Annotated in this window: 92 protein-coding genes, 2 tRNA genes and 3 pseudogenes (1 of these 97 running past the window's edge); 56 read left to right on the top strand and 41 right to left on the bottom strand. The window is 45.8% G+C overall.

From position 1 onward, the window contains the following. From H9625_RS00485 to H9625_RS18005, 4 genes and pseudogenes are all read right to left on the bottom strand, one after another. Positions 1 to 63: the start of a FecR family protein gene (locus H9625_RS00485; protein WP_158100040.1), read on the bottom strand. The gene continues 873 nt to the left of window position 1, outside the view; 63 of the gene's 936 nt are visible here — the first part of the coding sequence; it begins with the start codon at positions 61 to 63; its stop codon lies beyond the left edge, outside the window. After that, a complete protein-coding gene (locus H9625_RS00480) occupies positions 32 to 193 on the bottom strand; it encodes a hypothetical protein (RefSeq protein WP_191762712.1) in 162 nt (53 codons plus the stop codon). Before H9625_RS00480 ends, H9625_RS00485 begins: the two co-directional genes overlap by 32 nt. Before the next feature lie 60 nt (positions 194 to 253). Next, a complete protein-coding gene (locus tag H9625_RS00475) occupies positions 254 to 835 on the bottom strand; it encodes an RNA polymerase sigma-70 factor (RefSeq protein WP_087395956.1) in 582 nt (193 codons plus the stop codon). Between the two features lie 573 nt (positions 836 to 1408). Beyond that, positions 1409 to 1733, bottom strand: a pseudogene (locus tag H9625_RS18005) (GntR family transcriptional regulator); the annotation flags it as partial. A gap of 201 nt (positions 1734 to 1934) precedes the next feature. On the opposite strand from H9625_RS18005, the pseudogene H9625_RS18095 reads away from it, so the two are divergent. Further along, a pseudogene (locus H9625_RS18095) lies at positions 1935 to 3376 on the top strand (IS4 family transposase). 171 nt (positions 3377 to 3547) lie between these two features. On the opposite strand, the gene H9625_RS00460 reads toward H9625_RS18095, so the two are convergent. From H9625_RS00460 to H9625_RS00410, 11 genes are all read right to left on the bottom strand, one after another. After that, entirely contained in the window at positions 3548 to 3841 is a 294-nt protein-coding gene (locus H9625_RS00460) for an LPD28 domain-containing protein (RefSeq protein ID WP_191762711.1), read from the bottom strand. Between the two features lie 14 nt (positions 3842 to 3855). Beyond that, positions 3856 to 4062 carry a hypothetical protein gene (locus H9625_RS00455; protein WP_191762710.1) on the bottom strand — a complete coding sequence of 69 codons (207 nt, stop codon included), beginning with the start codon at positions 4060 to 4062 and terminating at the stop codon, positions 3856 to 3858. A 6-nt stretch (positions 4063 to 4068) separates the two neighbouring features. Further along, positions 4069 to 4713, bottom strand: coding sequence for a recombinase family protein (locus H9625_RS00450; protein ID WP_191762741.1), 645 nt, complete (start codon positions 4711 to 4713; stop codon positions 4069 to 4071). A gap of 192 nt (positions 4714 to 4905) precedes the next feature. Beyond that, positions 4906 to 5883, bottom strand: a complete 978-nt coding sequence (locus tag H9625_RS00445; RefSeq protein WP_191762709.1) for a hypothetical protein — start codon at positions 5881 to 5883, stop codon at positions 4906 to 4908. Positions 5884 to 5886: 3 nt separating this feature from the next. Beyond that, positions 5887 to 7449: a hypothetical protein gene (locus H9625_RS00440; RefSeq protein ID WP_191762708.1), complete on the bottom strand. Its 1563-nt coding sequence runs from the start codon at positions 7447 to 7449 to the stop codon at positions 5887 to 5889. A 106-nt stretch (positions 7450 to 7555) separates the two neighbouring features. Continuing rightward, positions 7556 to 7834 carry a hypothetical protein gene (locus H9625_RS00435; protein WP_191762707.1) on the bottom strand — a complete coding sequence of 93 codons (279 nt, stop codon included), beginning with the start codon at positions 7832 to 7834 and terminating at the stop codon, positions 7556 to 7558. A gap of 22 nt (positions 7835 to 7856) precedes the next feature. Further along, complete coding sequence (locus tag H9625_RS00430) at positions 7857 to 8789, bottom strand: hypothetical protein (RefSeq protein ID WP_191762706.1); 933 nt, start codon at positions 8787 to 8789, stop codon at positions 7857 to 7859. Positions 8790 to 8791: 2 nt separating this feature from the next. After that, positions 8792 to 9538, bottom strand: a complete 747-nt coding sequence (locus tag H9625_RS00425; RefSeq protein WP_191762705.1) for a Sak single strand annealing protein — start codon at positions 9536 to 9538, stop codon at positions 8792 to 8794. 14 nt (positions 9539 to 9552) lie between these two features. Next, on the bottom strand, positions 9553 to 10026 hold the full coding sequence (locus tag H9625_RS00420) for a hypothetical protein (RefSeq protein ID WP_191762704.1): 474 nt from the start codon (positions 10024 to 10026) through the stop codon (positions 9553 to 9555). A gap of 108 nt (positions 10027 to 10134) precedes the next feature. Further along, positions 10135 to 11148 carry a DUF3871 family protein gene (locus H9625_RS00415; protein WP_191762703.1) on the bottom strand — a complete coding sequence of 338 codons (1014 nt, stop codon included), beginning with the start codon at positions 11146 to 11148 and terminating at the stop codon, positions 10135 to 10137. Between the two features lie 177 nt (positions 11149 to 11325). After that, positions 11326 to 11487: a hypothetical protein gene (locus tag H9625_RS00410; RefSeq protein WP_191762702.1), complete on the bottom strand. Its 162-nt coding sequence runs from the start codon at positions 11485 to 11487 to the stop codon at positions 11326 to 11328. Between the two features lie 275 nt (positions 11488 to 11762). On the opposite strand from H9625_RS00410, the gene H9625_RS00405 reads away from it, so the two are divergent. Beyond that, a complete protein-coding gene (locus tag H9625_RS00405) occupies positions 11763 to 12059 on the top strand; it encodes a type II toxin-antitoxin system HigB family toxin (protein ID WP_191762701.1) in 297 nt (98 codons plus the stop codon). A gap of 4 nt (positions 12060 to 12063) precedes the next feature. Further along, positions 12064 to 12429: a helix-turn-helix domain-containing protein gene (locus H9625_RS00400; protein WP_191762700.1), complete on the top strand. Its 366-nt coding sequence runs from the start codon at positions 12064 to 12066 to the stop codon at positions 12427 to 12429. Positions 12430 to 12853: 424 nt separating this feature from the next. On the opposite strand, the gene H9625_RS00395 is transcribed toward H9625_RS00400, so the two are convergent. From H9625_RS00395 to H9625_RS00385, 3 genes are all read right to left on the bottom strand, one after another. Further along, positions 12854 to 12927: transfer RNA gene (locus H9625_RS00395), tRNA-Ala, on the bottom strand. A gap of 87 nt (positions 12928 to 13014) precedes the next feature. Further along, entirely contained in the window at positions 13015 to 13722 is a 708-nt protein-coding gene (locus H9625_RS00390) for a metal ABC transporter ATP-binding protein (protein ID WP_191762699.1), read from the bottom strand. Then, positions 13719 to 14591, bottom strand: a complete 873-nt coding sequence (locus H9625_RS00385; protein WP_087211173.1) for a metal ABC transporter solute-binding protein, Zn/Mn family — start codon at positions 14589 to 14591, stop codon at positions 13719 to 13721. The genes H9625_RS00390 and H9625_RS00385 overlap by 4 nt, the downstream gene beginning before the upstream one ends. Before the next feature lie 138 nt (positions 14592 to 14729). Here H9625_RS00385 and H9625_RS00380 point away from each other — a divergent pair, with 138 nt between their 5' ends. The 4 genes from H9625_RS00380 (at position 14730) to H9625_RS00365 (ending at position 21043) form a co-directional block, all read left to right on the top strand. Then, positions 14730 to 14984, top strand: coding sequence for a hypothetical protein (locus tag H9625_RS00380; RefSeq protein ID WP_158100014.1), 255 nt, complete (start codon positions 14730 to 14732; stop codon positions 14982 to 14984). Between the two features lie 226 nt (positions 14985 to 15210). Beyond that, entirely contained in the window at positions 15211 to 16572 is a 1362-nt protein-coding gene (gene nhaA / locus H9625_RS00375) for a Na+/H+ antiporter NhaA (RefSeq protein WP_191762698.1), read from the top strand. 418 nt (positions 16573 to 16990) lie between these two features. Continuing rightward, positions 16991 to 20323 carry a DUF2723 domain-containing protein gene (locus H9625_RS00370; RefSeq protein WP_191762697.1) on the top strand — a complete coding sequence of 1111 codons (3333 nt, stop codon included), beginning with the start codon at positions 16991 to 16993 and terminating at the stop codon, positions 20321 to 20323. 108 nt (positions 20324 to 20431) lie between these two features. Further along, positions 20432 to 21043, top strand: a complete 612-nt coding sequence (locus H9625_RS00365; RefSeq protein ID WP_022040384.1) for a polysaccharide deacetylase family protein — start codon at positions 20432 to 20434, stop codon at positions 21041 to 21043. A gap of 293 nt (positions 21044 to 21336) precedes the next feature. Here the strand turns inward: H9625_RS00365 and H9625_RS00360 are convergent, their stop codons facing one another. The 3 genes from H9625_RS00360 to leuS form a co-directional block, all read right to left on the bottom strand. After that, positions 21337 to 21924, bottom strand: coding sequence for a non-canonical purine NTP diphosphatase (locus H9625_RS00360; RefSeq protein WP_191762696.1), 588 nt, complete (start codon positions 21922 to 21924; stop codon positions 21337 to 21339). 103 nt (positions 21925 to 22027) lie between these two features. After that, positions 22028 to 22924 (bottom strand): YitT family protein, encoded by an 897-nt coding sequence (locus H9625_RS00355; protein WP_013618261.1) that lies wholly within the window; start codon positions 22922 to 22924, stop codon positions 22028 to 22030. Between the two features lie 93 nt (positions 22925 to 23017). After that, the gene (gene leuS, locus H9625_RS00350) at positions 23018 to 25852 is read right to left on the bottom strand and encodes a leucine--tRNA ligase (protein ID WP_087406406.1); all 2835 of its coding nucleotides are present in this window, start codon (positions 25850 to 25852) and stop codon (positions 23018 to 23020) included. 622 nt (positions 25853 to 26474) lie between these two features. Between leuS and H9625_RS00345 the strand changes: the two genes are divergently transcribed. The 18 genes from H9625_RS00345 (at position 26475) to H9625_RS00260 (ending at position 53096) form a co-directional block, all read left to right on the top strand. Further along, positions 26475 to 26906, top strand: a complete 432-nt coding sequence (locus H9625_RS00345) for a hypothetical protein (protein WP_191762695.1) — start codon at positions 26475 to 26477, stop codon at positions 26904 to 26906. A gap of 239 nt (positions 26907 to 27145) precedes the next feature. Beyond that, a complete protein-coding gene (locus tag H9625_RS00340; RefSeq protein WP_022040379.1) occupies positions 27146 to 28051 on the top strand; it encodes a class I SAM-dependent methyltransferase in 906 nt (301 codons plus the stop codon). Further along, positions 28048 to 28917, top strand: a complete 870-nt coding sequence (locus tag H9625_RS00335) for a cell division protein FtsX (protein ID WP_191762694.1) — start codon at positions 28048 to 28050, stop codon at positions 28915 to 28917. The genes H9625_RS00340 and H9625_RS00335 overlap by 4 nt, the downstream gene beginning before the upstream one ends. Positions 28918 to 29024: 107 nt before the next feature. After that, entirely contained in the window at positions 29025 to 29249 is a 225-nt protein-coding gene (locus H9625_RS00330) for a DUF3098 domain-containing protein (RefSeq protein ID WP_087211202.1), read from the top strand. Positions 29250 to 29449: 200 nt separating this feature from the next. Continuing rightward, positions 29450 to 30307: an undecaprenyl-diphosphate phosphatase gene (locus H9625_RS00325; RefSeq protein ID WP_022040376.1), complete on the top strand. Its 858-nt coding sequence runs from the start codon at positions 29450 to 29452 to the stop codon at positions 30305 to 30307. After that, positions 30307 to 31005, top strand: coding sequence for a tRNA pseudouridine(55) synthase TruB (gene truB, locus H9625_RS00320; RefSeq protein ID WP_022040375.1), 699 nt, complete (start codon positions 30307 to 30309; stop codon positions 31003 to 31005). Before H9625_RS00325 ends, truB begins: the two co-directional genes overlap by 1 nt. A 147-nt stretch (positions 31006 to 31152) precedes the next feature. Continuing rightward, positions 31153 to 32208: a tRNA preQ1(34) S-adenosylmethionine ribosyltransferase-isomerase QueA gene (gene queA, locus H9625_RS00315; RefSeq protein ID WP_022040374.1), complete on the top strand. Its 1056-nt coding sequence runs from the start codon at positions 31153 to 31155 to the stop codon at positions 32206 to 32208. An 11-nt stretch (positions 32209 to 32219) separates the two neighbouring features. Beyond that, positions 32220 to 32711, top strand: coding sequence for a 2-amino-4-hydroxy-6-hydroxymethyldihydropteridine diphosphokinase (folK, locus tag H9625_RS00310; protein WP_087248399.1), 492 nt, complete (start codon positions 32220 to 32222; stop codon positions 32709 to 32711). A 474-nt stretch (positions 32712 to 33185) separates the two neighbouring features. Next, positions 33186 to 36344, top strand: a complete 3159-nt coding sequence (locus tag H9625_RS00305; RefSeq protein WP_191762693.1) for a SusC/RagA family TonB-linked outer membrane protein — start codon at positions 33186 to 33188, stop codon at positions 36342 to 36344. Positions 36345 to 36366: 22 nt separating this feature from the next. Next, positions 36367 to 38370 carry a RagB/SusD family nutrient uptake outer membrane protein gene (locus H9625_RS00300; RefSeq protein WP_022040371.1) on the top strand — a complete coding sequence of 668 codons (2004 nt, stop codon included), beginning with the start codon at positions 36367 to 36369 and terminating at the stop codon, positions 38368 to 38370. A 37-nt stretch (positions 38371 to 38407) separates the two neighbouring features. Next, positions 38408 to 41275 (top strand): SusC/RagA family TonB-linked outer membrane protein, encoded by a 2868-nt coding sequence (locus tag H9625_RS00295; RefSeq protein WP_191762740.1) that lies wholly within the window; start codon positions 38408 to 38410, stop codon positions 41273 to 41275. A gap of 19 nt (positions 41276 to 41294) precedes the next feature. Next, on the top strand, positions 41295 to 43013 hold the full coding sequence (locus H9625_RS00290) for a RagB/SusD family nutrient uptake outer membrane protein (RefSeq protein ID WP_191762692.1): 1719 nt from the start codon (positions 41295 to 41297) through the stop codon (positions 43011 to 43013). Positions 43014 to 43110: 97 nt separating this feature from the next. Continuing rightward, positions 43111 to 43893 (top strand): hypothetical protein, encoded by a 783-nt coding sequence (locus H9625_RS00285; protein WP_022040368.1) that lies wholly within the window; start codon positions 43111 to 43113, stop codon positions 43891 to 43893. A gap of 117 nt (positions 43894 to 44010) precedes the next feature. Beyond that, positions 44011 to 46068, top strand: a complete 2058-nt coding sequence (locus tag H9625_RS00280) for a rhamnogalacturonan lyase family protein (protein ID WP_087248391.1) — start codon at positions 44011 to 44013, stop codon at positions 46066 to 46068. Between the two features lie 428 nt (positions 46069 to 46496). Next, positions 46497 to 47003: a hypothetical protein gene (locus tag H9625_RS00275; protein ID WP_191762691.1), complete on the top strand. Its 507-nt coding sequence runs from the start codon at positions 46497 to 46499 to the stop codon at positions 47001 to 47003. 213 nt (positions 47004 to 47216) lie between these two features. Further along, positions 47217 to 50465 (top strand): SusC/RagA family TonB-linked outer membrane protein, encoded by a 3249-nt coding sequence (locus H9625_RS00270; RefSeq protein WP_191762690.1) that lies wholly within the window; start codon positions 47217 to 47219, stop codon positions 50463 to 50465. A gap of 19 nt (positions 50466 to 50484) precedes the next feature. Next, entirely contained in the window at positions 50485 to 51903 is a 1419-nt protein-coding gene (locus H9625_RS00265) for a RagB/SusD family nutrient uptake outer membrane protein (RefSeq protein WP_087248381.1), read from the top strand. A 20-nt stretch (positions 51904 to 51923) separates the two neighbouring features. Further along, on the top strand, positions 51924 to 53096 hold the full coding sequence (locus tag H9625_RS00260) for a TlpA disulfide reductase family protein (RefSeq protein ID WP_087248379.1): 1173 nt from the start codon (positions 51924 to 51926) through the stop codon (positions 53094 to 53096). A gap of 177 nt (positions 53097 to 53273) precedes the next feature. Here the strand turns inward: H9625_RS00260 and H9625_RS00255 are convergent, their stop codons facing one another. Beyond that, a complete protein-coding gene (locus tag H9625_RS00255; RefSeq protein ID WP_191762689.1) occupies positions 53274 to 55616 on the bottom strand; it encodes a glycosyl hydrolase 115 family protein in 2343 nt (780 codons plus the stop codon). A 241-nt stretch (positions 55617 to 55857) separates the two neighbouring features. On the opposite strand from H9625_RS00255, the gene H9625_RS00250 reads away from it, so the two are divergent. The 6 genes from H9625_RS00250 (at position 55858) to bla (ending at position 65536) form a co-directional block, all read left to right on the top strand. Continuing rightward, the gene (locus tag H9625_RS00250) at positions 55858 to 56538 is read left to right on the top strand and encodes a hypothetical protein (protein ID WP_191762688.1); all 681 of its coding nucleotides are present in this window, start codon (positions 55858 to 55860) and stop codon (positions 56536 to 56538) included. 352 nt (positions 56539 to 56890) lie between these two features. Next, positions 56891 to 58753 carry a hypothetical protein gene (locus H9625_RS00245; protein WP_191762687.1) on the top strand — a complete coding sequence of 621 codons (1863 nt, stop codon included), beginning with the start codon at positions 56891 to 56893 and terminating at the stop codon, positions 58751 to 58753. 25 nt (positions 58754 to 58778) lie between these two features. Next, the gene (locus tag H9625_RS00240) at positions 58779 to 60998 is read left to right on the top strand and encodes a hypothetical protein (protein ID WP_191762686.1); all 2220 of its coding nucleotides are present in this window, start codon (positions 58779 to 58781) and stop codon (positions 60996 to 60998) included. A 39-nt stretch (positions 60999 to 61037) separates the two neighbouring features. Beyond that, on the top strand, positions 61038 to 61940 hold the full coding sequence (locus tag H9625_RS00235; protein WP_191762685.1) for a hypothetical protein: 903 nt from the start codon (positions 61038 to 61040) through the stop codon (positions 61938 to 61940). Positions 61941 to 61957: 17 nt separating this feature from the next. Further along, entirely contained in the window at positions 61958 to 64249 is a 2292-nt protein-coding gene (locus H9625_RS00230) for a hypothetical protein (protein ID WP_191762684.1), read from the top strand. A gap of 345 nt (positions 64250 to 64594) precedes the next feature. Next, entirely contained in the window at positions 64595 to 65536 is a 942-nt protein-coding gene (gene bla, locus H9625_RS00225; protein ID WP_087207987.1) for a class A beta-lactamase, subclass A2, read from the top strand. A 24-nt stretch (positions 65537 to 65560) separates the two neighbouring features. Here bla and H9625_RS00220 read toward each other — a convergent pair whose 3' ends face one another. The 3 genes from H9625_RS00220 to H9625_RS00210 all read right to left on the bottom strand — a co-directional run bounded on the left by H9625_RS00220 (position 65561) and on the right by H9625_RS00210 (position 67028). After that, positions 65561 to 65746 carry a hypothetical protein gene (locus H9625_RS00220; protein ID WP_140406872.1) on the bottom strand — a complete coding sequence of 62 codons (186 nt, stop codon included), beginning with the start codon at positions 65744 to 65746 and terminating at the stop codon, positions 65561 to 65563. A 94-nt stretch (positions 65747 to 65840) separates the two neighbouring features. Continuing rightward, positions 65841 to 66320, bottom strand: coding sequence for an S-ribosylhomocysteine lyase (locus H9625_RS00215; RefSeq protein WP_087395386.1), 480 nt, complete (start codon positions 66318 to 66320; stop codon positions 65841 to 65843). Between the two features lie 12 nt (positions 66321 to 66332). Next, positions 66333 to 67028: a 5'-methylthioadenosine/adenosylhomocysteine nucleosidase gene (locus tag H9625_RS00210; RefSeq protein WP_191762683.1), complete on the bottom strand. Its 696-nt coding sequence runs from the start codon at positions 67026 to 67028 to the stop codon at positions 66333 to 66335. 89 nt (positions 67029 to 67117) lie between these two features. Between H9625_RS00210 and H9625_RS00205 the strand changes: the two genes are divergently transcribed. Then, positions 67118 to 69610: a YfhO family protein gene (locus H9625_RS00205; protein ID WP_191762682.1), complete on the top strand. Its 2493-nt coding sequence runs from the start codon at positions 67118 to 67120 to the stop codon at positions 69608 to 69610. A gap of 116 nt (positions 69611 to 69726) precedes the next feature. Here H9625_RS00205 and H9625_RS00200 read toward each other — a convergent pair whose 3' ends face one another. Continuing rightward, positions 69727 to 70476, bottom strand: coding sequence for a glycosyltransferase family 2 protein (locus H9625_RS00200; RefSeq protein ID WP_191762681.1), 750 nt, complete (start codon positions 70474 to 70476; stop codon positions 69727 to 69729). Positions 70477 to 70485: 9 nt separating this feature from the next. Continuing rightward, positions 70486 to 71748, bottom strand: a complete 1263-nt coding sequence (locus H9625_RS00195; RefSeq protein WP_191762680.1) for a glycosyltransferase family 4 protein — start codon at positions 71746 to 71748, stop codon at positions 70486 to 70488. 64 nt (positions 71749 to 71812) lie between these two features. Between H9625_RS00195 and H9625_RS00190 the strand changes: the two genes are divergently transcribed. Together H9625_RS00190 and H9625_RS00185 are read left to right on the top strand one after the other, a co-directional pair. Continuing rightward, a complete protein-coding gene (locus tag H9625_RS00190) occupies positions 71813 to 72646 on the top strand; it encodes an O-fucosyltransferase family protein (protein WP_191762679.1) in 834 nt (277 codons plus the stop codon). A gap of 106 nt (positions 72647 to 72752) precedes the next feature. After that, a complete protein-coding gene (locus H9625_RS00185) occupies positions 72753 to 73316 on the top strand; it encodes an NUDIX hydrolase (protein WP_191762678.1) in 564 nt (187 codons plus the stop codon). Positions 73317 to 73354: 38 nt separating this feature from the next. On the opposite strand, the gene H9625_RS00180 is transcribed toward H9625_RS00185, so the two are convergent. Further along, positions 73355 to 74257 (bottom strand): serine O-acetyltransferase, encoded by a 903-nt coding sequence (locus H9625_RS00180; RefSeq protein WP_087207998.1) that lies wholly within the window; start codon positions 74255 to 74257, stop codon positions 73355 to 73357. Between the two features lie 87 nt (positions 74258 to 74344). Further along, positions 74345 to 75478, bottom strand: coding sequence for a tRNA 2-thiouridine(34) synthase MnmA (mnmA, locus tag H9625_RS00175; protein WP_317173054.1), 1134 nt, complete (start codon positions 75476 to 75478; stop codon positions 74345 to 74347). Positions 75479 to 75818: 340 nt separating this feature from the next. Between mnmA and H9625_RS00170 the strand changes: the two genes are divergently transcribed. Both H9625_RS00170 and H9625_RS00165 read left to right on the top strand, forming a co-directional pair. After that, a complete protein-coding gene (locus tag H9625_RS00170; RefSeq protein ID WP_087405691.1) occupies positions 75819 to 76424 on the top strand; it encodes a DUF4254 domain-containing protein in 606 nt (201 codons plus the stop codon). A 10-nt stretch (positions 76425 to 76434) separates the two neighbouring features. Next, positions 76435 to 77457 (top strand): glycosyltransferase family 9 protein, encoded by a 1023-nt coding sequence (locus tag H9625_RS00165; RefSeq protein WP_087405692.1) that lies wholly within the window; start codon positions 76435 to 76437, stop codon positions 77455 to 77457. Here the strand turns inward: H9625_RS00165 and H9625_RS00160 are convergent. Beyond that, positions 77446 to 79284, bottom strand: coding sequence for an ABC transporter ATP-binding protein (locus H9625_RS00160; protein WP_087405693.1), 1839 nt, complete (start codon positions 79282 to 79284; stop codon positions 77446 to 77448). The two genes, H9625_RS00165 and H9625_RS00160, sit on opposite strands and share 12 nt — an antisense overlap. An 87-nt stretch (positions 79285 to 79371) precedes the next feature. Here H9625_RS00160 and H9625_RS00155 point away from each other — a divergent pair, with 87 nt between their 5' ends. After that, on the top strand, positions 79372 to 80283 hold the full coding sequence (locus H9625_RS00155) for a lysophospholipid acyltransferase family protein (protein WP_191762676.1): 912 nt from the start codon (positions 79372 to 79374) through the stop codon (positions 80281 to 80283). Positions 80284 to 80406: 123 nt separating this feature from the next. On the opposite strand, the gene H9625_RS00150 is transcribed toward H9625_RS00155, so the two are convergent. From H9625_RS00150 to H9625_RS00135, 4 genes are read right to left on the bottom strand one after another with little or no spacing between them, the layout of a single operon-like run. Then, the gene (locus H9625_RS00150; protein ID WP_177897602.1) at positions 80407 to 81147 is read right to left on the bottom strand and encodes a glycosyltransferase family 2 protein; all 741 of its coding nucleotides are present in this window, start codon (positions 81145 to 81147) and stop codon (positions 80407 to 80409) included. A 24-nt stretch (positions 81148 to 81171) separates the two neighbouring features. After that, positions 81172 to 81909: a glycosyltransferase family 32 protein gene (locus H9625_RS00145; RefSeq protein WP_087405696.1), complete on the bottom strand. Its 738-nt coding sequence runs from the start codon at positions 81907 to 81909 to the stop codon at positions 81172 to 81174. Positions 81910 to 81916: 7 nt separating this feature from the next. Next, positions 81917 to 82669 (bottom strand): lipopolysaccharide kinase InaA family protein, encoded by a 753-nt coding sequence (locus H9625_RS00140; protein ID WP_177897600.1) that lies wholly within the window; start codon positions 82667 to 82669, stop codon positions 81917 to 81919. Continuing rightward, the gene (locus H9625_RS00135; RefSeq protein ID WP_191762739.1) at positions 82666 to 83808 is read right to left on the bottom strand and encodes a glycosyltransferase family 4 protein; all 1143 of its coding nucleotides are present in this window, start codon (positions 83806 to 83808) and stop codon (positions 82666 to 82668) included. The genes H9625_RS00140 and H9625_RS00135 overlap by 4 nt, the downstream gene beginning before the upstream one ends. Before the next feature lie 440 nt (positions 83809 to 84248). Here H9625_RS00135 and H9625_RS00130 point away from each other — a divergent pair, with 440 nt between their 5' ends. After that, entirely contained in the window at positions 84249 to 85271 is a 1023-nt protein-coding gene (locus H9625_RS00130; protein WP_191762675.1) for a galactofuranosyltransferase, read from the top strand. Here H9625_RS00130 and H9625_RS00125 read toward each other — a convergent pair. After that, entirely contained in the window at positions 85232 to 86158 is a 927-nt protein-coding gene (locus H9625_RS00125; protein ID WP_191762674.1) for a glycosyltransferase, read from the bottom strand. The two genes, H9625_RS00130 and H9625_RS00125, sit on opposite strands and share 40 nt — an antisense overlap. A gap of 161 nt (positions 86159 to 86319) precedes the next feature. On the opposite strand from H9625_RS00125, the gene H9625_RS00120 reads away from it, so the two are divergent. The 4 genes from H9625_RS00120 to H9625_RS00105 all read left to right on the top strand — a co-directional run bounded on the left by H9625_RS00120 (position 86320) and on the right by H9625_RS00105 (position 92058). Then, a complete protein-coding gene (locus H9625_RS00120) occupies positions 86320 to 88014 on the top strand; it encodes an ArnT family glycosyltransferase (RefSeq protein WP_191762673.1) in 1695 nt (564 codons plus the stop codon). Next, positions 88011 to 88388: a GtrA family protein gene (locus H9625_RS00115; RefSeq protein WP_087405700.1), complete on the top strand. Its 378-nt coding sequence runs from the start codon at positions 88011 to 88013 to the stop codon at positions 88386 to 88388. The genes H9625_RS00120 and H9625_RS00115 overlap by 4 nt, the downstream gene beginning before the upstream one ends. Positions 88389 to 88392: 4 nt before the next feature. Further along, positions 88393 to 89337 carry a glycosyltransferase family 2 protein gene (locus H9625_RS00110; protein ID WP_191762672.1) on the top strand — a complete coding sequence of 315 codons (945 nt, stop codon included), beginning with the start codon at positions 88393 to 88395 and terminating at the stop codon, positions 89335 to 89337. A gap of 180 nt (positions 89338 to 89517) precedes the next feature. After that, the gene (locus H9625_RS00105; protein ID WP_191762671.1) at positions 89518 to 92058 is read left to right on the top strand and encodes a glycoside hydrolase family 9 protein; all 2541 of its coding nucleotides are present in this window, start codon (positions 89518 to 89520) and stop codon (positions 92056 to 92058) included. A 129-nt stretch (positions 92059 to 92187) separates the two neighbouring features. Here H9625_RS00105 and typA read toward each other — a convergent pair whose 3' ends face one another. Continuing rightward, a complete protein-coding gene (typA, locus tag H9625_RS00100) occupies positions 92188 to 93993 on the bottom strand; it encodes a translational GTPase TypA (protein ID WP_022038992.1) in 1806 nt (601 codons plus the stop codon). Between the two features lie 218 nt (positions 93994 to 94211). On the opposite strand from typA, the gene H9625_RS00095 reads away from it, so the two are divergent. From H9625_RS00095 to rpsO, 4 genes are all read left to right on the top strand, one after another. Continuing rightward, positions 94212 to 95147: a DNA adenine methylase gene (locus H9625_RS00095; protein ID WP_191762670.1), complete on the top strand. Its 936-nt coding sequence runs from the start codon at positions 94212 to 94214 to the stop codon at positions 95145 to 95147. A gap of 26 nt (positions 95148 to 95173) precedes the next feature. Further along, on the top strand, positions 95174 to 95947 hold the full coding sequence (locus H9625_RS00090) for a type II restriction enzyme (protein ID WP_191762669.1): 774 nt from the start codon (positions 95174 to 95176) through the stop codon (positions 95945 to 95947). Beyond that, complete coding sequence (locus H9625_RS00085) at positions 95947 to 96822, top strand: DNA-methyltransferase (protein WP_191762668.1); 876 nt, start codon at positions 95947 to 95949, stop codon at positions 96820 to 96822. Before H9625_RS00090 ends, H9625_RS00085 begins: the two co-directional genes overlap by 1 nt. A gap of 204 nt (positions 96823 to 97026) precedes the next feature. Further along, positions 97027 to 97296 carry a 30S ribosomal protein S15 gene (gene rpsO, locus H9625_RS00080; protein WP_022038638.1) on the top strand — a complete coding sequence of 90 codons (270 nt, stop codon included), beginning with the start codon at positions 97027 to 97029 and terminating at the stop codon, positions 97294 to 97296. A gap of 623 nt (positions 97297 to 97919) precedes the next feature. Here rpsO and H9625_RS00075 read toward each other — a convergent pair. From H9625_RS00075 to xerD, 4 genes are all read right to left on the bottom strand, one after another. Further along, a complete protein-coding gene (locus H9625_RS00075) occupies positions 97920 to 99458 on the bottom strand; it encodes a YifB family Mg chelatase-like AAA ATPase (RefSeq protein WP_191762667.1) in 1539 nt (512 codons plus the stop codon). A gap of 19 nt (positions 99459 to 99477) precedes the next feature. After that, positions 99478 to 100485: a thioredoxin-like domain-containing protein gene (locus tag H9625_RS00070; RefSeq protein WP_087395356.1), complete on the bottom strand. Its 1008-nt coding sequence runs from the start codon at positions 100483 to 100485 to the stop codon at positions 99478 to 99480. A 110-nt stretch (positions 100486 to 100595) separates the two neighbouring features. Beyond that, on the bottom strand, positions 100596 to 102272 hold the full coding sequence (locus tag H9625_RS00065; RefSeq protein ID WP_022038641.1) for a tetratricopeptide repeat protein: 1677 nt from the start codon (positions 102270 to 102272) through the stop codon (positions 100596 to 100598). 161 nt (positions 102273 to 102433) lie between these two features. After that, complete coding sequence (xerD, locus tag H9625_RS00060) at positions 102434 to 103345, bottom strand: site-specific tyrosine recombinase XerD (protein ID WP_087395352.1); 912 nt, start codon at positions 103343 to 103345, stop codon at positions 102434 to 102436. Positions 103346 to 103411: 66 nt separating this feature from the next. On the opposite strand from xerD, the gene aroQ reads away from it, so the two are divergent. From aroQ to H9625_RS00020, 8 genes are all read left to right on the top strand, one after another. Further along, positions 103412 to 103852: a type II 3-dehydroquinate dehydratase gene (gene aroQ / locus H9625_RS00055; RefSeq protein ID WP_087250416.1), complete on the top strand. Its 441-nt coding sequence runs from the start codon at positions 103412 to 103414 to the stop codon at positions 103850 to 103852. 108 nt (positions 103853 to 103960) lie between these two features. Next, positions 103961 to 105421, top strand: a complete 1461-nt coding sequence (pyk, locus tag H9625_RS00050) for a pyruvate kinase (protein ID WP_022038644.1) — start codon at positions 103961 to 103963, stop codon at positions 105419 to 105421. A 110-nt stretch (positions 105422 to 105531) separates the two neighbouring features. Further along, positions 105532 to 106170, top strand: a complete 639-nt coding sequence (locus tag H9625_RS00045; protein WP_087210905.1) for an O-methyltransferase — start codon at positions 105532 to 105534, stop codon at positions 106168 to 106170. Positions 106171 to 106283: 113 nt separating this feature from the next. Further along, positions 106284 to 106619 carry a 30S ribosome-binding factor RbfA gene (gene rbfA / locus H9625_RS00040; protein ID WP_022038646.1) on the top strand — a complete coding sequence of 112 codons (336 nt, stop codon included), beginning with the start codon at positions 106284 to 106286 and terminating at the stop codon, positions 106617 to 106619. Continuing rightward, positions 106616 to 107842, top strand: coding sequence for an FtsX-like permease family protein (locus H9625_RS00035; protein WP_087405707.1), 1227 nt, complete (start codon positions 106616 to 106618; stop codon positions 107840 to 107842). The genes rbfA and H9625_RS00035 overlap by 4 nt, the downstream gene beginning before the upstream one ends. Before the next feature lie 385 nt (positions 107843 to 108227). Continuing rightward, positions 108228 to 109061 (top strand): hypothetical protein, encoded by an 834-nt coding sequence (locus H9625_RS00030; protein ID WP_191762666.1) that lies wholly within the window; start codon positions 108228 to 108230, stop codon positions 109059 to 109061. A 93-nt stretch (positions 109062 to 109154) separates the two neighbouring features. Next, positions 109155 to 109433 (top strand): hypothetical protein, encoded by a 279-nt coding sequence (locus tag H9625_RS00025; protein ID WP_087405709.1) that lies wholly within the window; start codon positions 109155 to 109157, stop codon positions 109431 to 109433. After that, on the top strand, positions 109426 to 110811 hold the full coding sequence (locus tag H9625_RS00020; protein WP_191762665.1) for a S41 family peptidase: 1386 nt from the start codon (positions 109426 to 109428) through the stop codon (positions 110809 to 110811). Before H9625_RS00025 ends, H9625_RS00020 begins: the two co-directional genes overlap by 8 nt. Positions 110812 to 110961: 150 nt before the next feature. Here H9625_RS00020 and H9625_RS00015 read toward each other — a convergent pair whose 3' ends face one another. Then, entirely contained in the window at positions 110962 to 114201 is a 3240-nt protein-coding gene (locus H9625_RS00015; protein WP_191762664.1) for a S41 family peptidase, read from the bottom strand. A 133-nt stretch (positions 114202 to 114334) separates the two neighbouring features. Here H9625_RS00015 and H9625_RS00010 point away from each other — a divergent pair. Both H9625_RS00010 and H9625_RS00005 read left to right on the top strand, forming a co-directional pair. Then, positions 114335 to 114405: transfer RNA gene (locus tag H9625_RS00010), tRNA-Gln, on the top strand. A 501-nt stretch (positions 114406 to 114906) separates the two neighbouring features. Then, positions 114907 to 115343: pseudogene (locus tag H9625_RS00005) on the top strand (group II intron reverse transcriptase/maturase); the annotation flags it as partial.

The following is a 115343-nucleotide window of genomic DNA, read 5'->3' as shown; positions in this document are numbered from 1 at the left end:
GAAATTCTTTTCCTCTTCAGTGGCTATCCCTTCAAAATAGCGGTATAATATTTTTTTTTCCATCGTCATCTTTTTTGTGGTCTTCATAATTAGAGCAACTCAACTTTGCAAAATCCCAAACAGGTGCCCTATTTTTTTTATTTTTTGTTTGTTTTTTATTTGCAAAAGGTATTATAAGGGGAAGTTTCACCATCGACTGATAGCTTTTGTAAGGGAAAGAGAATAGGATATATATAGTGTTGTAACTCATTCATCAACAATCATATAGTAAGAATATCATCAATGGTAAATAATCTTTCAATTCATAAGATAGTAAATTGATAGCTTTATTGATATGATAGTCAACTTTTTGTAGAGATACGCCTAAAATGCTTGCAATTTCTTTTCGCGACTTATTCTTCAAACGGTTTAGCACGAAGATTTCCCGAGTTTTATCCGGCAACTTGACCAATGCTTGCTTCAAAATCTTCTGAACATCTTCCAAAAAGATAGCATCATAGCTATCGTCTTCTAACGTCTGAATACGCGTAGCAATTTCCCAGTCCTGCAAGTTAGTGCAGAGCTTACTATATTCTTGCTCGATCGACAAATGTTTTAAGTAGTTTAAACACTTATTTTTAACAGTTAATAAGATATAACCTATTACATCCGTTTCTTTGGGTATATTGTGTTTGTTTTCCCAAAAGTAGAGCAAAGCGTCGTGAACAATATCTTCAGATGTAAAAGAATCATTCACATAATAATAGGCATAACGTATAAAACGCGCATAATAAGTTGCATAGAAAGTTCCAAAATTCATTTCTGAACAAACATCAGATAGCGTTATCTTATTCATTCTCTCTATACTATAGAATTAAAGTTAGACAAATCAAGTAAAAAACAATCTAAAACACCAATATATATTTGGCTCAACAAAATATTTATGCTATATTATGAATTTAAAATTGCAAAAAGTATAGATATCTTCAAAAAAAGTCAGTAATTTAATTTTGGACTTTTTTGATGAACATATCTCATTCCCATAGTGAATATGACTAAAAGTTTTTCAATAGTACATTAAATTAAAGGCCATAAGCATCTCGATTAAACATAAGTATTCTCGTTCAAATACAATACAGTTTATATACTCTCATCAAAGATTTCTTAGATAAGTTCTTCGGAAATATCATCTTTCCACTTTTTTGGTATAGATAAAGCTATCTGTACGATAACAGCCTACGCTATATTTAATATAAACTCTATTGATGTAAAATACAATTTTTCTTCTTACCAATCAACGGTATACTCTAACTGAAATAAGAGACAAAAGGGGGTATCCCTTATTTTGAGTACTCCTCGTTCCAACATCATATATTTTGTACTTTTCTTAGGGTCTATATTAAAAAAGGAATAGATTCCCTAGGTAACTTTTTAAAACTGACGTGCAGTTCGAAGTTCTTAATTTCAATACCTAGTATTTTCATCTCCTGTGAAAAACACAACCAATTATTCCCTTACAATATCTTTATTTATGACTTTTGTATCATACACTTTTTTCTGACTAATAACCTCTCGAACATAAGTTTGTAAATGACTTAGTGAAGTGTGTTCCTTTATATATTTAATTGTTCAGACAATAAAATATCATTGGAAGGTAATTTTCCATTCTTATATTCTTCCAATTCGATAAGCTTTCTTGAAAGCTCTTCTGTTTGAATATGAAGTGTTTTTTCGGAGTTGTTGTCTAATTTTATAGTCATATACTCTCTGTTATTTTTTTATGATGCAAAGATAAATCTTTTTAGCAAAAAAACTTTAGAGTTTCTTTTGTTTTAAATATTATTCAAGTTTCGCAAGTACTCAGATAATATAATAAAAAAAGCTAAAGAGTTTGATAATTCGATGATTATCAATATATTAATGTCGCCAAACAAACAATATAGCACCCTTTAGCCATGAACAAAAATAGACATATTATCGGTGAACTCCAAGAGTTTTTTGCAAACAATGACTCCAGCAAGGCAATAAACAGCATATCAACCATTATGAACAGCATAAGGATACAAAGCAAAGTCATCGGGTCAGTTAAGAATCCGAATTGCAAATTCACCTGTCTTCAGGTGTTGCAGCTGCTAGTTCTGTTCCCGTTCTTTTCCATTAAGAATGCTGCCAACTATTCGTCTTCTGCCTTGGGCAGGATGTTTGTCTGCCACAAAGACATGTTCTATCGTTTCATGAACGATGGCAACGTCAATTGGCGACGTATAACCTACTCGTTTTTCAGGCAGTTGTATTCACGTGTGAAACGCGGCACGACATTGAAATCGGACATCAGGTGCGTCATCATCGATGATACAGACCTTCCAAAGACCGGGTTCAAGACCGAGAAGATTGGCAAGGTATTCTCTCATACCCAAATGAAACCTATACTTGGCTTCAAGGCAATGTTCCTTTGCTTTACAGATGGCATATCCCAGTTTCTTCTTGACTTTTCCCTCCATGGGGAGGAGGGAAAACGGGGCGATAAGCCACAGGGGTTATCCAGAAACAAACGGAGGACCGGTATTGCAAGGAACACTCAGGGGATGAACGTATTGTCAGGCGCAGCACTGAGTATTTTGCAAGTAAGATTGAGACGGCCATCAGTATGCTCAAGCGCTCGATCATAGAGGGCGTACGTTTCGATTATCTTCTTGTTGACAACTGGTTTACCTGCTCTGAACTTTTGAAGTTCGTAGTCTCAAGGCATTTTGGATGCCACCTTATCGGAATGATAAAGATGGGCAAGACCAAGTATGAGACAGGTCTTGGAAACAAAACAGCGCCTGAGCTTATCAAGGCTCTCCAGAAATCCGGGAAAGTAAAGTATAGCCGATCAATCGGTTACTACACAACAACTGTATCTGCTAAAATCTCCGGCATTAAGGTCAGCCTGTTCTTCTACAGAAGAGGCAGGAACGGCAACTGGAATGCCCTGCTTACCTCTGATCTTAAACTTGATGCCAAAAAAGCCTTCAGGCTTTATTCAAGAAGATGGGTTATCGAAGTGGCTCACAAGGAGATGAAGCAAAACCTGAAACTCGGAAAGAACCAGTGCAGAGACTTCGCCGGACAGATTGCAGGCATATCATTGTGCGTACTGCAGTACAATATACTCAGTTATGTCAAACGCAATGAGTCATACGAAACTATCGGAGGACTCTTTGCCGAAATTTCAAAGAACTCTGTTGAACTTTCAGTAGCAGAAAAAATCTGGCTGCTGATCGTAGAAGTTATAAACGTCATTGCTGAGGTACTTAACTGCGATGCAATGCTTCTGACTGAACAAATAATATCAAACGATAAACAAATCAAAGCAGTAAAGCTGGCTTTCGACAGACTGACACCAGCTGCCTGAGAAGTTACACTTTACTTGCGAAACTTAAGTTAATATTATAATTCAAAAAGAAACTCTCACAAAAAAGTAAAAATTTAACTTTTCAGACACAGAAACATTACTGGGGAAGGAAGAAAAAACAAGAGAAGCCGCTTGTTTTCAGCTTCTCTCATTTCTCCGTTTTTTCTGTTCTCAGGATTCTACAAATTTATATCCCTCTATTTCCACTTCATCACCCCATTCTTCCAACCCTTTGATAGGGGCTGAGACAAAAGTACCCATAAAGTTTACCATCACACAGCCTTTTTTCAGTGTTGCAGGTTCTATCCAATCATTATCACAGTGCCGTATCTGATACCATATTTTTCCGGCAGGTATGGTCTCAGGAGTAATACGTAAATCAAGATACATCCCTTCTACGGTTACTCCATTTTCCAAAGTAATAACCATCCGCTGCTTCTGTGTCTTATTGTAATCAAAAGTCATAATCTTGTCCCTGTTTAAAATCCGTAACTCCTTTCCTGATAATTCTCTGTACACATCCATACACAATCTTTCAACCGGAAATCATACTCCTCTTCCAGGGTGCTCAGGAATGTTTCAAAATCATCATACTTCTCCGATTCCTTGATTTGTTCTTTGGTGAGCCTGATCTTTATGACCTCACCCGCTGAATAATCCAAGATGATAATGTAGTTTGTTTCCATTTCCTTTTACTTTAAGTTGTTGTTTATAAACTGGTTCTTGATTCTCTGTACCGTTGAAATGCCAATTCCTTGAAGTCTAGCTATGTTTCTGATACTATAGCCTTTCTTGAGGAGGGCTATCGTTTCCTTGTACTCATCCCTCAGCTTCTCTTCGGATTTGGTGCTTCCTTTCCTTCTTCCCAACCTTCCTCCGTTAGCGACATAGTTGGCTCTTCCACTGTTCAGGCGGTATTGGATATTGCTTCTCTCAATATTCGCCATTTCAGCCAGAACTGTAACCATAATGCTTGCTATAGGATTCACTTTCCCATCGGCTTGTAAGGTGTATAATCCCAAGTTCTGGATATATACCGATACCTTGGCTTCATGTAGTATCTCCAAAGAACGAAGTACTTGTAATGTACTTCTTCCGAGTCTACTCAGTTCTGAAAGAAGAAGAAAATTCACAGATTCTTTGGTGCAATATTCCAGACATTCTGTGAGAACCTGCCTTTCTTCGATTCTTTTTGCCCCAGAGATATGTTCCTCGTAGATTTTCACGATTTCTATGTTTTGCGATTTTGCATAGTTTTCCAAGTCCTTGATTTGCCGCCCTGTGTCCTGTCTGTCATTTGTTGAACTGACACGGGCGTAGATAACCGCTTTCTTCATTGTCATTGTTTCCATTTTATTCTTTGATTAATCCGGTAACATGGCATGGCGTATTCAAAGCGGTGTTTCAGATTTATTTGAACACATCAGCGGTTTGAACACAGAATGCCATATTCCTTATCACACAAAATGAATCCTGTGAGATTTCAGATTCTACCGTTTCTTATTTTCCCACAGGATTCTCTTTTTCCCTTATACCTTATCATTTATGCTTCCCGTTTCCCATATATCTTCACTTTCCTCAGATTCCGGATTGTAGTATTCCAGATAAATCCTGATAAAGTCGTTTCTCGTAAGGTTCGGGAAATAGGGCTTGAGGAATTGGTATATATCCTCGAAGCCTAAAGTATCATCGCCTCCCAGAATCTCGAAAACCTCATCCCTTGCCGTTTCATATTCATCAGCTTCCATAAGGCATTTCATATCCAGGCATGAATGGAGATAAATGTCGGTGCAGTTCTCGATGATGTGTTCCACTAACTTTAGGCAGTTCAACAGGTCTTTCTTCACCGTAAACTCGTTGTCAGTATGGGGTTCATAATATCCACAACTCAGATTGATACAACTTATTTCCAGCCCCCTTTCCTTCAGGGCGAGTATATCCGTCATCAAACCTTCTGTAGTTTTATAACTGAAGCTCTCATATCCGCTGGCTTTCAGAAATTCATCACTGCAAAGTTCCATCCACCCGATACTTGTTATAAGATCTTTATAACCTCTCCTGTCAGGTTGGATAACAAACCTGCAATCCATAAAGAAGTCCATGTCTGCTTGGTTGGAGCCTTGGCATCCCGTTTCTTCCTCTACAAAGAACACCACTTTAAGGGTATCGTATTTCTCCAGACACTTTAATGCTATCCAGATCCCATTTTTATCGTCTGCCCCCAAACCTTCTTGCTTCCGGCTTCTCGGACTGTAACCGAAAATGAGTCCCTTTGTCTCTATGAGCGTGAAATCCTTGGAATGTTCCCTTTGTACCTGGTCAAGATGCGCTGCGATACAGGGATAGGTCTCCGCCACACCTTTTATTATATAGAGGTTCCCCTTCCTGTCTGTCCTTATCTTCACATCGGGAATATGTCTCCTGATATATTTCCTGACAAACCTCTTCATAGCCTTCTCGTTTCCGCTCGGGCTATGGACTTTGTATAATTGTCTGAGTAATTCCATAAGTCATGCTACTGTTTTGATTAGTTTATAACCGTAGGGAAGGTTGGTAGCGGGATTTACCCGGTCGAAACATTCATTGTCGAACTCAAAGAAGTCATCGGAATAAAGGAGGCTTCTCAGGGAGCTTACGGAGATTGTTTTTTTCTCGTATTCCTCTTTTTCCCTGTTCCAACGCCAATAATAGGCGATGTCATCTTCTTCCTCGAAATATTCACCGTCATAATCGGAATAATACCAGTTAGCATCCTTATATTCTTTTTCCGCTTTTTCCCTGCATTCCTCACAGCAATAATTATCATCAGTCACCTCAGAATAACAGGTTTCAGACTTTAAGAAATATCCGCCGCACTCCGGACACTCCGACACATCATCCCTATGGTGGTATTCCCCCTCACTGTCAATCCAGACGAAATCACCGAGGTTATCGGAATCACAATCATACTCTTCCCCATGAACGTAAACAAGGACGGTTTCATCACAATCATACCCATGGTAACTGTCATAACAGCCATCTTCCTCCGCATTGTTCAGGCTCCCTTCCGTAATGCCAAGGTCAATGTCCCCATAACAATAATTGTCCGCTATCCTTGCACTCATGCTATAGGATTTGAACGAATCCTGATAACTCAGATCGTCATCCCAGTCCAAATCGCAAGCGATTCTGAATTTCCGGTCGGATAAGGATTCCCCGTTTATGCTGACAAAAGCATTCGCTTCATTACAAGAAGCTCCTACCTTTTTGTAACCGTCTATATATCCTCCCCGGATTAGAGCGTCTGCCAAGGCTCTTTTAAGAATATGGTTGTCACCGGTAGCGTATTGGCGTTCTGCCAACCGGTAAACTTTACCGTCCTGGTCTTTCACTTCATTGAAGATGATGCAGCGTGCGATGATCTTGCCCTTTTCATTCTCCAGGTAAGCCGCGCTCGCATTGACCGACTTCTCATAAAAACCGTGATAGCCTTTGTCAACCATGCAGGAACAGAAATCCCCTTCACAGTACTTCGAAGAATAGATGCGTTCAAATTCCTGATTGACATAGAGCTTGTTTTTGGGGAGCCTGCCCATCGTAAAGGCCTGCCATTTTGCTGCGAACTCCTCACACAGGTAGGTGATGACCTGTTCGGGGAGTGTTTTCCCGAACTCCGTTTCTAAAATCAGATGCCGGTAGAGTTTTCCCGCTTTCATCTTGAAGATTTTCCCGGTTCTATGGTTATGGTATCTTACGCATTTGGAATCTCCATCCTCACATAAACCGTCATTCCCGTCCGTTTCATAAATAATGCTGTAGTAAGTCTTTCCCATCAGATGCAGTTCATAAGGGAGGGATTCATCTTCATTCCCGCTAATCAGAATTTCATTCTGCATACGCTGCTCCAATTCTGCCATGCTGCTGATATGCAGAAAACTATAATCATTGCCTGCCGCCGCTTGATGCAACAGGTTCTTGTCTTTCAGGTAAGCCAGCAGGATCCTGTTCTTCCGGCTTTGTGTATTGTTCCCATGCTTGATGGTTCCAAACAAGTCCTTGAATCCATCGTAGTTCTTGAAATTATAGTATAACATAATAGTCTTGATTTTTAGAAAGTCGTTAAACAAAAAAAGGAGGGATACTCCCTTTTACAGGAATATCCCTCCTCGGAATATCGGTGCGGTATCTGTTTCAACCGCTTTAGATGAATGGCACTTGCATTTCTATAAGCACTTCCATCAGTTTTTGGGCACCGATTTTCGATGCCTCGTTTCTTAGGTCTGTCCTTCTCTCAGGGGAAGCATAGACTTTCAGGATTTCCACGATTGTCCTGAACAGGCTCTGTTGCAGGGTCTTGTGGAAAGTCATCGTTGCCAGGGCGAACCTCTTGGGATTCCACCCGTAATCGTTCAAGGCGTTCTCCAGTTCTTTGGCGGCCTTGAACTCCTTGCTGTTCTCGTTCAAATGTTCTTCGTTCATATTATTTCTTCGTTTTTTATGGTTATACTACTATCTGTAAAGATCCGGCCACCGGGGAAACCTTCATATAGTTTTCATACTCCAGTCCAGGGTGGTCACTTTTGAATGCCGGCAGATTGAAAGAGGAGCGTGTGGTGGGTGACTTACGGATCAACCTCATCGTTTCCGTAGCCCATGTTTTAACTCCTTGCGCTTCCATGTCAGCCAGTATTTTCGCCTTGATATTTGCAAGTTGTTCTTCTATTACGGCCTTCGTTTGAATGAGGTTGCGTATGGTTTCTTCCTGCGACCTGTATTCATCCGGTATATCAAACGGGTTAATGAACCGCTCTCCCCGAAGGTCACAATCCAACAGCTCTTTACATATGTCTGAGGGGATCCGGTTTACAAAGATGATTTCCTTGATATGGTCAAACGAACCGTCTTTCTTCATCTTGTTGCGAAGCCGGATGACAAACAGCTTGTCTATCTTCGCTTTCCTGTTCATCAGCTCGAAGAAGAAGGCGTAAATACTCAGTTGCCACCTTGCTTTCTCCAGCTTTACAGGGGGCATCTGTCCGTAGGTCTTGATGTCCCCCAGACTGAACGTGTCTTCTGAAACACGATATACCTTGTCTATCTTCGAAGCCCAGTTTGCTCCATCGGTTACGGTATATTCCGAACATTCATGGACTAATCCATAGTCCTTGCATAGCTGAATGTAATCAATCACCTCCTGTGTCCCGTCATTGATCCAGTTCTTGTCAAAGTCCTCACAGGAAAGATGTACACCTGCACCATAATCCGCCGCACCTTGGATAAGGTGTTCGGGTATTCCGTCAAATTCGTCAGGGAACAGCTGTCTCTGCAACATTCCCGTAATGCCTGACAATTCTTTTCCATCGAGCAAGTAAGAGTGTTCTTCTTCATTGAAAAGCACACCTGATTCTTTCAGTTCAATTCTTTTCGTTTTCATAATCATGCCGCTTTTTGAAGTTGTAATTTGCGCTCGGTAAAGAGTGCCTTGATTTCACTGTTGCCGTCCACCTCATTCTTGTGCTGCTGATAGAGGTTCATCAATGACTGCTGGTCAGGACAAGCTTTCAAGGCAGCTTTTATACCTGCATACTTGTCAGTCGCCTGCTGTGCCTGATTGATTGTCTTTGCTCTCCGTATTGTTTTCTTGGAGGAATCTATCTGTTGTGTATCTGTCGAATCATTCTCCGGCACGTCTTCCCCTGCATAGATATATAACCCCAAACCGAACATGGCGAGGTTTTTCACCAGACAACGCATGATCGTCTTGTTAATATCAAACATGGTTGCTGCTTCCACCGTCTTTTCTACATGCTGTTTCTTGAACTTGTCATACACGCTGTAAGTATATGCCTCAAGTTTCATCGCCTTGTTTGAACTGTTCATCACGGGGAGCCACATTTCATGGGTGATTCCTTCCACTTCTACTTCTGTATAGACCATGATACCGATACAAGGATCTGCAAAATATGGAAGGTTGGTCTCCGGATTTTTGATAATCCGGTAAGTAGCTGAGGGATAGCATCTTTTGAACTCAGCCCAGGCATTCGCCCAACTTAAGTAAGTCAGGTCATTGTACTTCTCAACCTTGTCACTGAGGTCGAGGGAATAGAGAGCGTCAAAATAGATGGCTCTCCTTTCGTCTGCCGTTACGTTGGCAGGAATCTGCGGTTGTTGAAATTTGCACATAGTTGATAATGTTTTTAACGGTTAAGTTTTGATTTATACTTTGTATGGATGTATTCAAGGCAGATGCTTCTAATGACCTCCGCCTTGTCCTTTTCATCATACACATAATAGTAGGTCTGGGGATTCCCGTAGCGGTCTTCCCGGATAACCGCACCTCTGTATTCTTCTTTCCTGAAAAAATCATCGTAGGGAACTGTCTTTTCACAGTCCGTATGGTCAAGCTGGATATAAACCATGACATGAAGTTTTCCTTTGTAGAGCCATAATCCTTCCACTTCGGAATTCCATCGGTTTCCGGTTCTTCTGTCAGGGTGGATATAAAACTCATAGTTCCTTGTCCCGGAATTTCTGCGTCCCACTTCTTTGACGATTCGGAGTATGGTTTCTTCTGATATTCCTGCCAATTCCACCTGTATAAGATTCCTTATAATCTCAATCTTTCTTACAGGCGATGTCCTCTTGAAAAGTTCGATATTCACGGTTGGCATTTTCTAAAAAATTATTGGGATGAAACAAAAAGGAGAGGCACACAAAATCTTGATTCAGTTGATAATGTGTACCTCTCTTATATACCTATATATTATATATGTATAGGCTTAACTTAAGAACCATCCGTAGCCTTCGGTATCGTTGCCACGGAGTGCGTTTTGGATTCCTACAGCGAAATCCGTACAGTTCTGGTTCCTTTCCAACCAACAGTTGATGTAGGCTGATTTTACGGCTTCGGTTGCAAGCTGGAGTAGGTTCCAGCAAGTAAACTCTTCCCCTTCTTTCTTTCCGAAATCGGGATTGGAAACATAACCTTTTACCATCGCATTCACAGCCTGGTCACCGATTTGCAGGGAGGGTAATCTTCTTTGTTCGGATGCGGGCAGGAACTGGTATAATCTCAGCCGCCCTACTATCTTGCAGAACTGTTCTTCGGTAAATGAAGTTTCTTTCAGATTGCCTAAAAGTTCCAAGGTTTCTTCCTTATGCGGATTGAAAGCCCCGAACAATTCTATGGACTTTTGCATAATGTCAGCCTCTGTCATACACTCGATTGTTCCTGTGAAACCGTCTGTGGTCAACATCAAATTGCTGCATACCCTTACCTGCCAGCCCACGAAAATCTTGAATTTCATGGGGCTTCGCTTGCTGTAGAGCTTGTCCTCATTATAAGCACGGACACCGCCGATACATAAATGGGTGGGTTGCCCGTTAATGGTTCTTACAAGATGGCTTACATGACATACCCACGCAAGCCTTTGATAGAATACCGTCTTTTCTTCCTCCGTCAGTTCACTGGTCTTTTTATATTGTGCCGATGGGATACGCCCGATAATGGGATGTGAAACCCTGCATTCAACAGGTGTAAGCTCTCCGAATACTTCCTCTGCCGCTTTGGCTACTGCACCGATGAAATTCTGGTGTGAAATCGTCAGGCTGTTGTCGCTGAAGGTCGGAATGATGTTTTTCTCCGTCAGTTCTCTTAGCGTGATTCCGGATGTGTTCGCTTCAATGAAATTGGGATGGTTCTTTATACCTTCCCCGTTTTCTTCCGGTACGGTTACTGCGTCTTCTATGAATCCGCTACGGTTCAAAGCCGTTTCAGTTGTTGTTCTTCTCATACTGTAATGTTTTACTGGTTAATAATCTGATTCTCAAAAAAAACAAAAAAGCCAAGAGGTTTATTTCTTTGACTTTACAAATAAACTTCTCAGCTTCTTTATGCCCTTGAGTACTGATGTCCCTACTTCAAGGAGCGTTATAATCACGTCTTGTGTCTTGTCATAATTCATAAGACATTATTCTGTTTCTGCTGCTTCTCCTGCACCGGTCTCCACACTTGCGGCTTTCGTTTTCACTTTACCGCCACATTTTCCGACAAGCTCAATTACGACTGCACTTGCCATTACAATTTCAGCCACATAGGCCGCAATCTTCAATCCTTCTGTTAATTTTCCCATTTCTCTTTTGATTTTTGTTGTTAATACTATTGTTATTCTTCTCTCGTTTTCTCTTCTTTTCCTTATTTGTTATTATTATTCTCATTAATAAGGCTTTGAGGCGATGAGAGAAGGATGAAGGGAAAGAGAATAACAAATGAGTATACGTTTTTGACGGATGGGAACCGGATGCCTGTCAATATTATTTCCCCTGTGAATTATTCAGAATAGTAGAATATAATTTTGGAATTTAGAATTTTATACTGTATCTTTGTCCAATGAGAATAAAGTAGCCAATGAGAATCTTTACAGAACAAGCATTAAAGGAATATGCAGAAACTCATCCGGATGCCAAAGTTGCCCTACAAGAATGGGCAACCATCGTCAAAAAAAGCAGATGGACTTGTTTCGCAGATATTAAGAAAACCTTTAATAGTGTTGATAATGTAGGCAACCAACACTATGTGTTTAATATTAAGGGGAATAACTACAGGCTGGTTGTGGTTATCAAGTTCACGATAAAGTTTGTATATATACGTTTTATCGGAACCCATGCAGAATATGACAGAATACCGGATTGCTCTAAAATATAAGGATATGACGAAAATAGAAACCCAAGCCCAATATGACTGGGCTGTAAAGAGAGTGGAGGAATTGCTTCCTTTGGTAACGGATGAAACGCCTTTGGATGATCCGAACAGCATAGAATTGGAATTGCTTTCCAATCTTGTCGCTGATTACTCGGAAGAACATTTCGCATTGGGAGAACCGAGCCTTGTGGATGTGCTTAAATTACGCATGTTCGAAATGGGACTTAATCAGAAATCGCTTGCTGAATTGATTGGTGTCAGTCCTTCCCGGTTAAGCGACTATATTTCTGGGAAATGCGAACCTACTCTAAAGGTTGCCCGGACTATCAGCAAAAAGTTAGGGATTGATGCAAATATCGTCTTAGGAGTATAGTTGCAAGTGTTCATTGGAACAAAAAGGAAGAGCCGTCATCAAGATTCATCACCTTGACTTGACTCTTCACTGTTCCATACAGTTTCAACCATAGAGACGAAGCTGCTATGGCTACTCCTGATTTTCCAGCCCTCGAATTGATTCCTGACCATCTTCTGAAATTCAGGTTCAACCCGGCATATTTTTATTATTGTATTTGAAGCCGTGCGCACTACTTTCTTGTAATGCTGCAATTCGGCTTCATTCTTTTCTTCATAAATAAGGCTTTCGAGGGATTAGGGACGGAGAGAAAAAGGTAGAAATTTATAGTTATTAAGGTGGTCCTGTTAAATGAGCATAAAAAGATGGGGGAGTCAGAGGGGGATGTTAGGAAAAAGAAAAGTCATTGAATTGCTGAAATTCAATGACTTACATACTCTGTTTGTGGAGCATACCGGACTCGAACCGGTCACCTCGACACTGCCAGTGTCGCACTCTAGCCAGATGAGCTAATGCCCCTTTCTGCGTGCAAAGATAAGAGTATTTCTTGTATATTCCTTATTTTTCCATTGTTAAAAATCCTTGTTTTATTGATTTTATGGATTGTTATCGGTCGAAATGTTCTTCTATCCATTTTCCAGTCACTTCCTTGATTGGCAAATAATCGAGGGTGTGATTTACACAGGCTATATTTTGAGCATGTTGAAGCACTGTATTTATGTCGTGGCTTACTAAGATAATGGCGTGTTCGCGGTTGATTTCTTCCAGCAGTGTATAAAGATGTGTTTCGAATCGCTTGTCAATATATGTATTCGGTTCATCTAATATTAAAATTTGCGGATTCGAGACCAAGGCACGTCCCAGCAAGGCACGTTGCAGTTGTCCGCCACTCAGTTGCCCGATAGGACGTTGCTCTAATCCTTCCAGTCCCACGCGGGAGAGCATGGCACGCACTTTTTCATGTTGCGCTTTTGTGAAGGAACGGAAGAGGGATTTCTGCTTGTTTAGGCCGGAAAGTATCACATCGTATACCGATATGGGAAATTTTTTATCTATCGAGGTATATTGTGGCAAGTAGCCCATGCTGAGTTCGGAGGTCTCTTTGCCATTCTGATAAAAACGAATACTTCCCGACAGAGGATGAAGCAATCCCAAAATGAGTTTGACCAGCGTTGTCTTTCCGCCTCCATTGGGTCCTATGATGCCTATGAAGTCTTGTTCGCAGACAGTAAGGTTTATATCTTCCAACACTGGTTTGCGGTCATAGGCGGCACAGATATGTTCTAATTGGATAAGAGGAAGTGAAACTGTCATGGCATTTCATCGGATTTGGATAACGTGCGAGCTATATGCAACATTTCTTCTTCCCATCTGTAGCTCAGCGGGTTGATGCGGATAAGGGACAAATTCAGTTCACGGGCTATTGCTTCCGCATTGCGTGTATCAAACTCTTTTTGTACGAAGATGGTCCGTACATTTTCTTTTTTACATCGGTTGATTAATGTCTTCAGTTGGGCGGGCGAAGGTTCTTTGCCTCCTTCTTCGATGCTGATTTGTGTCAATCCATAATCGCGTGCGAAATAAGAGAGTGCAGGATGGTAAATCAAGAACGTGCGTTCACCGCCGTTCAGGTAAGCCAATATTTTTTCGTCTATCTGCTTTAGCCTAGTACCCAGCCGGGTCATGCGGGTCATGTAATATTCTTTATTTTCCGGGTCTATTTGGCAAAGTGCCCGGCAAATGTTGGCTGATATTGTATAAGCATTACTGATGGAACTCCATGTATGCGGCTCGACACCTCCTGCATGGGGATGCTCTGTTTTTTCTTCTTCGTGTATCAGGGTAACGCCATCCGATAAGTTAAAAAAAGGGACGTTTGGGGCATTTTGCTTTAATTTATCAGCCCAGGCGAGTTCATAGCCGATGTATCCGGCACGCAGGAAGGCGCGGCTTCGGCTCAGTTCGACCAATTGTTGTGGAGTAGGATCGTAAGTTTCCGGGCTACTGCCTTCGGGTACCATACAGATTATATGGAAATGCTCGCCCGCAATGGATTCAGCAAAATAACGCAAGGGTTCGATACTGACGGTAAGTATCGGTTTCTCCTCGGCAGGCTTCTGCGTTTTACGTCCTCCACACGCGGTAAACAGTAGGATAAGTAAAAAAATGATGTACGTTTTCATGTGTCTGTTTCTTGTTTGTGTTGCAAAAATACAGAATCTTGTTCAGATATGCGAACAAAACAGAAAAGAATGCGTACTCTACGAAATGTTGGATAATAAATTCCATTTTTTCAGAAGCTGTTTTGAATTTATCGTGCGATGATTTGGGATGAGTTTTTGAGGCATTTTCGCTTCTGTGATGAGGAAGATAGCGGGCTATCTGACAAAGAACAGGAGCGAAAAGGACCAAAAAATCGCCCAAAGCACGCACGAAAACGGATACATCAAACCAAGAAAAACTTTTTGGAGAAATTCAAAACAGCTTCTCATTGTTTACGCTATTTCCATTTGCAGCTAAACAAAATAAGGCGTATTTTTGTTTTATACTTTGAATGGTGTGAAATTGTACTTTAATATGGAATGCACACTGCCGGTGTCACTCCTGTTGTCAGTGCCACTCATGATTACAAATCCGGCATGGCAAGCAAGCATTGTTCTCTCCGGCATATAGCTGCATCGGTTGTAAGATTAATAATCTTACAGCGTGAAGATTAATAATCTTTCGGCATGAAGATTAATAATCTTACAAGCAAGGCAGTCATGCGTTTCTTATTTTTTACACAATAAAACAGTAAATTTTATGAGTAATCCGATGATGAAGACTTTCGATTATGCATTCTTGAGCTTTTTGAAACATCGTGTCAATGGTGGTATGGTGCTGATGGTTGTAGCCGTGCTGGCAATGGTGATAGCCAATTCGCCATGGACGGAAGCTTACCATGCCTTTTGGAATTATCCTGTAGCTTTACAGGTAGGCGGATTCAACCTGTTCAGCCATCACGGTGAACCTCTGACGCTGATGGCGTTCATCAACGATGCCTTGATGGCGGTATTCTTCTTTTCCGTGGGACTGGAAATCAAGCGTGAAGTGCTGGTAGGCGAACTTTCCAGCCTGCGCCAGGCGTTGCTTCCCATCATCGCGGCGGTGGGAGGGATGATTGTCCCCGTGGCAATTTACTTTGCGATGACCGCCGGAACGCCTGCCGAAGGAGGCCTGGCGGTACCCATGGCGACTGATATCGCATTTTCCTTGGGCGTGTTGAGCCTGTTCGGCAAGCGTGTTCCCCTGAGCCTGAAGATTTTCCTGACCGCCTTTGCCGTGGTCGATGACATTGGAGGCATTCTGGTTATCGCCTTTTGCTATACGTCTCATTTGGCTGGAGGCTATTTGCTGGCTGCAGTTGCGATTCTTGTTATCCTGCTGATAGCTAACCGGATGCAGGTTATGTCGCGCACGTTTTATTGCGTGGCAGGTATTGCGGTGTGGTATCTTTTCCTTCAGTCGGGCGTGCATGCTACGATTGCAGGTGTGCTGGTGGCGTTCACGATTCCTTCCATCCCGTGCCTGAACGTGAAGAAATACATCACGCGCATCCGTGAGAACATTGCCGAATTCCCGCATTTCGACAAGAGCAGTATTCTTCTTACTCCGAATCAGATAGATGCATTAAAGAGTATTGAGTCGGCTTCCGACAAGGTGATTTCGCCTCTCCAGTTTATGGAAGACCGTATGCATGGAATGGTGAACTACCTGATTATGCCACTTTTCGCCTTTGCCAATGCAGGCATTACGCTTTCGGGAGGAGGCGGAGAGATAGCCGGCATAGTGACGTATGCCGTAGTATTAGGTTTGGTAGTGGGTAAGTTTGTGGGGATTTATTCCTTTACGTGGTTGGCTGTACGCTTGCGTGTCACTTCTTTGCCGCAAGGGATGAACTGGCGGAATACAGCGGGAGTGGCATTATTAGGCGGTATTGGCTTTACCGTTTCGCTTTTTATTGCCAATCTTTCCTTTGTGGCAACTGATGAGGTATTGCTGGGCCAGGCAAAGTTAGGAGTGCTGGCAGGTACGGTATTGGCAGGCATCTTGGGGTATGCGATGCTTAAACTGACATTGCCGAAAGCCAATAGTGCCGGAGCAGATAATCCTGACGTTTCATAGCCCCAACCGCCATTCTGATAAGATTGTACTTTGCTCGATATGATGTTATACATTTCGTTGATATTATCATTGAATACGGAACACTACACAGAATGCACGAAGAAATCCAGAAAAAAATATAAAAAATGAATGTCCGCAAACAGTCAATACATCCCCCCAGAAAAATGAATATATACTACATCGGCAAATACAGTATTTCAATTCCGGCGGATTGACTAATTGCGGGCATTCATAAAAAGTTTTAGGCTTAATGTGCCGTTTTCGGGCGTGATCAGGTGTGTTTGGGAATCATTCTAAATCGCCAAGCGATAAATTCAAAACAGTTTCTATAAAAAAACGAAAAACTATCCTACTCTTACCTGCCCTGCGGTGAAATTCACTATCTTTGCGGCAATTATACAAAAATGAAACCTTAAGAATGAAACAGTACAACAAGATCAACAATCTGGTAGGCTGGTTCGCTTTCCTTGTTGCAGCATTTACTTACTGCATGACTATCGAACCTACTGCCAGCTTTTGGGATTGTCCCGAGTTTATCACCACCGGATACAAACTGGAAGTAGGCCATCCCCCTGGCGCACCTTTCTTTATGCTGACAGCCAACTTGTTCAGCCAGTTTGCCAGCGACCCATCGCAAGTGGCGGTCATGGTAAATATCATGAGCGCATTGATGAGTGCAGCATGTATCCTGTTCCTGTTCTGGAGCATTACGCACCTTACTAAAAAACTGATTTGTCCCGAAGAAAAAGAAATGACAACCGGTAAGCTTATTGCCATCATGGGTGCGGGACTGGTGGGTGCACTGGCTTATACATGGAGCGATACTTTCTGGTTCAGTGCCGTAGAAGGTGAAGTATATGCTTATTCCAGTCTCTTTACCGCCGTAGTGTTCTGGTTGATTCTGAAATGGGAAAACCGTGCTCACGAAGCTCACAGCGACCGTTGGCTTATCCTGATAGCCTATCTGACGGGTTTGTCAATCGGAGTCCACTTGCTGAACTTGCTTTGTATTCCCGCCATTGTACTGGTATATTATTATAAAAAGAATCCCAATGCCAACCTGAAAGGAAGCTTGATGGCACTGGTTGGTTCGATGATACTGATAGCCGTAGTACTTTATGGTATCGTACCGGGCATCGTGAAAATAGGTGGTTGGTTCGAACTGCTGTTTGTCAACAGTTTGGGATTCTCGTTCAATACCGGACTTATTATTTATATCATCCTTTTGGCGGCCAGCCTTATATGGGGTGTATACGAAAGCTATACCGTACGTAGCCGGAAACGGATGAACATTTCTTTCCTTACCACTGTAGGATTGTTGGGTATCCCCTTCTACGGACATGGATGGAGCAGTGTGCTTATCGGCATTATCGTACTGGCGGTTCTGGCATTGTACCTGTTTGCCAAACTTCCTGAAAAATATCAAGTCAGTGCCCGCACGCTTAATACTTCCTTGCTTTGCATGATGATGATGGTGGTGGGATATTCTTCATACGCCGTTATCGTTATCCGTTCATCGGCAAATACGCCGATGGATCAGAATTCGCCTGAAGACATTTTTACCTTGGGCGAATACTTGGGACGTGAACAATACGGTACGCGCCCACTTTTCTACGGACAGACGTATGCTTCGAAAATGGCACTCGAAGAAGTCGATGGGGGCTGTGTATATGCCATGACAGAAGGTGCACCTGTCTATCAGCGTAAAGAAAAAGAGCGTCCGGACGAGAAAGACAGTTATGAAATCGTACGCCACAAGAGCGAATACAAGTATGCACAAAACATGATATTCCCTCGCATGTATAGTTCGGATCATGCAGCGGCCTACGAAAGTTGGTTAGGAGGTGTAGAAGGTCGTCAGGTCCCATACGACCAGTGTGGGGAAATGCTGATGGTGAAGATACCTACCCAATGGGATAACATCAAGTTCTTCTTCATCTACCAGTTGAATTATATGTATTGGCGTTACTTTATGTGGAATTTCGCCGGACGGCAGAACGATATTCAAGGTCAGGGCGAAATCGAGCACGGCAACTGGATTACCGGTATTTCGTTCATCGACAAGATGTTGGTGGGTGACCAAACTTTATTGCCAAGCGATTTGAAAAATAATAAGGGGCACAACGTGTTTTATTGTTTGCCTTTGATACTGGGACTAATCGGCTTGTTCTGGCAAGCCTATCGGGGCGAACGGGGCATCCAGCAGTTCTGGATTGTATTTTTCCTGTTCTTTATGACGGGACTTGCCATTGTGCTTTACCTGAACCAGACACCGCAACAACCACGTGAACGTGACTATGCATATGCAGCTTCCTTCTATGCTTTTGCCATCTGGATAGGTCTGGGAGTAGCAGCTATCGCCGAATGGCTAAAGAAGAAGTTAGGCGAGAAACCATCAGCTATTCTTGCCAGCGTGGTATGTCTGCTTGTTCCTTTACAAATGGTAAGCCAGACATGGGATGACCACGACCGGAGCGGACGTTATACGTGCCGCGACTTCGGACAAAACTATTTAAATTCCGTGCAAACCGATGGTAAACCGATAATTTTCACCAACGGTGACAATGACACATTCCCCTTGTGGTACAATCAAGAGACCGAAGGTTTCCGTACGGATGTGCGTGTATGCAACTTGAGCTATCTGCAGACCGATTGGTACATCGACCAAATGCGTCGTCCGGCATACGACTCGCCTTCCGTTCCTATAGACTGGGAGCGTATCGACTACGTACAAGGACACAACGAAGCGGTTTATGTACGTCCCGATGCAATGGAAACTATCAACAATTATTACAAGCAATATCCCGAAGAAGCGAAGAAAGAGTTCGGTGACAATCCATACGAACTGAAGAATATCCTGAAATATTGGGTACGTTCGCCGAAGGAAGGCTTGCAAATGATTCCGACGGACAGCATTGTCATCAAGCTGGACAAAGAAGCAATCAAACGTTCGGGTATGCTTACTCCCGATTCGATTCCTGATTATATGCACATCTCACTGAAAGGCAAACGCGTACTATACAAAAGCGAACTGATGATGCTGGAAATGCTTGCCAATACCAACTGGGAACGTCCGATGTATATGGCGATTACCGTAGGTCAGGAAAATCATCTGAACCTGACTAATAACTTCCTGCAAGAAGGTTTGGCATACCGCATCACTCCGTTCGACAACGCCAAACTAGGACGGCGTATTGATTCGGAAAAGATGTACGATAACCTGATGCACAAGTTCAAATTCGGCGGCATTGATAATCCGGATATCTATTTGGATGAAACCGTGCTCCGTATGTGCGATACGCACCGCCGTATGTTCGTTCAATTGGCTTCCCAATTGATAAAAGAAGGCAAGAACGACAAGGCATTGGAAGTTCTTGATTATTGCGAAAAAGTGATTCCGAGCACTACGGTGCGCCATGACTACATCTACAGCAGTTCGAAAGAAATGGCGGATGATTACGCAAAACTGGGTGAAACTGGGAAAGCAGAAAATATCCTCTGCCAGTTAGCGCAAAATTCGGTAGAATATGCTGCTTGGTATATGAGCCTTGACGATATACGTTTGGCCAGTTCGTACGAAGAGTGCATACGCCACTATACCATCTTAGACGATGTCTGCAAAGCGCTTGAAAAGTTGAAGGATGAAAACGGTAAACCACTTGAATCGGCAACTAGCTACCGTCATCAGTTCGACCAGCTATATGGCTTGCTGGAAAACCGTATAGGAAAAGCTAATCCGGCTCATGAATAGTTTATAGTTAACAATTAACAGTTAACAATGAATAGTTAGCAACAGTTATGCAACAAGCCTGTTATATACTATTCATTGTTGACTATTAATTACTTTCAAAATACTGTTATGCTTATCGAACAACCTCCCTTATTGCTTCGATGGATTTATCCACGTGCTTTATGGCGTATGGATAAAAATGAAAAAGCTGTTTATCTGACTTTCGATGATGGGCCTATCCCCAACATCACACCTTGGGTACTCGACTTATTAGACAAATATAACATCAAGGCTACCTTTTTTATGGTGGGTGATAACGTACGTAAGCACCCTGAAGAATTCCGTATGGTAGTAGAACGAGGCCATCGTATCGGGAACCATACTTTCAATCATATTCGAGGCTTCGAATATCTGAGCCAGAATTATCTGGCAAATACCGACAAGGCAAATGAATACCTGCATACAGATCTTTTCCGTCCTCCTCACGGCCATATGCGCTGGGTGCAATATCATGTATTGAAAAAGAAATACCGCATCGTGATGTGGGATCTTGTCACCCGTGACTACAGCAAGCGTCTTACCGGTCCGCAAGTGCTTGCCAAGGTCAAAAAATATGTCCGAAACGGTTCCATCATCACTTTCCACGACTCTATCAAGTCTGAGCCGCGCTTGAAGTATGCCTTACCCCGTGCTATCGAATGGCTGTTGGCACAAGGCTACACATTCAAAGTATTCGAATAACACGGTCGCAGAATATTGTGGTGATGCTCATTCCCCCGTTATTGTAGTAGCCCATCTGTTCGCATGAAGCGAACAGGAGGCTTCATTTTATCAGAAACAGACATACGCTTTTCATCCTATAACTTGATTGTCCTATTACCGTGTTGTTCAGGGATTGTATTGTGAAATGCCATTCGTTATCATGTCTGTATGAATCTTTGCATTCCCATTGAGGCTTCAATAATAAAGATAGCGCACCGATGGAGGAATTGGGTGTCAAGAAGCGATTGACACACCTACATCGGTGCCGCATTTTAGTTTTCAGAGCGTAAGTATTCCACCAGCTGCTGCACGGCACGGGCACGGTGGCTAATTTTATTCTTTTCTTCGTTTCCCATTTCGGCAAATGTCTCGGCATAGCCTTCGGGCTGGAAAACGGGGTCGTAGCCGAAGCCTGCGGTGCCGCGGCGTGCTTCGATGATGTTGCCCTGCACGATGCCTTCGAACAGATGCTCTTTGCCGCTTTCGATGAGGCAGATGGCGGTGCGGAAGCGGGCACGGCGGTTTTCCTTTCCTTCCATTTCGGAAAGCAATTTGCGCATGTTGGCTTCCGAGTCATGTCCTTCGCCTCCGGCATAGCGTGCCGAGTAGATGCCCGGTGCGCCGCCGAGGGCTTCCACTTCCAGTCCCGTATCGTCGGCAAAGCAATCCATGCCGTAGTTCTGGTAGATGTATCCGGCTTTCAGGCGGGCGTTTCCTTCGAGGGTATCGGCGGTTTCAGGAATATCGGCGTGACAATCGATGTCGTTCAGGCTCAATATCTCCAGCTTGTCGCCGAGGATGGCGCGTATCTCTTCGAGCTTATGCGCGTTGTTGGTTGCAAAAACGAGTTTCTTTTTCATTGCGTTGATGGAAATTTAAATGAACACAGAGACACAAAGACACGGAGTTTTTTATTTATTTTCTCTGTGTTTCCGTGTCTCTGTGTTCGTCTTTTTATAAAATTCATTTCACTTTCAGCTTGTCGAATCCTTCTCCGTATACGCCTACGACGTTGCTTTGCGAGATGAAAGCGTTGGGGTCGATGTCTTTCACGAGGCGGAAGATGTCGAGCGACTGGGTCTTTTTTGCCAGTACCACTACTACCTTGATATTCTGTTTGCTGTACCATCCTTGCCCGTCAAGCAGGGTGACGCCGCGGTCTATCCGGGTGGAGATGCCTTCGGCTATCTCTTCGTACTTGCGCGAGAAGATGAGGAACTGCACCGACTGGCGTGCGCTGTTGATGACATAATCAATCACGATGCTCATGATGAAGAGCACGCAGAAGCCGAAGAGCACGCGCCGCCAGTCGTGGAAGATGAAATAGCACGACGAGATGATGACGATGTCGCAGTACATCATCATGCGTCCCAGCGTCACGTCCTTGTACTTATTGATAATCCAGGCGATGATGTCGGTGCCGCCCGTGCTTCCGTTGTTGCAGAACACGATGCCGATACCGAATCCAAGCATGCCGGCTCCGATGACGCACGCCATGAAGTCTTGTCCCGGTCCGAGGAGTTGGGGCAAGTGTCCGGCATCGTCTTTCAGCAGCCACTGGAAGAGCCAGAGCAGGAAGGTCAGCATAAAGATGGCATATACGGTTTTTACACTGAACTTCGGTCCCAGTATTTTCAGGGCAAAGCCTAAGAATATGGCATTGATAATGAAGTAGGATACTTGTATCTCTACTCCTGTGGCGTAATAGATAATGGCGGAGATACCCGTCACGCCTCCCGTCGTAATCTGGTAGGGGAGCAGGAACATCGCCCAGCCCAGCGCGTAGAGTACCAGCCCGAAAGTAATGGCAAGGTAATCTTTCGACTCGCGGCTTATCTTCTTGATTAATGCTAACTCCATAGATAATTGGTTTAAACGCAGATTAACGCGGATTGACGCAGATTTTTTTATTTTTAATCTGCGAAAATCTGCGTTAATCTGCGTTTCTTTTATTTATAACACGATGTTTACGATTTTCTTCGGCACGATGATGACCTTCTTCGGAGTCTTGCCTTCAATCCATTTCTGCGATTGCTCTTCCGCCATTACCGCTGCCTGTATGGTGTCGTTGTCGGCATCCGCAGGGAATTCCATGGTGAAACGTGCTTTCCCGTTGAAAGAGATAGTATATTTCACCGTGTCTTCCTTCAGGTAGTCTTCGTTCCATGCAGGCCATTGGGCATCGCATACGGTGGTGCCGTGTCCCAACGCTTCCCAAAGCTCTTCGGCAAGGTGAGGCGCGAAGGGAGCAAGCAGGATAACGAGGTCGGTCAGCACTGCCTTGTTGCGGCTCTTCAGCGCGGTCAGTTCATTGACACAAATCATGAAGGCACTGATAGAGGTATTGTATGAGAAGACCTCGATGTCGCCCGTAACTTTCTTTATCAGTTTATGGATAGACTTCAGTTCTTCTTTCGTAGCTTCGCCTTCCGCAGGCAGGAATTCGCCCTGACGCCCGTAGAACAGGTTCCAGAGTTTCTTCAGGAAGCGGTGCACACCGTCGATGCCGTTCGTGTCCCAAGGTTTCGACTGCTCTACCGGACCCAGGAACATTTCGTACATACGCAGGGTGTCGGCTCCGTATTTCTCGACAATCATGTCGGGGTTCACCACGTTGTACATCGACTTGCTCATCTTCTCTACCGCCCAGCCGCAGATGTACTTGCCGTCTTCGAGGATGAATTCGGCATCGTGATATTCGGGACGCCAGTTCTTGAAGGCTTCGATGTCGAGCACGTCATTGGTCACGATGTTCACGTCTACGTGTAAAGGTGTCACGTCGTATTGGTCTTTCAGGCCGAGAGAGACGAAGGTGTTGGTATCCTTGATGCGGTATACGAAGTTGCTCCGTCCCTGAATCATGCCTTGGTTCACCAGTTTCTGGAACGGTTCTTCCTTGACACTTACACCGAGGTCGAACAGGAACTTGTTCCAGAAACGGGAATAGATAAGGTGCCCCGTAGCATGTTCGGTACCGCCTACGTAGAGGTCTACGTTCTGCCAGTAGCGGTCTGCTTTCTCTGATACCAGTGCTTTATCGTTGTGCGGGTCCATGTAGCGCAGGTAATAGGCACTCGAACCGGCAAAGCCCGGCATGGTATTCAGTTCGAGCGGGAATACATGCACGTTGTCTATCTTCGTATTCTCTACCACTTCGCCTTTCTCTACATCCCAAGCCCATTTTGTAGCGTGTCCCAATGGAGGCTCGCCAGTTTCGGTAGGCAAGAACTTGTCGACTTCGGGCAATTCCAGCGGAAGCTTGTTTTCGTCAATCATGTAAGGCATGCCGTCCTTGTAATATACCGGGAACGGTTCGCCCCAATAACGCTGGCGCGAGAAGATAGCGTCGCGCAGGCGGTAGTTCACCTTTACACGTCCCAAGTGGTGTGCTTTCACATATTCCTTGGTAGCGGCGATGGCTTCCTTAATGGTCAGGCCGTTCAGGTTCAAGTCGCAATAAGGCGTTACACCGGCTTTCGGCGAGTTGCATACGATACCTTCCTTGGCATCGAAGCTTTCTTCACTTACGTCACATCCTTCTACCAGCGGAACGATGGGGAGGTTGAAATGCTTGGCAAAAGCATAGTCGCGGCTATCGTGTGCCGGTACCGCCATAATGGCTCCGGTTCCGTAGCCAGCCAATACATAGTCGCTAATCCAGATAGGTACGGCATCGCCCGTGAAAGGATTGATGGCATACGAGCCGCTGAATACACCCGTCACACGGCGGTCGGCGATGCGTTCACGTTCGGTACGTTTCTTGGTACGGTCCAGATAAGCTTCCACTTCGGCACGCTGTCCGTCGGTAGTGACTTGCGGAACCAGTTCGCTTTCGGGAGCCAGTACCATGAAGGTCACGCCGAACATCGTATCGGCACGGGTGGTGAAGATGGTAAATTCGAGGTCACGGTCTTTCACCTTGAACCGCACTTCCGTACCTTCCGAACGGCCTATCCAGTTGCGTTGGGTTTCTTTCAAAGAGTCGGTCCAGTCGATGTGGTCCAGTCCGTCAAGCAAGCGTCCTGCGTATGCTGACACACGCAGGCACCACTGGCGCATCTTTTTCTGCACTACGGGATAGCCTCCGCGTTCGCTTACACCGTCTACCACTTCATCGTTTGCCAGCACCGTACCCAGTTGCGGGCACCAGTTTACCATGGTTTCGCCCAGGTAGGCGATGCGGTAGTTCATCAAGGTCTCCTGTTGCTGCTTTTCGCTCATTGCCTTCCATTCGTCGGCGCTGAAGCTCAGTTCTTCCGAGCAAGCTGCGTCCAGCCCTTCGGTACCCTGCTTTTCGAAGTGCTCTATCAGTTTTTCGATGGGTTGTGCCTTGCCGCAGGTGTTGCAATAGAAGCTGTTGAACATTTTCTGGAAAGCCCATTGCGTCCAGTGGTAATACTTAGGGTCGCAGGTACGCACTTCGCGGTCCCAGTCGAACGAGAATCCTATCTTGTCCAGCTGCTCGCGGTAGCGGTTGATATTGTTCTGGGTTGTGATGGCAGGATGCTGCCCGGTCTGGATGGCGTATTGTTCCGCCGGAAGCCCGTAGGCATCGTATCCCATCGGGTTCAGCACATTGAAGCCTTGCAGGCGTTTGTATCTGGCATAAATGTCGCTGGCGATGTATCCCAGCGGATGGCCTACGTGAAGTCCCGCTCCCGAAGGATAAGGGAACATGTTCAGCACGTAGAACTTCTGTTTCGATTCGTCTTCGGTAACCTGGTAGGTTTTCTGTTCCACCCACTTCTGTTGCCATTTCTTTTCGATCTCTCTGAAATTATATTCCATGGTGATATTGTGTTGTGATTTTGATTTTACACCTTATATTATAAGCTGCGCAAAGATACAAAGAAATCCTTTATTTGCAACGAATGAAGGGCGGAAGAGTTTGAAGTGAGGGAAAGAAACGAGAATACCGGTCAGTTCACTGAAGATTGTTGCATCATTGTTTTGCGGTTTTTCAGTTTCGGTTTCTCATCAGTACAAAGATACAAAAATATAGAAGACAAGCGTTTCTATCGGTTAAGAATTTTGTTGATAAATGGTAAATAAACAGTTGAAAAACTTGTTGAAACCTTCTTATAGGTGTTTATAGCTTGTGGATAACGTCAAGTGGAATGTGTGGATAAATTGCTTCTTATGCATGCTTCAGAAGCATGTGTTGCATAAGGAAGCTGTAGTTTCAGGGAGTTTTAACAGGTTAAAACGGCAGTTTTATCATGGTGAAACTATAGTTTTTACCAGTTAAAATGCTTGAAATAACTGCTTGCCTTGCCGGATGTGTATAGTCTTGTGCGGAAAGGGATTGGCAGGTTGTTGGTATTTTGACAATATCTTTATGCACATGTTTGCTTATGTGTGTACTTTTGTTTATATTTACCCTCGTGAATGTAAACGAACAAGAGGCTTTATGAAATCTCATGATATGGCTTACGTAGCCTGTTTCCTTATCGGCTTTGTGATGCTGGCGCTGGGAATAGGCGGCTTCATTTCGCTGGGCATGATAGTGAAAGACTGGAATCCTGCCCGCGGAGTAGTGGAACGGATAGAGTCGGAACGGGTGTACAAGTACCGCAAGATGCGGTGGGAACATCGTGTCGACGTGTGCTACGAAACGGTGGAGTTCGGCGAGATGTACACCTCAAAGGAAGTCTATCTGACGTTCGGCATACGCGAAGGAGGGGAGATTGCCTTGCTTTACAATCCGGAATATGTGCGTGAGGTACGTTTCCCCGTACATGAAGGCTGCTTGCACGGGTTCTTCAGTGCGGTCGGATTGGGCATCGCATGGATAGGCTTCGTGTTGCGAAAGGAAAAGCGGAAAGGCACGAAAGCATCGTAGATGTTGTAAAAGAGGATAATGCCGGGCACTTGTCCCGTACTGGCTCGGTTCAACTATGGAAGAACGAGCCACGGCAGACGGCATCGAAAAGCCCGAAAACAAGATGCCGGAAGAAAACGGTGCAGACTGAGTAGGCCAGACAAATGTTTTCCGCTTTTTCCCAATATCCTTAAAGAAGCTTAACAGATAGGTATTCGTACCCGATTTATTTGTTATTTTGCACCAAATTAGGGAATAAAGTGAACAGACTGCATATAGATACGTGCCCGTTATGCGGCAAAGACCAACTGGAGAAGGTGATGACTTGTACCGATCACTATGCCACAAATGAACCGTTCGACATTTGCCGGTGTGCATCGTGCGGATTCCTTTTCACGCAGGATGTGCCCGATGAAAGTGAGATAGGACGTTATTACGAGTCGCCCGATTATATTTCGCATACCGATACGCGCAAGGGACTTGCTAACCGGTTGTACCATTGTGTGCGTCAATACATGTTGCGCCGTAAGGCACGACTTATCAAACGGTGTTGCGGACTGAGCCGGGGGCGTTTGCTTGACATCGGCACAGGAACAGGGTATTTTCCTCACTTTATGTCTGGACGCGGATGGCGGGTTTCGGCTATCGAGAAAAGTCCGCAGGCAAGAGTTTTTGCGCGTGAACATTTCGGATTGGAAGTGAATGCTCCTGAAGCTTTGCCGGCATACGAAACCGGTTCATTTGACGTGGTGACATTATGGCACGTAATGGAGCACCTGCAGAATTTAAATGAAACGTGGGAGAGGATTTATTCCCTGCTGAGCGACCGGGGTATTCTGGTTGTAGCTGTACCTAACCCAACTTCGTTTGACGCCCGTTTTTATAAGGAAATGTGGGCGGCATATGATGTGCCGCGTCATTTGTGGCATTTTGCTCCGTCTGTCATACAGCAGTTCGGAGCCAAGCATGGGTTCATCTTGACCGAACGTCATCCGATGCCGTTTGATGCATTTTACGTATCAATGCTTTCGGAAAAGTATCGGAAAAGCAGTTTTCCTTTCGTAAAAGGGATGCTGAAGGGAATGGAAGCCGGTCTGGCTTCATTAGTGAAAAAGGAACGGAGCAGTTCGATGATATATGTGTTTCAGAAAAAAGTGAAGGCATGAGCAAAAAATCGGGAGCATTGATAGATATGCAGTTCATTACCTCCAGCATCAGCACCATGTTGGTCCTGTTGTTGCTGGGAACGGTGGTTTTCTTCGTGCTGGCAGCAAACAACTTATCTGTATATGTACGCGAGAATATAGCTTTCTCTGTATTGATAAGCGATGATATGAAAGACCCCGACATATTACAGTTCCGGAACAGGCTGAACACCAAGCCTTACGTAAAGCAAACCGATTATATTTCAAAGAAACAGGCATTGCAGGAGCAATCGGAAGCTATGGGAACCGACCCAGCTGAGTTTTTAGGTTACAATCCGTTTACGGCTTCTATCGAAGTAAAGCTGAATGCGGAGTATGCCAATTCGGACAGCATTGCCTGGATAAAGGACGAAATTCTTTCGGAAAAGGGTGTCATCGAAATCAATTATCCACAAGACCTGCTGGATGCGGTCAACCGTAACATCCGTAAAATCAGTGTGGTATTGCTAGGGCTTGCTGCCCTGCTTACGCTGATATCATTTGCATTGATAAACAATACCATCAGGCTTACCATTTATTCCAAACGTTTTCTTATCAATACCATGAAACTGGTAGGAGCAAGCTGGGCTTTTATCCGTCGTCCTTTTTTGGTACGTAATGTATGGGTAGGTATCCTGGCTGGAGTGATAGCCGACGGGATACTGGTTGCAGCAGCGTATGCACTGGTACGATATGAACCCGATTTGCTGGCGGTAATAACCCCTGGGGTAATGTTGGTGGTGATGGGGGCGGTATTCTTGTTCGGGGTAGTGATAACGACATTTTGTGCATGGATTTCCATTAACCGTTATTTGCGGATGAAGACCAATGAACTATATTATAATTAGGAGAAGGTAAAGAAATTAAGGAGAGTGTAAGTTTCATGCCATTTTCAATGGTCTCCAACTTTTTCCACTCTTCAGGTTTCTTTATTATTTCTATAAAAGAACAAATTATGGATAGAAGAAAATTTGCTTTTGACAAGACTAACTTCCTGTTATTGGCAGGAGGGATGGTAGTAATCATCATCGGTTTCTTGCTGATGTCAGGACCGGGTTCTACCGAAACTACATTCGAACCGGACATTTTCAGTGCGCGACGTATCAAGGTGGCACCGGTAGTTTGCTTTATAGGATTTATCGCAATGATTTATGGTATATTGCGCAAACCGAAAGGATAAGTTTGTTACTACTTCGGCTTGCTATTTGCAAATAGACAACTAAATATAATGTGAATCAGGAATTAAAAGCAGTTATGTTTCACAGGAGTTATCACTTTAATTTCCAGTCCGCCTGGCGGGCGATAACTGTTTCTAACTCCCTTTTTAACTCCTGATAGGCATAAATAATAAATAGCTGATTGTCAAATTATCAATAAATAATGGAAGGAGATTTGAATTTATTGCAAACAATCATAATAGCGATTGTTGAAGGGTTGACCGAGTTTTTACCTGTCTCATCGACAGGGCATATGATTATAGCACAAAATGTGCTGGGGGTAGAGAGTACCGAATTTGTGAAAGCATTTACGTTTATCATCCAGTTTGGAGCTATTCTTTCGGTGGTATGTTTGTATTGGAAACGTTTTTTCCGTCTGAATCATAAACCGGCTCCCGAAGGAGCTTCAACGCTGAAACGTTTCCTGCATAAGTACGATTTTTATTGGAAATTGTTGGTTGCCTTCATTCCTGCAGCTGTATTAGGTCTGTTGTTCAGTGATATGATCGATGCTATGCTGGAAAGTGTGATTGTGGTTGCGGTAATGTTGATTGTAGGAGGCGTGTTTATGTTGTTTTGCGACAAATTGTTCGGAAATGGAAGCGAAACGACTGAACTGACCGAGAAACGTGCTTTTTGTATCGGACTGTTCCAGTGCATTTCAATGATTCCGGGCGTATCGCGTTCGATGGCCACCATTGTAGGCGGTATGGCACAGAAGCTTACCCGTAAGGCTGCTGCCGAGTTTTCTTTCTTTCTTGCCGTACCTACCATGTTTGCCGCCACGGTCTACAAGATGCTGAAACTGTTTATGGACGGTGGTACAGAAATCATCACGGCAAATATGGAGGCGCTGATTGTAGGCAATGTAGTCGCATTTGTCGTAGCAATGCTCGCCATCAAGTTCTTCATCAGCTTTGTGACGAAATACGGATTTGCAGCTTTCGGATGGTATCGTATCATTGTGGGAGGAGTAATTTTGATAATGACAGCTTTAGGATATAATTTGGAACTTGCTTGATGAACTTTAAAGAAGGAGAGGTGTTGTATTTTGATAAGCCGTACCGATGGACATCGTTTGCGCTTGTCAATAAAATAAGGTATCACGTCAGCCGCAAGCTGGGAGTGAAAAAAATAAAAGTGGGACATGCCGGGACACTCGACCCCTTGGCAACTGGGGTGATGATTGTCTGTACAGGAAAAGCAACAAAGCGTATCGAAGAATTCCAATACCATACGAAAGAATATGTGGCGACCCTACAGTTGGGAGCCACCACGCCGTCGTATGATTTGGAAAAAGAGATAGACGCCACGTATCCTACCGGACACATTACCCGTGAGTTGGTGGAAGAAACATTGCAGCGCTTTGTGGGTGCTATAGAGCAGGTGCCTCCGGCATTTTCTGCATGCAAGGTAGATGGGAAGCGTGCTTACGAACTGGCGCGTAAAGGTGATGAAGTACAACTGAAGCCCAAGACGTTGGTTATCGATGAGATTGAATTGCTGGAATGTGCACTACCCGAAATAAAGATACGCGTGGTCTGTAGCAAAGGTACATATATCCGCGCATTGGCACGCGACATCGGGGAAGCATTACACAGTGGGGCACACCTGACTGCGTTGTGTCGTACTCGCGTGGGTGAAGTGACCTTGGAAAATTGTATGAAAGTAGAAGATTTTGAAAGCTGGCTGAACCAGCAGGATGTAATAGTTGACTAAGTTTAAGTACCTGGTTGGCGGAATGTTCGAATAGGATGGGAATATAGCTCCTTACCGGTTAAAGGAGCTGAAAATATCTGAAAGCTTGTACCCGTTCAACAAAGCCGCTTGGTATCTGGAATAATAATATAAGGAAAGGAGAAGAAGATGAAACTGTCACAATTCAAATTCAAGTTACCGGAAGAAAAGATTGCTTTGCATCCGGTGAAGTACAGAGACGAGTCCCGGCTGATGGTAGTACACAAGTCTACTGGTCAGATAGAACATGTTATATTCAAGGACATCCTGAACTATTTTGATGATCAGGATGCATTCATTTTTAACGACACGAAAGTATTCCCTGCCCGTTTGTATGGAAACAAGGAAAAGACAGGGGCGCGCATTGAAGTCTTTTTGTTGCGCGAATTGAACGAAGAACTCCGCCTATGGGACGTACTGGTGGATCCTGCACGTAAAATACGTATCGGAAATAAGTTGTATTTCGGCGATGATGATTCAATGGTGGCCGAGGTAATAGACAATACCACGTCACGTGGACGAACCCTTCGTTTCCTTTATGATGGTCCGCATGATGAATTTAAGAAGGCTCTCTATGCATTGGGCGAGCCGCCTCTTCCTCCTTTTATCCGTCGTCCGGCAGAACCGGAAGACACCGAACGTTTTCAAACCATCTATGCCAAGTATGAAGGGGCTGTAACCGTACCAGCTGCAGGACTCCACTTCAGCCGCGAGCTGATGAAACGTATGGAAATCAAAGGTATCAACTTGGCATTTATTACCATGCACTGCGGATTGGGATGTTTTCGCGACATTGATGTGGAAGACCTGACCAAGCACAAGATGGATTCGGAACAAATGTTCATCAAATCCGAGGCTTGCCGTATTGTAAATGAAGCAAAGGATAGCGGACACAAGGTATGCGCGGTAGGTACCAGCGTGATGCGGGCCATCGAAACGGCTACAGGCACAGACGGACATCTCAAAGAATATGAGGGTTGGACCAACAAGTTCATTTTCCCGCCCTACGATTTCGTATTGCCCGATGCAATGGTGACCAATTTCCACATGCCTTTGTCTACCATGCTGATGCTGGTATGTTCGTATGGAGGATATGAGCTGGTAATGGATGCTTATCAAGAAGCGTTGAAAGAAGATTATCGTTTCGGCACTTATGGCGATGCGATGCTGATATTGAACAAGTAATTCGATAAAGGATGGCAAATGTCTATTTGGGACTGGGTACGAATTTGGGAGACAAAGCAACCAATCTACGTACTGCTACCAGACTGATAAATGACGAGATAGGGAAAGTGATTTCCCTATCTTCTTTTTATGAAACTGCTCCATGGGGGTTCGCTTCCGAACATAAATTTCTAAATGCAGCGGCATGTGTGGAAACCATTTTACCTCCAATGGAAGTCTTGTATCGGACCCAAGAAATCGAACGCACATTGGGGCGTACCCAAAAATCGGTCGGAGGAGTGTATCATGACCGTTTGATTGATATAGACCTGCTGTTATACGATGATGTAATCTTGTATACACCAGAACTGGTCCTGCCACATCCCTTAATGACCGAACGTGAGTTCGTTATGAAACCTTTGGTGGAGATAGCCAGTGAAACATTGCATCCGGTATTGCGAAAGACATTGGGAGAACTGTTTCTAAATGTCTGCCAACAGTCAATACATACCCCTGAAAAATGAATATATACTGTATTGGCGAATGCAGTACTATTGCGTTTTCAACGCGGTTGGATTGGCTGATGGCAGGCATTTATAAAATATTTTTGCTACAGTAATAGAAGAAAGGATAACTTTATTTAACCTTGAAATGACAACCTAAGGCATGTTTTTCCCAATAGCTTATTTTATCGGATAAAAAACTTATAAAAAAGCCTTTTTTCCCTTTTTAGGGAAGAATCGTGATAAGAACTGCATTTTTTCTCCTTTCCCAAGTAAGATAGATAAAAATTTCCATTATTATACACGATTTTCCATTTTAAAATTCACCTTTTTTGTGGTTCTTTGCGTCTTATAAATCTTTTGTTAATAAAGATAAGAAACAGATGAAAACAACATATAAAAAATGGATATGTAAAGTGATGATTGCCGGGCCTTGAAAGGCAATACCTTTGTTTAATATAATCTTAATCACAACACTAATCAAACCTTAATAACATGAGAAAGAAAAAGTTTCTAGAAAAGGGGATCTTGCCGTTTGCACTTTTGTGTACAGTAACGGCTGTATCTCCGGCCTTAGGCTTCCAATCTCTTCGTGCTGCGACTGCTTCCCAACAGCAGGGTACGATTACAGGTTCTGTATACGATAGTAAAGGAGAACCAGTGATTGGAGCAAGTGTAGTTGTAGAAGGAACTACAACCGGTACAATAACCGACCTTGATGGTAAATTTCAGTTGAATGTAAAACCGGGTACTAAACTGCAAATTTCTTTTATCGGTTATACTACTGTAACAGTGGTGGCTAAAGAAGGAATGCGGGTAACAATGGAAGATGACTCACAGATGTTGGGTGAAGTGGAGGTCGTAGCGTATGGTACACAGAAGAAAGTGACCGTGACAGGTGCTATCTCCAGCGTGAAAGGTGATGACTTGCTTAAGTCGCCCACCGGTTCTGTATCGAATATGTTGTCTGGACAACTTGCCGGTTTAACCACCGTGCAATACTCAGGTGAACCGGGTGACGATGCTGCCAGCATCTTCGTTCGTGGTCAGGCTACATGGGAAAACTCAGCACCGTTAATCCAGGTGGATGGTGTAGAGCGTAGTATGAACGACATCGACCCGAACGAAATCGAAAGCATCACCATCTTGAAAGACGCTTCGGCTACAGCGGTATTCGGTGTGCGTGGTGCCAATGGTGTCGTATTGATTACTACCAAACGTGGTAAAGAAGGAAAAGCGAAGATTTCATTCTCTACCTCGGCAAGTATCATTGCGCCGACTAAGACACTTGAGTTGGCTAATTCATACCAGTATGCTACCTTTTATAATCAGATGCAGCTGAATGACCATCTCGAATATACAGAAGACCAACTGATGTTCCAACCGGATGTAATCGAGAAATTCCGTACAGGAAGTGATCCGATCCGCTTCCCGAACACAAACTGGGTAGATTACTGTTTGAAGGACATGACGTTGCAGACCCAGCATAATGTAAATATTTCGGGAGGTACCGACCGTATCCGTTATTTCGTATCAGCAGGTGCCTATACACAAGGAGGTCTGTTTAACGGTTTTGATTTGCCTTACGACCTTTCGTATCAGTACAAACGTTTCAACTACCGTTCGAATCTGGATATCGATGTAACCAAGACAACCACCGTATCAATGAACATTGCTGGAAACGTAAACAACGCCTGGAAACCTTATACGGGACAAGGAAGTGCCGGTATGCTATTGGAGATGTATTATGCAACTCCGTTCTCTAGTCCGGGATTGGTAGATGACAAGTTGGTATATACTACCACCGAATATGGATTGCCGTTTACCGGAGGTACAGGTATGGCATATTATGGCGCAGGTTTTATGCAGACCAGCAACAATACATTGAATGCCGATTTGCAATTAAGCCAAAAACTGGATTTCATTACCAAAGGATTGAGCTTTAGAGTCAAAGGTTCTTACAACAGTGGTTTTACATCGTATACACGCGCTACGGCAAGTATAGCAACTTATACACCGGTTTTGCAAGACGATGGTACCATTGTATATAAGAAAAGCGGTACAAATTCGCAATTGAAATACCAAGATGTCGACCCTGCGAAGTCACGTAACTGGTATATGGAAGCTGCTTTCAATTATGACCGTACGTTTGGTAATCACCACGTGACAGCTTTGGCACTGTACAACCAATCGAAGACATATTATCCGACTGAGTTCTCATCTATTCCACAAGGCTATGTAGGTTTGGTAGGACGTGCTACCTATGACTGGAAAAGCCGTTATATGGCTGAGTTCAATATCGGTTACAACGGTTCGGAAAACTTTGCTCCAGACAAACGTTTCGGTACTTTCCCGGCAGGTTCTTTCGGATGGGTTGTCAGTGAAGAAAAGTTCTGGAAACCCATCAAACCGTTTATCGGTTTTATGAAACTGAGATACACCATTGGTCTGGTAGGTAACGATAAGATTGGTGGTAGCCGTTTCATGTACACAGCCGACCCATATTACGTAAATAATACAACAGCATCGAATTTAAATGGTGGTTATAGTTATCTTTTTGGTATTAATAATGCAACAGTAAGTCCAGGTGCGTATGAGGCAGCCAAAAATAATCCTGATGTAACTTGGGAAAAATCGTTGAAACAGAACTATGGTGTAGATATGTATTTCTTAAACGACCGTTTGCAAGGTAGTTTCGATTATTATAAGGAGAAACGAACCAATATCTTGCTGAGCGACGGTACGGCTCCTTCGGTATTGGGTTTCACTTTGCCGATGGCAAATCTTGGTAAAGTAGACAGCTGGGGTTGGGAAATTTCTTTAAAATGGAATGACCGCATTGGCGATGATTTCCGTTATTTTGTCAACTTGAACCTGATGTACAATCAAAACAAGATTATTGAACGCAAGGAAGCTCCGTTGAACCAAGAATATCAATATTCAAAAGGACACCGTATCGGTTCGCGCTTGCAATACCAATTCTTCGAATACTACGATGAGAATACCACTCCGGCTCATTACCGGGAAGTGTTTGGAACAGAAATGCCGACCCAATTGGTAGAGTTGAAGAATGGTGACTGTGTATATGTAGACTTGGATGGGGATGGTGCGATTACCCCTGATGACAAGACGCGTGATTTAGGCTATACCGATGACCCCGAATACATGGCAGGTCTAAATCTCGGATTTAGCTGGAAGAACTTTGATTTCTCCATGCAATGGACGGGTGCCTGGAACGTAAGCCGCAGCATCTCAAGTATTTTCCGTAAGCCGTTTACCGACCGCAACAATGCCAATCAGGGAGGTTTGTTGGTAGCTCAAGTAGAAAATACATGGACAACGGCAAACCCGGATCCGGATGCCGAATATCCGCGTGCTACTTTCGATAATGGTGATTCGAACAACTATCAGGATTCAAATCTATGGGAAAAGGATGCCAAATATCTGCGTCTGAAGAACCTGCAGATTGCTTATAATTTCCATTTCCCTTTGATGGAACGGCTAAAGCTGAGCACTTGCCAACTGGCATTCAGCGGATACAACCTGCTGACCTTTACTCCGTATAAGTGGGGTGACCCGGAATCAAGAGCCAGCAACCAGCCGACTTATCCGTTAACTCGTACTTTTTCGCTGAGCTTGAAACTTGGTTTTTAACCCTTAATAAAAAGATAAAATCATGAAGAAACAACATAAATGGTTTTTCGCTGTTGCCGCAGGACTGACTCTGACTTCAGTTGTCTCCACATCATGTGTGGATGATATCAAGTTCGGAAGTGCTTTCTTGGAGAAAGCACCAGGTGGTGATGTGACCAGCGATACAGTATTCAATAGCCCGGAATACGTGAGACAATTTTTGAATACATTATATACCTTTCAGTATTATGGTCTTCCGTTCCGTAATTCATCGAGCGATGCTTATCCTTGTGAATCTTCCAATCCTTATGTCGGTAAGCCTGAAGCATTGACGGACTGTTATATTTATACTTATTTGTCAAGTGGTATTGTAAACAGCTATTATTATGGAACGCATACGTCAAATTATGGTCAGCGTTCAGATAAATGGGATTATTTGAAAAACCGCGTATGGCAAGCTGTTCGTTATGGTTATTTAATCATAGAAAACATCGACCGTGTGCCTGGAATGGAAGAATCTGAAAAGGCATCCATTGTAGCACAGGCAAAGTGTATCATCGCTTCGCGTTATTTTGATACGTTCCGTCATTATGGAGGTCTGCCTATTATTGACCATTCTTTTAGCGGTACGGATGCCAGCTATGATTTGCCTCGTGCAACGGTAGAAGAAACCGTTAATTTTATGATTAAATTGCTTGATGAAGCGAAAGAAGTGTTGCCTTGGACAGTAGATAATCCACAAACTAATGCCGGTCGTTGGAATCGCGCAGCTGCAATGGCATTGAAATGTCGTATCCTGCAATTTGCTGCTTCTCCGCTTTTTAATGATGATGTAGCATATGCTGGCGGTTCTTCGGAAGCAGAAGCACAACACTTGGTTTGGTATGGCGGCTATAAGGCTGAACTGTGGACACAGTGCCTGCAAGCTTGTGAAGAGTTTTTCAATGAACTGAACGCTAATGGAGGGTATTCGTTGGTACAGTCTAAAGGAACTCGTCCGGAGGACTACCGCTTGGCTTATCGTACTTCTTATGCGGAATTGGATAGTCCTGAGATACTTATGAGTACCAGACAGTTTGGGTATGATGCCTTTAAGTCGGGTAATTATATTTGGCATCAGTGGGGTGATCCACTTGGTACAACCGATGCAAGCCGAAATGGGATTCGCCGTGGATATACTCCTACACAAGAGTATGTGGAAATGTTCCCATGGGCAGACGGTACACCCTTTGATTGGGACAAGACCGCTGCAGAAGGGCGTTTGGACGAGATGTTCATGACCGGTTCTCCGAATGGAGGTGAAGATGGAAAAAGTAACATCGTCCTAACACGTGACCCACGTTTGTATGAAGAAGCCATTGTAAACGGGCAGCCTACTGCGCTTGACTGGACGACCGGCAATATGTCGGGACGTAGTTTCGAGGCTTGGGTTGGCGGTTACGATGCGCAACAAGAGCCAGATAATCAAACCGGTTCTTTTGCTACGGGATATGCACCGATAAAATATCTGATGGGACCGGATATGCTTCGTCATTATACACAATGGGTCGTTTTACGCCTGTCTGACATGTATTTGACATATGCAGAAGCATTGTGCCAGAACAATCGTTTGGCAGATGCCATAGCACAAGTAGACATTGTACGTGCCCGTGTGGGAATGAAAGGACTGGCAGAATGCAATCCGGATAAGAACCTGACTGGCAATAAAGATGCCTTGTTGGAAGAAATCCTCCGCGAACGTGCTTGCGAACTGGGTATGGAAGACACCCGTTTCTTTGATTTGATTCGTTATAAACGTGCGGATATTTTCGAAAAACAATTGCATGGCTTGCGTATTTCCCGTACGGGTGAATTTGCCGGAGAAGGATGGTATAATGGTGATAAAACACAACCTTATCCTACACATTTTGAATATGAGAAGTATGAATTATCCAATCCGGTACGTTACTGGTGGACAAATGGTTTTGATGCAAAATGGTATTTATCACCTTTCCCGTTGACAGAAGTGAACAAAGGGTATGGCTTGATTCAAAACCCAGGATGGTAATGCGAAACACAATTATTAAAAAGTAATTCGACTTATGATAAGAAAAGATAAACTAATCATACCTGCTGCACTGTTTGCCCTTTGCACAATGCCGGGCTACGCGCAGGAAACAACAGACAGCATCGCTTCGCCGGGGAAACCGGAAAAATATGCTGACCAAGTGGTAGAGATCGGCTATCGTACCGCACAGCGTCTGGAGGAATCCACGTCATCGGTCTCTACTGTTTACAATGAAGAGTTTAACAAACGGAGTGCCAAAAATATTGGAAATTCACTTTTTGGTTACGGTACAGGTCTGATGACGTTGCAAGGGACAGGTACATACGCCAATTATGAACCAACTTTCTTTGTACGTGGCTTGCAGACACTTTCGTCTACTACTCCGTTGGTATTGGTAGATGGCATCGAGCGTGACATTACCGATATTACTCCTGAAGAAGTAGAATCGGTAACAGTATTGAAAGACGCTTCTGCCGTGGCTATTTATGGTTACAAAGGCATTAACGGTGTAGTCAATATCACCACCAAGCGAGGACAATACAATACGCGTGAAGTGAAATTCTCGTACGACCATGGATTCGAATGGCAAGCACGCCGGCCAAAGTTTGCCGACAGTTATACATACGCCAATGCCATCAACGAGGCGCTGGCAAATGACGGACTTTCTGCCCGTTATTCGGCAGACGAATTGAATGCTTTCCGTTCAGGAAAGTATCCCTATCTGTATCCGAATGTGGATTGGATAGGTGAAACATTCCGCGATGTGGCTTCTACTAACATTTACAATATCAGTTTCCGAGGTGGGTCCGAACGTTTTCGTTACTACGCTATGGGAAATCTGACTACCAATAAAGGTTTTATAGCCAATCCGTATATGAATGACGGTTATTCTACACAAGATGAATATTCGCGTGCTAATCTGCGTACCAATTTGGATATTGATTTGACTTCGAGTACCAAACTGAAACTGAATTTGGTAGGTGTTTTGTCGGAAACCCGTGCGCCGGGTGGTAATACGAGTAGTAATACCAGTGCCGACCTTTGGGGCAGTATGATTTATAAACTTCCTTCGGCTGCTTATCCGGCACAATTAGAAGACGGAACTTGGGGTGGTAGCTCTACATGGGCAGGCACAATGAACCCGGTTGCCGTATCACAGGATGCAGGATACACCAAATTCCACGAACGTACCTTGTATGCCGATATGACTTTAGACCAGGATTTATCTGCTATCACACCGGGATTGGGTGCCAGCTTGATGTTGGGTTATGACAACTATGCTTTGTATTACGAAGACTATTCGAAAACATTCATTTATGGAAGTGATGCAGTTTCTTCGTGGGTAGACGGTGAACCGGGCGAGCTGACCCGTTATACCGATGGTAAAGAAAGTGCACTGGGTGAAGGCTCGAAAATTACAGCCTTTACACGAGTATTTAATTTTGCCGGTACCTTATATTATAATAAGACTATTAACGAAGCGAACAAAATCTACAGCCAATTGCGTTGGGATTACGAATACCGTAATACGAAAGGTATAGACCAGACTTGGTATCGCCAGAACGTATCTTGGTATACACATTACGGATTGAAAGACCGTTATTTCTTTGATTTGACTTTGGTAGGCTCTGCTTCGAACAAGCTGGCTCCGGGACATAAATGGGCTTTTTCTCCTACTGTCGGTGCGGCATGGGTTGTTTCAAAAGAAAATTTCATGCAAAACCAATCCTGGATTGATTTTCTGAAAGTACGTGCATCATTTGGTATCATCAATGCCGACCGTCTGCCGCAAGAAGACGGTTCAGATGTAACCAATTACTGGGAACAGACTTATGGGGGTGGTAGTTTCTATCCGTTCGATACCAACTACTCGCAAGGTACGACCAGTTGGGTGTTAGGACGTCTGGCTTCGCTGAACTCTACACACGAGAAAGCTTATAAATACAACTTTGGTATTGATGCCAGCCTGTTCAAAGGTCTTGATTTGACCTTCGATACCTATTACGAACGCCGTTCGGATATCTGGGTTAGTTCCAGCGGTAAATATTCATCGATATTGGGCTTTACAGCTCCGTATGAAAACGGGGGTATCGTAGATAGTTGGGGCGTAGAAATCGGTGCCAATTATACGAAGAAGATCGGTGACTTCAAGTTCAATATCGGCGGTAACTTTATGTTGGCAAAGAACAAAATTATCGAGCAACTGGAAGAACCGCGATTGTATGACAACCTGATTCAGACCGGCAATCCGGTAAAGCAGACTTACGGTTTGCAGGCCATCGGTTTCTTTAAGGATGAGGCAGATATAGCCAACAGTCCGGCACAGAATTTCGGTACAACTCTGCGTCCGGGTGACATCAAGTATAAAGATGTGAACAATGATGGCATTATTGATGATAACGATAAAGTAGCTATCGGTTACAGCACCACTGCGCCCGAAATCTACTATTCGTTCCACTTGGGAGCTGAATGGAAAGGATTGGGCTTCGATGCCATGTTCCAAGGAACAGGACGTTATTCGGCTGTATTGAATACTACCAGCTTGTACTGGCCGTTAATCAATAACACAACGATTTCTGAACATGCATACGAAAACCGTTGGACACCGGAGAATCCGGATGCTTTGTATCCGCGTCTAAGCTCAGAAAGCAATGCTAACAACTACCAGACCAATACCGTATGGCTGGAAGACCGTTCGTTCCTGAAGCTGCGTTCGGTAGAACTGTATTATAATTTCCCGGAAAAGTGGATGAAGAAGACCCATGTATTGAGCAAAGCCAAACTCTATGTACGGGGAATCGACTTGCTCTGCTTTGATAAAATCAAGATTGCCGATCCGGAAGCATACGGAGCCACTGCACCGTTGACGCGTAGTGCCGTGATTGGTTTGTCAATCGGTTTCTAATTTATAAAAAGGAAAAAATATGAGAATCAAAAATATCATAGGAGGCGCAGCGTGTGTGGCATTGCTGAGTGCTTGTAACATGGACTACCACGAATACGCCAATTACGAAAAAGACTATTTGGCACAAAGCTATGATGAAGTGATTGGCTTGGTGACCAATATTTATAATGAGCTTGACTACGATTTCGGACAAGTGTATGGAGGCGGTATGCTGGCTTCGGCATGTGATGAAGCCGAGTATGCCTATACCAGTGGCGATGTGTGTGACTTTACCAATGGTTCTTGGAGTCCTTCCAACCCACTTTCGAACACATGGACTACAAGCTATCGTGCCATTCAAGAATGTAATCAATACCTGCAGGAATTTCAGGGATTGACATTTGACGAACTCAAACAAAATGATGATTATGAAGCGCGTATGTTCCGTTATAACAATTCATTCTATGAAGTACGGTTGTTACGGGCTTACTTCTACTTCAATCTGATCCGTTGCTACGGTGCCGTTCCTTTCTTTACCGAAATGGTGACAGTAGACAATGTGAACAGCTTGACCCGTACACCGGCACAGGAAGTGTTCAGCTTTATCGAAGAAGAATGTACCGAACTTGCGACTTTATTGCCTGAAGATTATACCGACTTGGGCTTGTTGGGTATTTCTCCAGCAGAAAGTGGCCGTTTGACCAGTTATGCGGCATTGGCACTGAAGGCACGTGCAGCTCTTTATGCGGCAAGTCCTTTATTCAATGAAAGCAACGACCAGGAATTGTGGCATAAAGCTGCACAGGCAAACAAGGAACTGATTGACGCTTGTGTGGCAGGAGATTTCGAATTAGGTACATATGCCGCCTTGTGGGGGACGATCAACTGGCAGAATAGTGAAATGATTTTCATGCGCCGCTATGTCAACTCGAAGGATGCTTCCGGTGCTTCCAGCGTGCTTGAAGAATACAATTATCCTATTGGTATTACTGGTGGAGGTTCGGGCAACTGTCCTTCACAAAATCTGGTAGATGCGTACGAAATGCAGGCAACTGGTTTAGGTATCAATGAAGCCGGCAGCGGATATGATCCGGAAAACCCATACGAAGGACGTGACCCGCGTTTTGCCATGACCGTGGTAAAGAACGGCGATACAGGATGGCCCTCTTATAATACGGCACCGATACAGACTTTCTACGGTGGTACTAATGGCGAACCTATTTCAGGAGCTACTCCTACAGGCTATTACTTGAAGAAGTATCTTGACCCGGCAGTCGACTTACGTGCAAACAGTACGGTTAAAAGTTCGCGTCATACGTGGATTACGTTCCGTCTGGGTGAGTTTTACCTGAACTATGCCGAAGCGGTATTCCGTTATTTGGGCTCTGCCGATGCAACTTCGGCTGAGTTCCCGATGTCGGCACGTGAAGCAGCAAGTGTTACCCGTACGCGTTCGGATGTCAATATGCCGGAATTTCCTACCGGCATGAGCAACGATGCTTTCTGGGAAAAATATCAGAACGAACGTATGGTAGAACTGGCTTTCGAAGGACATCGTTTCTATGACCTGCGCCGTTGGAAAGAAGGGGATAAGCTGAAGAGCATTACTGAAATGAAGCTTACCCAGAATGCGGACGGAACCATCACTTACACGCGTAATGAAGTGAGCCGTACTTGGGATGATAAAATGTATTTCTTCCCCATTCCGCAGACTGAAATCATGAAGAATCCTAACCTGACCCAAAACGAAGGTTGGTAAAAACAGAAATACCGCAGGAGCATATACCTGACAAGAAAGATATTGACTTTCAGGCAATATGCCTCTGCGGTACATGCTATTAATTTATCTACATAAAATGAACAGATTATTCAACATTTTTCGTTTGTCTGTTGTGTGCCTGTCTGTTGTGACGCTTGTATCGTGTCTGGACAACGATGACAACCGGCAAAGTGTTACTTTCAACAACATGGCTGTAACGGTAAGTGGTAACGAACTGGAAGGCTATCGGCTGTATACTGACTTTGATGCGGTATTGGTTCCTTCCAATTTGTCACAAATCTCGTGGCTGAAAGAAGTCAGACGGGCTGTAGTCAGTTTTGATACATCAGATGAAAGCCTTACGAATGTATCGGATTTGGAATCCGGACACACGTATGACATTGTATTGAGTGAGGCTGCAGAGATTCCTACCTACATATCCTGTGTCGATACGTTGAGCGAAGACTACCAGATATTCGGGCAAGATTCTATTGCTCTTAAGAATAAGGCTGTGCAAAGCGTCAACCAGACCGAAGGACAGTATTATATACAAAACGGTTACATGAATGTAGTTCCTACCTTCTATTTTGACCCTTATAGTGCGGTTTCTTTCCTGCTTTATTATGATGGCAACCGTGATATAGACACAACAGGAAAAAAAGCTACATTCAATCTGTATTTTGATAACAATGCACCCAATGCATGGAATACAACCTCATCGCTTATCAGCCTGCGTATGCCCGATGAAGTCTATTCCCGTTTTATCCAGACAGGACTGACAGATGACGATACCATCGATGTCTGTCTGAATGTGCGTACACAGACAGGCACCGTTACACTTGAATATAAAACCGCACTGGAAGATTTCATGCTTCCATAACCGGGTTTATGGATACAAAAGTTAGATTAATTTTCAAAGTCGCGCGAGGCAGGAGCAAGTGATTGTGTGAAGCTTCGGGCGCATTTTTTTACTCACAAACCTACTAAACCTTATAACATGAATAAACTCAATTACTTGATTGGACTGGCTTGCCTTGGAACTGTTTTTGCTTGTTCGGACAATTTACCCCTAGACAATTCTGTGACAGAACTTCCTTCTCTTCCTACTGATATAATTACTGGCGACAGACTGATGTGGGTCAGCTATGATCCTGCTCCTGACGAAGATGCCAACTCAACGACCGGTATACATGGTGCTTTAGTGAGTTGGCGTATGCTTCCTACAGATCCTGCAGGTACAGCTTTTGATATATATAAATCAACTGCAAATAATGCAGAAGAGAAGCTGAACAGCGAACCTATAACCGACTCTTCATGCTGGATTGATGAAGATGTTGACCCGACAAAGGAAAACCATTATCGCGTGACTCTTACCGGAGAGGACGAAACTTTATGTGAAACTACTTTCACTTCCCAAATGGCTCAGACGTTTTATCGTGAAATCAAATTGGATATGAATGTTCCGAATGCCTCAGTAGATTATCAACCCGATGATGTACAAGTCGGTGAACTTGACGGTGACGGATGGCCGGAAATCGTGATAAAACGTGAACCGTATGATGGTGCCAACCAAGGAGGCTGGTATGGGGGAACAACTTTGCTGGAAGCATATAAGTTGGACGGAACTTTTTTGTGGCGTATCGATTTAGGTATTAACATACGCTCAGGTTCTCATTATACTTCATTTATTTTATATGATTTTGATGGCGACGGATTGTGTGAAATTGCTTTTCGTTCATCAGAGGGAACAACTTTCGGGGATGGAAAGACAATAACCAATGAAGATGGAACGGTACATGATTACCGTATCCACTATGATGAAGTCGGTTGGTATTCAGGCAGTGCCTTGCCGACACTTTTAGGACTTATCCTCGAAGGACCCGAATATATTTCTTTATGTCGCGGATATGACGGTCGCGAAATTTGCCGTACGGATAATATTCCTCGCGGTGGAACAGGTTCGAAAGCTTCCCGTGCCCAATATTGGCAAGAATACTGGGGAGATGACTACGGCAATCGGATGGACCGTTTCTTTATTGGAGCCGCTTATCTGGATGGAATACCTGACGAGACAACAGGAACGCGTACAAGCAATCCTTCCTTAATCATTACAAGAGGTATTTACCTGAACTGGCAGGTATGGGCTTTAGATTTTAAAGATAATGAATTGGTTGCTCGCTGGCAATTTGATACAGCTGATGGACATGCGGAAAAATGGTTGGCAATGGGGGCGCATGCTTTCCGTGTAGCCGATTTGGATGAAGACGGAAAAGACGAAATACTTTACGGTTCGGCAGCCATAGATGACGATGGAGGTGAATTATGGTGTACAGGCAACGGACATGGCGATATTCTGAGTGTCGGCAAATTTATCAAAGACCGTCAGGGATTACAGGTACAAGCATCTTTTGAAGAGGAAGATACTTATAGCAATCAAGGATTGGGATATGGTTGTCAGATACTGGATGCACGTAATGGCAATCTGATTTCAGGGCATGGAGCTGGTCCCAGCGGCGATGTTGGACGTTCCATTGTGGCAGATATTGATCCGGATAGTCCAAACTTTGAATATTGGTCCAGCTTGAATACCGGCGTTTATAATTGTGCAAGTTCGGGTAATGTTCCTCTTGAAGGTGTGTCTATTCCTACAGGCATTGGCGGAGGTTCCATGTATAATGTAGCAATATGGTGGAGTGGAGAACTTACCCGTGAATTGTACGACCGGGCTTTAATTGTAAGCGCAAAAGCAAATCCGATGACCAACAAAAACCGGCTTGTCAATTTCAATACGGGATATGGAACAAATCAAGGGAATCATGGAACAAAATATAATCCCTGTTATTATGGGGATATGGTAGGTGACTGGCGTGAAGAAGTGATTTTGCCTTCAGAAGACAATTCTTCAATCCGTATTTTTTCTACCAATTATCCGACAAGTTACCGTTTTACTGCATTAACCAATGACCATACTTATGACATGTCGCAAACAATGCAGAATATGGGATATAATCAGCAGACGAATATAGGCTTTTATCTGGGAGCCGACAAAGACTAAGAAGCTTTTTGGAGAAATTCAAAATAGTTTCTTAAAAGGTTGTTATTATCTTCTTCTCCCAGCGCAGATAACTTCGTCTGGTGTAAGATTAATAATCTTCCGCTTGTAAGATTAATAATCTTGCAGCCTGAAGATTATTAATCTTACAGCGGATGGCTCTATATGTGTGTCTGCCGCAGCACATTTCTGATGCTGCATAAAGTATAAGAACCTGATAGAATATTAGTTCCTATGTTTGTAATGTGCTAGCAAAATAGCATAAAGCCAAGAGAATTATTAAATTTGTAAATGAAAGAAATAACTTAATACCCCCATGACTTTATGCGTAAACAAAGTAACACATTAAATTTTGAAGGACAAAATATTTATGTAGGAATTGATGTGCATCTGAAGAGTTGGACAGTAAGGGTTTCTTAGGGCACAGGCATGTGATATTCGAAAACGCAGACGCCTGTATCGGATGTAATAAATGTATAAAGACCTGTCTTCAAGGTGTTTTCTTCAAACCGGATGCATCGGTTTCTTGTACGATGAATATGGGGATGGCATTCCGCATAGAGCGGTTGTTGCCATTAGCATTCGTGGCATCTGCCGTTACGGGCATCGGGCTGCACATTGCCGGGCATGGTACCAGTCATGAAACGTGGCACAATTGGGGAGTAGCCCATGTGGTGGCATCTTTCATCTGGCTCTTATCGGTAATGGCTCATGTGAGGCGGCATAAGCATTGGTATAAAACTCTTGTTTCAAAGAGAGTTACGTGCAAACGCCTGATAACCTTTTTCCTGTCCATAGCCTTTTTGATTGTGGCAGTTACGGGCATCTTGCTGGTAGCTTATGTGGAAGGACCAGGCTCTTCCATAGGATTGTGGCATTACAAACCCGGCATATTGTTATGGGTGCTTTCCCTGATTCATGCTCTTTATCGGAAATAGTGGGAAATATTCGTTTCATGCCGAACCACTGGATGGTTGGTAATGTTTAAAGGGAGATTCAAGAAATATCCGGTTGACGTATTCTAGATACTCTAGATACTCTAGTGGCATTCCGTTACAATATTTATAGGATTTGCTTTCATATATTAAAACAATTTTGTAATATTGCAACAATTTTAGCGAATGAAACACCTTTAAACAATACAAGAAAGTATGAGACGAACGACATTTTATCGCTACCGTTTCTTCCTGACTTTGGCAGCTATTTGGCTGCTCACTCTTGAAGGAATGGCACAAGGTGCGTATAACCGTACCATTCACGGTATCGTGACCGATGAAAATAACGAACCGCTTCCTGCGGCATACGTTAAACAGGTAGTTGAGGCAGAAGGCAATTCCATTGCCGGCATCATCACAGACATGAACGGTCATTTCAGTCTGACACTTCCCAAATCAACACAAGAAATCGAGGTTTCCTTTGTAGGCTACGAAACCCAGCGGGTTCGCCTGACGGCAGCAGTTGATTATGCCATTCACCTCCAGCCTGCTACCGAACTGCTGGACGAAGTGGTAGTGACGGGTTATCAGACCATTTCGAAGGAGCGGGCAACAGGAGCTTTCTCGAAAGTAAATGCCGATCAGCTGGAAACCCAACGCATACCGGACATCAGTTCGATGCTGGAAGGACGGGTGGCCGGATTCAGCGACGGGCAAATCCGTGGAGTCACTTCCATGAACGGACTGACTACTCCTTTGTATGTCATCGATGGTTTCCCTGTAGAGAAGACTACCAATGATGGTTACGGCAACTGGATAGAAAGCGTGCCCGACATGAATCCTGAAGACATTGAAAGTATTACCGTACTGAAGGATGCAGCCGCCACTTCCATTTACGGAGCACGTGCGGCAAACGGCGTTGTGGTTATTACTACCAAGCGTGCCAAGAAAGACCAGCTCAACATTTCATTCTCTGCCACACTTACCGTACAGCCTTATTCTACCTATGCCGACAAGTATCTTGCTGATGCTGCCACTATGATAGGACTGGAAAGAGAATGGGCAGCACAGAATCCTAATTTGCAGGGAGAAGGGGCTTCTGCTTATGCGCAAAGCCTGTTGGATGACAATACCTACACATCGCAAGGAATCCGCGCCCTGTTAGGGTATTATGCCGGAACACTGTCCGAAGCCGATATGAACGCGCGCCTGACATCACTGGCATCGCGCGGTTATCGTTATTACGATGATATAGAACGCTACGGCATGCGCAATCCTTTTACGCAACAATACAACCTGAGTATCGGTAAAGGAAGCGAGCGGAACACCTTCAATGCCTCGGTCAGCTATCAGGGACAACAGATGAGCGACAAGTTTTCGGATAACCGCTCCATTGGCATCAACCTGCAAAATTCGACCCAAATCACTAAATGGCTGACCTTGGAAGTGGGCACTTACCTGAACTACGGAAGCGGGACTACCCAGAGTTACGACCTCTTCTCGCCCGGCTATACGTTCATGCCTTACGACGGATTGATGAACGATGACGGCACGCGGTATACCAACCGGCAAGAAGACCGTTACAACGCATCACAAATGAGTACGCTGGTTTCCAACGGGCTGTACAACCTTGATATTACGCCATTGGACGAAACTGGAATGAATCTGACAGACCATCGTAATTTCAGCAATCGTACTTTCGCTCGCCTGAGTTTTAAGTTTACCGACTGGCTGAAATATACGGCTTCGTTCCAATATGAATATGCGAATTATACGACCGAACAACTCCAGAACAAGGAATCATACAGCGTGCGCAACACCATTAATACATACGCATCGGCAAACGGTGATGGTACGGCTACGTTCAATATCCCTTACGGCAATATCTTCTTTACCTCGGGAAATGTAACCCATGCCTATAACTTCCGCCAGCAGCTGGATTTCGACAAGACATTCGGCGGCATACATGAGGTAACGGCACTTTTCGGAACCGAGACGCGCGAAAACAAGAATAACTTCGACAACCGTACCTTATATAATTACGACCCCGACCTGCTGACGTATTCACTCATCGACCAAGCTGCGCTCAGCACCATGGGAAGCATTTGGGGATGGGGCAGTTTCGGAACTGGGAATGTAGCATACATCAATGAACTGACCAACCGTTATGTGTCATTTTATGGTAATGCGGCATATACGTACGACGGAAAATATACCGTGACCGGCAGCATCCGTTGGGATAAAACAAATCTGTTTGCAACTGGTTCGAAATATCAAAAGCGTCCCATCTGGTCAGTCGGTGCGGCGTGGAATGTCAACCGTGAGAAATTCATGCACGATATTGATTGGATAAACATGCTTAAATTACGCTTCAGTTATGGTATCGGGGGTAATATCGCCAAAGATTCGGCTCCTTATATGACTGCTTATTATAACAATAATATGCATGTGGGCGGAATTTCCGGAACCATACAAAGTCGCCCTAATCCTGATTTGCGTTGGGAAAAAACAACCACTACCAATATCGGTATTGATTTTTCTCTTTTGAAAAACCGTCTGAACGGTTCTATCGAATATTACAATAAGAAAGGTTCCGATTTGCTTGCCAATACAAACGGTGTGCCTACCGAAGGTTGGGGGTATAGCACCTATACCATTAACAACGGTAAGATGACCAACCAAGGATTCGAACTTTCGCTTTCAGGCACCGCTATCAGCACGCGAGATTGGACATGGGACATCGGCGGCGTATTGGGATACAACAAGAATAAAGTGACATACGTCAACGTAGAAGCACCTGTTTCTTACTTGGTTATTGATTATCCTTCTGCTTATCCGCGTGTGGGGAATCCTTACAATGCCATTTATGGATATCAATGGGCGGGATTGAGCGCTACCGGTACTCCGCAAGTATATGATGCAGAGGGAAACCTGTTTACTGATATGGAACCGACTGAAATAGAAGATCTCATTTATTTGGGAACCACAGTACCTGTTTACAGTGGTGCTATCAATACTACATTGCGTTGGCGCAACTGGGAATTGGCTGCACAGTTCCTTTTCGAGGGAGGACATAAGATGCGCAATACCAATGTGGCTTATCTCTCCGGTATGGGTCCCGTAAGCAAGCGCATTGCTGACCGCTGGCAACAACCCGGTGACGAAGCACATACGGATGTGCCACGTTATATCTCTTCGGAAAGTACTCTTTACAATTACAATTACTATAATATGTACGCCCGTTCTTCGGTTAACGTTATTGATGCCAGCAATTGGAGGATGAAGAACCTTTCGCTGACTTATCGTCTGCCAAGCAGTGTATGCGACAAATTGTATGTGAAGAACGCACGCATCATGATAGGTATGGAAAACGCGTTTACCGTAGCCAAAAGTGATGATGCCAAATACTTGCTGGGTGGCTATGCCAAGCCGAATTACCTCTGTGGTATTTACCTGAACTTTTAACTAAAATGATTACAGATTTATGAAACACGTCATTTACATCTATATGCTTGTATGCGGGCTGGTTTTCAGCTCCTGCAACGATTATCTGGATATTGTGCCAAAAGGCAATAAAATTCCGTCTACTCTTGCCGATTATGAAGCTCTGTTGCGTGATGAGTATGCTATCGGACAGACTTCCATCAGCAATGCCCTTTATTTGCTGAATGACTATTACGTAACGGTCTCTAACCTGAATAGTCCCACCCTGACCCGTGCTAACTATATGTGGGATGAGACTGCTGATCGTATCTTGTTGAACAATGCCGATGAAAGTACATATTATCAGCTTTATGCTGCTATCTCTTCGTGCAACCTGATTGTAGAAAACGTGCCTTCTGCCACCGAAGCCACTGATGCCGAACGTGCCGAAGTCATCGCTTATGCCAAAGTTATCCGTTCCCTTTGTTATTTCGTATTGGCAAACTATTATGCCGATACGTATGATGCGGCAACCGCCGGCGAAAAGCTGAGCGTACCCCTCATCACAAGTGCCAATATCAATGCTCCTTCGCAGCAAGTGACCATACAAGCTATATACGACTTCATCATCCAAGGAGTGCAGGAAGCAATTGACGGTGGATTGCCCGAACAATCGATGACCGTGCTTCATCCCAATCTGGGCGCCGCATACGCCCTGCTGGCACGTGTATATTTGCAGATGCAGAATTACAGCGAAGCATTAAGCTATGCCAACTTAGCTCTTGGACAAAATGACCAGCTTTACGACTGGAACGCTTATTACGATGAACATCGTTCCACGATTGAGAATCCGGAAGACTATACCGGACTACCCACACCTACCGATTACTCGTATGTGGAGAACTATTATTTCCGTTGCGGAAACGGTTCGCCAAACTACACGACCAATGAACTCAATATACCGGTAGAGCGTGCCGAACGTTTTGAAGAGGGAGATGCACGTTTCTTATCCCGTTGGAAACTTTATTCGCAAAACCAAGACACGTACTACCGTGGAGTAGGAAACGGTTATTTCAACTGGGGAGGACTGACCACTACAGAAGTTTATCTTATCAAGGCAGAATGCCAGGCACGTCTGGCACAAGGAGGAGATTTCACAGAAGCGATGAACACCCTGAACGCTGTGCGCCAAACCCGTATCCGTCCCGAAGTATACCAGCCGCTGACTGCCTCGACATTAACCGAAGCTATCGAACTGATTCGCCGTACCAAAGACAATGAACTGATATTCTCCATTGTACCCTTTGCCGATGCACGCCGCTTCAACCAAGAAGGTACGTATGCACGCACCATGACGAAAACCTACGAAGGTGAAACTTATACGCTTCGTCCGGATTCTCATCTGTGGACAATGCCTTTCCCGGCAGGTGCTATTAACAATCCCGGAAACGGAAGCATTCAACAAAACGTGTCTAAATAAAAATACATAAAACAACAAGTATGAAAGTAACAAACTTAATGCAAATCTTGCTGCTGGGAACCCTTACGGCAGCTTGTACATCCCAAGCCCCTAAAGACGGTTATCTGATAAGTGGAACGATTGAAGGACTTCCAGACAGTGCCTACGTGCAACTCATGCCAGTATGTCACGAAGAAAGTGACCCGATAGCCGACACTCTGGCAATCGGAGGCAAATTCACCTTTATCGGGAAAATGGAAGAACCCCGCGCCGTATTACTTACCGTAAAAGACGCCTACGGCTCGCGCCGCCTGATGCTGGAAAATACAGCTATCGAAATCAAAGGTGCGGTTGTATCGGAAGATGTGAATGGAACTCCCTCGTATAGTCTCGACAAGTTATCTGTAAGTGGGTCTCCCCTGACAGCCCGTTACGATTCGCTGATGGCGGTACGCGGTCGTATGGATTCTCTATTCAATGCCAACCAGCAAGAACATAAAGCTCTCCTCGATGCTATACAAGAAGCCTATCAGGCAAAAGACCAGGCAAAAGTGGCAGAGTTGCGTGCAAGCGAGGCCGGTAAGCAAATGGCAGAAGATGAAATGCGTTTCTTCCAGACCGTAGATTCTGTTTATCGCCAAACGGTAATGGAAAACAAGGACACTTACTGGGGACCGTTGCTGATGATTTCGCTCACTTCTTACATGAACGAAGGCATGCGCTCGTGGTACGAAGAACTCTCACCTGCCGCACAAGCCTCTTATTATGGAAAACTGGTGAAAGACGAACTTTACCCGACTGGTAAAATTGGTGATAAGATGCCTGAATTTATGGTAAAAGATGCATCGGGAAAAGAAATCACTCTCCAAGAACTCTGCCAAGGAAAGAAATACATCCTGATTGACTTTTGGGCATCGTGGTGTAAACCGTGCCGCAAGGAAATTCCTAATATCAAAAAACTTTATGCACAGTACGCTTCTGAAGGTTTTGAGGTAATTAGTATTTCCATTGATAAGAAAAAAACCGATTGGGAAAAAGCTGTAAAAGAAGAACAGTTGAAATGGCCTAACTTCTTGGATGAAACCGGAGTGGCAAAGCTTTACAAGGTAAGAGCTGTTCCGACCATGTATCTGATAGATGCCGAAGGTCGGATGGTCGGTGATAATCTGAGAGGAGAAGCGTTGGCAGAAAAACTGGCTGATTTATTCGATTGACTTTGAATTCATTATGTCAATATGCAGTTACGGAAATGCAATGGATTTTTTCAGATGCATTTCCGTGATTGTTTTATATACAGCCTCTGGTAAGTTGAGATAATGCATGCATATATCTGCGTGAGGATGTGTAATATGGCTTACGCTTTCATCAACTTGTATGGTATAAGTTTCTGGCTACTGTTTAGCATAAAGATAAACCTGATCCAGCAGTATGCCTTCGTCTATCGCATGTACCGTCAATCGGTGTGAAGTGGATTTGCCGAGAGGAAAAGTGATGCGTCGCACAGCTTGGTTGGAAAGGATGTTTTGCTTCCATTCTTCGCTTCTTCCATACGTGCGGTACGAAATGATGTCCGACGGCTGACCGTCTACTTCTACCCGGATGCGCAGGTCTTTTCCATTGATGGGATGAGTGGGCAGGAAGCGGAGTTCCACCTCTACTGAATCGGCACGGCAATTCTCGAAGCTGAAGGATACAGCCTCACCTTGGCGGATGCCTGCTGCTTTGCCCTCGTAGCCCAAGTGTTCCCACATCACGGGATTACCTTCAGCGGCTTCCAGTGCGTTCCATTTATAAAGGTACGGGCGGTCGGGCTTCAGTGATTCCGCAGTATGCGTTTCGGGAATGGGCAGAAATACCGCTAAGTTGCGCGGCTTGTAGTCCATAATGCCTTTCCACTTCGGCGTATTGTAGTGGCGGGTAAGGGAAACGATGCTGTCGAATGCTGCTGTGCTTTGCTTCCAGTCTGCTTTGCCGTGACGTGCCAGTTGGGCATAGAGGCATTTCTTGTTCATTTGGGAAGCTCCCTGAATGGGGTATTGTACTAGCTGGTAATACGTAGCCTGTTTGGTTTCAGGCATGAGTCTGCCCCATATAGCAACTTTGTCTTCCAGTTCCTGATAGGCGGCAAGCCGTGTGTGGATAAACGATTCGCTCCACGGCAGATCACTTACTATTTTGTACTGTGGGTCTTTCTCCTCAGTGCGTGTGCCTCCCATGAATTCCGGCTTGCGGATATGGGCAAGGCGATAGTGCTCTTGCATCATCGGAAGCAGGTAGGCGGATGCCTGCGTACCGAACTCGCGGGCAAGAAAGTTTTGCAGATGTCGGGTTACTCCTTCCTGTTCTATCTGGTTTATATTCCAAGCCATGTCCATAAACAATTCTATCTGATATTCGGCAGGTTTGATATCTCCTACATTTAGAATCCACATCTTACGGATGCCGCGGTCGTAGGCGGTCTTCATCTGTTGGTAGATGAGATATGGGCTGAGGGTGGATAGCCACAAATAGTCGTGTGGGCGCCCCCAGTAAGATATGTGGTAATAGATACCGTTGCCGCCCGGGCGTGCCGCTTCTTCTGCGGTAGGGAAATGGGTGATATATCCGTAATTGTCATCGCACCACATCAGAGTCACGTCTTCGGGTACTTCCAGCCCTGCATTGTACACATCGAGTACTTCTTTATACGGTATCAATACTTGTGGCACGCGGGTTACATCGCCTTTGTATTTCGCCAGCAGTGCCCGCTGGTCTTTCAATATGTCGGTCAGTGCCCGCTTCTGTTCGTCTACGGTCTTGGCACCTAACATTCCGCTATCGTGTATGCCACGCATGCCTAACGTATAGATGTCATCTGATTGGCGGAGCAATTTTACCCGTTCTTCCCAAAAGGCTAGCACGTTTTCGCGATTGGTCAGGTAATTGTAGTCGCCTTTGCCCACGCGTCGCCATTCACCGTTGGTATTGCGCATCATTGGTTCGCAATGTGAAGTGCCGAGGTAGATGGCGTAACGGTCTGCTATTTCTTTGTTGCCTTCGGTAAAGAAGAAAGGTACCGAACATTCGTGCATTGCCGGCCAAAAGGTATTGGCACGCAGGCGTAAGAGCAGTTCGAAAATGCGTGCATGGGTTTTCGGACCGATTTGTCCCTTTATATTCGAAGGTTCGTGGTTGGTGTAGCTCCAAGGCATCAGTCCCCAGTCTTCATCGTTGATGAAGATGCCCCGGTAGGGTACCGTCGGATAGTCCAGCTTGCAGAAGCCTGCTTCGATGCGCCATTCCGTTTTTTTCTCCGGTGTAGCGTCTGCCCACCATTCCCAAGGCGATACGCCCAGCATACGTGAGAGTTCTAAGATGCCATATGCTGTACCTCGTTTGTCACTACCAGCTACCAGTAGTTTTCCGTTTTTTAATACTTTAATGAAAAAAGCCTCCGGATGTCCGTTCAGGCAAGAAAGGTCTATCCCTTCTCTTTTTGCCACTTTTTCCAGAAGTGTACTCTTTCCTTGCGTTCCTATATAGATATCCCCTTCGGTTTCCATAACCGAGAAGGGTTGCGAAAGTACGGCTTCGCAATCCCGTTTCAGTAAGTCCAATGCAACCTGCACTACGGGTTCTTCACCTGATGCACAAGCCACATTCATCGTGCTACCTGTTTTCCATACAAAGTCTGTTGCTCCCAAAGCGCAAGAGGCAAGCCAACAGCACACAACAGTTAACCATAGTTTTCCCATAATTTCTTTATTGATGTTTTCTGCAAAGGAAAGGCATTTTCCAATATCCGTACATGGATTATTGTGTCTTTTTACTGGGAATTTGTGCATTATTGATGTTTGGTCTTTATTGCAGCACGTTTTTTCGGGAACTTGTTGAGGATAATGCGGTATGAACAAAAAACAGGAATGAGTGTTATGTTGTTTATAGGATGAATTGCTTCTATGATAAGTATGTTATTTTGCTATTTTTTACTGTATTATGAGACGATTTTTGTTTGGCTTATGTCTTATATCTTGTTTGCATGTCAGGGCACAGGAAGAGAAACAACAGGTTTGGGGATGCGATTTGTATGCATCGTTTGACAATTACGGATGCTGGAGTGTGGAACCATCCGTCACATTCCGTCCTGTTTGTTATGCGGGGGTGTCGGTGGGTATATTTTATAGTAGGCCATTTGTCGCAGATTATTCATTCAACGGGGTTACGTCTGATAACCGTTTGCGATGGAGTGTGGAAGATGTGGAAAGCATCGGAGAAATATTTGCCTTTCGCTCTTCTCTCAGCCTGTTTACACCTCCTGTGCTTTTGGGCAGTGATAAAGAGTATGCACTTTATCTTACGGTATCGCCTGGTGCTACCGTTCCTTTTGTTGCAGATCGAAGGGTAGTCATTGATTATTATCCTAATCAAGCTGGAGCTTGGACTGCCATTCATCAGGAATCGATAAAAAATAGAGGGGCACGTAAAGTGTTTTGGCATATACGTACAGCACTGACTTTGGAAGTTGATGAACATCTGGTTTTTTTGCTGGCTTATACGTGTTCCGATTTTGATCCTTATGCTTCTTTCCGTAATTTGGTATGGGAAGGCAGGTGTTTCGAGGCAAAGAAGCACAGATTGTCGCATATGGTTTCGATTGGAATAGGTATCCGTTTCTGAAGTTTATATACATTAGACAGGCTTGCATCTCTGTATGGTAGATTATGGTATGGATGTTCTTTAGATTAGTCCAATAAGGATGCGCAAAATGAATATATACTTACTTTGCCGTTGCAGTTATCTTCGTAGGCTGTAGCAGTTATCTGAAATTGCTTATGAATATATCTTCGTTTTGCAGACATGTTAAATAGAAGGGGTGTTCATAAATTGTTGAAAAAGCAAAGTGATGACATTGTTTTTTTTGTCCCGTCTGAACAAAAAGCGGTTATCGGTTGTTGTATTGCTGGTGCCGGAAAAGAGTTCCGGCCGTTTGTAATTGATTGACTATTTATTTAATCAACCAACTGACAAGATGAAAAAAAGTTTTTGGATTACGTTCTTATGCAGTCTGATGCTGACGGCTTGTAGCCGGGAAGAATGGATGAAACCTCCAGGAGGGGAGGGAAGCAAGGCAGTCTTTGTCTTGCAATGTGCCGATTATGAAGGTGAAGATGTTCCGTCACGCCTTGTTACAAGCAAGGGCAGGACATACGACCGTGTTGTTTTTTATGTAGCGGACGAGGCAGGGCGTGTAGTGACCAACCTGAAAGGATTTTATGATTATGCAGCTTCAGAAATACACCTTGAAGGTTTGCAGGAAGGAGATTATACCTTGCTGGTATTGGGTATCCGGGGGGATGCCGGCCAAGATGGGGTTTCTATCCGCGAACTGAATAATGTATCCGAGCCTTGGCTGATATTTCCTGCTCAATTGTCGAAACCGCTGGAAGCGGATTATTTCTATTCACGTACTTCTTTTTCTGTTTCCCGGAAACCGGGGGTAGACGGAGCCGAGATTATTGTTTCGGCACCCGGGCAGATTGTGCAACGGCGGATAGCCGGCAGGGTGGACTTTTCGTTTGCTTTTCGCAATCCTTACGTGCGTACCGCGGTCGTACACAAGGAAGTGGTATGGGATGCAGTGTCTTTTTATACGACTCTTTCGGGCGACGGTTCGCTTTCGGACGAGGTGGATATGCAGCCTGCGGTCTGGCCGCTGGATTCGGTAGCTTCTTTTTGCTTGCCTCCAGCTTCCGGTGAAGTGCCTCTGCAGGGAACGGTCACGGTATTGACACGCGATTATCGGAAAAATCAGATAGAGCGGACGTATGATTTTACCGTCGATTCGTTGGTTTCAAACCGTATTTATCGGGTGCATACTCCGGTTGTACATCCCGATGATAAGGCAGGAGTGATGTTTGTTACTCCAATGGCGTATGAAGAAGGCGGGCACGCGAAAATCTTGCAAGATGAAGAGCGGAAAGAAATCTATACGGATACCCGCCAGCGTTCGTTTGACACTTCTCAGCCTTTACAGGTAGAGATAACCGATGACGGGCGTTTGCACATGCGCTTTTATTCACCGCGTGATTTGAGTGATGTGCTGGTGCGTGTCCGTTTTCCTTCGGTGAGCGATGAATACATTGACTTGGCTTACTTTGATACGGTACCGGCTTTTGCCGATTTTTACGGTCAGATTCCGCTTTTCACTTCAGAATGTATGTATCGTACCGTTTCGGGGAAATGGATAAAAGTGCCTCCGCAACCGTTGACGGCTGCCCTTGATGCCAGTTACGAAGTGATTTCGGGCGATGCTTATTGGGAAAAGCTGCAAGCTATCCGTCACGGTTGGAAGGTGACTTTCAACCTGTATGGAGGTGATCCCGACCAGCCTAATGGCGGACCGGCAGGAAACTGGATGGGAATCCGTCCGGTGCATTGCCGTGAAGTGGTGGCGTTTTTCCTTAATTTCACCTATATGATTGATATGCAAGAACACGAGGATATCTTGCGTGCCAACGAGGACCGTCTTTACGGAAATGGAGGAGTAACCGACAAGGTAAGTGCTGAAACCGTATTGAAACAGATGCGCCAGCCTCGTTCATTGCGGGTAGGATTGGTCTATACGGGAAATGGAGTGCTCGGGTTGGGCGGAGGCGATGTGTTTGGGGCGTATCAGGGTGCTTGGCTCAGCCATTATACCGATACGTATGCCTGCGAGGTGATGTTTCACGAACTGGGGCACGTTATGGGGTATAGCCACGATAGTGCGTTTACTTACGGGCCGTGGGCACAGGAGCTGATGAATCAGTTTTATGTAGACCATTTGTATTTGATGCCTATTGATTCGCCTGATTATCTGAAAAGCAAACAGAGTCCGGCTCTTTATAAATAATGAGTAGTTTAAAATGTAAGGAGTTATGAAGAAAAAGAGAATCATATTATATGCATTGGGAGGCCTGTTGCTTGCAGGATGTACCCGGGAAACGATGTCGGTCCCTTCGGTGTCGGAAGGAGAAATCATTGCCCGTGTGTCGGTGGATGATTTGGAAGGGAATGGGATAGAGCAGGATGCACGTATCCTGACGATACAAGGATATCGGTTTGAAGGGGAGGTGCTGAAAGAAATCATTACTTCATTCCGTGTGGGAGAAGACGGCAGCTATATCTTTCATCCCCAAAGGGCGGAAGGAGAAATCTGCCTGCTTGCCAATGCCGGAAAGGTAAGGAATTTGCAGGAGGTGTTGCCTGATGTAACAACCAAATCAGAGTTTCTGAAACTAAGTGCCGATAAAGATGAATTGGCATCCGAAGAAGGTGGTCTGGCAATGAGCGGATGGATGGACCCGAACGGGGTTTCGTCGGGGAAAAGCGAAGTATCGCTGAGGCGTAGCGTGTCGCGGATAGACCTTTCTTCTTTTGATAAAGGAGTAAAGGTACACCGTGTTACGGTTTCCCATATTTACCGGCAAGGTTATTTGAATGGTCAGGAATCGGTAGAAACACCAGATGGTGCCTCTACGTATGATTTTCGGAAAGAATATGTAGCTTTTGAGAATGGTAGTGAATGCTTGTTTTATTTGCCCGAACAGACAAATAACAAGTTGCAGGTGGAAATACTGGCTTCGTTTGATGGAGCGCAGCATCGGTTGGAAACTTCTTTGCCTGCCGCAATCCGGCGCAATGTGGTTTATACACTCTCGGTTTATGGAAGAGGGGGAAACCTGTCGGTATCGGTGACCGAAGACAATTGGCAAGCTGGTGGTGAGACAGAGTCCGGCCTTCAATTGAATGGGCTGGTCGATGTGGATGCTTCCCGCTTGTCGGAAGGTGTCCGTGTCAACCTTTCGAGAGATACGGTATTCATTCCTTATACACGTTCCGATTCACATCTGGTATTGCTGGGAGAATCCGGGGCGGATGTAGAAATAGAAGGGCAGGTAGACGGGGTTGTTGTACAACGGGTGGCAGGCAGGGGGCTGCAACCAATAGCCGACATATCTGTTTCGACCAGTATGCGGATGCCCGGAACAAAAGAGGAATATATATACTTGGAGGTATATCGGCAAAACGTGTATGCGGGCAGAGTCGTTTTGGTGGTCGAACCCAGTCCCATCCGACTGGAAGGACAAATCAAGCTGAACGAGCAAGGGATATGCGATTTCGACCGTTATGTTGAGGGTGAATTGGGGCGTTTGACTCTTCCTGCCGGCAAGATAGCCGGTATGGAGTTTGATTCTGGCACTTCCCGTTGGATAAAGCTGACGCCCGACGGAGAAACTTACCGCATCGTAGGCGGATGGAAACCGAACGACCCTCAGGCGGACGGACGTGTGCAGGAAGGCAGGTTGGTCATATCTGATGCAGATGGAAAGAACCGGGAAGTATATGTGATACGCCGGCGAAACTGGGGGCTTCCGGTGGTGAACATCAACGGTACGTGGTGGTGTAAATACAATTTGCGCGGAAATGTGAAAACATTCAGCGACCAGATATTGGCCGGTACAGATCCGGCAAAGGAAATAGACTTGGCAACTTATTTGAGCACGTGCGACGAAAACGAACTGTTGCATTTGCTGGGATATCAGTATCAGGCAGGTTATCCCGACGGATATCCGTTGAAGCACAACGAAACGGCTTTTTATTATGAAGGTATGCGAAACTCTGCTGAAAATTTCGGTCTGTTATCTTCCGAAGAAATGGCTCCTGAAGGATATCAGATACCTGATTACGATGATTATGCCTTTTTTACCCGGAATACGGATTTCAATTTGGGCGGACAGGGAACGCATACGTACCGGAACGCGGCAGGGCAGGAGCTGACGGTCACGATAACCGAACGGGAAGTATCGTTCGAAGGGCATCTGTATGGAGTAATTGCCTTTTATGAGTTTCAGTACGAAGGTGCCCGCTGGGTACTTTGTGGGTTGGGACATCAATGGAACACCACTCCTGGAAGCATTGCCCGGATGTCGTTGTTGCTTGCCACGCATGGGCATTCTTCGAACACGTGGGTAATGGAAGGATATGCGCATACAGAAAAACCGGGTGAGAACTGGTTGAAGTATGTGCCGCAGAACAATACAAAAACACGTACGATACGTTGCATAAAGAAACCGGTGGAATATATATATGAATAAATGAATGTTGAACAAATGATTATCAAAAACAAAAAGTGTATGAGAAAAATGACAAACGCGAAAACAGTATGGATGGGAAGTTTATTGTTTGGTATGTTCGGAACAATGGCTTGTGCCGATTCTGAGCATCCCGGTAATGAAGAAACGGCTGTAAGGCCTGTTGTCAAAGCCAGAGTAGCAGGTTATGACCAGCTGGCTGACACTGTAGACGGTGAAGACAAGGTAGAGCATATACAGGCTTGTCAGTTTATCGGAGGAACATTGGCTAAGGTGTATGACGACTTGGCTTTCGATGGTTCCGCTTTCAATTTACAGTTGACCGATTATGAAGGGGCGCTGTATGTGATAGCCAATACCGAAGGAATGATTGATTTGAACGCATTGCACGACCGGCGTATCACCGAAGACGAATGGAAACAGACCGTGCTGAACTTGAAGGAAGGGAAGGAAGTGCACTTCTTTAGCGGCAGTTTGAGTCTGGATAGCTTTGACAAGTCGCAGACCGAGCTACCCTTGTCGATGAAACGAGGAATGGCACGCTTTGACATTGACCTGCAAACGGCAGGTACGGCATCTGTCGAAAGTCTGATATTGAAGAATGTGGCACGTTCGGTTTATCTGTTTGCCAATCCGGATGCCCATTCGCCCACAGGAGTAGAGCGCAAGGATACAACGGTCGTATTCTCCCGGCCGCTTACGGCAAATACTCCTGGTGTATTGTACGTGTACGAGCAGGCAAATGAAGGGCTGGAGGTAAGTGTTACCGCAGTGATTGACGGCGAGCGGAAGACACTGACCAAGGTTTTATCGGAACCTGTGATACGCAATACAGTCAATAAGATTATCGTGCGTAAAGACTATATCAGTGTGAATCTGAATGTGAGCTTCGATGAATGGGAGCCAGGCAATGATACGGAACTGGAAGCGAAACATGCTTCTTAAACGTTTAAGGCATGTTTATGAAAACAAGGTTATATACAATCGGTTTGCTCTGTAGCCTGCTGTTTATCTCTTCCTGTTCCGACAGATGGGAACAGGAGGAAACTGTTTCCTCCGGGACAGCGGAACTATGTATCAGCAGATCTTCGTTTCAGGTGGCTGGAAAGCCGTCTCCGCTTTCTGGAGAAGACGAGATAACATCGCTTAGGGCATACCGTTTCGAAGAAGGCGTTTTGCAGAAAGTGTATGAGCCGTTATCGGTCGGGGGAGATGATTATCGTCTGCCGCTCGACCGGCTTTCGGGTACACTTTATGTAATAGCAAATGAAGAACCTGCGTGTGAAGAAGGAACGACAAAAGAAACAGATTGGTTGCAAACTGTACTGACAGCTGACCAGCACCGGATATCGAATTATTTTACCGGAAAAGCAGACTTGTCAGGCAAGATGGGAAAGGCTGTTTCAATACCGTTGGCTTTAACGCGTGGAGTAGCCCGTTTCGATTTCCGGATAGAAGTACCGGAAGGGACGGTATCGGTGAAGCGTTTTGCGGTGAAACAAGTGGCACGGCAGGCTTATCTTTTTCCGGGAGATACAGTGCGTTCGCCCGAAGGGACAGCCAAGGAAGACTGCATCATCAGTACGCCGGATGCGCCCCTGACACGCGATTCGTTAGGAATACTGTATGTGTACGAACAGGCTAATCCGGATTTGTCGGTGAGTCTGGAAGCAGAAATAAATGGCAAGGTGTATGCTTTCGAACAGCCGTTGCCGTCAGATATCTGGCGCAATACGGTATATGCCATCGTATTGCGGAAAGACGTTCTGCAGGTTGATGCACAACTGACGGTGGAAGCTTGGGGAGAGGGAGATAGTACGGCAGCATATCCCGACCTGATTGCCCCTCCGCAAGTAGATGCCGCGGCGTCAGAATTGCCTGCCGGAGTAGAAGTCGCTGCGGAGAAAAATGGCGTGAATCTGCCATACGGACCTGTAGAAATGGTACTGGCAGTAGCGTGTGACGATGAATTGGAATTGCTCCCGGTAGATGCTTCGGCATCGTTGGAAGTGGAGCCGCTTGCCGGTCAGGGGCTGTTTGAGGGCAGACAGCGGTTCCGTATCCGCAAGCCGCTTTTCCCTCCCGAACAGCCACCTGTCGAAACCGCTCTTCACTTTCGCCGTAAAGGAATGCAGTACGTGTATCCTGAAGATGTAATCACGCTGAGGCTTGCCGGGAACCCCAGCCGGCTTTCGGGAAAATTACAGTATGCCGTCGGGACGTATGCCTTCGATTTCGACCGTTATATAGATAATGAGCTGGGTGTATTTACGTTGCCTGCAGAGAAAGAATTGACGGTGGAATACGAGGCGGGCGAAGATGCGTGGATAAAGCTTGACCCTGTTTCTGTAAGAAGCGGAGAAGGTGCGTATCGGGTGCTGGCAGGCTGGCGGCCGAATGACGTTACGGCAAACGGGCGCAAGCAGTCGGCTACGCTGGTCATCCGCAACCGTGCCGATGGCTCGCAGCGCGAGGAATATACCGTGTCTCGCCGCAACTATGGATTGCCAGTGACGTGGATGCACGGCATCTGGTGGTGCAAGTACAATGCCCGTGGTGATTCCCGCTCGTTTGAAGACCAGGTGCTTTCGTCCGATGATCCGGCGCGCCGCGCAGGCCAGACCGTTTTCGAGTACTTGGGAGCGTGCCCGCCCGAAGCGTTTTTTGATTTGTGGAAATGGGCATATCAAGGTGACAGCGGCACAGGGTTGCAGGTAATAGACAAAAACGGTACGGCGGCATTGGATGGCTACAATCACCAGGTGTCCGTGCATATCAACCGGCTGCCTGCCGATGCGCTTGCCCCCGAAGGTTACGAACTTCCGTCGATGGAAGATTTCAACCGCATCTTTGACGCAACCGATTATGTATGGGTGATGTGGAACGGCACGCACACGCTGCGCACTCCGTGGGAAGGGCACAGCCAGGTGAAGCGGTTGCAGAAGCGGAGAAACGATGTGACGGTAGGCAATGTAGCCTTGCCCAGCCTGATTCTCATCGAGATGTGGAGCCCCGATTTCCCCGAGCATGAACCGGTTACGTGGTATGGCGTGGCGTCGCAGTGGAACGACAGCGAGGGCGTCTTTCATAACGGGCATTACAACAATATACTCTTTGGCGTACATTCGCCCGAAGGTTCGGGCTGGTTTATTCCCGGTAAAAACGATGCGCTTTATTTGCATAAGAACGGCGGCGCAGCCAAGGACACGCGCGTGCTGCGTTTTCGCAAGTCGGAGGTGGAGTATGTGTATTGAATACCTTACTTGATTTTGATAAAGAAATTAGGTAAGAGCATATAGGTTCATCTGGTGTAAGATTATTAATCTTCAGGCTGCAAGATTATTAATCTTACAAGCGGAAGATTATTAATCTTACACCAGACGAAGTTATCTGAAGGGAAACTTATATAATGAAGTACAAGTGCACAGGTATCTTCTTCAAGTAAAAGCCTTATCTTTGTAACCGTGAGTTTAGAGCTTACCGCATTGTGCATATTGCTTTTCTTGTAAAGTGAAATAAAATTCTCAAATGCTTCCGGCTTTATCTTTTTTCGGTAAAATCATGTATCTTTGCAAGCGGTTAATTAATTGTAATAGAAGATGGCAACAATCAGGAAAAAACATATCGTTCTTTTGTGCTTGGCTTTGGCCTGCGTTGCAGGTTTGACTTTATTCTTCTCCAAACCGGCGAAAAGCGGTCGTGCTGGCATGTCATTGGCTGATGTCCTGACCGACAGCATTTCTCGAATCGTATCAGCCTGTCCGGGTGAGGTCGGGGTGGCTCTTATTGTCAACAACTCCGATACCGTTACCGTCAATAACAAAAGCATTTATCCGATGATGAGCGTGTTCAAGCTTCATCAGGCATTGGCTATTTGCAACCGGTTTGACCAAGACGGATTGTCTCTTGATACTTCATTGACTGTCCGGCGGGAAGACCTTGACCCTAAGACATGGAGTCCCATGCTGAAGGAGCATCGGGAGCCATTGATTACTTTGCCGGTCAGGGATTTGTTGCGTTATACGCTCATTCAAAGTGACAATAACGCGAGCAATCTCCTGTTTGAGCGCTTGGTAAGTGTTGCTGAAACAGATAGCTTTATCGCTACGCTCATTCCCCGTTCGAGTTTCCGGATAGCTTATACAGAATCGGAGATGGCGGCAGACCATGCGAAAGCCTATGCCAACTGTACATCTCCGCTTGGAGCGGCGATGCTGATTCACAGGCTGTTTACGGATGCTCTTGTAAGCCGTGAGAAGCAAGACTTCATCATGAAATCTTTGGGTGAATGTACTACCGGGAAAGACCGTATCGCAGCCCCTCTCCTTGGAAAGGAAGGGATATCTATTGCCCATAAGACCGGTTCCGGTTATACCGAAAACGGAGTCCTTGCAGCCCATAATGATGTTGCCTACATTTGTTTGCCCAACGGTGTAAATTATGCGCTGGCTGTATTTATCAAAGATTTTAAGGGCAATGAGTCACAGGCTTCCCAAGTTGCGGCACGTATATCAGCAGCCGTGTATTCGTTATTAGCGTAAGTGTTTGAATATTTTCGAGGGCATTTATAGCACAATGACTTGCGACACTCCCAAACACGGGCGTACGTGTCGTGCAACGTAATCGCTTGACGTGCCCGGTAGGACCGTTCGTCTCAGCCTGTATGGGCGTTCGCGTTTGTTCTTCGTCAGATAGCCCGCTATCTTCTCATCACACAAGCAGAAATGCCTCAAAAACTCATCTCGAATCATCGCACGATAAATTACAGCTTCTAAGTCAAAATAAGAACAAGCCCCCGGAAACACAAGAGAAAGCGGTTTTCGGGGGCTTTGTATTCAGAGAATATTATTCTGGATAATTCAGGTTGGCGTCCGTCAGCTTCTCCAGCACCTCGTCAAGGAACTTTTGGGCTTCCCATCGTGCCATCGGAAGATTCATCATCAGGTAGTTGCCGCAATCTTTGGGACTGGCTCCCGGCACGTCACCTTCGAAAGTGGCGATAAAGCGGAAAGTCTCTTTCATCAGTCCGACGATATCGGTGGACTGAAGGTCGCCTTTCACAACCAGATAGTTGCCCGTAAGGCATCCCATCGGTCCCCAATAGATAATCTTGTCTGCCCATGTGGGATGATTGCGCAGGAACGTGGCGGCAAGATGTTCTATCGTGTGAATAGCCGAAGGGCTGAGGCACGGCTCGCGGTTGGGTTCTTTCATGCGGATATCGAATGTAGTGACGGTTTCGTCTCCCACCGCGTCTTTGCGTGATACGTAGATGCCACGCAGCAGGCGGATATGGTCTACGGTAAAGCTGGGTATCTTTTTCATATCTGTAGGGTTTTAAAGTTTGTTCGGTAATGCTTTCAGGAAGGTTTCGGTCACACGGAACGAGTTATCGGCTATTTCGCCCCAGAAGTTCTTGTATTGTTCCAAGTGTTTGTCCGCTCCCGGCGTATCGCTGATGATACGGAAACTGATGAAAGGCACGCGGTAGAGATGGCATACTTGGGCAATGGCAGCCGATTCCATATCGACCGCAAGTCCTTCGGGAAAGTTCTGCTTGATGGCATTCAGTTCCGTGCGGTCGGTGATGAACTTATCGCCCGTGCAAATCAGTCCGCCGTGAATCGGCGTTTCGGTATCGAGCGAGAGTGCACAATTATATAAGGTGTCATCACCCCGGAAGAAAGTGGGGAAACCCTGTACTTGTCCGTAGGCATTTCCTTCGCCGCACCACACGTCGTGGTACACGATTTGGCGGCTTACCACTACATCCATTACATTCAGTTCGCTGTCAATGCCTCCCGCCACTCCGGTGCTGATAATGCAGTCGGGCTGGAAATTGCGGATGAGCTCTACCGTTCCGGCGGCTGCATTTACTTTTCCGATGCCACATTGCATCAGGATGTGCGTGTTGTTCTTTACCATTCCTTCGATGTAAGAGAAAGGTCCCTCACGATGTTCCGTTTTATTGTCCAGTTGGTTTGCCAGTTGCTTCTGCTCGGAAGACATGGCGGTGATGATTCCTATTTTCATAAATGATTTTATTTTACGCCGCAAAGTTAGCATTTTCAAGGAGTATTGTGTTATCTTTGCCCCCATTAAAACTCAAAAACTTATATCGTATGAATGAATTAAAGAAACTTCTTCCGGATGTGGCGGCGGTTGTGCTTTTCATAGCGATTTCGTTTGCTTACTTCTATCCGGCGGTGTTCGAGGGGCGCATCTTGGCGCAACATGATGCGGTGGCGGGTATCGGAGCCGGACGCGAACATCAGGAATATCATCAGAAACATGGAAAGGTGACCCGTTGGACGAACTCGCTGTTCAGCGGAATGCCTACATATCAGCTGGCTCCGGGATATGATTCGATCCGTACGCTGAACACGGTGCAAGACCTGTATCATTTGTATTTGCCCACGTATGTATGGTACGTGTTTGTGATGTTGTTGGGATTTTACATCCTGCTTCGTGCGTTTAATTTCAAAGTCTGGATGGCGGCATTGGGAGCGATTCTGTGGGCGTTCTCCTCGTATTTCTTCATCATCATAGCCGCCGGACATATCTGGAAATTCGTCACGCTTGCCTACATACCGCCTACCATTGCGGGAATGGTGCTGGCATATCGCGGCAAGTATTGGGCAGGAGGTATCGTCACCGCGCTTTTCGCCGCACTTCAGATAGTGTCGAACCACTTGCAGATGACGTATTACTTCCTCTTCGTGATGCTCTTTATGGCAATCGCGTTCGGCGTGAAGGCATGGAAGGAAAAGGCTTTCCCCCGCTTCCTGAAGGCAACGGGCGTGCTGGCGTTGGCGGGTGTGCTGGCGGTATGCATCAACCTGTCGAACCTTTATCACACCTACCAATACAGTAAGGAGAGCATGCGTGGCAAGAGCGAGCTGGTGAAGCCGCAGTCTGCCGACCAGACCGGAAGCGGGCTGGAGCGCAGTTACATTACGCAATGGAGCTACGGCATCGGCGAAACCTTCTCGCTGCTCGTGCCGAACGTGAAAGGCGGAGCCTCCGTACCCTTGGCGCAGAACGAGCGGGCGATGAGCAAAGCCAATCCGGTGTATTCAGGCCTGTACAGCCAGTTGGGGCAATATTGGGGCGAACAGCCGGGCACGTCGGGACCAGTCTATGTAGGCGCTTTTGTGATGTTTCTTTTTGTATTGGGCTGCTTCGTTGTAAAGGGACCGATGAAGTGGGCGTTGCTGGGCGGAACCGTATTCTCTGTCCTGCTTTCGTGGGGAAAGAACTTTATGGGGCTGACCGATTTCTTCATCGACTATGTGCCGATGTACAATAAGTTCCGTGCCGTTTCGTCTATCCTCGTCATAGCCGAATTCACCATACCTTTATTGGCGATGCTGGCGCTGAAACAGATAGTGGAGCATCCCGAACTGCTGCGCGAAAAGGCAAAAGCGTTCTTCGTCAGTCTGGGGCTTACGGGAGGCTTGTCGCTATTGTTTGCCATCGCGCCCCGCGTATTCTTCCCTTCGTATGTATCGACGATGGAAATGAACGCGTTGCAGAACGCGCTTCCCGCCGAACATCTGGCGCCTGTCCTGATGAACCTGGAAGAAATGCGTGTCAGCATCTTTACCGCCGACGCCTGGCGCAGCTTCTGTGTCATTCTGGCGGGTGTGGCACTGCTGTTGATGTATGTGCGCGGGAAACTGAAATCCACTGCCCTCATCTTTTCGCTGGCGGCTCTCTGCCTGCTCGATATGTGGACGGTGAACAAGCGTTATCTGTACGACGCGCAGTTTGTGGCGAAAGGCACCGAGATGAAACCTTTCGCGCAGCCTTCGGAGACCGATAAGGCGATTCTGAAGGATACCACGTATTATCGGGTGCTGAACCTATCGACCAATACCTTCAATGAAAACGAGACTTCTTATTGGCACAAAAGCATCGGGGGATATCACGCCGCCAAGCTCCGCCGCTATCAGGAGCTTATTGAAGCGTACATCCAGGGCGAAATGGGTAATCTCTTTTCTGAACTTCCTCAGACGGGAGGTGACATGTCGGCGCTCGACCCCGATCGCATACGTATCTTGAATATGCTGAACGCGAAATATTTCATCTTCCCCTTGCAGGGCGGAGGCACGATGCCCGTGCAGAACCCATACGCAATGGGCAACGCCTGGTTTGTAGACGATGTGCGTTATGTGGGCAATGCCAATGAAGAGCTGGACAGCCTTGCAGTAGTTGACTTACGCAAGACAGCCGTAGTTAATCTTCAGTTTGCTGAGCAAGTAAAAGCTCCTTCACAAGCATCGGTTGCCGATTCGACACGCAGCATTACGTTCAAGCATTACGAACCGAACGAACTGACGTACGAAATCAGTTCACAAGCCGGAGGTACGGTGGTGTTCTCCGAAATCTATTATCCCGAATGGCAGGCTTTTGTGGATGGAGAGGAAGTTCCCGTAGGCAGAGCCGACTACGTGCTCCGTGCCATCAATGTCCCTGCCGGGAAGCATACCGTCCGTTTGCTTTTCGAGCCGAAATCGGTTACTATTACTGAAACTATTGCCTACTGTGCGCTGGGCATCCTGCTCGCAGGTGCCATTGTGCTGGTTGTGCTCCGCCTGCGGAGGCGCGGGTGATTCTCACCACAGATTCACGCAGATTATTTTTATTTTATCTGCGTGAATCTGCGCCAATCTGCGTTTCAAGAGAAATAACTTAAAAAATCTGTGTAATCTGTGGTGAAAAATATCATTTATTTCTTATACAGCAGGCGCAGCGCGAACTTGAGGTGGAGCAGGATGGTCTGTACATAGCCGTAGTGGCGGCACATGATGCGGAAGCGCTCGGTGAGGGAGGCGCGGTGATTGCGCGTGGTCATACCTTCGTTGAGGTAGTCGATGAGCGTGAGGCGCGTGTTATGCAGCACGGCGCTTTGCTTCATCACGCGGATGCACCAGTCGAAGTCGGCGGAGAAGCGGTAGCGGAGGTCATAGGGCACGGCATGGTCGCGGCGGGCGAAGAAAGCCTGGTGGCAGACGAGCATCCCTTGGCGGAAACTGTGCCATGTAAGGTTCTCAGGCGGTTCGAGGCGGCGCATTCGCAGAAAATGCCCTTCTTCATCGACGATGGCAGTACGCCCGTAAATGACATCGGGCAGTCCGGCCAATCCCGTAAGGCTGTGGACGATAAGCTGGAGGGTGTCATCTTCGTGCAGCTCGTCGCCGGCATTGAGGAAACACACGTAGTCGCCCGTAGCGAGGCGGATGCCTTTGTTCATCGCATCGTATAGTCCGCGGTCGGGTTCGCTCACTACGGTATGGATGTGCTTGCGGTAGCGTCCGATGATTTCCATTGTGCGGTCGGTAGAGGCTCCGTCAACGATGATGTATTCGATGTTCTTGTACGTCTGGGTGATGACACTCTGCAAGGTGTCTTCGATGACGGCGGCGGCGTTGTAGGTCACCGTGATGATGGAGAATTTGGGATGAAAGTGTGTCAGCATAGGCGTGTTTCAGTCGTTTTGTCCGGTGATGCGGTTGTAGATTCCGATGTATTTCATTGCTACCACGTGTTCGGCGTAGGTGCTGAGCACTTTGCGTCGGGCTTCGGTGCTGAGGCTTTGGTAATCGCCTTCGGTGAGTGACCAGCAGATGCCGTTTGCCAGGTCTTCGGCAGAGCGGTAGCGTGCCACGTAGCCGTTGTGCAGGTGGTCTATCATTTCGGGGATGCCCCCGATGCAGAATCCTACGCAGGGCACGCCGCACGACATGGCTTCCATAATGGTGTTGGGCAGGTTTTCCTGAAGCGAGGGGGTGACAAAGAGGTCTACGGCGTTATAAATAGTCGGCATTTCTTTTTCCTTACCTACATAATTGAGGCAATAAACAGGGAATGGGAAGAGGTCGGCATATTGTTGCGATTCCTTGCCTACCACCACTACTGCAAGTTCGCGACAAAAATCGGGTTGCATTTCGTTCAGGAGGCGGCAGGCTTCTACTAAATAATCGATGCCTTTTTTCTTGTCGGTAATTTTCATTGAACTGAACAGCAACAATCGTTTGTCTTCAGGGAGGTTCAATTTCCGTCGGGCAGCAAGCTTGTCGGTAGGATGAAACAGATTCGTATTGATAGGATTGGGAATATTGGTTATGGTATGTCCGTGGGTGAGGATACTTTTCTGAGCCAATCCTTCCAGCCAGCGGCTGCATGCTACAAAAGTAATGGGAGCATTCTTGTAGAGGCGTTGTTTTTTGACGAAAGTCTTATAAGAAAGGTCATGTTTGTGCCCACGGTACAACAAATGACAATCGTGACATTGCGTTTGGTAACGGATACAATCCTGTGCATGGTGACAGATACCTGTCACAGGCCACATATCATGCATTGTCCATACTACGGGTTTGCCCGATTGTAGTATTTTCTCAATGTCTTTCAGCGAGAGCATGCCTTGGTTGACCCAATGCAGGTGGATAACATCGGCTTGGTTGAATTCGGGCAACAAGGTGATGTCGGTACCTGTGTTGGCAATGTCTACGGCAAAGAGGTTGTGTTTCTTAAAGTGATTGGCTTTCCATATAATGATACGCTCCCATACGAATTGCCAGATTTGCCGCCAAGACTTCTTCAGTGCTACTACAGTTACCTGTTCAGTTTGTTTGTCGCGTACCAGCATCTTTGCTTTGATACCACTGCTTTTTAAGGCTTCCATCAGTCGGCTTGCGGCAATGGCTGCTCCTCCTATTCGTTCGGATGTATTTATGATAAGTACCCTCATATTTCATCAAAGTTTTTGCAAAGGTACGATTTTCTCTAAGATAAATTCGCTACTTTTGTGCGATATGAAAAGAAAAATGATATTTGTCCCTGCCGGAGGTTTGGCAAACCGCATCCGTGCCACGCTTTCCGCCATTGCATTGGCGGAACAGACCGGCATTGAATTGAAAGTAATCTGGTTTCGTGACTGGGCATTGCATGCTGCTTTTCGTGATTTGTTCGTGCCCCGGAATTTGTCCGAAAAGGTATGTATTACCGAAGCATCGGCTTTTGATTTGTTGGTGTACGACCGTCCGAGGCAGAAGAACTTCCGTGTTCCTGCCTTGTTTCAGAAGCTGCTGTTCCGGTCGTGTCTGTACGAGCATCAGATAGACGCGCTCCGCACGCAAGGTTTCGACTTTGAGGGCTGGTCAAGGCAGGGGAATGTATATATGGCGTCTTATCTGCCTTTCTATGCTTATCCCGATGCGCTGCTGTACGAGGTGTTCCGTCCCGTTCCGCAGATAGAGGAGGTCATCGGGAAACGCATTTCCGCCTTTTCGGATTATACCGTAGGCGTGCATATCCGTCGTACTGATAATGTTTTGTCTATCGAGCACAGTCCACTGGAGGCGTTTTTCGGTTGTTTGGATAAGGAACAGGCGGCGCATCCCGACCTTTGTATCTACCTTGCCACCGATTCGGAAGAAGTGAAACAAGCGATGCGCACCCGTTACGGCGAAAGAATTGTCTGTGCCGAAAGCAAAGCCGACCGCAGTACCACGGAAGGCATCCGCGAAGGCATCGCCGACCTGTGGACGCTGGCACACACCCGGAAGATATACGGCTCGTTCCACAGCTCGTTCTCTGAACTGGCGGCAGAGCTGGGAAGAATCCCGTTGATAGTGGTGAAGCGATAGATTAATGCTGTTATAAGGAAACGCGGATTATCGCAGATTAACGCAGAAATTATTATCTGTGTAAATCTGCGTTTCAAAATCGATACAGGTTATAAACTAATACAATATGCTGAAAGGAAACAATCAAGACCGGAAATGGACGGTGCTGGAGAGCGAATACCTCATCCGGCGTCCGTGGCTCACAGCACGAAAAGACCACGTGCTGTTGCCTACAGGAGCAGAAAACAAAGAGTATTATGTGCTGGAATATCCCGACTGGATAAACGTGCTGGCGATTACCCGCGACGGTAAGTTCCTGATGGAACGCCAGTACCGCCACGGACTGGGGATGACTTGTTATGAAATCTGTGCAGGCGTATGCGAGAAAGGAGAATCGCCCCTCGAATCAGCTCGGCGTGAATTGTACGAGGAAACTGGTTTCGGCGGGGGCGAATGGCAACACTGGATGGACATCTCCGCCAATCCCAGCACGAACACGAACCTCTGCCATTGCTTCCTTGCCACCGGTGTGGAGCGTGTCTCTACCCAGCATCTGGAAGAAACCGAGGACATCAGCGTCGAATTGCTTACAGCGGATGAAGTGCGCACCCTGCTCTTGAACGACCAAGTCAAGCAAGCCCTGATGGCAGCCCCGCTTTGGAAATACTTTGCCGTGAACGGGCTGCTGTAGGTTTTTATGAAAATCTGAGCTATCTGTGGTGAAATGACTCAGCTTTTCCGCTGTACGATGCGTGCTCCAGCCGGAACACTTTCGGTTACCCAGATATTTCCTCCAATGGTAGCTCCGCGCCCGATGGTGATGCGTCCCAGGATGGTGGCATTCGAATAGACAATTACATCATCCTCCAAAATTGGATGGCGGGGGATACCTTTGATGGGGTTTCCATGTTCGTCAAGAGGGAAGCTTTTTGCTCCTAGTGTCACTCCTTGATAAAGTTTGACATGATTGCCAATGATGCATGTGGCGCCGATAACCACGCCTGTACCGTGGTCGATGGTGAAGTGATCACCTATCTTTGCTCCCGGATGGATATCGATACCCGTTTCCGAGTGGGCCATTTCGGTGATGATACGTGGAATGAGTGGCACGCCTAGCGTGTAGAGTTCGTGGGCTATACGGTAATTGGTGATGGCACGGATAATGGGATAGCAACAGATGATTTCACCGAAGCAGGTAGCGGCAGGGTCGCCGTAGTAAGCCGCTTCTACATCTGTGGCTAGAGTGTGGCGTATTAGCGGCAGGCGACTGATGAACTGGGCAGCAATGTTTGAGGCTGTAGTATGGCACAGGCATTCTTCCGGAGATTCGTCGGAAAGTGCATTCTCGATGCCGAAACAGAATCCTGCCTCCACCTGTTCGGTAAGCAAGCGGAACAGTTCTTCTACATCTACACCGATGTGATAGTTGAGGGTGCGTCTGTGTATGGTAGAGTTGCCGAAGTAGCCAGGAAAAAGAATTTCACGTGACAGTTCTACGATGCGCCTGAGTGATTTGGCAGAGGGGAGGAGTTCACCGTCTTTGTATTGATGGAACAGTCCTTCATAGGAGGCAGGGTCGGACAATTCATTGACCGTTTTGTTGAGGATAGGAGTGTAATCGGGTATCATCATGCTAAGTGTTTTAATTTGTATGCGAGCAAATGTACAAAAAATATTGATTGATTGAAACAGAAAGTTGTAAAGACATGGAAAAACAATTTATTCAACTACGGCATCGATAATTCCTCCACCCAGTACAATGTTGTTTCGATAGAATACCGCCGCTTGTCCGCAGGCAATGGACGCCAACGGTTCGTGCAGGCAGACATGCAAACGGTTGTCGGCGGTAAGTGTAACCCTACAACGGTTGGCTTGTTTGCGGTAGCGTATTTTTACGATAATTTCATCATTGCTTCCAATGATTTCATCGGGGCATGCCAAGTACCAGTGTGAAAGGTACATGCCGTTATGTTCCAGTGCCTGCAAGCGGTTGCAGATGATGACTGCATTTGTTTCGGGAATGATTTGTTTGACGAATAATGCCTGGTTCTGATAAATACCCAGTCTGCGGCGTTGTCCGATGGTATAAAAAGGATATCCTTCGTGTGTCCCGATGGGGATGCCGGCTTCGTTGTAAAAGATGCCGGGTACGATTTTTCCAGTTTCTGTATGTTCGCGTAAGAAAGTGCGGTAATCTCCGGGACAAAAACAGACCCCCTGACTATCACGTTTGTGAGCCATTTTTGTGAATCCCCGTTCGGCAGCTAGTGCGCGCACTTCTTTTTTGGTAAGGTTACCCATGGGCAAAAGCATTCGTTGCAACGTTTCTTGCGACAATCCCCAAAGGAAAAATGATTGGTCTTTGTCTGGGTCAGAGCCGGCAGAGATATGCCAGCGTCCGTTGTGTAGGACCTTTTGTACATAGTGTCCTGTGGCGATATGATAGATGTCTTGTTCGTCGGCAACTTGTTGTAAGAGCGGCCATTTCAGAAGATTGTTGCAAAGAGTGCAGGGCACGGGGGTGCGTCCTTTCAAATATTCGTTGATGAAATAAGTGATTATTCGTTGCTGGAAGATTTCGCGGGCATCATAAACGAGGTGTGGGATGTGTAGCCGTGTGCAGAGTTCAGCGGCATCGTCCAGGTATTCGGTATGAGCATCTTTTTCGTAAAAGCGGAACGTGATACCGGTTACTTCGTATCCGGCATCCTGTAAGATAATGGCTGCTACCGAACTGTCGGTTCCACCACTCATTCCTAATAATACACGCTTGTTCTGTTTTGCTCTCATGACATACGGACATAAAAAAAGGAGTACCGCTGTACTCCAACCTTTGTTAACCTTAAATCTAATACTATGAAAAACACGATGCAAAGGTACGGACTTTTCTGGAATATGCAAGTGTATGTGCTAAAATAATATGTTTTATAACACGATTTAAGAATATAGCTTCGTATTATATGTTCATTAACAAATAGGGCTTTGCCGGTAAGGACATGTGTGTTGAAACGAATGCTGATGTATGGCTGGTTTTATGCTTGGAGTAAGAAATGTTTAACTTGGAAGATTTTTTAATGTGATACAAATGCATTACATTTGCCGAATGTTTCAACCGATTTGATAAAACGGGTTCGTTATGATACCCTTTTGGGATTTTGGGCTGGGTTATTAATCTTATAAAAACGAAAACAATATGACTTTTACGGAATTGAGCAATCCCATATTTGTACAAGTGATTGACGATTATCATAAAGAAGATAATGTGGATGCACCGATAGTGAATCCTTATCCGATGAAAACCATCGAATATTATTTATATTTGAAGTGTTGGATTGATACGGTGCAGTGGCATTTGGAAGATTTAATCCGCAATCCGGAGATTGATCCGGTGGAAGCGCTTGCGTTGAAACGCCGCATTGATAAGTCGAATCAAGACCGGACAGATTTGGTGGAGTTGATAGACAGTTATTTTTTAGACCGGTATAAAGAAGTAAAAATACAGCCGGACGCTACCATCAATACCGAAAGTCCGGCATGGGCGGTAGACCGTTTGTCTATTTTGGCATTGAAGATTTACCATATGGGTAAGGAAGCAGGACGGCAGGATACGGAAGAGGCTCACCGAGTGCAATGTGAAGCCAAGTTGAAAGTGTTATTGGAACAACAGAAAGATTTGTCATCGGCTATCGACCGGTTGATAACCGATATTGAGGCGGGACGGAAATACATGAAGGTATATAAGCAGATGAAGATGTATAATGACCCGGCGCTGAACCCCGTACTTTACGGTAAAAAGTAAGTGAGCGGCAATGGCGAAGATATTGGCTATCCGTTTTTCAGCACTGGGAGATGTTGCTATGGCTGTCCCGGTGCTTTATTCGTTTGCAAAAGCTTATCCTCAACACCAGTTGGTGGTGTTGAGCCGGTCGGCTATGGCGCCTTTATTTGCGTATGCTCCCTCCAATCTCCTTTTTAAAGGAGTGGATTTGAAAAAAGACCATAAAGGCCTGAAAGGCATATTGCGCCTTTATTCGGAGTTGCGCAAAGAAAAGTTTGACGCGGTGGCTGATTTACATGATGTGCTTCGTAGCAAGGTGTTACGTTTGTGTTTTTGTGCGGATGGTGTCCGGGTGCGTCACATAAATAAAGGTAGAAGGGCAAAGTATAGGTTGGTATCCGGTAAGTTTAAAACTCCTTTAAAGTCTTCTTTCTGCCGTTATCTGGAGACATTTGAGCACTTAGGTTATCCATTCACATTGCGGTTTTCTTCGATTTTCGAGTTTGCCCCAGCACCAGAATTACTGGAAGATTGGATAGGGGAGAAGGGGGAAGATAAATGGATTGGCATCGCTCCTTTTGCCGCGCACAAGGGGAAGATTTATCCGTTATCCCTTCATCGGGAAGTGGTTGGCCGGCTATCGGCTATCGGCGGTATGCGTATGTTCTTGTTTGGTGGAGGTGATGAAGAAAAAAAAGTGTTGGATGCGTGGGAGAAAGAGTTCCCTCACGTCACTTCTGTGGTAGGGCGGTTACGGATGCAAGAGGAGTTGGCATTGATGAGCAAATTGGATGTGATGCTGGCAATGGATTCAGGGAATATGCATTTGGCTTCGTTGGTTGGCGTTCCTGTTGTATCCGTATGGGGGGCTACCCATCCTTATGCGGGCTTTATGGGGTGGAATCAGGCGGAAGAAAATGTCGTGCAGTTGGATTTGCCTTGCCGCCCTTGCTCCATTTACGGTAATAAGCCTTGCCGTTGGGGAGATTACCGTTGCCTGACGGGTATCCGTCCGGAGGTGATTGTCGGACGGATACGTGTCTTAACCGAGTGATTGCATATCGTTCAGGCGTTTGTAATATCCCTGTCTCTGTATCAGTTCATCGTGAGTCCCATGCTCTACGATTTCCCCGTTGTATAATACATAAATCTCGTCCGCGTTTTTGATGGTAGACAAACGATGGGCAATAGCAATGGTCGTGCGTGTCTTCATCAGCCGCTCTAATGCTTCTTGCACCAGTCGTTCCGATTCCGTATCAAGTGCGGAAGTGGCTTCGTCCAGAATCAGTATGGGAGGATTCTTAAGGATGGCACGCGCGATGCTGATGCGCTGGCGCTGGCCGCCCGATAGTTTGCTTCCTCTATCTCCGATATTGGTGTCATATCCTTCTGGCTTTTCCATGATGAAGTCGTGTGCGTTCGCTATTTTAGCGGCGGCAACGACTTGTTCCATGGTAGCGTTTTCTACGCCGAATGCGATGTTGTTGAAGAAAGTATCATTGAAAAGGATGGCTTCTTGGTTGACGTTTCCTATCAGGCTGCGCAGGTCGTGTATCTTGACATCTTTGATATTGATTCCGTCAATGGTGATTTCGCCTTTCTGTACATCGTGGTAACGGGGAAGCAAGTCAACCAAGGTCGATTTGCCTGAACCGGACTGTCCTACGAGGGCGATGGTCTTGCCTTTCGGAATGGTCAGGTTGATGTCTTTTAAAACATCTTTTTTCCCATCGTAGCTGAAGGAAATGTTTTTAAATTCTATCCTGTCTTGCAGGTCGTTTAATGTCTCAGGATGAGTCGTTTCCTTTATGGGGTTCTCGGCTTTCAGGATTTTGTCAATACGCTCCATCGAGGCAAGTCCGCGCGGGATGTTGTAACTGGCTTTCGAAAATTCTTTTAACGGATTGATGATGCTATACAGGATGACCATGTAAAAGATGAATGTGGAAGCGTCTATTGGCGCATTGTTCGAAAGGATAAGCGAACCTCCGAACCATAGCACGGCAACGATGAGCAATGTCCCTAAGAATTCGCTCATCGGGTGAGCGGACGATTGGCGGATGGCTACCTTATTGACAGCGTCGCGGTAATCGTTGCAGCATTTTTGAAACCGGTCGGTCATTTTCTTTTCGGCGATGAAGGCTTTGATGATGCGGAGTCCGCCCAATGTCTCTTCTAATTGCGACATGGTGTCACTCCAACGGTTTTGCGCGTCAAGCGACTGGCGTTTCAGCGCACGTCCCACTTTTCCCATCACCCATCCCATTGTAGGCAATACCAGGATGGTGAACAAAGTAAGTTGCCAACTGGTCACTATCAGGGTGGTGAAATAAGAAATAATCAGAATCGGATTCTTCAGCAGCATATCCAATGAACTGGTTACAGAAGTTTCCACTTCGTTTACGTCGCCGCTCATGCGGGCAATGATATCTCCTTTCCGTTCTTCAGAAAAGAAACCCAAAGGCAGTTCTACTACCTTTCTATATACCAATAACCGGATATCTCTTACCACGCCGGTGCGCAGCGGTATCATGATGGCGGATGAACCGAAGTAGCAGGCTGTTTTCAGCAGTGTCATAAAACCTAAAAACAAGCCGAGGAAGAGCAAGGTCGTGGCAGGGCCGAATGTGTCTATCAGCCGTGTGGTATAATAATAGAAGTTATTTGTTGCTACGTCTTTCAGGCTGGCGCTGCCCCATTCCATGAAGTGGTATACTTTATCGTTGCTTCCGGTCTTGAACAGGATGTTCAGGATAGGAATTAACAGGGAAAAAGAGAAGATGTTGAAAACAGCGGACAATACGTTTAATACGATTGACCAACCCAAATATTTTTTATAAGGCGATACGAAACGCCGCATCAGTTGGAAAAATTCTTTCATGTCGGTAGCATGGAATGTTTAATAATTTGCAAAGGTAATGGATTTTTTTTGTAGTTTTGCCTCATAAACCGAAATAAAGCAGTCTTGATGAAATTATTATATTATTTTATTTTTTGCGGATGGTTTCTTTTGTCGTTGATACCCTTGCCTGTCTTGTATGTGGTGTCCGATGTATTGTATTTCCCGCTTTACTATGTCGTGCGTTACCGCAGGAAGATTGTGCGTAAGAACTTGGAAGGTTCGTTTCCGGAAAAGACTCCGGAAGAGATAGTCCGCATCGAGAAGAAGTTTTACCGTTTCTTTTGCGATTGTGTGGTAGAGAATATTAAATTATTTTCCATGTCCCAAAAGCAAGTGATGCGGCGTATGACTTTTTCGGGAGCGGACGATATGGTCGCTGATTTGGCGGCAACCGGAAAAAACTTCTGCTTTATCTATTTAGGACATTATTGCAATTGGGAATGGATTGCTTCGCTGGCTTATTGGTATCCGGATTCCATCCATTGCGGGCAGATTTACCATCCTTTGTATAATAGGGCATTCGATAAATTGTTTCTTTACCTTCGCAACCGTTTTGGCGGAGAATGTATCCCGATGAAAGAGACGTTGCGCCGTATCATTACCTTGAAAAGGCAAAAGCAGCCTACTATGATTGGGTTTATAGCTGATCAGGCTCCTAAATGGAACAGCGTGCATCATTGGACCAAGTTCCTGCACCGCGACACTTCGTTTTTTATCGGGACAGAACAGATAAGCAAGCAGGTAGGGGCGGTGGTTTACTTTGCCGATGTGAAGCGCATAAAAAGAGGTTATTATCATTGTGAGCTGAAGCGGATGACACTTTCGCCCGAAGAGTATCCCGATTATGGTCTTACCGACTGTTATGCCGCTATGTTGGAAGAGATGATTCATCGTGAACCTGCTTATTGGCTTTGGAGCCATAACCGCTGGAAACGGACGAAAGAAGAATGGGAACGGAGGCAAAACGAGCATGTTTGAGCGTGTGCCTAAGAAGCTGTTTTGAATTTATCGCCCAAAGCACACACGAAAACGGATACATCAAGCCAAGAAAAACTTTTTGGAGAAATTCAAGACAGCTTCTAAAATGAACCGGCATTTTTTTTAGTGGCTCATCGGCTTGGTCAGCTTAATCCAGCCGATTACATAATACAGCTTCAGGAGGAATTTGATTTTATCCCATCCTTTGTCGAGTTCCCTGATGACGCGGATGTTGTCGCGCAATCCTTTGATGCGTTGCCTGTTCGACACTCCGTGTGAATCGTAAACCGCTACGGTGACGGGTACGTGGCGGAAGCGGTAGCCCGACAAGTAGCAGCGTTTGAAAAAATGAAAATCCGCCGACATATTGAAACGGGTGTCGAATGGCATTTGTTTCAGTAGGGCGGTTCGCGCGAAAGCCGCTTGGTGGCAGAAGTACATCCGTTGTTTATTGCAAGGTTCGGAGGCTGGTTTCAGTTTGGGTGTGCCGTTTTTTCCGGTCAAGATGTCTCCGTAAACAATGTCATACTCTCCTTTATTTATATAAGAAGCTATGTCGCTTAACACGTGTGTGCTGGCGAAAGTGTCTCCGGCGTTCATGAAGATAATCCATTCGCCTTGCGCTTGCGCGATTCCTTTGTTCATGCCCTGATAGATACCTCCGTCCGGTTCCGAGCACCAGTAGGAAAAGTCGTTTCTGTGAGTTTTGACCAGTTCAGCTGTCCCATCGGTGGAACCTCCGTCGATGAGGATGTATTCTTTGCCGGCATAATCTTGCCGCATGACGCTTTCAATGGTTTTCCCGATGGTGCCTGCACAATTGTAGGATACCGTCACGATGCTGAATGTACATTTGTGTTCCATATCTCCGAATGCGTTTTGTAGGGGTTACCCGATGAGCTTCTTGAGTGCTTTCCATAACTTTTCCGTGGCGGACGGTTTCCAGCTGTGTACACAATAGTGGATGGCATACGAGGCGGGAGTGACCTCATGCTTGTTTCCCGCAAATATTTCCGAACGGAATATTTTCATGTTTCCCGTTAAGTCTTGGTCGGCGTCGATGTAACGGAATCCGTATTTCTCGGCAATTCTAGCGTAGATGAGCGGAGAAAACATATCGGCGGGCAGTTCTTTCGAGAATGCTTTCGATTGATACCAGTCGAGCACTTCTTTTACGAACGGGCATCCGGGTTGCGCTCCCATGACGGCGGCTTGTATCTGCATGCCGGATATATATCCTTCGCCTACCCGGCTGCCATCGGAAGCGATGGCATGGATGGAGCCGGTCTTTTCTAATTGGGTAGGATGATGTTCCATGCTTGATACAAAATCGTATGTCAGGAAATCGTCAAAACGTTTCAGTATCTTTACGTCCGAGTCTAAATAGAATCCCCCTTCTGTATAAAGGGCGTACATACGGATATAGTCAGCGGCGAACGCCCATTTGCGTGCTTTTACCGCGTCTTGCACGAATTGCGGGGCGGAAGCGAGGTCGAAATTCTCCAGGCTCCATAGTTTGCATAGATAGTCTGGCATCACCTTTTTCCAGGTTTTCATGCATTTTTTGATGGGGGCTGGGTAAGGGTCTCCGCTCAACCAGCAAAAGTGAATGACTTTAGGTATCATAGGCTTGTCATTTAAAAAGTTTCTTGATTTGTTGCTTGCGTTCGTGTCTGGCTTCCAGTTTTTCCAGCCATACGGTCGCGCCGCGCAACGTTTCTTCTTCGTCCCATTTCCTTTCCCGTGCGTATTCAGAAATCATTAGCTGGAATAGGTCTCTGCGGTGGGTAAGAGTGCTCAGGTTTTTCAGGCAGGTTGTCTGGTCGGGATACCCGTTGTAGAATGTCGAGCGGTTGATGTCGATTACGGTAAATGAAAAATGCCCGTCTTCCGGATTCTTGCGGAACAGGAAATTGCCTAAGTTCAGGTCGCCGTGTACGATGCCTTTGCTATGCATCTTCGCGACGAAGCGCGCCAAGTCGGACGCTAATGCGCTATCAAAGTCTGGTTCCAATACCAATGCGGGAAATGCGGGAGGGTCGGGACAGGTGTCCGAAAGGAAATATCCGGTGGTGAACAGGCCGTGTTCGTAAACTTCCACGTAGGCAATCTCCCGTGGTGTGTTGATGCCTCTTTGTCTGAACAGGCTGGCATAGCGGTACGCGCGTTCCGCCTTGGTGCTCTTGAAGAATGTATAAGCGATTTGTTGGGCAAAGTTTACCCGCTTGAACCGTTTGATGGTGACGGGCGTTCCTTGCAAGATGAAATTCCGGATGGAGTTTCTTCCTTCGTAGACGGTCTTCCCTTCCGGAGAGCCGAACAAACGGGATATGTCTTCGATGTCCCTCCGTAATGGGCGGAATTCAGGTGCTATGATGATTTTCATGGCTGCGCTGCTAACAGTGATTGATATAAGTTGATTAATTGCTCCGCTTGTTGTTTCTCGGAAAAACGTGCGGCGAAGCGTTTGCCTTGCTCGGCTCTGTAGCGCCTTTCATCGGGATTGTCCAGCAGGCGGTTCAAGACAGATGCCATGCCGGATACATCATCCGGATGGATGTAAACGGAATCAGGCCCTCCCGCTTCTTCTAAACAGGAGCCGGTGGCCGCTATGACGGGAACCTGGGAGTGGAGCGCTTCCAAGACGGGAATGCCGAATCCTTCGAAACGGGACGGGTAAACAAACACTTCCGCTTGTTGGTAGAGTGCCGGCAGATGCCGGAAAGCGACATTGTGAAGCAGATGTACCCTGCCCTGCAGCCGGTTTTCTTCGATGAAGTGTTCCACTTTCTCGGTGTAAGGCGTGCGTTTCCCGACAATGACCAGATGGACGGATTCGGGCACGCGGAGCATCGCTTCTACGGTAAGCAGTGCATTCTTTCGTTCCTCTATGCTTCCTACATTGAGCACATAGCGTTCCGGCAATTGATATCGCTCTTTCACCTCTTGCTTTGCCGCTTCGCTGGCGGGCAGGGCGAAGGATGGGTCACATCCCTGGTAAATGGTATGTATCTTGGCGGGGTCGATATGAAAATAATTCACGATGTCGCGTTTGGTACATTCGCTGATGGCCACGATGGCATCGGCGTTTCGGCACGATGCCCCGTATTTGTATGTATACAGCCGGCGGTCGGCAGGTTGGTAATAATGGGGATAGCGTATGAAAATCAAGTCGTGCACAGTGATGACGCTTTTTGCTCTCTTCTGTTTCCGGATGTTGAGCGGCAGTTCGTTGCTGAGTCCGTGGTAAATGTCGATTTGTTCATCGGTCAATCGGTGCGTAATGCCGAAAGTCCGCCAAAGCGGTCTGACGTGTTTCCACATTCCCTCCGGATAACGGAATTCAAGCGAAGGGCAGCGTGAAAGCATCGTGTCGAGCTGTCGGCTTGCCCGGTATGCGGGTGCAAACAGCAGGTATTCGTTTCCCGGATAGTAGCGGCATAAGGCTTCTATCAGGCAACGGCTGTAGTTTCCCAATCCCGTAAAGTTCTGTATGGCTCTTTTGGCATCGAATCCTATGCGCATGGCGTGTTTGTTGTTGGTCATCGGTGCAAAAATAGCAAATATTTTTGTGTCTCCCTATTTTTTTGTCGGCAGACGGCCGAATTTGTGTTACCGGTATTTGTTTTTATGTCTGGAACAGGCTGTCGTTAGCACGAATAGTGTCCGGAGTGTCTGGCAACTAAGAAAGCACAGCTTTCAGGATAGTGTCTACTGAATTTGTTTATCAAAAGAAAAAGTGTCTAGTAAAATCAGGAAAAGACAATCAGGAAAAGACATCGCCGACACGATTAGTAATCGTCATGCTGTACGATTAGTAATCGTTACGCTGTACGATTAGTAATCGTGTCGGTATGGCAGTTATACTTCCTGGCGGAGCGGATGTTTATCAGCTTTTCATTTGCAAAATATTGCCTTTTCATTTACTTTTGTACAAACATTGCAGGAAGATAAGAGATAAAGGTATGAGAAACTGTTATTTGTCGCGTAACTATAAAGGAGTGGATGGAGCCGGGAACAAGGCGAAGACCGATATTGAGCGGATTATGGAGGAAGACGGATTTGTGAACATCGGCTTGCCCCAAACACGTTATACCCATACGGTATTGGCTTTCCTGGTTACGCTGGCAGGCGTATTGAAGGCACCGTTCTGTTTGCGAAAAGGCGACCGTCTGGTATTGCAATATCCGCTAAAGAAATATTTCACCTTTGTTTGCCGTATGGCACATCTGCGAGGGGCGAAAGTCGTTGTGGTGATACACGATTTGGGAAGTTTCCGGCGCAAGAAGCTGACCGTGGAGCAAGAGATACGTCGCTTGGACAATGCCGATTACATCATCGCGCACAATGAAAAGATGAAACGCTGGCTGGAGGAAAACGGCTGCAGGCGTCCGATAGGTGTGCTTGGCATATTCGATTACTTGTCGGATACGGAAGCCTCTCCTCATGGGAAGCCGGGCAAGCCTTACGAAGTGCTTTATGCCGGAGCGTTGAACCCGCGGAAAAATACGTTTCTGTATGAAGTGGGGGTGTATGCGCATTCGTTCCGTTTCAACCTGTACGGAAATGGTTTCGAGCTGGATAAGGCGAAAGGGAAGGACCGTTTTACGTGCAAAGGCTTTGTCCGTTCGGATGACTTGATAGCTACGGCACAAGGTGATTTCGGATTGGTGTGGGACGGTTTTTCGGTGGATGCTTGTACGGGAGATTTCGGCGAGTACCTGAAATACAACAATCCGCATAAGACTTCGTTGTATATCCGTTGCGAACTTCCCGTCATCATTTGGGAACAGGCTGCTTTGGCGGATTTTGTCCGTGCAAACGGAATCGGCATCTGTGTCGCTTCGTTGGCGGACTTGGACAAGGTTTTGGATGCGCTCACTCCCGAACAATACACCGCCATGAAGCGGAATGTAAAGCAAGTGAGTGAGCGTCTGCGTACCGGATATTACATCCGGAGGGCATTGGGGGAGATATATTCGATTTGAGGACGGAACTTCAAGCCGTCTATACATCCACGTCTGATTTCTTTCCGAAGCAGTTTCTGGCTTTCTTTATCTTCCATCCGTTTGATACGGCGCATATAATTGCGGTATTTATTTAATATGGAAAAATAGAAGATGAAGACATTGGGCTTTCTTAAACGGGTGAGAAAGGTCGTGTTGCGAGCCTGGTAATAAAATTTCCATAAATCTTTCGGGTCCGCCTCGTACACACGGGGGGCATAGTTGCTATTGGTTTTGTGTGTCACGACGCTTTGCTCAATGTAATAGGCGGTATATCCTTGGTGTACAATTCGTTCGGTATATTCTATATCGTCATGCCAAATGAAGAATTCTTTATAGGGAAGTCCGACCTTATAAACTGCTTCAGCTTTAATTAAAGTTGATACGAAGGTGGCATTATTGCAGGCAAGTCCATAAACGGACGGATTGTCCGTCAACGTCTTCTTTTGGATGGGTTGCCTGATTCCGCACTTGTTCATCTTGTGTATCTCTCCGTCTGTCCATACCACTTTACTGCTGACAAACCCGATGTGTGTATCAAGAGCAGTCGCCTTTATCAGTTGTTCGAGGGCGTCTTCCTCCGGAATGGTATCATCGTCCATTATCCAGACATAATCGCATCCGTTCAGTACGGCTTGCTTTATGCCGTATGAAAAGCCGCCAGACCCTCCTATGTTCTTATCCAAATGATAGATTTTCATCTGAGGGTCATTGTTGAAGGTGGAAAGATATGCTTCAGTCCCATCGGTTGAATGGTTGTTGATGATGAATATCTGATGTATCGGATATGTTTGTGATTTAAGCGCAGAGAGGTTCTCTTTTAATAACGCTACACGGTTGTAAGTAACTACGACGCAATTAATTCTCATAATAAGTTGTTAGTAGGTTGTGTTATTTCGACAAAGATAATAAAATCTTACCATTTTATAATCATATCCTACCAATATTCTTAAAGAGATTGGTATACTTTGGTAACGGGTTCGAAAAAAACTTTATATCTTTGTCTGCAAAAACAGATAAAGGTGTATTTATGCAGAAAAATCGGAATGTGGTATGGATATTGGCGGGTATATGTATTTGCTCGTTATTTTTGTTTTTAGGCGAATCTTATTTCCATACCAAGGGCGAGCCGCGTGAAGCGGTGGTAGCTTTGGCTATGCTGGAAAAAGGGAACTGGATTCTTCCGGTGAACAATGGAGTGGATATCGCTTACAAGCCGCCTTTGTTTCATTGGTGCATCGCCGTATGTTCGGCGGTGATAGGGACAGTGACCGAATATACGTCGCGTATGCCTTCGGCGATAGCGCTGATGGCAATGGTGATGGTAGGGTATGCTTTCTTTGCCAAGCGTCGCGGGCGTGAAGTGGCTTTTGTGATGGCGCTTCTTACGCTGACCAACTTCGAAGTACATCGTGCGGGCACGAATTGCCGGGTGGATATGTTGCTCTCTGCCTTGATGGTTATTGCGCTCTACCAGCTTTATAAATGGGGCGAGAAGCGTTTGCGGGGCATTCCGTGGATAGCCATCCTTTGCTTGAGCGGGGCTTTCCTGACCAAAGGACCGGTAGGGATGGTGCTTCCTTGCCTGGTGATGGCGGTGTTTTTGTGGATACGCGGCATGAACTTTTGGCGCATTTTTTTCTCTTTCTTTGGAGTGGCGTTGGCATCGTGTGTGCTTCCTTTCGCCTGGTATGTGGCGGCCTATCGCCAGGGAGGCGAAGAATTCTTACAGTTGGTATTGGAAGAGAACGTGTTGCGCTTCTTGGGCAAGATGTCGTATGAGTCACACGAGAATCCGGCGTATTATAATGTGGTTACGGTATTGGCAGGATATGTGCCTTATACGTTGTTGGTGTTGATTTCTTTGTTTGCGCTGAAGTATCGGAAAGTTCAGGCTAAACCCCGAGAGTGGTGGGGGCGGCTGAAGGCATACATCCGCACGATGGACGACACTCGCCTGTTCTCTTTGCTTAGCATCGTGATTATATTCGTGTTTTATTGCATTCCGAAGAGCAAACGCAGCGTGTATCTGTTGCCCATTTATCCGTTTATCGCTTATTTCTTGGCGGAATACATCTTGTATTTGGTGCGTGTCCGTCCGGTGGTGATGAAGATATTCGGCAGTATAATGGCTTCGGTTTCCATATTGCTTTTGTTGGTATTTTTTTCGCTCCGTATGGGATGGGTGCCCGATACCATCTTTTCAGGTCGTCACGCCGAAGAAAACCGGGCGTTCATGCATGCGCTGGAGACGGTGCCGCTGGATGTGGTATCCTGGTTTTTGATTGGGGCGATGCTGGTAGCGGTGAAATGTTTCATATCCTCTTTGCGGAAAAAAGACGTGAGGATGATACATTATGATGTGTTCTTTATCGTATTCACCATTTTCTTGTCGCTCGACGGATTGTTCCAGCCTCCGGTATTGAATGTCAAGTCGCAAAAGCCGATAGCGGAAAGCATTGCGCGGATTGTTCCGCAAGGCACTGTATATTCGTACCAGTTGAATGAAGTGAAAGGCAATCCGTTGCGCCAGTTCATCGTAAATTTCTATTTGGGCGACAGGGTGGTGCCGTTTTATGCAGTATCTCCTGTGCAAGGATATATGGTGGCGGAGGAAGTCGAAATAGCTGTATTCAAGGAAGAACATCCGGATTATCGGGTGGAAGAGATTCCCATTGGTGATTATAGGCTTCGTCTTTATCAGTTTAAGAAAAATACGGAATGAAACGGAAAGCGGTATATGGTGAAATCTTTCGTTTCGGCATGGTGGGAGCGGGAGCAACGGCACTGCATTACGGCATTTATTACCTTTTGCAACAGGTGATAAATGTCAATGTGGCCTATACCGTGGGGTATGTGCTTTCGTTTGTCGCCAATTTCTATGCCACCGCCTATTTCACTTTCGCTTCAGTTCCTTCATGGAAGAAGTTGTTTGGCATGGGGGTGGCGCATGGAGTCAACTATTTGCTTCATATCGTGTTGCTCAATCTCTTTTTATATGTAGGTGTTCCGAAAGTGTGGGCACCGCTGCCGGTATTCGCCATTGCTATCCCGGTAAATTTCGTATTGGTTAGATTTGTATTCAAACATAAAAGATAGTGCTATGAAATTTGTAATCGTAGTTCCTTGTTATAACGAAGAAGCGGTATTGCCGGAAACCACATTTCAACTGTCGCGTGTGCTCGATGGTTTGCTGGAACGGAATGCTATCGACCATGGGATGATTCTTTATGTGGACGATGGGAGCAAAGACGGAACATGGAGCTTGATCCGGCGATATGCTGAAGAAAATTCTTATGTAGAAGGATTGAAACTGGCACACAATGTGGGACATCAACATGCGCTTTGGGCAGGATTGGAATGGGCGTCGGCCCATGCCGACGCATGTGTTTCGATAGATGCGGACTTGCAAGACGATGTGGATGCTATCAGTGCCATGGTCGACTATTATAATAAAGGTATGGATATTGTATATGGTGTGCGCCGTGAGCGGAAAACCGATACGTTCTTCAAAAAGCATACGGCTTTGGCTTTCTATCGGCTGATGCGTGGATTGGGAGGTGACATCGTTTATAATCATGCCGATTTTCGTCTGATGAGCCGGCGTACCTTACAGGCATTGGTATCGTTTCCGGAGCGTAATTTGTTTTTGCGGGGTATGGTTTCATCACTGGGCTTTCCTTCGGCATTGGTTTATTACGACCGCAAGGAGCGTTTTGCCGGAGAGTCGAAGTATCCGTTGAAGAAAATGATTAGTTTTGCACTCGATGGCATTACGTCTTTCTCGGTGCGTCCGTTGCGTTACATCACTTATCTGGGATTGTTTTTTATGCTGATAGCCATACTTGCCATTTTTTACGGACTCTGCTCGTATGCCGAAGGCAGTGCCTTGCCCGGCTGGACTTCTCTTCTGGTATCGCTGTGGTTCATCGGTGGAGCTATTCTGTTGGCGTGCGGTATCATAGGCGAATATGTGGGCAAGATATACAAAGAAGTAAAACAACGTCCGCGTTATTTCATTGAGCAGACCACTGAGCGGCTGAAATGAATGAAGACAATGATACAGAGAAAAAATCTGTGCCTCTGTGTCCCGATATATTTAGCTTGTCATTGAATGATTGACCGATGGGGCGCTTCATTTGTTAATGTTGCGAAAATGTAACTGTGCACACTTAAACTTCCGGTAAATCTTAGGCTCTAATAATAAATTTGTAATTTGTTTAGTAATATGAAAAACAACAAGAATTTGTTATGGGTTATGGGGCTCATGGCAGCGTCTTTTTCGCAAGCACAGGACTTGCGGTTGAATGATAGCTGTTATTTTGAGCGGCAAGGAGTCAATGTGCTGGTTTTCAGTAATAGTTTTAATGGTGGATTCAATGACGAGAAGAACTCAGGCATTGAAATTATCCAGCATGGCATTCGCGCCATTCAAGGGGGGGCTGTCCGCTTGAATAATACTCCCGAGCAATGGGACTTGGTGCCAAAGATGACTTTTCGGAAGGTGGACCGTGAGCAAGGAAGCATTGAAGTAGGCTTGCGCTACGATGACTATGATTTTGATAGCCGGATTGTGGTTACAGCCAAAGGTGAAGCGGTAGAGATAGCTGTATGGCTTGATAAGCCTGTGCCCGAAAAGCTTGTGGGCAATGCGGGGTTGAACCTGGAGTTTCTTCCGTCAAGATATTGGCTGAAGACATTTACGATGGATGGCCGTTTGAATCGGTTCCCGCGTTATGCTACCAGCCAGACTGTTGCCCGCCCCAATAGCGAGAAACCTCGGCAGTTTAAAGGATTCAAGACTTATGACGACCGCGGTACAGGATGTTTCGTAGACCCTCTTCCTATTGAGACGGGGCACAGCATTACAATGGCTATGGATGACCCGGAACGTATGATTTGCATTCACAGCAACGATGCCGAACTAAAGCTATACGACGGACGCATGTTGGCGCAGAATGGCTGGTTTGTGCTTCGTAGTATATTGCCGGGAGGGAAGACGGGTAAAGTGGTAAGCTGGATGGTAGAGCCTCATGCCGTTGAAGGATGGATTCGAAAGCCTAATATCGGATTTTGCCAGGTAGGTTATACACCCGGTCAGCCGAAAGTAAGTGTCATCGAATTAGATAAGAATGACTCGCCGAAAGCAACCGCTTCGTTGATGCGTATCAATGAGGACGGAACTGTCTCGAAAGCTTATGAAGGGAAGGTAGATGCGTGGGGACCTTATTATAAATACAACTATGTAAAGTTCGATTTTTCGGATGTGAAGGCTCCGGGTATTTACTATATCCAGTATGATACAGTGAAAACAAACAATTTTTTGATTGACCCGCATGTGTACGATAAGATAACCGATGCCACTACCGATGTGTGGGTGCCTATTCACATGAACCATATGTTTGTGAATGAGGCCTATCGGGTATGGCATGGGGAGCCGTTCAAGGAAGGTTATTTGCAGGCACCTCCCAGTGATCATTTCGATATACACTATCAAGGGCCTACAACCGACACCAAGTACAAGCCGTTGGAACTTATTCCGGGTTTGAATGTCGGTGGGTTCTTTGATGCAGGAGATTTCGATATCGAGACAGGGGCGAATATCAATGTGGTAGAAAACTTGATTCGTGCATGGGAGCTTTTCAAGCCATCGCGTGATGAAACCTTTGTGAGCGAAAAACAACGTTATGTCGATTTGCATCGTCCCGATGGCACTCCTGATGTCTTGCAGTACATCGAACACGGTGTATTGAATCTTGTGGCACAGGCTGAGCAGATAGGACACATGGCTTCTACGTTGTCGAACTCAGTGCTTGATAATTATCATCACTTGGGAGATGCTGCATCCATTACTGACGGATTGCATTATGACCCCTCACTCAAGCCTTATGAAGTATCTGCGGATGGGAAGCGGAGCGGTACTCCCGATGATATGTGGGCTTTTACGACCCGTAATCCCCGGCTTGATATGCGTGCCGCGACAATGTTTGCTGCGGCAGCTCATGCATTGGAAGGTTATAATGACAGCCTGGCAGCACGGGCACTGAAGCAATCGAAGCGTCTGATGAAGGAAGCCGAAGAGCTTTTGAGCCAGCGTACCGAATCCAAGCGGAACAATGCGCGTACAGGACTGGGCGGCATAGCTGCTACCAATTTGCAGCTTTATATCGCTACTCAGGAAAAGGAATATTTGGATGTATTTGAAAAAGAGATATGGAAGGAATTAGACCGGAACTTGAGGTTCAGTCTTCAGACAGCCCTTGATGCTATTCCTTATATGAATGAAGATTATCGCAAGCAGTTACGTCCTTATGTAGAGCAATATGCAACGTATATTCAAGATTTCGACCGGCAGAATCCGTATGGTGTGCCTATCGGTACAGGCAACTGGGCGGGAATCGGTCCGTTGCTTAGCTTTGGGACTACCGTATGCTTTGCACATCTTTATTATCCCGACATCGTGGCGAAAGATGAAGTATACCGGACGGCTAATTGGCTCTTCGGTTGTCATCCTTACCATAATTATTCATTTGTTGCCGCAGTAGGAGCTGCCCGTCCGAAGTTGGTCTTTTATGGAAATAATCGTGCCGACTTCTCATTCATACCAGGCAATGTAGCTCCCGGAGTGCTTTTCCGTAAGCCCGACCATTTTGAGAACTTTGATGATTGGCCCTTCCTGTGGGGGCAGAATGAGGGGACTATTGCTGGCAACACGCAATACATTATCTTTGGCTTGGCTTTCAAGCATATTGTTGAGGAGAAAAAATAAAAAATCTGTCTTGAAAGTAGATTGTATAGAGGTGTAGTATTCATGATAATCAATGCAAAGACGCGAAAGTGCTGTGACTTGTAAAATCATAGCGCTTTCGCACCTTTGCATTGATTAAAATATAGAGTATCAATTATTTTTGTTCGCACGTTTGCGTTCGGTCTCGTCGAGGATGATTTTACGCATACGCATGCTCTTGGGTGTTACTTCTACGTATTCGTCTTCCTTGATGTATTCCAATGCTTCTTCCAGCGAGAATACGACCGGAGGGATGATGCGTGCCTTGTCGTCCGAACCCGATGCACGCATGTTGGTCAGCTTTTTCGATTTCGTGACATTTACCACTAGGTCGTTTTCGTGTACGTGTTCGCCTACTACTTGTCCGGCATATACTTCTTCCTGCGGATAGATGAAGAAGCGGCCGCGGTCTTGCAGCTTGTCAATGGCATACGCGAAGGCAGTCCCGCTCTCCATGGCAATCATCGATCCGTTGGTACGGCGGGGAATATCTCCCTTGTAGGGTTGGTATTCCTTGAATCGGTGTGCCATGATGGCTTCTCCTTGCGATGCAGTCAATACGTTGGTACGCAATCCGATAATACCGCGCGATGGCATATCAAACTCGATGTTCACACGGTCGCCTTGCGTTTCCATCGAAACCATTTCACCTTTACGGCGGGTCACCATGTCAATCATCTTGCTGGCAAATTCTTCGGGAACGCTGATGGTAAGTTCTTCAATCGGTTCGCAACGTACCCCGTCTATCTCTTTGTAAATAACCTGTGGCTGGCCTACCTGCAACTCGTAGCCTTCGCGGCGCATGGTTTCAATCAGTACTGAAAGGTGCAGCACACCACGTCCCGATACAATCCATTTGCCGTCTTCATTCTCGGTCTTGCGGACGCGCAGGGCAAGGTTCTTGTCCAACTCTTTCATCAGGCGGTCTTGTATGTGGCGAGAAGTCACATATTTGCCTTCTTTCCCGAAGAAAGGAGAGTCGTTGATGGTAAACAACATGCTCATCGTAGGCTCATCGATGGCAATAGGGGGCAGTGGCTCCGGATTTTCGAAGTCGCAGATGGTATCACCGATTTCGAATCCTTCTATGCCGATGATAGCACAGATGTCACCCGATGAGACCGATTGCACTTTCTTGCGTCCCAGTCCTTCGAATGTATGCACTTCCTTGATTTTCGATTTCAGCATCTGTCCGTCACGTTTTGCCAGCGTGATGTTCATGCCTTCGCTGATAGTTCCGCGATGCACGCGTCCTACGGCGATACGCCCTGTGTATGAAGAATAGTCGAGCGAGGTGATGAGCATCTGTGGTGTGCCTTCCAGTTGCTTGGGGGCTGGGATATATTTTACGATGGCATCCAGTAGCGGTTCGATGGTACCGGTAGGCGTTTTCCAGTCTTCACCCATCCAGTTGTTTTTTGCCGAGCCATAGAGCACGGGGAAATCCAGCTGGTCTTCTGTTGCGTTGAGGCTGAACATCAGGTCGAACACCATTTCGTATACTTCTTCGGGACGGCAATTCGGTTTGTCCACCTTGTTCACTACTACGATGGGTTTCAATCCGATTTGCAATGCCTTTTGCAGCACGAAGCGTGTCTGCGGCATCGGGCCTTCGAAAGCGTCTACCAGCAGGATACATCCGTCTGCCATATTCAATACACGTTCCACTTCACCACCGAAATCGGCGTGTCCCGGCGTATCGATGATATTGATTTTCGTACCCTTATAGTTGATAGATACATTCTTCGAAAGGATGGTTATCCCTCTTTCACGTTCCAAGTCGTTGTTGTCCAGCACCAGTTCGCCATTGGTCTGGTCGTTGCGGAACAGGTGTCCCGCCAGCATCATCTTGTCTACCAGCGTCGTCTTTCCATGGTCGACGTGGGCAATGATGGCAATGTTTCTAATGTCTTGCATACTATACCTATTATTTGGGTGCAAAGTTACTATTTTTCCGCAAATTATTCGAATCAATTCAAGTGTATTTGTTAAGTTTATATTTTGTATTTTTATGATTGGAGGATTAAATTTGCTCTGTTTGTATTGTTAATTTGCTCTGCAAGAATAATTATGGATATTAGCTTACCTCAAATAGATTTTATATCTTTGTGCTGTAAGTTATAATTATACTGAATATGCATAGTAAAACATATACATCTGCAAAACCTTTTGTGAAGTGGGTAGGTGGAAAGACACAACTTCTGGAAGATATAAGACGTTCTTTACCATCGGACTTTTCACAAAAGAAGGACATCGTTTATGTAGAACCTTTTGTGGGAGGAGGTGCCGTGTTATTTTGGATATTGCAGCAATTTCCCCACATAAAGAAGGCTATTATCAATGACATAAATCCTCATCTGATAACCACATATCGGGTTATAAAAGAACAACCTGACAAACTTATAGAACTATTAAAGTCCTTTCAAAGTGAATATATACCTTTAAATGAGGATGAAAGGAAAATCTATTATTTGAATAAGCGTGATATATACAACTCTTTTTCTTTGTCTGATATAGAAATAGCTGCATTATTCATTTTCTTAAACAGGACGTGTTTTAATGGTTTGTATAGGGTAAACTCCAAAGGAAAGTTTAATGTTCCTCACGGAAGATATGCCAATCCTAAAATCTGTGATGAAGAAACTATTTTAGCCGATTCTCAGATTTTACAAAAGGTTGAAATCCTCTGCGGAGATTTTGCAGAAACAATAGCTTATGCTACGCCAAATGCATTATTTTATTTCGATCCTCCATATAAACCATTGAGTAAAACATCTTCTTTTAACTCATACGCGAAAGAAGAGTTCGATGACAATGAACAAATAAGACTACGTGATTTTTGCCATCAAGTATCAGCCCATAAAGCTAATTTCATTTTAAGCAATTCGGATGTAAAAGGTAAAGATGAAAATGATGATTTCTTTGATGAAATATATCATGCTTATAACATTCGCCGGGTGATGGCAACGCGAATGGTCAATGCCAATCCAAACAAAAGAGGTAAATTAACAGAGTTACTTATCAGAAATTATACGGAAACAATGCAGTCGCAAAATGCATTATTGTTCTAAAAAATAAACATCTAAATAATATTTATATGGCATTAGATATATCTTGGAAGAAAATATACGATGATACAAAAATGGGAGAACACGATTTTAGCAAAGAAGCGTTTATCCTTTCCGCAAAACAGATAAAAGAATCCTGCCAAGATTTTAAGAAAACAGCAGAGAAAGAAGTACGAATATTATGTAAACAAGATAGTCGAGAAGACCGACCGCAAGTCTTTAAAGATAAAGATTTGTTTATTTTGCCAAAACATAACGGGGAATATTACATAATTCAAGGGGAAGGATATATGGATATTCCCGATATTACGACTCCAATCAAAGAATATCAAAGTCATTTGGATTTTGAACTCAAAAGTTCACAAATCGGTGATTCTGAAATGCAGCATTTAGATTTTGCTTATGCAAATTCTTTAGTGAGAACATTCATGAATGATCCATCACTAGTATTAACCATACGAGGCAGAAAGTACACACCTGAATTTTCTTTCGCCACCAATGGCATCACACTTACTGTTGATAGTGTACAAACAGAAGTCGATGCGGGATATGAAGGTATAGATTCGATAGTATTGATAGAAGCAAAAAATTCTAATACTACCAATACAATTATTAGGCAACTGTACTATCCATTCAGACAATGGAAAGAAAATACAGGAAAAACAGTTTACCCCATGTTTTTTGAAAAAAGGAATATTGACGGCGAGAATATTTACTATATGTGGCAATATGAGTTTGTAGATCCTAATGATTATAATAGTATTCGGTTGGTAAAAGCCGAAAGATATCGCATTGTTAGATAATGATTGTCCCTTATTTCCGTTCCCCCGACCGCGCCTTTACCCTCCTCCACGGCGATTGCATCGAACTGTTGAAGCAATTCAGTTTCAAGTTCGACATGATATTTGCCGACCCGCCTTACTTTCTTAGCAATGGAGGTATAAGTGTGCAAAGCGGTAAGGTGGTCTGTGTGGACAAGGGCGAATGGGATAAGGGCGGAACGCCGGAATACATGGATGCGTTCAACAGGGCATGGATAAACGAGTGCCGGCAGAAGTTGAAAGACAATGGTACGATATGGGTCAGTGGCACATACCATAATATTTTTTCTATCGCCAATATTCTGACGGAGCACGGCTTCAAAATTCTAAACGTAATCACTTGGGCAAAAACGAATCCTCCTCCTAATATTTCATGCCGTTATTTTACTCATTCAACGGAGTTTATCATTTGGGCACGTAAGTCGGCAAAAGTACCTCACTGTTATAACTATGATGTAATGAAACAAATTAACAGCGGCAAGCAAATGACAGACGTATGGCATTTGCCAGCCATTGCCCGATGGGAAAAGACATGTGGCAAACATCCGACTCAGAAACCGTTGGCAGTGTTGTCGCGTATTGTTCTGGCATCTACCCACAGCGGCGCATGGATTCTAGACCCTTTTACCGGTAGCAGTACCACTGGCATCGCTGCCAATCTTCTTGGAAGACGTTTCTTGGGTATTGACAAAGAGAAAGAATATTTAATTCTTAGCCAAAATCGAAAAAGAGAAATCGAGCAAATATCTGTACTTATGCAATTCCGCAAAAAGATTAAAGACATCGCCCTTTTGGACAGCATCGGCATTACATCTGTCGGTGAAGATGATACGTGTTATGGTGATTTGCCTTTTTAATTGCGGAAGTACAAATTTTGCATCATTTATTAGGAGACTTTTTGTTGGTTTATGTTTTGTATTTTTATAGCTGTAGGATTAAATTGTTTTGTATAGCATCTTCTTTGGAAGATATTTTGCAAAAGTGTTTGTTGGATGAAAGATTATTCCTATCTTTGCACCCGCAAATAGAATTTATATTATATAAACAAAACAGTCAAAATTATGTATTTAGACGCAGCTAAAAAGCAAGAAATCTTTGAAAAGTACGGAAAGTCTAACACTGATACTGGATCGCCCGAATCTCAGATTGCATTGTTTTCATACCGTATTTCTCACCTGACAGAGCACTTGAAGCTCCACAGAAAAGATTATACAACTGAAAGATCTTTGACCAAGCTGGTAGGTAAGCGTCGTGCATTGCTCGACTACTTGAAGCGTAACGACATCGAAAGATATCGTAACATCGTGAAAGAGCTTGGTCTGCGTAAGTAAGGCTTTACTTAGAGCGAACGAAACAAAGAAGAGTGCCGTTTGTCCGAGGAGGATAGACGGCACTCTTCTTTGTTTGGGAGTCTCACTATGCACAATATAGGCTCTCTGCGAACGAAGATATACTTCATCGGCAATTTAATATATACTGCAACAGCCAACGAAGATATACTTCATCAGCCAACGAAGTATATCTTCATTTTCAATGGGGTCGGGTTGGCAAATCTAAAGGACATTCAAATATTGAATTTTAGAATGAAATGGAACGCTTTTTTCCTGAAGTAAACAGGCTTTTTATTATTGAGGGAAGTAATGCAACGGCATTATAGAAGGTAAATGACTCTGTTTTTTCGGCAAAGAATGAGTTTGTTTCAAAAATGAAATCAACTTTCATTTTGAGGCAGACTCACATTCTTTCATTATATTTATGCGAATCAGGAGTCAAACGTAGTTATTTCCCAAGAGTTATCACTTCGTTCAGAAGTTAAAGGCCAATAGCCTTGCTTCTGAAAGCGGTACAAAAGGTCTTGGTATCTAACTCCCAGCCCACCAAGCGGGCGATAACTCCTTATAACCCCTTTTTAACTCCTGATTCGCATTATTTTACTTCTTATTCTATTAGCAAATCATCCTGCCCAGTTTTCCCGGTCCAGGTTGCGGTAGCTGATGGCTTCGGCAAGGTGGCGAGGGAGGATAGCTTCGCTTCCGTCTAAATCGGCAATGGTGCGGGAGACTTTCAATATGCGGTCGTAGGCACGGGCAGAGAGGTTGAAGCGTTCCATGGCGGTGCGCAGGAGATTCATGCCGTGTGTGTCGGGTTGGGCATATTGGTGGAGCAGGCGAGAGGTCATCTGTGCATTGCAATGAATGCCAGGAAGGTCGGCAAAACGCTTTGCCTGTATCTGCCGGGCACATATCACACGTTCGCGGATGGCGGCACTCGATTCGCCTTTCTCCCGTTCGGCAAGCTTCTCGAACGGTACGGGGACGATTTCTACCTGAATATCAATGCGGTCGAGCAGTGGGCCGGAGATGCGGTTCAAGTATTTCTGTACCTGTCCGGGTGTGCAGACACAATGGCGTGTGGGATGGTTGTAATAGCCGCACGGACAGGGATTCATAGAGGCTATCAGGGTGAAGCTGGCAGGATAATCCAAGGTGTATTTGGCACGTGAGATGGTGATGCGCCGGTCTTCCAGCGGCTGGCGGAGTACTTCGAGTACACTTCGGTTGAACTCCGGAAGCTCGTCGAGGAACAATACGCCGTTGTGTGCCAGGCTGATTTCACCCGGCTGGGGATTGGTGCCTCCGCCTACCATGGCGACTTGCGAAATGGTGTGGTGCGGGCTGCGGAACGGGCGGACAGCGATAAGTGACGATTCTTTTCCCAACTTGCCTGCTACAGAATGAATCTTGGTAGTTTCTAAACTTTCGGCAAGCGAGAGCGGAGGCAGGATGCTGGGAAGGCATTTCGCCATCATCGACTTGCCGCTTCCTGGTGCTCCTACCATAATAAGGTTATGGCCGCCTGCTGCTGCTACTTCCAGTGCGCGCTTTACATTCTCCTGCCCTTTTACATCGGCAAAGTCGAAAGGAAAGTTCGACTGGCTTCGGTAGAATTCCTCACGGGTGTTGACGACGGTAGGTTCCAGTTCGCGCTTGCCATTGAAGAAGTCGATGACTTCGGTGATGTTTTCCACGCCATATACATTCAGGTTGTTGACCACGGCGGCTTCGCGTGCATTCTGTTTGGGCAGGATGAAGCCTTCGAAACCTTGCTGGCGGGCGCAGATGGCTATGGGAAGGGCGCCTTTGATGGGCTGCAGGCTTCCGTCCAGGCTCAGTTCGCCGATGATGAGGTAGCGGTCGAACTTGTCGGTAGCTACGGCACCCGTCACTCCCAGTATGCCAAGTGCCAGCGGCAGGTCATACGATGAGCCTTCCTTGCGGATGTCGGCAGGAGCCATGTTGATAACTATCTGGCAGGTAGGAAATTTGTATCCGTTGACTTGCAGGGCGGCAACGATGCGTTCATGGCTTTCTTTTACGGCAGAGTCGGGCAGTCCTACGAGGAAGAACTTGATTCCCCGTGAGCTGTTCACTTCGATAGTGACGATGGTGGCGTCTATTCCTTGTACGGCGGCGCCGAAGAGTTTGATTAGCATTTAAGGTCGTATTTAAGGTTTATTTTTTTGTTGTCAGTTCTTTTATTTTGTCATAGAGCGGCTGGCCGTACAGGCCGGTTGCGAAAATCTTACGGTTGTTTCCTATCAGGATATTGTCGGGAAGGGTGTGGATTTGGTTTTGTTTGACCACAACATTGTCCCAGCCTTTGAAGTCGCAGGTTTCTATCCATTGTTTGGTATCTTCCTTGCATGCATTCAGCCACTTGTCTTTTTCGTAATCCAGTGAAATGTTCAGGACTTTGAATTGTTTTTCAGGGAACTTTTTAACCAAGGTTGCCAGCGAATCGCGTCGGGTTATGCTTTCCGGGTTCCAACTAGCCCAAAAGTTGAGCAGGGTGTAGCTGTCTTTTTCTCCACTCCACGAGATGTATTTCCCTTTTCGGTCTTTGCATGAGAAATAGTTGACGTATCCTTCCGATGTCCGTTTGAGGTCGGACTGGGAAGGCAAAGCCTTCAGTACGATGCTAAGCAAGCGGCTGTCCTTGATGTTTCCTGCCAAAGGGGCGATAAGCTGGTCGATTTTCTCCATATCGGGTTGGGGCACCTGGATGAAGTATCGGTTGATGAGGTAGGCAGAGGCAAACGATGTGGGATGCGTCTGGATAAACTTTTCTACTGTTTGTACAATGGATGTAGAGTCTTTTAGCGGTTGCAGTTCTTTTAATAGAGTTCCGTATGCTCCGTTGTCTCCGCTCCCCTGTATGTCGGGTTGTCCGAATGTGCCTGCCAACTTGACTTCTTGCCCACGGTCTGCAAAAAACGGAATCACTTCTCCTTCTGTGGAAACAAGCCGGAAAATGGTGATGGTGTCTGGAAGGAAAGCATATTCGAACTTGCCTTCTTTCGGGAAAATTGTATCAAGACGTGACACGGGGTCATCGTATATTACGAGGATGGGCTTGTCGGACAAGCCTGTCATTTCGGCGTGTAGCACAAAGCGATTGTCCTTCTTGCAGGCAGAAAGGGAAAGCATGATAAGTGCGACGAGTGGAGCAATTGTCTTCATGGCTCTGTGGATATATATTGATTTGCCTGCGAATGTACATAAATTATTTGAAATAAAAAAGCCGGAATGCGTTTTGCACTCCGGCTTTCATTGAAATCTATCAGATAAGATTATTGGATTTCGTTGGCATATTTAGCAAATTCGCGGTCGTTTTGTGCGCTTGCTTTCAAGTTGGCATCTTTCTGAGCCACTTTAGCCATGCTTGACTTAACCAGGTCGGCATTGTTGGTGCGTGCACCTACGATAGCCATCAGATAGTCAGTGTAAGCATCCGGATTCTTAACTGCCGACAATGTGCTCTTAGCTTTGTTGTAATCCTTAGCCAGGATTTGAGCCAAGGCAGCAGAGTTGGTCTTGGTGTCGCCGAAAGCTTGTACGGCACGGTCGTACTGACCTTGTTTGATGTAGAGGTTACCCAAAGCTTCGTTAGCGGTATTAGCACCAGTAGACTTGCTCAGGTAAGTTTCTGCATCAGCTACGTTGCCTTTGCACAATGCGCACAGACCGAGGTTGGTGTTGACTTCGGCAGCGTTGGCGTCTTTGCTTGCGGCTTGCTTGAAGTAGTTTTCAGCAGCGTTCAGGTCGCCTGCTGCGTATGACATCATACCCAGGTTGTTGTATGCACGGTAATCGTTCGGATATTTTTCGATAGCTCTCTTGTAGATGGCTTCCTTGCGTGCGTTGTCCTGAGTCAGGGTAGCTGCATACAGCAATTCGTCTACGCTGATAGAGTCTTCTTTCGCGTCGAATGCGGCGTTGATTTCTTCATCGCTACGTCCGATAACATCGTAGTTGGCGGTCAGGCGTGCACGGCGCAATTGCGGAAGGATTTCATCTGCCAAGGTCTTGTAAACTGAAGAGATGTTCTTGATTTCAGTTTCACGTTGTTCGGGGTCTTGGTACATAGACAAGACGCGCAAGATGAGGTCTTTGTCCTGGATGTTTGATTTAGAAACCAGTTCCTGGAAGCCTTCCCAGTCTTGTGCAGTATATTTAGCGTCAACCTGAGTTTCGATTTCGCCTTTCTTCAATTGCTTGTTCAGGTACTTTTCAGTGTTTTCCTGACGGTCTTCAGCCAAACCGGTGTTCAGTTTCACACCACCATCCGGAGATGCGTAAGCAGAGATTTCGATGTTGTTCAACTTGAAGTTTTTCTTGTCGCCGTTTACTGCAACCACTTTCTTGTTGAAATCCTTGATGCCTTCTGACTTCAGTTCGCTTGCGCGGATGTTAGCCTGTTGGATCAAGAACATGATTTGAGCTTCCTGAGCCTGCTTGATGATGCGTTGGAAAGCGTCTGCTGCGTAGGCTGCATTGGCTGATTCAACGGTCGGAAGTTCAGATGTAGCGATTACACCGTCGGCAATCTTTACAGAAGGGATGGTGTATTCTTTCTTTCCTTTCTTGATTTTGAAATCAAGATACAGTTCAGATTTAGCCATTTCCGGAACGTAGTCGAAAGAGGCTTTCATCGTATAAGTACCACCAGCCTTGTAAGATATGGTCTGGTCGTTGCCTTGTACTTTTTCGCCTTGGAACTTGGCGGGTTGGCCTTTGGCTTCGCCACCATCCCATCTCAAGACCGGAGTGACTTCAACGGTCGCATTTTTCTTGAAATACTTTTCAGGGAACTTGCCCGTGATAGTTACAGGCACCTTGCCACCGATAGCTTCCAATACTTCAGGATCAGTTGTGAAATAGCTCGGGTCTAATTCACCCATCTTGCTACATGAAGAGAAAGCAAGAACTAACAATGCCACTAAGGGCAAATACAACTTTTTAATCATGATTTTTACTATTTGGTTTGTTATAAAATATAATCTAGTTGTTTTTTTTACTTCGTTTTTATATTTGGGGCAAAGATAAGAAAAACTCCATTAGCTGTTAACTTTTTGCTCGTTTTTTTTAAACAGATACTAAAAAAAAGATTAAAACGGGGCAAAAGTGCTCACTCGGATTGCTTTTTCTTGTTCCGTGGGTGGTGTTCGATGATTTCTTGCCGCAACATATTGCGGTCGATGTGGGTATAAATCTCGGTGGTGCCGATGCTTTCGTGTCCCAGCATACACTGGATGGCACGCAGGTTGGCACCGCCTTCGAGCAGATGGGTGGCGAACGAGTGGCGGAAAGTATGGGGGCTGATGCTTTTTTTTAGTCCGATTTGGTCTGCCAACTCCTTTATTATATGAAACACCATAATGCGCGAAATGTTCTTGCCTATCCGGCTGATGAAGACAAAATCTTCGTAACCGGGGCGGATTTTTGTTTCTTCGCGTTCTACGAAGTAATTCTTCAGCTCGTTGACGGCACGGGGAGAGATGGGTACCAGGCGTTGTTTGTTTCCCTTGCCTTCCACTTTGATAAAGCCTTCGGAAAGGTAGAGGTCGGATAGCCGGAGGTTGCAGAGTTCCGATACGCGAAGTCCGCAGCTGTACAAGGTTTCCAGAATGGCGCGGTTGCGTTGGCCCTCGGGGGTGCCTTGGTCGATGGCTCCGATAAGTGCATCTATTTCTCCCACGGTCAGTATGTCGGGAAGGTGTTTGCCTATCTGTGGTGATTCGAGCAGTTCGCTCGGGTCTTGCCGGATATAGTCGTCGAGGGTAAGAAAGCGGTAGAACGAGCGTATTCCTGAAAGGATGCGGGCTTGCGAACGAGGGTGGATGCCGATATCGTGGAGGCCAGCTGAGAAGTTTTCTAGGTCCTGCAAGGTGGCTTCTGTGCAGTCGATGCCCTCCAGAGTGAAGTAGGCGAGGAGTTTGTCGAGGTCGGTGAGGTACGCCTGTATGGTGTTTTCCGACAGAGACTTTTCCAATTTCAGGTATTGTCGGTACTTTGTTATAATCTTCTCGTTGGTTTTCATTTCTTTTTCGTATCTTTGTGCCGGATTTTGCAGCAAAGTTATTAAAAAGTTTACTTCGTGAATATGATGAAGATACAAATAATCAATGGTCCCAATATTAATCTGTTGGGGAAACGCGAACCTTCCATTTATGGTTCGACTTCGTTCGAAGACTATTATCAGACACTTAAAGAGCGTTATCCCGATGTGGAACTCGATTATTTCCAGTCGAACGTGGAGGGCGAGCTAATCAACAAGATTCATGAAGTGGGATTTTCTTCCAACGGAATCATCCTGAATGCCGGAGCTTACACTCATACTTCTATCGCTTTGCAGGATGCTATCCGTTCTGTTACCACTCCGGTCATCGAAGTTCATATTTCGAATGTGCATACCCGGGAAGAGTTCCGGCACAAATCGATGATAGCGTGTGCGTGTAAAGGTGTGATTTGTGGCTTCGGCCTGGATTCGTACCGGCTGGCTCTGGAAGCGCTTCTAGGTACTAGTAGACCAGGTACTAGGAACTAGGTTTTAGATACTGGTTGACTGGATGTTAGGTAAAGCATTTTAGAACCTAGTTCCTAGTGCCTGGTCAACTGGTCACCTCAAATATAAACACTAAAAACTTAAAACTATATGATGCTCAAACAAACAAAAATCGTTGCGTCTATTTCAGACTTACGTTGTGATGTCGATTTTATCCGCGACCTGTTTAACGCGGGGATGAATGTGGTGCGTATGAATACTGCCCACGCCAGCCGCGAAGGGTTCGAGACATTAATTAATAATGTGCGCCAAGTATCCAACCGAATCGGTATCCTGATGGATACAAAAGGACCGGAAGTGCGTACAACGGCAAGTGCCGAAGGACACATCGATTTCAAGACCGGCGAACGGGTAACTATCGTCGGCAAACCCGAACAGGAAACGACGCATGAATGCATCGCCGTCAGCTATCCGGGATTTGTAAACGACCTGTCAGTGGGTGCAGATGTACTGATTGATGATGGCGACCTGGAGCTGCGGGTGATAGACAAGAACGAAGATACCTTGTTCTGCGAAGTTTGCAATGATGCTACACTGGGAAACCGCAAGAGCGTGAATGTGCCTGGCGTGCGTATCAATCTGCCTTCGCTCACGGAAAAAGACCGTAATAATATCTTGTATGCCATCGAAAAGGATATCGATTTTATCGCCCACTCTTTTGTGCGCAACAAGCAGGATGTACTTGATATCCGCGAGATACTCGACGCTCATCAGAGTGATATCCAGATTATCGCGAAAATCGAAAATCAGGAGGGTGTGGACAATATCGATGAGATTCTGGAAGTGGCAGACGGGGTGATGGTAGCCCGTGGAGATTTGGGCATCGAAGTGCCGCAGGAGCGCATCCCCGGCATCCAGCGCAAGCTTATCAAAAAATGTATCCTGGCACGCAAACCGGTCATTGTGGCTACCCAGATGCTTCACACGATGATAAACAATCCGCGTCCTACCCGTGCCGAGGTGACCGACATTGCCAATGCCATCTATTACCGCACCGATGCCCTGATGCTGAGTGGCGAAACGGCATACGGCAAATATCCGGTAGAGGCAGTGAAGACCATGGCAAAGATTGCCGCACAGGCGGAAAAAGACAAGATGGAAGAAAATGACATACCTATTCCTTTGACTCCGGACAATACTGATGTGACCAGCTTCCTGGCAAAACAGGCGGTACGTGCCACCACGCTGATGCCTATCCGTGCCATCATTACCGACAGTTTCAGTGGACGTACGGCACGCAATCTGGCTGCTTTCCGTGGTAAATATCCTGTGCTTGCCATCTGCTACAAGGAAAAGACAATGCGTCATCTTGCCTTGTCGTATGGAGTGGAGGCTATCTATATGCCCGAAAAGGCAAACGGACAGGAGTATTATTTCACGGCATTGCGTAAGTTGCTGAGCGACGGTGTGCTGACTCCGAAAGAAATGGTAGCATACCTGAGCGGCGGTAAGAAAGGCACGCACACTTCGTTCCTCGAAATCAACCAGGTGGACGATGTGCTGGAAGATACCGAGAACTATGTGTTGCCGAACCGGAACAGATATTTATAATTAGAGGTGACTAGTTAACTAGGTACCAGGTGACTAGGTTTTAGATACTAAGCCAACCTGGCTATTTAAAACCTAGTCAACTAGTACCTTGTCAACTGGTCAACTGAGATATGAAAGAAACCGACGCATTGGATGCATATATCCTCGGACATATTGATGAGGAGAGCGATTACCTGAAGGCGCTCTATCGGGCTACGCATGTCAAGTTGTTGCGTCCTCGTATGGCTTCGGGACACCTGCAGGGGCGGATGCTGAAGATGTTTGTCACAATGATACGTCCACGGCAGGTGCTTGAAATAGGTACGTACAGCGGCTATTCGGCATTGTGTCTGGCAGAGGGACTGGAAGAAGGGGCGATGCTCCATACCTTTGAAATCAATGACGAGCAGGAAGACTTTACCCGTCCGTGGCTGGAAGGTTCGCCCTATGCCGACCGCATCCGCTTCTATATTGGCGATGCCTTGCAGATAGTGCCAACGATGGACATCACGTTCGACCTTGCTTTTGTTGACGGCAACAAGCGGGTCTACATAGATTACTATGAGATGATACTGCCCCGGCTCCGCAAGGGAGGGTATATCATTGCTGATAATACGCTGTGGGACGGACATGTGCTGGAAGAACCCCGGAGTGCTGATGCACAGACCATCGGCATCAAGCGGTTCAATGACCATGTAGCTTCCGACCGGCGTGTGGAAAAAGTTATCCTTCCCCTGCGGGACGGGTTGACGATAATTCGAAAACTATAGGTAGCAGGTACTAGGCATTAGTTGACAGGTATAAATGATAAACCAATGTATTTAAGACCTAGTCATCTAGTACCTGTTAACTAGCCACCTGAAAACATAAACCAAAGAAATATATGGAAACAACCAGACAAAACAAGATAGCCCGGCTGATTCAGAAAGAGCTGAGCGAGATGTTCCAGCAGCAGACGCGGACAATGCACGGCGTGTTGGTATCGGTAAGTGTGGTGCGTATTAGCCCCGATATGAGTTATGCACGTGCTTACCTTAGTGTGTTCCCTTCGGAACGTGCTGAAGAGATAGTGAAAAATATCAATGACAACGTGAAGTCCATCCGCTACGAATTGGGTACCCGTGTGCGTTATCAGCTTCGCATCATCCCCGAACTGAAGTTCTTTGTGGATGACTCGTTAGATTATGCCGCACACATCGACGAGTTGCTGAAGAAATGAATTTCCCCTTCTATATCGCCCGCCGATACCTGTTTTCGAAGAAGTCGCACAATGCCATCAACGTCATTTCCGCCATCTCTGTGTGTGGAGTGGCACTTGCTACGTTGGCGTTGGTGTGTACCCTGTCGGTATTCAACGGCTTTCAAGATCTTGTGGCATCGTTTTTTACCGCCTTCGACCCTCAATTGCGCATTACAGCAGTGCGCGGTAAGGTGTTCGATGGGGAAGACCCGCGTATCCTTGCTTTGCGGCAGATGCCCGAGGTAGCGGTATGGTCGCGCTCGCTCGAAGACAATGCCATGGTGCAATACCAGGGCAGGCAGGCAATGGCGGTTATCAAGGGTGTGGAAGACAACTTCGATATTCTCACGCCTATCGACAGTATCCTTTACGGACGCGGTGAGCTGACCTTGCACGATGAGGTGGCTCACTATGCCATCCCCGGCATTCAGCTGCTCGCCACATTGGGCAGCAGCATCCGTTTCCTTGACCCTCTAGAGGTGTACGCTCCCAGGCGCGGTGCGAAAGTGAACCTTGCCAATCCTTCTACGGCATTTGTCACCGGTAGCCTGTTTTCTTCCGGACTGGTTTTTTCGGTCAATCAGGAAAAATACGATGCCTCTTACATCCTGACTTCCATCGACTTTGCCCGTAGTCTCTTCCAATACACTACCGAAGTGAGTGCTGTCAATCTCCGCCTTGCTCCCGGTGCCGATACCGAAGCGGTGAAGCGGCAGATTCAGCAGCAGCTAGGTGGTGACTTCCGTGTGGAAGACCGCTATGAGCAGCAGGCGGATACCTACCGCATCATGCGTGTGGAAAAACTTATCTCTTACCTTTTCCTTACATTCATTCTCGTGATAGCTTGCTTTAACATCATCGGTTCGCTCTCAATGCTCATCATTGATAAGCGTGATGACGTGGCAACCTTGCGTAACCTGGGTGCGAGCGACAAGCAGATAGTCCGTATCTTCCTTTTCGAGGGACGGATGATTTCGTTTATTGGCGCATCGGTGGGCGTGGTGCTGGGACTGATACTCTGCTGGGTGCAACAAGTATTCGGGCTGATAAAATTAGGCAGTTCGGGCAGCTTTGTGGTCGATGCTTATCCCGTCAGTGTGGAAGTGACAGATGTGGCAGTGGTCTTTGTCACCGTCCTCGTGGTAGGTTTCCTATCGGTGTGGTATCCCGTGCGTTATCTTAGCAAGCGGTTGCTGAAGTGACAGCTTTTAGTAAGACTCGGTGTGTCATCTGTGTCATTCCCAAGGAGTGTGTGGGCAATGCATAGTGCAAAAGATAGACAACGGATTGAAAACGAGTTTAATTCGTTATTTCAATTTTCGGCAAAAGTCGTCAGAATGTAAAGTGCCGCTTACATGTTATCCATAAACTGTTTATCTTAGGGATGTTTTTTTAAGGAAAACAGTTATGACAGACAAAAAGTTTATTGAATATCAGCATTTTACTCAATTGCCATGTAAAGGCGTATCGGATATTCAATTTTTCTGATTCCGAACTCACGTGATAAATAGAAAACATTACCTTTGCATTGGTAAAAACATGAACTGATGCAGAGCCTTTATCAATGAATAGAATAAGTTCGTCCAGATGAAAAAACTTCTTTTCATAATCGTATCCATAGCAACGGTAGGGTTGTTCCTTATCGGAATGAAGCCGAAGATAAATCCTTTTGTCTCTGCGTTTGACAAGGACGGTTATGTGACATTCTCCGGGAGTGGGATGAATTTTCTTTTTGATACGGGAGCGAATATTACCTTGCTTTATGCTGATACCGTGCCGGAGTCTTTTTATCCTTTTATGCAGGCGGACGCGAAAGATATAGCCGGCAATGATTTTTCAGTGAAGAAATATTTTTCGTTTTATACGTGTTTGGGGAATATCGAAGGGAATTTGTGGACAGTCATCTTATTGCCGCGGCGTTTTCAATGGCAACATATCCATGGGGTTATAGGTACAGACATGATAGACCGTTGTAATTGGTTGCTTGATTTTGAAGAAGGTACAATCTCTAATGTTCATCCGTTTGTTTCCGGAACTCCGGATATGGTCTTGCGCTATAAGAAAGAACGAGGCTTGTATTATGTGGAGGGAATGGAACTGAATGGCGTCAAATGCTCTCATGTCTTGATAGATACGGGGTATGACCGGAGTGATTTCTTATTGCCAAAGCAGGATATAGAACAAATGTCTGACGCTTGCTTTTTGAAAAAAGATACTTGTTATGGCTTTATGGATGCAGGAAGTGTGATAACGGTTTATGAAGTGGCGCAAGGGAAAGTAAATCAAAAGCTATTTAAAAATGTGACGTTGGCAACATTGGCATCTCGAAGAACAATAGGCATTTCGTTTTTCAAGCGTTTCTCACAAGTCGTATTGGATACTCGCAAGCAGGAGATAAGATGCTATTGTTTAAATGAATAATCAGGATTAGGAATAGGTGATTTGAAATAAATCGTTATCTTTGCGGTTATGATTCGAAAAAAGAGAAATATAAAGTAAACAAAAAGCAACAAAATGAAAGAAAGCATTACAGACCGCTATATCGGCATCGGAACAGGTGTCGGGGTAGTTCTTGGTTTTATATTGAAAATGGTGTTAGACTCTTCAGCCGGACTTGTTATCGGTATTGGTTTGGGCGTGTTTGGCGGAAGTATGGCGGGCCTGATCAAACAGATGAGTCGGAAAAGCAATATGGATAAGAAGAAATTAGCATTCTATTTCTGGTGCGGATGTGCAATAGGAGTTGTGGCAGGCATCGTGGGTATGGCATTTTATTTGATTGAAAATGGATAATTTTCCTATACCTATATTATATAAGGAGAAAGCCGGCAATCCGTATCAGCATGAAGTGATGAATCTGTTGGCTTTCATCAAGGCGTTTCATCCGCTTCCGTTGGTAGATGAGGCGGCTTTTGCACGTTTCGAGAAGTATGCCGAATCTTTATGCGATAAGTTGGACGAGCGGATGGAACGTCCGGCGTTTCAGGTAGAACTGAACCGTTGGCTGGCTTTGCTTCAAGATGCGCATACATTTGTGATGCTTGACGATACATCGCTTTATCCTTTCACGTTACGTTATTATGAGGGGAGTTTTTATTTTCGAAGTCTTCCGGATTCGGTTCCGGATTGTACAGGGAAGGAACTTATAGCTATTAATGCGTGTCCGATTGGTTCATTGATACAAAAATTAAAGGTTTATGTTCCTTCGGAAAATCAGATAAAGGCTTGTATTACGGGAAGCTTTTTTATGAACAATAAAGCGTTTCTGAACGCTTTGGGGATAGATACGGACAGGGGTGTCCGCTTTATGTTTGCGGATGGAAGTGAAGTGTGTTTGCCTTCGTCTTTAAATGAAGGTGCATCAGGCTTGTATCAGGTGAAGCAGGTTCCGCATCCGGTTACGGCAAGGAGAAACGAGCCTTTTCATTATCAGATAATCGGCGATACGTGTTATTTTCAGTTCAATGCGATGATAGACCGGTTTACTTATTGGCAAGGATGCCGTTTGATGCAGGTCTCTCCAGATAAAGCCGTGGAGGATAGTCTTCCGTTGTTTGCGGATTTCCTGGATGAAATGGCACGTGCAATGGCGGTGCATAACGTGAATCGGCTGGTGATAGACATGCGTTATAATGGAGGAGGGAATAGTGTATTGGGCGATGTGTTGCTTGAATTTCTGGGTGTCTCCCTTCGGGATATTTGTCCGTTTCATTCCTACATCCGTGTGTCTGATTTCTTGCAAACGTGTTATCCTACGCTTTTTATCCGTGACAAGTATGAATCAATGAAAGGGGAGTTGGCGGAACAACATCAAGTAATGAATGATTTTACCGGTGATATGCCGAAGCCTTCCAGTCGTTTTCATGGAGAAGTGGCGTTTATTCAAGGGCAGAATACCTTCAGCAGTGCCAATTATCTGTTGACGCTCATCAAAGACAATGCGCTTTTCCCGATTATCGGGACTCCTACCTCCCAAAAGCCGACCTGTTTCGGTGATGTGCTTTGCGTAGAACTTCCTTATACCCAAACCCAAGCTTACATCAGCCATTCGTATTTTGTACGGCCCGATGAACGGAATCAGGACACGAGTTTATTGCCCGATTCTCTTGTACGAACTTCATTGAAGGATTGGTTGAACGGGAAAGATGCATGTTGGGGTTCATTTTATTGAATATCCGCATTTCCGCCCAATAAACTGTAGGGGCGTATCGCATACGGCCTAAAAGCATCCATATGGATAAGTTGGCGTATTCGGGCGTATGCAATATGCCCCTACAGGGGTCGTTTGCGGATATTCATCAATTATTTTTATTCATGCTTCTTATTCTCCGATTTCTTTCAGCAATTCATCTACGGCTGCTCTCAATTGTGTGTCTTCTCCTTTCACAATCGTTTCGGGAGCGTTCAGCACATAGATGTCGGGGTCTAACTGGGTGTTTTCCAGATAGCTTCCGTCGGGGAGGCGATAGCCTACCACCGGAATGCCGAATACGAGGGTCGGGTCTTGTGTCGTTACCCAGTTTACGCTGGTCATGGTTCCGGGAACGGGCGCACCTACCAGCTTGCCCAGTCCGCGATGTTTGTATACCCACGGGGTGCCGTGTGCGTTCGAGTAGTTCGCTTCACATTGCACCATGATGGAAGGTTTGTTCCAACGTCGGCTGGGCATATCGCAGGTCTCGCGCCCGCGGATGACTTGGGTGAAGTATTTCTTTCCGCTGAACAACACTTCGATGTCCTCGTGCAAGCGTCCGCCTCCATTGAAGCGGGTGTCTATCACGATGCCTTCGCATTGGTTGTATTTGCCCAAGATGTCCGAATAAACCGAACGGAAACTGGAATCATCCATCGATTCGATGTGCACATAGCCCAAACGTCCGTTCGACCAGCGTTTTACGTCCTCCGCCCGTTGCTTTACCCAGCGCGTATAGAGCAAGCCATTCATTGCTCCGTTGCTTATGGGTTTCACCACTTCTTCCCAGCGTTGGTTTGTTTCAGGGTCGTAAAGCGATACCAAGGTTTTCTTGCCTGCCTGTCCATTTAATAAAGGAGTATAGTCTTTATCGGCTTCGAGAGCCTGTCCGTTGATTTTCTCGATAATCACACCGGATTTGGCACGGGTGCTCTTGCGGTCGAAAGGCCCTTTCTCGATGATTTCGGCGATGCGCAATCCGTTGCCCGTATACCCCCAGTCGTACAATAACCCCAGTTGGGCAGTGCTTTCGGTGTCCAGTTCGGGATAGAAGCGTCCGCCGGTATGGGATACGTTCAGTTCGCCCAGCCATTCGCTCAGCATTTCGGCGAAATCATAATTGTTATTGATATGAGGCAGGAACTTGCGGTAGGTCTCCGTCAAGGCATCCCAGTCCACGCCGTGCATGTCCACGTTGTAGAAGCGTGCCTTTTCCTCGCGGTAGATGTTGTCGAAGATGTATTCGCGTTCTTCGTAGGGGTTCATCTTCACTTCGGCACGGTAGGTAATCGGTTCCAGCTTTTCCGATTTCCCGTCCATTTTCTGCATGGTTCCGCCTCCCAGCACGAAGAAATTCCCTTCGCGGTCGGTTTCCATGTTTGCCCAGCGCGCGTCCATTTTGTGCAGAAGCTTGGTTTCATGCTTGCGCAAGTCCATTTTCCACATGTCGAATCCGCCTTCGAACGCAGATAAATAGTACAGGGTTTCCCCGTCTTTCGAGATAGCGGCTGAGGACAAGCGCGATGAGTTGGGCGTGAGGCGCACGATGCGGTCTTCTATGCCGTCCGGTTCAACCGTGATTAATTTCACGCTATCTGTTTTTGCATCCGCTTTTTTATCCTTTTTCTTGTCTTTCGAAGCGGTTTCACCCGCTTTTTCCTGCTCTTTCTCCAGTTCCTTTTGCAATTCGTAATCCTCTTTGCTCAGGCGGAACTTGTCGTATGCGTCCTGGTTCAGGAAGACCATCATCACATCGTCCAGCGAGCCCCACGAGGCATGATTGCGCATACCATACCGTTCGGTGGTGAAGAGCAGGGCGTTTCCGTCCATGGTCCAGCGGGGCATGCCGCTCGTATAACCGCTGTTGGTCAGGTTGATAATCGGGCTTTTCCCGTCGGCGCAAACCAGTCCGATGTCCGAATAAGGCTCGTGCTTGTGGGCGATGAATTCCAGTGCAAACCATTTCCCGTCGGGCGACCACTGATAGTCAAAGCCTCCCGAAAGCGAGTACCACGTAGACCCGTCGGTCACCTGACGCACCTTCTTGCTCTTCAGGTTCAGCACCATGAGGCGGGTACGCCCTTCGATGAAGGCGATTTCTTTCCCGTTGGGCGAGAACTTCGGATAGCTTCGTTCCACGGTTTTCGAGGGAAGCAGGGCTTCTTCTTCTATCAGCGTGGCATTGGGGAAATTCTTTTCTTCTTTACGTACGATTTTTGCGGTGTAAAGTCCGCTTATGCCATCGCGCTCGCTGGCATAGACCAAGGTGCGGTTGTCCGCGCCGAACGAAACGCCTTCTTCGGCTTCGGGCGTATGGGTGATTTGCTTGGTGGTGCCGTATTCGACGGATGTCACGAACACTTCACCCCGCACCACGAACGCCACCTGTTTGCCGTCGGGCGATACCGTAGCTTCCGATGCTCCGCGTGTAAAATTATAAGTGACGGGCATTTCCTCTTCATCGCGGATAAGTGAGATATTGACCTTAGTGGGTTTTCCTCCATTGGGTTGGGTATAGATTTCGCCATCGTAGGTGTAGCAGAGTGTACCGTTGTGGCTCATTGAGAGGAAGCGTACGGGGTTTCCCTTGAATGAAGTAACGGGCTGCACATCAGCAGGGCGGTCCAACGGGAAGCGATAGACGTTGAATGAACCTCCATTGCGTTCGCTCAAGAAGTACACGGTTTTTCCATCGGCACTCAATACAGGGTCGCGGTCTTCTCCCGGTCGGGCGGTCAGGTTGGTATGTTTACCGCTGGTGGTGTCATACATCCATACGTCCCGGGTGATGGATGAAGTGTGATGCTTGCGCCATTCGTCTTCGAATCCTTTCCGGTCCTGATAGAGGAAGAAGGTTCCCGCTGGTGCATAGCACACTTTTTCCGCCGGTGTGCCTAATACTTGTTCAGTGCGTCCGCCCGCTACGGACACTTGATATAATTCGGTCATTGCACTGGTGGGAAACATGGCACTTTCTGCCGGGTCTTGCAGGGAGGCAGAAAACAGTACGTGTTTGCCGTCGGGTGTGAAGGCCGAAGGTGTTTCGTTTGCCGAATTGCTGGTCAGCCGGCGTGCTTCGCCTCCGCTGGCGGGCATCACGAAGATGTCGGTGCTTCCAAAGCGATCGCTGGCGAAAGCAATTTGTTGTCCATCGGGCGACCATACGGGGGTTGATTCATACGAAGGTTGTGTGGTGAGTCGTAGTGCTTCGCCTCCCTTGGCATTCACCTTATAAATATCTCCTTTGTAACAGAAAGCGATTTCGCTTCCATCGGGTGAGATGGCAGCATCGCGCATCCAAAGTGGTGTCGTCGCTTGGAGCGATACGCATCCTACCCCTAACATAAATCCTAATACTGTTTTTTTCATAAACTCTTATGCATTTATAGGCGGCAAAGATACGGAATATTGAAAAAAGAGATAAAAAAAGTGGGGAATTATTTGGAGGATATTATAAAAAACACTTATCTTTGCACCGCTTTCTAAGGAAAGCACGAAAGTTTGGACTATGGTGTAATGGCAGCACAACAGGTTTTGGTTCTGTTTGTCTAGGTTCGAATCCTGGTAGTCCAACGCAAATCAGGTCATTTTAAGGTATAGCCCCGTAAAAACGTCGTTTTTGCGGGGCTTTCCTTTGTAGTACGCTCGGCATGAGTATTAGCTAACGGGTGCAAGTCCCTAATGAGCCCTAATAGCGGGAATCATACAGCCCAAAGCAAGGGTGTCCATCGCGAGTTGGAATCTGAAAGAAGCTTGCGGCAAACATCTGGTCTGACGGACAGAAACTTCATATAAGGCATAAGACTGTGGGTAAGGTTGCATCACAAATCAAAGCCCTATAGCTATTCGGAACGGTTGGTGTAAATGAAGCAGACATAAGATGGAAAGTTAATACCCTTATCCGAGGAGGTCTCACGGACGCATGAGAATAGAGAAAAAAAAAAAAAACAAAAACGAAATCAGCGGAGTAAAGCTTGCCGTGAGAAGTCAGCAGATGTCATAGTAGCAAACGTGTCGATGAGTTTGTGAAGGACTGAACCTAATAATTAAACGATAGTAATTGAAACATACCTAATGAGAGAACGAATGCAGAAAACATTATCTAAAGTTAATGGCTGCCCTCAAAGAGACAGGTCGGAAACCGAATGGTATGGGGGAGTGCAGACTTTCATGTGGATGTGTGAAGACAACATCGTGGAAGTACCATTCGACAAGGAACACCTTTTCGAGCAAATCCTGAGTCCTGCCAATCTTAATCGAGCCTATAAGGCAGTGATTGGTAACAAGGGCTGTGGCGGTATCGACAAGATGTCATGTGAACAATTGTTTTCATGGCTATCAGCCAATAAAGATGCGCTCATCCGTTCCTTGATGGACGGTTCTTACCGTCCGAACCCCGTCAAAAGGGTAGAAATCCCGAAGGACAATGGCAATATGCGCCTTTTAGGAATCCCCACCGTGGTAGACCGTTTGGTGCAACAAGCCATTAACCAGGTTCTGACCCCTATCTA

The organism is Phocaeicola intestinalis (genome assembly GCF_014837065.1).
In the GTDB taxonomy this organism is placed as follows: domain Bacteria; phylum Bacteroidota; class Bacteroidia; order Bacteroidales; family Bacteroidaceae; genus Phocaeicola; species Phocaeicola intestinalis.
This window is presented reverse-complemented; position numbering and strand designations above follow the sequence as displayed.

Bases quoted from the DNA above. Each gene is read 5' to 3' on its own strand.
- H9625_RS00480 (WP_191762712.1), bottom strand. From the start codon at position 193: ATGGTGAAACTTCCCCTTATAATACCTTTTGCAAATAAAAAACAAACA.
- H9625_RS00475 (WP_087395956.1), bottom strand. From the start codon at position 835: ATGAATAAGATAACGCTATCTGATGTTTGTTCAGAAATGAATTTTGGA.
- H9625_RS00460 (WP_191762711.1), bottom strand. From the start codon at position 3,841: ATGACTTTTGATTACAATAAGACACAGAAGCAGCGGATGGTTATTACT.
- H9625_RS00455 (WP_191762710.1), bottom strand. From the start codon at position 4,062: ATGGAAACAAACTACATTATCATCTTGGATTATTCAGCGGGTGAGGTC.
- H9625_RS00450 (WP_191762741.1), bottom strand. From the start codon at position 4,713: ATGAAGAAAGCGGTTATCTACGCCCGTGTCAGTTCAACAAATGACAGA.
- H9625_RS00445 (WP_191762709.1), bottom strand. From the start codon at position 5,883: ATGGAATTACTCAGACAATTATACAAAGTCCATAGCCCGAGCGGAAAC.
- H9625_RS00440 (WP_191762708.1), bottom strand. From the start codon at position 7,449: ATGTTATACTATAATTTCAAGAACTACGATGGATTCAAGGACTTGTTT.
- H9625_RS00435 (WP_191762707.1), bottom strand. From the start codon at position 7,834: ATGAACGAAGAACATTTGAACGAGAACAGCAAGGAGTTCAAGGCCGCC.
- H9625_RS00430 (WP_191762706.1), bottom strand. From the start codon at position 8,789: ATGAAAACGAAAAGAATTGAACTGAAAGAATCAGGTGTGCTTTTCAAT.
- H9625_RS00425 (WP_191762705.1), bottom strand. From the start codon at position 9,538: ATGTGCAAATTTCAACAACCGCAGATTCCTGCCAACGTAACGGCAGAC.
- H9625_RS00420 (WP_191762704.1), bottom strand. From the start codon at position 10,026: ATGCCAACCGTGAATATCGAACTTTTCAAGAGGACATCGCCTGTAAGA.
- H9625_RS00415 (WP_191762703.1), bottom strand. From the start codon at position 11,148: ATGAGAAGAACAACAACTGAAACGGCTTTGAACCGTAGCGGATTCATA.
- H9625_RS00410 (WP_191762702.1), bottom strand. From the start codon at position 11,487: ATGGGAAAATTAACAGAAGGATTGAAGATTGCGGCCTATGTGGCTGAA.
- H9625_RS00405 (WP_191762701.1), top strand. From the start codon at position 11,763: ATGAGAATCTTTACAGAACAAGCATTAAAGGAATATGCAGAAACTCAT.
- H9625_RS00400 (WP_191762700.1), top strand. From the start codon at position 12,064: ATGACGAAAATAGAAACCCAAGCCCAATATGACTGGGCTGTAAAGAGA.
- H9625_RS00390 (WP_191762699.1), bottom strand. From the start codon at position 13,722: ATGACAGTTTCACTTCCTCTTATCCAATTAGAACATATCTGTGCCGCC.
- H9625_RS00385 (WP_087211173.1), bottom strand. From the start codon at position 14,591: ATGAAAACGTACATCATTTTTTTACTTATCCTACTGTTTACCGCGTGT.
- H9625_RS00380 (WP_158100014.1), top strand. From the start codon at position 14,730: ATGATTTGGGATGAGTTTTTGAGGCATTTTCGCTTCTGTGATGAGGAA.
- nhaA (WP_191762698.1), top strand. From the start codon at position 15,211: ATGAGTAATCCGATGATGAAGACTTTCGATTATGCATTCTTGAGCTTT.
- H9625_RS00370 (WP_191762697.1), top strand. From the start codon at position 16,991: ATGAAACAGTACAACAAGATCAACAATCTGGTAGGCTGGTTCGCTTTC.
- H9625_RS00365 (WP_022040384.1), top strand. From the start codon at position 20,432: ATGCTTATCGAACAACCTCCCTTATTGCTTCGATGGATTTATCCACGT.
- H9625_RS00360 (WP_191762696.1), bottom strand. From the start codon at position 21,924: ATGAAAAAGAAACTCGTTTTTGCAACCAACAACGCGCATAAGCTCGAA.
- H9625_RS00355 (WP_013618261.1), bottom strand. From the start codon at position 22,924: ATGGAGTTAGCATTAATCAAGAAGATAAGCCGCGAGTCGAAAGATTAC.
- leuS (WP_087406406.1), bottom strand. From the start codon at position 25,852: ATGGAATATAATTTCAGAGAGATCGAAAAGAAATGGCAACAGAAGTGG.
- H9625_RS00345 (WP_191762695.1), top strand. From the start codon at position 26,475: ATGAAATCTCATGATATGGCTTACGTAGCCTGTTTCCTTATCGGCTTT.
- H9625_RS00335 (WP_191762694.1), top strand. From the start codon at position 28,048: ATGAGCAAAAAATCGGGAGCATTGATAGATATGCAGTTCATTACCTCC.
- H9625_RS00330 (WP_087211202.1), top strand. From the start codon at position 29,025: ATGGATAGAAGAAAATTTGCTTTTGACAAGACTAACTTCCTGTTATTG.
- H9625_RS00325 (WP_022040376.1), top strand. From the start codon at position 29,450: ATGGAAGGAGATTTGAATTTATTGCAAACAATCATAATAGCGATTGTT.
- truB (WP_022040375.1), top strand. From the start codon at position 30,307: ATGAACTTTAAAGAAGGAGAGGTGTTGTATTTTGATAAGCCGTACCGA.
- queA (WP_022040374.1), top strand. From the start codon at position 31,153: ATGAAACTGTCACAATTCAAATTCAAGTTACCGGAAGAAAAGATTGCT.
- folK (WP_087248399.1), top strand. From the start codon at position 32,220: ATGGCAAATGTCTATTTGGGACTGGGTACGAATTTGGGAGACAAAGCA.
- H9625_RS00305 (WP_191762693.1), top strand. From the start codon at position 33,186: ATGAGAAAGAAAAAGTTTCTAGAAAAGGGGATCTTGCCGTTTGCACTT.
- H9625_RS00300 (WP_022040371.1), top strand. From the start codon at position 36,367: ATGAAGAAACAACATAAATGGTTTTTCGCTGTTGCCGCAGGACTGACT.
- H9625_RS00290 (WP_191762692.1), top strand. From the start codon at position 41,295: ATGAGAATCAAAAATATCATAGGAGGCGCAGCGTGTGTGGCATTGCTG.
- H9625_RS00285 (WP_022040368.1), top strand. From the start codon at position 43,111: ATGAACAGATTATTCAACATTTTTCGTTTGTCTGTTGTGTGCCTGTCT.
- H9625_RS00280 (WP_087248391.1), top strand. From the start codon at position 44,011: ATGAATAAACTCAATTACTTGATTGGACTGGCTTGCCTTGGAACTGTT.
- H9625_RS00270 (WP_191762690.1), top strand. From the start codon at position 47,217: ATGAGACGAACGACATTTTATCGCTACCGTTTCTTCCTGACTTTGGCA.
- H9625_RS00265 (WP_087248381.1), top strand. From the start codon at position 50,485: ATGAAACACGTCATTTACATCTATATGCTTGTATGCGGGCTGGTTTTC.
- H9625_RS00260 (WP_087248379.1), top strand. From the start codon at position 51,924: ATGAAAGTAACAAACTTAATGCAAATCTTGCTGCTGGGAACCCTTACG.
- H9625_RS00255 (WP_191762689.1), bottom strand. From the start codon at position 55,616: ATGGGAAAACTATGGTTAACTGTTGTGTGCTGTTGGCTTGCCTCTTGC.
- H9625_RS00250 (WP_191762688.1), top strand. From the start codon at position 55,858: ATGAGACGATTTTTGTTTGGCTTATGTCTTATATCTTGTTTGCATGTC.
- H9625_RS00245 (WP_191762687.1), top strand. From the start codon at position 56,891: ATGAAAAAAAGTTTTTGGATTACGTTCTTATGCAGTCTGATGCTGACG.
- H9625_RS00240 (WP_191762686.1), top strand. From the start codon at position 58,779: ATGAAGAAAAAGAGAATCATATTATATGCATTGGGAGGCCTGTTGCTT.
- H9625_RS00235 (WP_191762685.1), top strand. From the start codon at position 61,038: ATGAGAAAAATGACAAACGCGAAAACAGTATGGATGGGAAGTTTATTG.
- H9625_RS00230 (WP_191762684.1), top strand. From the start codon at position 61,958: ATGAAAACAAGGTTATATACAATCGGTTTGCTCTGTAGCCTGCTGTTT.
- bla (WP_087207987.1), top strand. From the start codon at position 64,595: ATGGCAACAATCAGGAAAAAACATATCGTTCTTTTGTGCTTGGCTTTG.
- H9625_RS00220 (WP_140406872.1), bottom strand. From the start codon at position 65,746: ATGATTCGAGATGAGTTTTTGAGGCATTTCTGCTTGTGTGATGAGAAG.
- H9625_RS00215 (WP_087395386.1), bottom strand. From the start codon at position 66,320: ATGAAAAAGATACCCAGCTTTACCGTAGACCATATCCGCCTGCTGCGT.
- H9625_RS00210 (WP_191762683.1), bottom strand. From the start codon at position 67,028: ATGAAAATAGGAATCATCACCGCCATGTCTTCCGAGCAGAAGCAACTG.
- H9625_RS00205 (WP_191762682.1), top strand. From the start codon at position 67,118: ATGAATGAATTAAAGAAACTTCTTCCGGATGTGGCGGCGGTTGTGCTT.
- H9625_RS00200 (WP_191762681.1), bottom strand. From the start codon at position 70,476: ATGCTGACACACTTTCATCCCAAATTCTCCATCATCACGGTGACCTAC.
- H9625_RS00195 (WP_191762680.1), bottom strand. From the start codon at position 71,748: ATGAGGGTACTTATCATAAATACATCCGAACGAATAGGAGGAGCAGCC.
- H9625_RS00190 (WP_191762679.1), top strand. From the start codon at position 71,813: ATGAAAAGAAAAATGATATTTGTCCCTGCCGGAGGTTTGGCAAACCGC.
- H9625_RS00185 (WP_191762678.1), top strand. From the start codon at position 72,753: ATGCTGAAAGGAAACAATCAAGACCGGAAATGGACGGTGCTGGAGAGC.
- H9625_RS00180 (WP_087207998.1), bottom strand. From the start codon at position 74,257: ATGATGATACCCGATTACACTCCTATCCTCAACAAAACGGTCAATGAA.
- H9625_RS00170 (WP_087405691.1), top strand. From the start codon at position 75,819: ATGACTTTTACGGAATTGAGCAATCCCATATTTGTACAAGTGATTGAC.
- H9625_RS00165 (WP_087405692.1), top strand. From the start codon at position 76,435: ATGGCGAAGATATTGGCTATCCGTTTTTCAGCACTGGGAGATGTTGCT.
- H9625_RS00160 (WP_087405693.1), bottom strand. From the start codon at position 79,284: ATGAAAGAATTTTTCCAACTGATGCGGCGTTTCGTATCGCCTTATAAA.
- H9625_RS00155 (WP_191762676.1), top strand. From the start codon at position 79,372: ATGAAATTATTATATTATTTTATTTTTTGCGGATGGTTTCTTTTGTCG.
- H9625_RS00150 (WP_177897602.1), bottom strand. From the start codon at position 81,147: ATGGAACACAAATGTACATTCAGCATCGTGACGGTATCCTACAATTGT.
- H9625_RS00145 (WP_087405696.1), bottom strand. From the start codon at position 81,909: ATGATACCTAAAGTCATTCACTTTTGCTGGTTGAGCGGAGACCCTTAC.
- H9625_RS00140 (WP_177897600.1), bottom strand. From the start codon at position 82,669: ATGAAAATCATCATAGCACCTGAATTCCGCCCATTACGGAGGGACATC.
- H9625_RS00135 (WP_191762739.1), bottom strand. From the start codon at position 83,808: ATGCGCATAGGATTCGATGCCAAAAGAGCCATACAGAACTTTACGGGA.
- H9625_RS00130 (WP_191762675.1), top strand. From the start codon at position 84,249: ATGAGAAACTGTTATTTGTCGCGTAACTATAAAGGAGTGGATGGAGCC.
- H9625_RS00125 (WP_191762674.1), bottom strand. From the start codon at position 86,158: ATGAGAATTAATTGCGTCGTAGTTACTTACAACCGTGTAGCGTTATTA.
- H9625_RS00120 (WP_191762673.1), top strand. From the start codon at position 86,320: ATGCAGAAAAATCGGAATGTGGTATGGATATTGGCGGGTATATGTATT.
- H9625_RS00115 (WP_087405700.1), top strand. From the start codon at position 88,011: ATGAAACGGAAAGCGGTATATGGTGAAATCTTTCGTTTCGGCATGGTG.
- H9625_RS00110 (WP_191762672.1), top strand. From the start codon at position 88,393: ATGAAATTTGTAATCGTAGTTCCTTGTTATAACGAAGAAGCGGTATTG.
- H9625_RS00105 (WP_191762671.1), top strand. From the start codon at position 89,518: ATGAAAAACAACAAGAATTTGTTATGGGTTATGGGGCTCATGGCAGCG.
- typA (WP_022038992.1), bottom strand. From the start codon at position 93,993: ATGCAAGACATTAGAAACATTGCCATCATTGCCCACGTCGACCATGGA.
- H9625_RS00095 (WP_191762670.1), top strand. From the start codon at position 94,212: ATGCATAGTAAAACATATACATCTGCAAAACCTTTTGTGAAGTGGGTA.
- H9625_RS00090 (WP_191762669.1), top strand. From the start codon at position 95,174: ATGGCATTAGATATATCTTGGAAGAAAATATACGATGATACAAAAATG.
- H9625_RS00085 (WP_191762668.1), top strand. From the start codon at position 95,947: ATGATTGTCCCTTATTTCCGTTCCCCCGACCGCGCCTTTACCCTCCTC.
- rpsO (WP_022038638.1), top strand. From the start codon at position 97,027: ATGTATTTAGACGCAGCTAAAAAGCAAGAAATCTTTGAAAAGTACGGA.
- H9625_RS00075 (WP_191762667.1), bottom strand. From the start codon at position 99,458: ATGCTAATCAAACTCTTCGGCGCCGCCGTACAAGGAATAGACGCCACC.
- H9625_RS00070 (WP_087395356.1), bottom strand. From the start codon at position 100,485: ATGAAGACAATTGCTCCACTCGTCGCACTTATCATGCTTTCCCTTTCT.
- H9625_RS00065 (WP_022038641.1), bottom strand. From the start codon at position 102,272: ATGATTAAAAAGTTGTATTTGCCCTTAGTGGCATTGTTAGTTCTTGCT.
- xerD (WP_087395352.1), bottom strand. From the start codon at position 103,345: ATGAAAACCAACGAGAAGATTATAACAAAGTACCGACAATACCTGAAA.
- aroQ (WP_087250416.1), top strand. From the start codon at position 103,412: ATGAAGATACAAATAATCAATGGTCCCAATATTAATCTGTTGGGGAAA.
- pyk (WP_022038644.1), top strand. From the start codon at position 103,961: ATGATGCTCAAACAAACAAAAATCGTTGCGTCTATTTCAGACTTACGT.
- H9625_RS00045 (WP_087210905.1), top strand. From the start codon at position 105,532: ATGAAAGAAACCGACGCATTGGATGCATATATCCTCGGACATATTGAT.
- rbfA (WP_022038646.1), top strand. From the start codon at position 106,284: ATGGAAACAACCAGACAAAACAAGATAGCCCGGCTGATTCAGAAAGAG.
- H9625_RS00035 (WP_087405707.1), top strand. From the start codon at position 106,616: ATGAATTTCCCCTTCTATATCGCCCGCCGATACCTGTTTTCGAAGAAG.
- H9625_RS00030 (WP_191762666.1), top strand. From the start codon at position 108,228: ATGAAAAAACTTCTTTTCATAATCGTATCCATAGCAACGGTAGGGTTG.
- H9625_RS00025 (WP_087405709.1), top strand. From the start codon at position 109,155: ATGAAAGAAAGCATTACAGACCGCTATATCGGCATCGGAACAGGTGTC.
- H9625_RS00020 (WP_191762665.1), top strand. From the start codon at position 109,426: ATGGATAATTTTCCTATACCTATATTATATAAGGAGAAAGCCGGCAAT.
- H9625_RS00015 (WP_191762664.1), bottom strand. From the start codon at position 114,201: ATGAAAAAAACAGTATTAGGATTTATGTTAGGGGTAGGATGCGTATCG.